This window comes from Azospirillum sp. UENF 111221, from assembly GCF_058780625.1.
Genome location: NZ_JBSNCH010000004.1, coordinates 373958 through 480000 on the forward strand (window position 1 = coordinate 373958; position 106043 = coordinate 480000).

The following is a 106043-nucleotide window of genomic DNA, read 5'->3' on the forward strand; positions in this document are numbered from 1 at the left end:
CAGCCGCGCTTGTTCTCCGGCGCGTTCATCGCCAGAAGCGAGGCCAGGCCGTCCCAGGTGCCGCCCAGCGCGACACCCTGCCCGATGCGGGACAGCGCCAGCAGCCATGCGGCGGCGACGCCGATCGACTCGTAGCCCGGCAGGAAGGCCAGCGCCACGGTGGAGATGCCCAGCAGGAACAGGGCGATGGTCAGCTTGGCGCTGCGCCCGTAATTCTCGTCGATGGCCATGAAGATGAAGGTGCCGATCGGTCGCGCGACGAAGGCCAGCGCGAAGATGGCAAAGGACCAAAGCGTCCCGGTCAGCGGATCGACATAGGGGAACACCAGCTTCGGGAAGACGATCACGGAAGCGATGGCATAAACGAAAAAGTCGAAAAACTCGGAGGTTCGGCCGATGATCACGCCGATGGCAATCTCTCCGGGATTGATCCCGTGATGCCGCGCGTTCACCAGCCTCCCGTCCCGTTCTACGGCCGCAATCGATGAAGTCATCATGTCGGCTCCGGCTGCGTAATTTCGCTTGCGATGATCCGCAGATCATACAATATGTCACCGCAACAGTCGGTGATCTGTCAAGCGCGCAGGAGTGAGGCATTGGACAAATTGTCCAATGTCAGGGCTAGGCTATTGCGGCTAGCTCTCTGCCCAAAGCAAACCTTTGATACAGGTCCTGCCTTGAGCCGTTATCGCGCAATCGCCCTGCTGCCAGTGATGGCGGCGTTGAGTGGCTGCAACCTGGTCGTGCTGAACCCGGCCGGCGACGTTGCAAGCCAGCAGGGTGACCTTGTGGTCATCTCAACCCTGCTGATGCTCCTGATCATCGTCCCGGTCATGGCGCTTACCGTGCTGTTCGCCTGGCGTTACCGTCAGTCGAATAACACAGCCCGCTACGAACCGGACTGGGACCATTCGACGCAGCTGGAACTGGTGATCTGGGCCGCCCCGCTGCTGATCATCATCTGCCTCGGTGCCATCACCTGGGTGACCACCCACAAGCTCGATCCCTACCGCCCGCTCGACCGCATCGCGGCGGACAAGCCCGTTCCGGCCGGCGCCAAGCCGCTGGACGTGCAGGTGGTGGCGCTCGACTGGAAATGGCTGTTCGTCTATCCGGAATACGGCATCGCGTCCGTGAACGAGATGGCGGCCCCGGTCGACCGGCAGATCCGCTTCAGCCTCACCGCCTCGACGGTGATGAACTCGTTCTACGTTCCGGCGCTGGCCGGCATGATCTACACCATGCCGGGCATGGAGACGAAGCTCCACGCCGTGATCAACGAGCCGGGGACCTACAAGGGTTTCTCGTCCAACTACAGCGGTGCGGGCTTCTCGCACATGCGCTTCGCCTTCCTCGGCCTGTCGAACCAGGATTTCGACGGCTGGGTGTCCAAGGTGAAGACGGCCGGCGGCTCGCTCGACCGCAACGCCTACCTGGCGCTGGAAAAGCCGAGCGAGGCGGTTCCGGTCCAGCATTTCGGCACCGTCGATCCGAAGCTGTTCAACGCCGTCGTGAACATGTGCGTCCGTCCCGGCACCATGTGCATGAGCGACATGGCCGCCATCGACCGTGCGGGCGGGCTGAACGCCGGCGGCAAGGCCGCTGCCGACGCCATCCTGCGGGCCAACACGCTGGCCGGCTTCCCGGACACGCAGGCGACCGGCCTGTGCACCGTCGCCGAGGCCGTTGAAGCCGCCGCAAATTCGGGCGCCGTGCAGCGCCCCACCGTCACGCCGATCAGCGCGTCCGCCTCCCCGGCCGGGCCGCAGCGGCTGGCCAATCCCTGATTGGGCACACCGGCATGCTTGAGACACTGACGACCTTCCTCTTCGGGCGCCTCAGCCTGGAGTCCTTCCCCTATCACGAGCCCATCGTCGTCGCGACCTTCTTCGCGGTGCTGCTCGGCGGCATCGCGCTGGTCGCCGCCCTCAGCTATTTCAAGCTGTGGGGCTATCTGTGGAAAGAGTGGTTCACCACCGTCGACCACAAGCGCATCGGCATCATGTACATGATCCTGGGCCTGATCATGCTGCTGCGCGGCTTCGCCGACGCCATCATGATGCGCGCCCAGCAGGCCATCGCCTTCAACGGCAGCGAGGGCTACCTCAACTCGCACCACTTCGATCAGGTCTTCACCGCCCACGGTGTGATCATGATCTTCTTCGTCGCGATGCCCTTCGTGACGGGGCTGATGAACTATGTCGTGCCGCTGCAGATCGGCGCGCGTGACGTGTCCTTCCCGTTCCTGAACAATTTCAGCTTCTGGATGACCGTCGGCGGCGCCGTGCTGATCATGGCCTCGCTGTTCATCGGCGAGTTCGCGCGCACCGGCTGGCTGGCCTATCCGCCTTTGTCGGGGCTGGAGGCCAGCCCGGACGTCGGCGTCGACTATTACATCTGGGCCTTGCAGGTGGCGGGCGTCGGAACGACGCTGTCGGGCATCAACCTGATCTGCACGATCGTGAAGATGCGCGCGCCCGGCATGACCATGATGAAGATGCCGGTCTTCACCTGGACCTCGCTCTGCACCAACGTCCTGATCGTCGCCTCCTTCCCGATCCTGACCGCCGTCCTGGTCCTGCTGTCGCTGGACCGCTATGCCGGCACGCACTTCTTCACGAACGACATGGGCGGCAACCCCATGATGTACGTGAACCTGATCTGGATCTGGGGCCATCCGGAAGTCTACATCCTGATCCTGCCGTGCTTCGGCATCTTCTCGGAAGTGACCTCCACCTTCACCGGCAAGAAGCTGTTCGGCTACACCTCGATGGTCTACGCGACCGTCGTCATCACCATCCTGTCCTACCTGGTGTGGCTGCACCACTTCTTCACCATGGGTTCGGGCGCCAGCGTGAACTCCTTCTTCGGCATCACGACGATGATCATCTCGATCCCGACGGGTGCGAAGATCTTCAACTGGCTGTTCACCATGTACCGCGGCCGGATCCGGTTCGAGCTGCCGATGATGTGGACCATCGCCTTCATGCTGACCTTCGTGCTCGGCGGCATGACCGGCGTTCTGCTGGCGGTCCCGCCGGCCGACTTCGTCCTGCACAACAGCCTGTTCCTGATCGCCCACTTCCACAACGTCATCATCGGCGGCGTGCTGTTCGGCCTGTTCGCCGGCATCTACTACTGGTGGCCGAAGGCCTTCGGTTTCCGCCTCGACCCGTTCTGGGGCAAGATGTCCTTCTGGTTCTGGGTCATCGGCTTCTACTTCGCCTTCATGCCGCTCTACGTCCTGGGCCTGATGGGCGTCACCCGCCGCCTGCGCGTGTTCGAGGATCCGTCGCTGCAGATCTGGTTCCAGATCGCCGCCTTCGGCGCCGTCCTGATCGCGCTCGGCATCGGCTCCTTCCTGATCCAGATCGCCGTCAGCATCCTGAAGCGCAAGCAGCTGGTCGACGTCACCGGCGACCCGTGGGAAGGCCGCACCCTGGAATGGGCGACCTCCTCGCCGCCGCCGGACTACAACTTCGCCTTCACGCCGGTCATCCATGACAACGATGCCTGGTGGGACATGAAGAAGCGCGGCTATGCCCGTCCGCTGGAGGGCTTCCGCCCGATCCACATGCCGAGCAACACCGGCACCGGCATCATCCTGGCCGGCCTCAGCACGGCTCTCGGCTTCGCCCTGATCTGGCACATCTGGTGGCTGGCGGCGCTGAGCTTCATCGGCCTGCTGGCGGTCGCCATCAACCATACCTTCAACTACAACCGCGACTTCCACATCCCCGTGGATGAGGTGGTGGCGACCGAGAGCGAGCGGACCCGTCTGCTCTCCGGACAGGTGTAAAGCATGACGACGACCGTTGATGCCATGCATGGCGGCCACGCGGGGCACGACACCCCGCGCGGCGCCACCCCGCCCGTCTTTTATGTGACGGACGACCATGCCCACGAGGGAGCCAGCACCGCGCTCGGCTTCTGGATCTACCTGATGAGCGACTGTCTCATCTTCGCGGTGCTGTTCGCGACCTACGGCGTGCTGGGCACCAGCTACGCCGCCGGCCCGACACCGAAGGAGCTGTTCGACCTGAAGCTGGTGGCGCTGAACACATCCATGCTTCTGTTCTCGTCCATCACCTACGGCTTCGCCATGCTGGCGATGGAGAAGGGCCGCACCGCCCAGACCCAGGGCTGGCTGGCGATCACGCTGCTGTTCGGCCTCGCCTTCCTGGGCATCGAGCTGTACGAGTTCGCGCACATGATCCATGAGGGCGCCGGCCCGTGGCGCAGCGCCTTCCTGTCGTCCTTCTTCACGCTGGTCGGCACCCACGGCCTGCACGTCACCTTCGGCAGCGTGTGGCTGGTGACGCTGATGGTCCAGGTCGCCCGCCGCGGCCTGATCCCGGCCAACCGCCGGCGCCTGATGTGCCTCAGCATGTTCTGGCACTTCCTGGACGTCATCTGGATCGGTGTGTTCACCTTCGTCTATCTGATGGGAGCGCTGCGATGAGCACCCACGCGCACAGCGACCACCACGCCGATCACGGACACGGCAGCCATGGGGCACACGGCGGCCATGGCCATGACGATCACGGCCACCCGGCGGGCGCCCACGGCACCTTCGGCAGCTATATGATCGGCTTCGTCCTGTCGGTGATCCTGACGGTCATCCCGTTCTGGCTGGTGATGAACGGCACGCTGGACAACACGACCACCACGGTCGTGATCCTGGCTCTGGCCGTCGTCCAGATCATCGTCCACATGGTTTATTTCCTGCACATGAACGGCCGCGTCGAAGGCGGCTGGTCGATGCTGGCGATGATCTTCACGATCATCGTCGTGGTCATCATGTTCGCCGGTTCGCTTTGGGTGATGTACCACCTGAACACCAACATGATGCCCGGCCACGACATGAGCAAGATGCCGTGACCGGACTGCCGTCCGCGCCCCCTGCGGGCGGTTCTTCGGTGAAGAGGGCCCGCCCGGCTTGGGCGCTGGCCCTCTTCGGCCTTCTGGCGCTCGCCGGCATCGCCGGCCTGACCGCGCTCGGCATCTGGCAGCTCGAACGCCGGGTGTGGAAGCTCGACCTGATCGAGCGGGTGGACGCCCGCATCCATGCCTCCCCCGTCCCGGCTCCGGGGCCGGAGGCGTGGGCGTCTGTCACCGCCGCCTCGGACGAATACCGCCGGGTCGCCGTCACCGGGCGGTTCCTGAACGACCGCGAGACGCTGGTGCAGGCGGTCAGCGACCTCGGCGGCGGTTTCTGGGTGATGACGCCGCTGGTCACCGACCGCGGCTTCACCGTTCTGGTCAACCGCGGCTTCGTGCCGCCGGACAAGCGCGATCCCGCGACCCGCGCCGACGGGCAACCGCAAGGCGAAGTCACCGTCGCCGGCCTGCTGCGCCTGACCGAGCCGAAGGGCGGCTTCCTGCGCAGCAACGACCCGGCCGCCGGCCGCTGGTATTCCCGCGACGTGGCCGCCATCGCCGCCGCGACGGGGCTGGAGCAGGCCGCGCCCTACTTCATCGACGCCGACAACACCCGCAATCCCGGCGGCTGGCCGGTCGGCGGGTTGACGGTGGTCAGCTTCCCCAACAGCCATCTCGGCTACGCGCTGACCTGGTTCGCGCTGGACCTGATGCTGATCGGCGCCGTCCTGTTCGTGCTCCGCAGCGAGATGCGGCGCCGGCGGGCCTGAAGGAAGACACTCAGCGGAAAACAGGCAGCGGAAAACAGGCGTCCTAAAACTCCACCTAAAACTCCCCGCCCGCCGGTAACTCTCTATATAAGTCGGTGGGCTGATGAACCGGGTGAGGAACAGGACGTCTTTCGTGCGCGACACCACCGACCGCAAAAACCTGTTCCTGCTCGTCCAGCTGCGTTGGCTTGCCGTCGTCGGGCAGATCGTGACGATCCTGATCGTCCATGCGCAGATGGGCATCCGCCTGCCGCTGCTGCCGATGGCGGCGGTGATCTTCGTCCTGATCGCGCTGAACATCGCCAGCCTGATCCAGATCCGCCGCAGTTCCAACGTCTCCAACACCCAGCTGTTCCTGGAGCTGCTGATCGACGTCTGGGCGCTGACCTTGCAGCTCTATCTCAGCGGCGGCGCGTCCAACCCCTTCATCTCGCTGTATCTTCTCCAGGTGGCTTTGGGGGCGGTGCTGCTGGAGGCGTGGTCGGCCTGGGCGTTGGTGCTGGTGGCGACCGCCGGCTTCACCTGGCTGATCGGCACCCACCAGCCGCTGCCGCTGCCGCCCGCCTATGAGGGCGAGCTGTTCAGCCTGCACATCCAGGGCATGTTCATCTGCTTCGTGCTGGCGGCGAGCCTGCTGGTCCCCTTCCTCACCCAGATCAACCGCAACCTGCGCGCCCGCGACGCCTTTCTGGCCGAGCTGCGCCAGCGCTCGATGGAAGAGGCGCACATCGTCCGCATGGGGTTGCTGGCGTCGGGTGCGGCGCATGAGCTGGGGACGCCGCTCGCCACCCTGTCGGTGATCCTCAACGACTGGCGCCGCATGCCGGCGCTGGCCTCCGACCCCGATCTGGCCGACGAGATGGCGGAGATGCAGAACCAGATCGACCGCTGCAAGACCATCGTGTCCGGCATCCTAATGTCGTCGGGCGAGGCGCGCGGCGAGGGCACGGTGCGCACGACGGTCAAGGGCTTCCTCGACGGGCTGGTCGAGGACTGGCTGTCCAGCCGGTCGCCCAAGCGCTTCGACTATGACAACACGGTCGGCCCGCAGGAACGGATGATCGCCGACCTCGCCCTGAAGCAGGTGCTGTTCAACGTGCTGGACAATGCGCTGGAAGCCTCGCCGGGCTGGATCGGCGTCGCGGCGCTGCGGCAGGGCGACAATCTGGTGGTGGCGGTCAACGATGCCGGCCAAGGCTTCGACCCCGCCATCCTGGAGGAGCTGGGCAAGCCCTACCGCTCCACCAAGAAGCGGCCGGGCAGCGGGCTCGGCCTGTTCCTGGTGATGAATGTGCTGCGCAAGCTGGGCGGGACGGTGTCGGCCAAGAACCGGCCGGGCGGCGGCGCCACCGTGACGCTGACCCTGCCGCTGTCCGCCCTGTCGCCGGGAGGCTCCGATGGAGACGACTGAGTTGGAGGAGGAGATCCTCCGCACCCTGCTGATCGTCGAGGACGATGCGTCCTTCGCCAAGGCGCTGCGCCGGTCCTTCGAGCGCCGCGGCTATGAGGTCCATGCCTGCGCCGGGCTGGAGGAGATGCGGGAGCTGTTGCAGACGCTGGACCCCGACTATGCCGTGGTCGACCTGAAGCTCGCCACCGGATCGGGGCTGGAATGCGTGAAGGAGCTGCACGAGGCGGACGAGGAGACCCGCATCGTCGTGCTGACCGGCTTCGCCAGCATCGCCACGGCGGTGGAGGCGATCAAGCTGGGCGCCTGCCATTATCTGGCGAAGCCGTCCAACACCGACGACATCGAGGCGGCCTTCGACCGCACCGAGGGCGACACCTCCATCGCGCCCACCGTCCGCACCACCTCGATCAAGAATCTGGAGTGGGAGCGCATCCACGAGACGCTGGTGGAGACGAACTTCAACATCTCCGAGACCGCGCGGCGGCTCGGCATGCACCGCCGCACCCTGGCGCGCAAGCTGGAGAAGAAGCGGGTGCCGTGATCCGGGCACCCGCTCCGTTCCCTACGAGAACTCCCGCACCGTGTGCAGGTGGTTGAGCGGGCCGTGGCCGTGGCCCAGACCGGGTGCCGTCAGGATCGCCGTCTCGACATAGCGCCGCGCGCGGGCAACCGCGTCGCGGGTGTTCAGGCCCTGGGCCAGTCCGGCGGCGATGGCAGAGGACAGGGTGCAGCCGGTGCCATGGGTGTGGGGGGTGTGCACCCGCTTGCCCTGGAAGACCGTCTCGCCCTCCTCGGTCAGCAGCAGGTCGTAGAGGGTGTCGTCCTCCAGATGGCCGCCCTTCAGCAGCACCGATTTCGGGCCGAAGCTGAGCAGCAGCTCGGCGGCGCGGCGCATGTCGTCGAGGTCGCGGATCGGCAGGTCGGTCAGCGCCTCGGCCTCCGGCAGGTTGGGCGTCACCACCTCGGCCAGCGGCAGCAGGCGCCGACGCAAAGTCAGTACCGCGTCGGGGTCGAGCAGGTGATGGCCGCTCTTGGCGATCATCACCGGATCGAGCACCAGCGGCACATTGACCGCGCGCGCCTCATACTCCGCCGCCACCGCCTCGATGACGGGGGCGTTGGCGAGCATGCCGATCTTCACCGCGTCGGCGCCGATATCCTCCAGCACCAGCTTCATCTGCAAGGCGACGAAAGCCGGATCGACCGGCACCACGCCATAGACGCCGGTGGTGTTCTGCGCCGTCAGGGCGGCGATGGCGGTCATGGCGTAGGCGCCGAGCGCGCTGACCGCCTTGATGTCGGCCTGGATGCCGGCACCGCCGCCGGAGTCGGACCCGGCGACGATCAGCACGCGGCCGTTGACGGTGCTGCCGCTCATTGCGCAGCCTCCAGGCTGCGGGCGGCGCTCGCCTGGATGGTGCCGGCGATGTCGGCGACCACGCTTTCGACCAGCGCCGCATCGTCGCCCTCCGCCATCACGCGGATGAGCGGCTCGGTGCCGGACTTGCGGATCAAGAGGCGGCCGCTCGACGCCAGCCGCGCCTCGCCCTCCTTGATCGCCTGCTGGACGACGGCGTCCTCCAGCGGCTTGGTCCCGGCGGTGAAGCGGACGTTGGTCAGCTTCTGCGGGACGGGATCGAACACGCGGCAGACCTCGCTCGCCGAGCGGCCGTCGGCCTGGATCAGCACCGCCAGCACCTGCAAGGCGGCGATCAGCCCGTCGCCGGTGGTCGAATAGTCGGACAGCACGACATGGCCCGACTGCTCGCCGCCGACATTGTAGCCGCGCTCGCGCATCATCTCGACGACGTAGCGGTCGCCGACCGGCGTGCGGGCCAGATGCAGGCCGAGCCCGCCGAGATGGCGCTCCATGCCCAGGTTGGACATCACGGTGGCGACGACGCCGCCGCCGCGCAGCGTCTGCGAGCGCGCCCAGGAGGTGGCGATCAGGGTCATCAGCTGGTCGCCGTCGATCGGGCGCCCGGCCTCGTCCACCATGATCAGGCGGTCGGCATCACCGTCCAGCGCCACGCCCAAATGGGCGCCATGGGCGACCACCTGCTCCTGCAGGGTCTGGGTGGATGTTGCGCCGCAGCCCTTGTTGATGTTGGTGCCGTCGGGGCTGACGCCGACCGGGATCACGTCGGCCCCCAGCTCGTACAGCACCTTGGGCGCCACCTTGTAGGCGGCACCGTTGGCGCAATCGACGACGATCTTCAGACCGTCCAGCCGCAGGCCGCGCGGGAAGGTGTTCTTCACATATTCGATGTAGCGGCCGGTGGCGTCCTCCATCCGGCTGGCGCGGCCGAGATCGGCGGGCCGGGCGAGGTCGGGGGCGAAGGGCAGCGCCATGCGCGCCTCGATGGCGGCCTCCACCTCGTCCGACAGCTTGTAGCCGTCGGGGCCGAACAGCTTGATGCCGTTGTCCTGATAGGGGTTGTGCGAGGCGGAGATCACGACGCCCATGTCGGCGCGGAGCGAGCGGGTCAGCATGGCGACCGCCGGGGTCGGCAGCGGACCGACCAGCACCACGTCCATCCCCATGGAGATGAAGCCGGCGGTCAGCGCCGGTTCCAGCAGATAGCCGGACAGCCGGGTGTCCTTGCCGATCACCACCCGGTGGCGGTGGTCGCCGCGGCGGAACTGCAACGCGGTCGCCATCGCCACGCGCAGGGCCGTTTCGGCGGTCATCGGGTCGATGTTGGCGGTGCCACGGATGCCGTCGGTGCCGAACAGGTGTCGCGTCATGAAAGCCTCGTGCAGAAACGGTATCCAGGCCCCGCATGTCGGGGCGCGGACCCGGATGTACAAGCGAAGGATGTTTCTTCGCGCGGCAGCCGGGCCGGGTCAAGGCCCCATCGGCGGCTGCGCGAAAGGGTTACAGGTGGAACGTCTTTTTCCCCGACCGGCGGGGGCGGTCCTCAGCGCCGATGCAGCCCTTCCCAGACGGCGCGGGCCTGCGCCGTTTCGGCCACGTCGTGGACGCGCAGAATCTGCGCGCCCTGGTTCAGCGTCTCCAGCCCGGCGGCGAGCGAGCCGGCCAGCCGCTCCTTCGGCGGCTCCTCGCGCGACAGCCGGCCGATGAAGCCCTTGCGCGACAGGCCAATCAGCACCGTGCAGCCCAGCGCATGATAGAGCGCGGTGTGGCGCAGGATCTCCAGATTGTGCTCCGTCTTCTTGCCGAAGCCGATGCCGGGATCGACGGCGATGCGCTCCGGGGCCACGCCGGCCGCCACACAGCGGGCGACCCGCTCCTCCAGCCAGTCGAACACGTCGAGTGCTGCGTCGCGGTAGGTCGGGTTGGCCTGCATGGTGCCGGGGTCGCCCTGCATGTGCATCACCACCACCGGCGTCGCGGTGCGGGCCACCACCGGCAGCGCGTCCGGGTCGGACAGGCCGGCGATGTCGTTGACGATGCGGGCGCCGGCCGCGGCGGCGGACTCCATCACGCGGGCGTGGCGGGTGTCGACCGAGACGGTCGCCCCCTTCTCGGCGAAATGGCGGATGACCGGCAGGACGCGCCGCTCCTCCTCCTCCGGCGGGACCGGGACGGCGCCGGGACGGGTGGACTCGCCGCCGATGTCGAGGATGTCGGCGCCGGCCGCCAGCATCGCCTCGCCATGGGCGATGGCGGCGCCGGGGTCGAGGAAGTCGCCGCCGTCGGAGAAGCTGTCCGGCGTGACATTGACGATGCCCATGATTTGCGGCCGGTCGGGCGACAGCCCGGCGAAGGGCGCGCGGGCGCGGGTCAGGGCGCCGAGCTGGCGGTCCAGCGCCTCGGCCACCGCACGCGAGCGTTCCCAGCCCCAGGCCATGATCTCCGACAGCGGCGCGAAGGCGCGGTCGATGCGGGAAGCCCCATGGTGCAGGCCATCGCGGACGATCAGTTCGGCGGTGGAGAAGGCGAAGCGCCCGCCGGCCAGCGGCACCGCCGCCCCCTTGGCCCAGGCGGCGATGGGCATCAGCCCGACCGGACGGAGATAGACCCGCACCCCCTCTTCCCCCGCCCAGGGACAGAAGCCGGCCAGCGAGCCGGCGGCGGATTTGGGCGCTGCCGCCTTGGCGGCGGGCTTGGCGGAGAGCGGCGGCATCGGGGATCCCCTTCACGTCACGGGCTGACGGATCCGTTCCTGGCATGCGGCCGGCGCAATGGCAAGGGGGGCCGCCCTGGACGGCGAAGCCGGCGGGGATTTTCGGACGATGTGCAAGACGCTGGAACGGAACGGGCCGCCCGATGGACGGCCCGGACAACCGGTAGGCGACAGGCAGACGGCGTGAACCGGATTACATGCAGGTGGCCTGCGCGGTCATCACGATCTCGATGCCCTTGCTGTGCTTCTGCGTGGCCGCGGCGGCTTCTTCGGCCTTGCCGGACGCCATGGCGGCGTTCATCGCCTTCATCGCCTCGATGGCGGTGCTGCGGTCGGCACCCGTCAGCTTGCCGGACGCGCACTTGCACGACGCGACGGTCGGCTCGGACTTGTCGGTGGCCGTGCACAGCGCCTCGAAATCATCGGCGAGGGCAATGGCGGGAACGGCCATCATGGCGACGGCGGCGACGGCAGCGATCTTCAGAATGCGCATCTACAACTCTCTCAATCGAATTTGTGACAATTGCGAGGTAGCGCCAGATATTCGCGCGTTAGCAAGCCGATAGCGTGGTGCCTTGGAAGGTTAGAGATTTGTTGTTTGAAACAATTGGCGGCTGTTTGCCGGCCTATGGTCCGGCTGGCGCGACGTTCACCCCCGCCGCGCCAGACCGCCCTTCAGCTTCAGCACATAGGTGATGACCTCCGCCACCGCCTGATAGTGCTGGAGCGGGATCGTCGCATCCACCTCGGCCGAGGCGTGGAGGGCGCGGGCCAGCGGCGGGTTCTCGACGATGGGGATGTTGTGCTCCTGGGCCAGGGCGCGGATGCGCAGCGCGATCAGGTCGGCGCCCTTGGCGAGGCAGATCGGCGCGGCGGTCCGGCCGCGCTCATACTCCAGCGCCACGGCGAAATGGGTGGGGTTGGTGATCACCACCGTGGCGCGCGGGACGTTCGCCATCATCCGCTTCTTCGAGCGCGACCGGCGGATGTCGCGCAGCCGGGCCTTGGCGTTGGGGTCGCCCTCGATCTGCTTGAACTCGTCCTTGATCTCCTGGTGGCTCATGCGCAGGCGGCGACGCCACTCCAGGCGGTTCCACAGCACGTCCACCGCCGCCATCAGGACGGTCGCCAGCAGGACCGCCAGCAGCAGCCGCAAGGTCACGTCCCGCAGCAGGGTGGGCAATCCGGCGACGTCCATGCCCACAGTATCCTCCGTCCATGCGATGTAGGGCGCCAGCGCGTGCCAGGCGGCGGCGCTGATGATGGCGAGCTTGACCAGGCTCTTGGCGAATTCGACCAGCGCCGGCCGGCCGGCGATCCGTTTCCAGCCGGAGGCCGGCGACAGGTGCGACCATTTCGGCCGGATGCGGTCGGACGCCACCACGAAGGGCCCCTGCCCCAGCGCCGACACCGCCACGCCGGCCAGCAGGATGCCCAGCACCGGCAGCAGGGCCACGGCAGTGCCGCCGATCAGCCAGTGCAGGCTGTGGATGACGTCGACGGCGCTGCCGTCGATGCGGATGTCGTCCGGGTTCTCGATCAGCGGCAGCAGCAGGGCCGACAGGCTCGACGCCACGCCCGGCACCGCCATCAGCACGATCATCCAGGCGGCGACCATCGCCGACAGCAGCCCGACATCGCGGGCGCGGGGGACGTCGCCCTTCTCCGCCGCCTCGCGCAGGCGTTTCTCCGTCGGTTCCTCGGTCTTCTGCTCGTCGTCCTGCTCCGCCATGCGCTACGAGCCCGACAACCAGCCGCCGAGTGCGGCGACGAAGGCGGTCAGCATCGCCCCAGCGGTCGCCATGAACAGGCCCATGCCGATCATCAGGACGCCGGGCGTCGCGACGAAATAGACCGGCATCGCCGGCATCACCCGGTTGACCAGCCCCAGCGCCAGATTGACCACCAGCCCATAGAGGATGAAGGGCGCCGCCAGCCCCACCCCCAGACGGAAGGTGGTCGCCAGCAGCTCGGCGAAGCGCTGGGCGACCATGCCGAGGTCGGGGAACAGCCCCGCCGGCCAGGAGCCGTAGGACCGCGCCAGCGCGCCGATCATCAGGTAATGCACGTCGGATGCGAACAGCAGCGCCAGCCCTCCGATCAGCAGCACGCCGGACAGCACCGACCCGCCCTCGAACCCCGCCGCCGCCATCGAGAAGGGGTTGCTCAGCCCCACCACCTGGGCCGCCACCGCGCCGGCGGTCTGGAGGGCGGCCATGAACAACCGGGTGCCAAGGCCGAGATAGGCGCCAACCAGCGTTTCGCCGGCCAGCGCGCGCAGCATCTCGACCGGCTGGTCCGGCATGCGGTCGGGCAAGCCCTCCACCCCCGGCAGCAGCACCAGCGTGACGATGACCGCCAGCGCCGCCCGCACCCGCATCGGCACCGCCGCCTCGCCGAAGCCCGGCAGCAGCCCGATGGCCGCCGCCACCCGCGCCAGCACCAGCAGGCCGCGGTAGATCTCCAGGGTCAGGAACTGGCTGAGGCCGTCCATGGGGGCGTCCATCGGCGGCTCAGACCTGATCGACGGTCTTGAGCGCCGCCTTGCGGTGCAGCTCGGCATGGCTCAGCACCGGGGTCATCGGGCTGACCCGCTCCAGCAGCGACCGCACGAAGGGCCGCGCCTCCGCCCCCACCAGCAGGGCGGGCCAGATTTGCGAGGTGGCGTGCTTCTGGATCTTCAGCCGCACCGCGGTCAGGAACTCCTGCACCTGGCTGGGCGGCATGACGAAGCGGCGGTCGTCGCCCTCCACAACGATGTTGTCGAGCAAAGCCTGCTCCCAGCGCGGGCTGAGCGCGATCACCGAGACGAAGCCGTCGGGTCCGGCCAGCCCCTGGTGGATCTGCTGGCCCAGCCGCATCCGCACATGTTCGGTAATCAGGGTGATGTGGCGGGTCCAGCCGACCGCCTCCGCCACCGCCTCGACGATGGCGGGCAGGTTGCGGATCGACACCCGCTCCGACAACAGCTGTTGCAGCACGCGCTGGAGCACGACCAGCGAGATCTGGCTCGGCACCATGTCGTTGATCAGCTTCTGGTACTCGCGGCCCAGCCCGTCGATCAGCTTTTGCAAGGCGGCGAAGGTCAGCAGGGTGGAGAGGTTGTCCTTGATGACCTCGGTCAGGTGGGTGGTGATGACACTTTCCGGATCGACGACGGTGTAGCCCTTCGCCACCGCCTCCTCGTGGCGGGCCGGGTCGATCCATTTGGCCTGGAGGCCGAAGGTCGGCTCGCGCGTCGCGTCGCCGGCGATGTCGGGCACCGCGCCGCCGGTGGGATCGATGGCGAGCAGGTGCTTCGGCCGCACCTCGCCCTTCGCCGCCTCCACCCCCATGATGCTGATGACGTAGCTCTTCGGCGCCAGGAAGCTGGAATCCTTGATGCGGACCGACGGCAGGACGAAGCCGAACTCGGTGGCGAAGCGCTTGCGCAGGGTCTTGACCTTGGTGGTCAGCGGGCCGTTCTTGTTGAGGATCAGCGGGACGAGGTGGTTGCCGACCTCCACCTTCACCTCGTCGACCTTCAGCATGTCCTCCACCGCCTCCTCCGGGACGGCGGGGGGCGCCTTGCGGCTTTCCTCCAGCTTGGCGAGTGCGGCTGCGCGGGCCTTGCGGCGCGGCGCGTACCAACCGAGCAGGGCGAAGGCGGCGCCGATGGCGAGGAAGGGCGCCATCGGCAGGCCGGGCGTGATCGCCAGCGACACCAGCAGGCCCGACGCCACCAAGAGCGCCTTCGGATAGGCGCCGAGCTGGTCGATCACCGCCTTCTCGGCGGAGCCGACATTGCCGCCCTTGGTGACCAGCAGGCCGGCGGCCAGCGACACCACCAGCGCCGGGATCTGCGTCGCCAGCCCGTCGCCCACCGTCAGGGTGGTGTAGATGGAGGCGGCATGGTCGAAGCTCATCCCCTTCTGGGCGATGCCGATGGCCATGCCGCCGAGAACATTGATGACGGTGATGACCAGCCCGGCCACCGCGTCGCCGCGCACGAATTTCGAGGCGCCGTCCATGGCGCCGTAGAAGGTGCTCTCGTCCTCCAGCTCCTTGCGGCGGCGGCGCGCCTCGGCCTCGTCGATCATGCCGGCGGAGAGATCGGCGTCGATCGCCATCTGCTTGCCGGGAATGGCGTCGAGCGTGAAGCGGGCGCCGACTTCGGCGATGCGGGTGGCGCCCTTGGTGATGACGACGAAATTGATCACCACCAGGATGCAGAAGATCACCACGCCGATGACGAAATTGCCGCCCATCACGAACTGGCTGAAGCCCTGGATGACGTGGCCGGCGGCGGCGTGGCCGTTGTGCCCCTCGCTGAGGATCAGCCGGGTGGACGCGATGTTCAGCGCCAGCCGCAGCATGGTCACCACCAGCAGAACGGTGGGGAAGGACGAGAAGTCCAGCGGCCGCGGGATCCACAAGGACACCATCAGCACCAGCACCGCGACCGAGAAGGACAGCGCCAGCCCGAGATCGAGGAACCAGGACGGCACCGGCAGGAACAGCACCGCCAGCACCAGCAGGATGCCGACCGCGAACAGCACGTCGCGGTTCGCAAGGCCGATGTCGCCGATCAGGCCGAACCGGCTGCGGACGTGATCCGTGAGGGTCATGGGGGTCCTGATGGGTTTGTGAAGGGGCGGGTTTGTTTGAAAGGAGGCGTTCCGGCAACGATAGGGGGGTGCGGTAAAACCGGGATTTAAGGGCGGGGCCCGATGCGGGGTCGGAACGGGAAAGTGGTTGACTAGGAAACAAACTGCGCGGTAGTTTCCTAGTCAACAAACGGAGCGGCCTTCCATGAACGCCAGCGGCGGGGTTTCCCGGCTGACCGACCATCTCGGCTACTGGATGCGCATGGTGTCCAACCATGTGTCCTTCGCCTTCGCCCGCCGGCTGGAGGGCAAGGACGTGACGGTGGCCGAGTGGGTCATGATGAGGGAGTTGCAGGACGCCGGTCCTCTGGCCCCCAACCGGCTCGCCGGACGGATGGGCATGACCCGCGGCGCCATCAACAAGCTGGCCGACCGGCTGGTCGCCAAGGCCCTGGTCACCCGCGACGACGACCCGGCCGACGGCCGCGCCCATGTGCTGGCGCTGTCGGACGCGGGACGCCTGCTGGTGCCGGATTTGGCCCGCTTGGCGGACGAGAACGACGAGGCGGCCTTCGCCTGCCTGACGGCGGAGGAACGCGCGCAGCTCGACCGGATTTTGAGGAAGATCGCCGCGGCGCATGGGCTGAAAAGCAGCCCAACCGGCTGATCCCCTCTCCCCCACCGACCCTGATGAAGGAGAAGCGCCGATGAACGCGCAGCAGAAGACGATTGCCCAGACCTGCCTCGCCGCGTCGCATGACGGCACGATGAACTTCCCGTCCATCGTCGCCGTGCTGATCGACGCCGGGTTCGAGGGCTATGCCGTCGATTACCGCCGCGGGATCAGCACCTATTACCTGCCGGACGGCGACAGCGTGGAGTTGCCGGTCATCGCGACGCCGACACCGGTCGCCGCGACCTTCCGGGCGGACGCGGTCGAGGCGGCGGTGCGGGCGGCGCAGACCAACGCGGCGGGCTACAGCTATCGCGGCTTCTGCGAGGCGGTGAAGGCGGCCGGATGCGCCGGCTACATGGTGTCCTTCTCCGGCCGGCGGGTGGTCTATTACGGCCGGACCGCGGAATGCCATGTCGAGCATTTCCCGCAGTGACCCGGTTTCAGTTCTGCCCGGCCGGCAGCAGCGGGCGGGCCGGGCCATCGGCGAACAGGCCGGACAGGAAGCTCAAGCGCCCGCGCTCCGCGGCGGTCCAGACCTGGGCGGAGCCGCCGGGGCCGGCGGCCAGCGTCTCCAGATAGCCGAGCGCCCCGGCGACCCAGCGCAGATTGCCGGTCACCCGCTGGCGATAGGCCTCGCCGCGCTCGGACTGGGCGGAGTGGTAGCGGGCGATGGCGGTTTCCAGCGAGCCGTGGTCGCGCCGCAGCGCCGACAGGAAGGACGCGGCATAGCGGGCATTGGCGACCGGATCGAAGGCGGTGACGAGGTCGGGAAAGGCGTCGGGGTGCCAGCGCAGATTCACTTGCAGGCAGCCGACGTCGATGGACTGGACGCCGCGCGCCTGGGTCTCGCGCACGAAGGATATCGCCGCGTCGCGCGTCGGGAAGTAATGGGAGCGCCCCTCGGTGTTGACCGTCCAGGGCCAGGCGGTGAAGAGCCGGTCCTCCGTCCGCCGGCCGGACTCGGTGAAGCCCATCGCCAGCAGCAGATGGTCGGCGATGCCCGCCGCCTTCTCCGCATCGAGGATAGCGGCGATGCATTGCGCTTCCGGCGGCAGGGCCTTGGCCGGCGCTTGGGGGGCGGGCTGTTTGGGCGGCGCGTAGAGGGCGGTGCTCCACACCCCGATCTGCGAGAGGTTGGCCGGCGGCGCCGCCGCACCGCCGGCCGGGCTCACGAGCAGCCCGAGAAGGGGGAGCACGGCCGCTCGCAACAGGGGGGACCGCATCCGCCGGCGCCGTCAGTCGATGGCGACGATCAGGTCGCTCAGCCGGTCGGCGTAGGTGGCGAGCGCGCCGTACATGAAGGGCAGCGCCAGCACCGTCACCACCAGGATCGCGACGATCTTCGGCACGAAGGTCAGCGTCATCTCCTGCACCTGGGTCAACGCCTGCACCAGTGAGATCGACACGCCGACCACCACCGCGACGAGCAGCGGCGGGGCGGCGATCAGCAGGGTCGTCCAGATGCCGCTGCGCAGCACCTCCAGCACGTCGGCCTGGTTCATAGGGGGATCCTTGGTTTTCCTATGGAGCGGGAAATCCCCTCTCCCCCCCGGGGAGAGGGCCGGGGTGAGGGGGATGCAAGGCGAGGATTCTCGGGAAGCCACGCGGTGCGTCCCCCTCACCCTAACCCTCTCCCCGGGGGAGAGGGGATTCTTCCCGGTGGGCTGACGCACCCGCTCACACCGCGATGCGCATGATCTCCTGATAGGCCTGGACCATCTTGTCGCGGATGGCGACGACGCTCTGCACCGTCATCTCGGCGGCCAGCACCGAGCGCACCACGTCCTGCGCGCTGGCCTTGCCCGACACGGCGGCGAGCGACACGCGCTCGCTCTCCTTCAGCGTGTCGACCGCCTGGGAGATCGACTTGTCGAGGAAGCCGCCGAAATCGCTCTCGGCGCCGGCGGCGACCGCGTCGGTCTGGCTGGCCGCCGACAGCGGCGAGGCCGCCGTCTGCGCCTCGGCGACGCCGCTGGCGATGGGGCTGCGGTTGGCGGCGTAGGCGGCGGCGACGCGGCCGACGGACATCTCGATCATGGAACGGCTCCTCAGCTGCGCAGCAGGTCGACGACGCGGGTCATCATCGCGCGCGATTGTTCGATGACGTTCATGCTGGCCTCGAAGGCGCGGCCGGCCTCGCGCATGTCCATCATCTCGACCAGCGGCTGGACGTTGGGCTTCTTGACGTAGCCCTTGTCGTCGGCCGCCGGGTGCGAGGGGTCGTAAGCGAGCTGGAAGTCGCTGCGGTCGCGGCCGATCTGCTTGACCTGCACCAGCTCCGCCCCGACGCCGCGGTCCATCACGCTGTCGAAGGACACCGTCTTGCGGCGGTAGGGATCGCCGCCCCTGGCGGTGGCGGTGCTGTCGGCGTTGGCGAGATTCTCCGCCACCACGCGCAGGCGGGTCGATTGCGCCTGGAGGCCGGCACCGGCAATCTTCAGCGTGGCTCCGAGGACATCGTTCATCATCGGGTCGTCTCCGTCCTAAGCTCTTCAACCGTTCTTCCAGGCCATGCGCAGCATCTGCACATTGCGCTGGAACAGGCTGGTGGTCAGCGCGAAGGCGTCGCGGGTCTCGCTGCCCTTGATCATCTCCTGCTCCAGCGACACCGCGTTGCCGCTGGGCGTCGATTCCCACAGGGCGGCCCTGCCCTCCTCGCGGAAGCCGGCGGTGGAGCGGGTGCTCGCCAGATGCAGGCCGGAGGTGCGGGCGGTCTCCACCGGGCGGATGCCGTCCATCACGCTGTCGAAGGGTTTCAGGTCGCGCGCCTGGTAGTCGGGCGTGTTGGCGTTCACCACATTCTCGGCGACCAGCTTCTGTCGCTGCGCCAGATAGTCCAGCCGCGTGCCGGCAAGCTGAAAGAAACCAATTTTACCCAAATCCATTGCGACCTCGGTCCATCACAACTTGCCGGAACACTGTGCCGGACGATGACCGCGCCCGTTTAAAACCGGATTTAAATTCGCTGCTCTAGGCTCATGCCATCGATGGACATGGTGGAGACAGAACCGATGCGGGCACTCGCCACCCTGGCGGCGGAATTCGACCGGCTGCCGACCCGCCGGTGGCGCGGGGAAATCCGCTCGGCCGCCGGCATGACGCTGGAGGTAGACGGGTTGCAGCGCGTGCTGTCGGTCGGCGACAAATGCCATGCGGAGACCGTCCGCGGCGGCCGGGTGCTGTGCGAGACCATCGGCTTCCGCAACGGCCGCTCACTGCTGATGGCCTTCGACAGCCTCGACGGCGTGGCGGAGGGCTGCGCCGCCGTCACCGACGACACCGCCTTCACGCTCCGGCCCGGCCCCGGCTGGCTCGGCCGGGTGGTGAACGCGCTGGGCGAGCCGATCGACGGCAAGGGTCCGCTGGCGAACGGCGAGCATCCGCGCAGCTTGCGCCAGCCGCCGCCGGCCGCCTGCGCCCGCCGCCGGGTGGGCAGGCGGCTGGACAGCGGCATCCGGGTGATCGACAGCTTCGTGCCGCTCTGCCGCGGCCAGCGGCTGGGCGTCTTCGCCGGGTCGGGCGTCGGCAAATCGACGCTGTTGGCGATGGTCGCCCGTCATGCCGAGGCCGACGCCATCGTCATCGGCCTGATCGGCGAGCGCGGGCGCGAGGTGCGCGAATTCATCCAGGACGATCTGGGGCCGGAGGGGCTGGCCCGCTCGGTCGTCATCGTCGCCACCTCGGACGAGCCGCCGCTGATGCGCCGGCAGGCGGCGCTGCTGACCATGACGGTGGCGGAGGAGATGAGGGACCAGGGCAAACATGTGCTGTGCCTGATGGACAGCGTCACCCGCTTCGCCATGGCCCAGCGCGAGATCGGGCTGGCCGCCGGCGAGCCGCCGACCGCCAAGAGCTATCCGCCCAGCGTCTTCGCCGAACTGCCCCGCCTGCTGGAACGGGCCGGGCCCGGGCCCGAAAGCGGTGGAGAGGGCGACATCACCGCCATCTTCACCGTTCTGGTCGATGGCGACGACCATGACGAACCGATTGCCGACGCGGTGCGCGGCATCCTCGACGGCCATCTGGTGCTCGACCGCAAGATCGCCGAGCAGGGACGCTATCCCGCCGTCAATCTGTTGCGCAGCGTGTCGCGCAGCCTGCCCGGCTGCCACGACGCGCGGGAGAACCGCATCGTCGGCCGCGCCCGCGCGCTGGCCGCCGGCTATGACGGCATGAAGGAGATGATCCGGCTCGGCGCCTACAAGCGCGGCACCGATCCGGAAACCGACGCCGCCATCGATCTGCACCCCCGGCTGGAGGATTTCCTGCGCCAGGGCAAGGACGACCCCTCCCCCTCCGCCGACAGCTTCGCCCGGCTGGAGTCGCTGCTCGCCGCCATCGGAGACCACGCATGAGCGTCAATACAAGACTGGCCGCCCAGGCCGTGACACCGCCGACCGCCCAGCGCAAGGCCTCCGCCGAGCCGGAGGAGACGCTGGCCGACAGGATGAGCGTCGGCTTCGACGATCTGCTCGACGTGGTCAACCCGCTCCAGCAATTGCCGGTGGTGTCGTCGGTCTACCGCGAGGCGACGGGCGAGAGCATCTCGATCCCCGCCCGGCTGGCCGGCGGCTTCCTGTTCGGCGGCCTGCCCGGCCTGATCGGCAGCGCCGCCATGGTCGCCTTCGAGGAGGTCACCGGCGACAGCGTGCTGGGCCATATCGGCAGCCTGCTGGAGGAGGGGACGGAGACCGCCGTGGCGGAACAGCCGCCGGTAGGGCAGTTGCCCTGGATGGGCGGCGGCAGCGGCGGCGACCCCACCCTGCCCTCCCCCCAATCGCTGGCGGAGGCCTTGCGCCGCAAATCCGCACCGACGACGGAAGCGGCGGCGGTCGCCGCGCCGTCGGCCGAACAGCCGGCGCCGCAGCTGCTGGCGAAGCTCTACAGCCTGGAGGCGACGGCCAAGGCCGGCACGCCGGGGATGGTGCGCACGGCGTCGTGACCAGCCCCAGCTTGCGCGGTGCCGCCGGGCGCGGTTCAATGAACCGGAGCCGGGAGACACGAAAGCGGGCGGTCGGACGATGGATGCGGATAGCGGCCTGGAACAGGGCATGGGCAAGGGACGGCGGCGGCTGTGGCTGCTGGTCGGCCATGGCGCGGTCGGGTTGGCCACCGCCGGGGCCTTCCTGCCGATCCTGCCCACCGTCCCCTTCCTGCTGGTCGCCGGCTGGGCCTATGCCCGCGGCAATCCCGAACTGCGCGAGCGGATGCGCAACGACCCGCGGTTCGGCCGCGCCATCCGCGAGTGGCAGGACCGCGGCGCCATTCCGGTGAAGGCGAAACTCATGGCGGTCGGGGGCATGTCGTCCAGCTTCGCCGTCCTGGCCCTGTCCTCCCCCGGCTACCCGGTGCTCGCCGGCACCGGGTTGGTCATGATGGGAGCCGCCGCCTACGTGGTGTCCCGCCCACCGCCATCAGGCGGATAGGTCGGGCGGATCGCCACCGCTGCTCACCACCCCAGCCATTTGCCGTATTCCTGGACGACGTCCCGCGTGATCGCCTCGCGGCTGGTGCGGTCGGCGGGCAGCTGCTTGTGCAGGCCGCCGCGCAGGATCACCTCGACCCGGCGCTGCCAGGGGTCGGCATCGTCCTCCCACGCCGGGAAGGCGAAGGTCAGCGGGTGATAGGCGCGGGCGCGGATGGTGTAGGAGAACTCCTCCTGCCCGTTGCGCAGCACGGTCAGGCCGGCGCTGAAGGCCGAGGTCTCGATCTCCACCCGCCGGCCGAGCCGCTCCAGCTCGACCGCCACGTCGCGCAGGGCCGGCTGGGCGGTTTCGGCGATGAAGCGGGCCACCTCCCGCCGGGCAGCGCCTCCGCCGGGGGGAATGGCGACCTGCACCGCCGTGCGGCGGCCCACCATCGCGCCGAGCCGCTGCCGCCAGTCGTCCCCGGCTTCCAGCAGCGCCGGCGCGGACTCCGCCCCGCCAGGGGCCAGGGACTCGCGGACGGCGCGGCGGTCCTGGGCGATGCTGCGCTCCTCGCGCAGGCTGACCACCAGGCTAACGCACATCAGCACCATGACGATGGTGAAGGGCAACGCGGTTGTCACCGCCGCCGTCTGCAGGGCTTGCAACCCGCCGACCAGAAGCAGGACGGCAGCGACGGCGCCCGACAGCACCGCCCAGAAGATGCGGGTCGCGATGGGCGGATCCTGGTCGCCGCCCGAACCGATGATGTCGATGACCAGCGCGCCGGAATCGGCCGAGGTGACGAAGAAGCAAACGACCATCAGCGTGCCGAGGGCGGAGGTGATCATGCTCAGCGGCAGCCGGTCCAGCATCACGAACAGCGCCGTCGGCACGCTGTCGGCCACCGCCTTGGCCATGCCGCCGCCGTCGAACATCTCCATATGGATGGCGGTCTCGCCGAACACGGTGAACCAGACGAAGGTCAGGGCGACCGGGGCGAACAGCACGCCGCCGATGAATTCGCGGATGGTGCGGCCGCGCGACACGCGGGCGATGAACATGCCGACGAAGGGCGCCCAGGAAATCCACCAGCCCCAGTAGAACATGGTCCAGCTCGCCTGCCATTCCGCGCCGGAATAGGGCAGCGTGCGGAAGCTGGTGTAGGGAAGCGTCCACAGATAGCGGCCGATGTTCTCCACCAGGGTGGACAGCAGGAACACCGTCGGGCCGAGCAGGAAGACGAAGGCCAGCAGCAGAAGCCCGCCAAGCATGTTCAGTTCGCTCAGGCGGCGGATGCCCTTGCCGACGCCGCTGACGGCGGAAGCCGTGGCGATTGCGGTGATGACCACGAGCAGCACCATCTGCTGCGTGGTTCCGACATTGAGCAGGCCGAGATAGGCGAAGCCCGCGTTGATCTGGGTGACGCCGAGGCCGAGAGAGGTGGCGATGCCGAACAGCGTGCCGACGATTGCGGTGATGTCGACGATGTGGCCCGGCCAGCCGCGGATGCGGTCGCCGAGCAGCGGGTAGAGCGCCGAGCGGATGGTCAGCGGCAGATCGTGGCGATAGGCGAAATAGCCAAGCGCCAGTCCGACGACGATGTAGATGCCCCAGGCATGCAGGCCCCAATGCAGGAAAGCCAGATTCATCGCCTCGCGCGCGGCGTCGGGGGTTCCGCCCTCGCCGATGCGCGGATTGGAGAAATGGAGCATCGGCTCGGCCACGCCATAGAACAGCAGACCGATGCCCATGCCGGCGCTGAACAGCATGGCGAACCATGTCGGATAGCTGAACTCCGGCTCGTCGTCGTCCTTGCCCAGCTTGACCGAGCTGTAAGGGCTGATGAAAAGCCAGAGGGCGAACAGCAGGAATCCCGCCACGCTCAGAACATAGAACCAGCCGAAATTGCCGACGATGGCCGCCTGGACCGCCGACACCCGGGCGCCGAAGGAGTCGGTGAACAGCGACGCGACCGCGACGAAGAACAGAATCAATCCTCCGGCAGTGAAGGAGACTGTTTTGTTGATTCCTTGCATGATGGCACTCCGAAACAAGCCCGCCCAAGCGCAAGCGTGACGAGACGCTCACGGCACAACGAAGCGGCTGAGTGAATGTTGCGGGCCCGGTAAGAAAAGCCGGCAATCGGCAACCGGGCGCATATTGCTCGCACAACGCGAATCGCGCGTCCGCACAAAATCGAGCGCCGGATCATACATATTTGCGGAGCGCGGTCAAACATCTTAGTCTCCGCACTATGGACAGTCGGCGGAACTGATTTTTAAATCGGTGCGGAAATCCTTTAAAGCACCGTACATTTATGAAGATGGTCATAGCCTATATTGACGAACCGGCCCGTCAATTCAGACAGGTCTTCGAGCGCGTCATAAGAAAAGGGGCCACCGTTTCCGGCAGCCCCCTGTTTTTCAAAATCCGGCAATCGCGGTCAGGCTGTGGCACGCTCCTGCCCCGCATGGCCCAGACGGGCCAGCGTCGCCGGCTCGATGGCCACCTGCAGATGGGCGTGGCTGTCGTCGTCGCGACGGTCGACCACCTCGCCATGGGCGTAGAGCCAGGCGAGCGTCGCCCCGTCGCCATGCTCGACATCCAGTTCCACCAGCTCGCGGCCGGCGGTCATCCGCCCGTCGAGGATGCGGAACAGCGTGTCCAGACGCTCGCCGGTCGCGGCGGACAGCGCACAGGCGTTGCCCTCCCGCCCGGCCCGGGCGAGCGCCGCGTCACGCTCCGCCCCGGCCAGCAGGTCGATCTTGTTGGAGACCTCGACCACGCGCGGGTCGCGTTCCGGATCGATGCCGAGGTCGGCCAGGATCGCCTCCACGTCGGCCTTCTGGGCTTCGGTGTCGGGATGGGCGATGTCACGGACATGCAGGATGATGTCGGCCGACTGCACCTCCTCCAGCGTGGCGCGGAAGGCCGCGACCAGATGGGTCGGCAGGTCGGAGATGAAACCCACCGTGTCGGACAGGATCACCTTGCGCCCCGACGGCAGGACCACCTGCCGCATGGTCGGATCCAGCGTCGCGAACAGCAGATCCTTGGCGAACACGTCGGCGCCGGCCATCCGGTTGAACAGGGTGGACTTGCCGGCGTTGGTGTAGCCGACCAGCGCCACCACCGGATAGGGCACCTTGGCGCGCGCCTTGCGGTGCAGGCCGCGGGTGCGGCGGACGTCGTCCAGCTCCCGCTTGATCCTGACGATGCGGTTGCCGATCAGACGGCGGTCGAGTTCGAGCTGCGATTCACCGGGACCGCCGAGGAAGCCGAAGCCGCCGCGCTGGCGTTCAAGGTGGGTCCAGGACCGCACCAGCCGCGACTTCTGGTAGGTCAGCGACGCCAGCTCGACCTGAAGCTGGCCTTCATGGGTGCGGGCGCGGGCGCCGAAGATTTCCAGGATCAGACCGGTGCGGTCGATGACCTTGGCGCCGAAGGCCCGTTCCAGATTGCGCTGCTGCACCGGGGTCAGCAGATGGTCGACGATGACGAGGTCGATGGGCTCGCCCGCCTCGCGCGCCTCTTCGATCAGCTTGGCCTGCTGCTCGATGGCGCCGCCGCCCAGCAGGGTGGCCGGGCGCGGCTGGTTGACCTTGACGATTGCGGCCTGCACGACGTCGAGGTCGATGGCCGCGGCAAGACCGACCGCCTCCTCCAGCGAGGCTTCGGGGCTGCGGGCGGTCTCGACGCCGCGCAGGACCGGGTGGAGGACGAGAGCGCGGCCCAGATTCGAGCGGTGGGTTTCGATGGTTTTGGAGTCGGTGTTCTGATGCGTACCCATGGGGTTCCTTGTCGCCGCCCCGGCGCCGGATGCGCGGGGGCATGCGCGCATCCCTGGCGGATGCCGCGCTCGGAAATCGGGAAAAGGGGGTCCTCTCCGATCCCACCGGCGGCGCCGCGGCACGGGGGAGGGTCGCGGCAGCCTGCGCGTCACGGGATCGGAGAGGATAACGTCGGCACGCCCGCAGCGGGGGGCCGAACCGGGGAACTTAGATCAAGGGAAGATCACCGAAGTTGTAGCACCGGCCGGGCAATGGCCCCGTCACGCGGGATCGTACTGGGAAAGGCACTGGGGCGACGGCGTCACCGCCGACATTCGGTTAGATGTGGAGTTCGTCGCTCGAAACAAGGGTGCGGCAGCGAGATTTGTGCCGCCCCCTCACCAGCCCATGTTGTTGCGGGAGGTCTGCTCGATGGTCTTGATGTGGGCGAGCCCCGGCAGGATTTCCGAGCGGATGAACTCCAGCCGCCGCACCGGGCCGCCGCCGCGCGAAAAGCGGTGCTTCCACAGATTCATCTTCACCGCCAGCCCGCACAGCACCCCGCCGATGGTCAGATGATGGGTGACGATCAGGTCGCGGATGCTGCGGAAGCTTTCCGGGTTGATGTCGCGCCAGAAGTCGCGGGAGCGGTTGTCGAAGCTCTCGAAGCGCCCGGTGATCGAGGTGGCGATGTCGGTCAGGTCATGGCCGATGTCGTCCAGCATGCGGCCCTGGCGGGCGTCGCGGCGCACCTCGCTGACCTGATACAGCTCCGCCATCCAGCCGAGGAAGCCCTGCACGTCGGGCACGATGTCGTCCAGGCAGCGCTTGAAATAGGCCAGCGACAGGAAGATGTCGGCATAGTCCTCGAGGAAGGCCGGAATCTCCCCCAGCGGAATGTCGAGCCGGTCGGCGGTCAGTTGCAGGCGGCGCCGCGCCTCCTCCACGTCGGGCTGGGCGAACAGGCGGACAAGCTCGTCCATGCTGGCGATGTCCGCCCCCTGCACGCCATAGACATGCTCCACCAGCGGCCGGGTGAAGACGCGCATGTAGCTGGTCAGCTCGGCCCGCTTGGCGGCCGACAGGCGGAGTGCCGCAGCCTCCTCCACGTCGATGTTCAGGCGGCGCAGCTCCAGCCGCAGGCTGTAGACGTCGAAGCTGGCGGCCTCGGCGATCTGCACGATCTTGCGCAGGTCGCGGCGGAATTCCGGGCCGTCGATGCCGAAGCATTTCGACAGCTGGTCGATGCGGATCTGGCCGCTGCCGGTCTGGGCGTCGTTGAACAGCTCCGCCACCGTCTCCAGCCGGACATTCTTGATCAGCCGCGCCCGGCGCAGCCCCGGCGTTTCCAGCGGCAGGATCGACAGCGGCAGGATGTGCAGCGCGTCGCGCCCGTCATCATCCTCCTCGGCGGATGCACCGCGCAGAGGCACGGCGGCGGCGCCGGTGGTGGCGGGCGGACGGATGCGGTCGCGGGGCTTTCGGTCCTGCTGGTCGCCGGACCTGCGGTCCAGTTGATCCCCGGACCTGCGGTCCTGTTGAATGCCGGGTGGCGTCTGCACGGCTGGACTCCTCCCGCCCGGGCGAGTCCCGCGGCCCTGTCAGAAGCGCGGGAACCTCATCAGCGTCATGGTGATGGACGGATCGATGGAGATGACCGAGGCCCGTCCGCTGCGGGAGATCGGCCGGATGGACGGCATGGCGGCGGTGGCGGCGGCGCCGCCGTTCTGCATGTCGTACATCGCGGCGAAGCGGTCGAGGAACTTGGCGACCTTGTCCGGGCTCTTCAGGTCGGCGATGTCCATCCGCTTTTCCAGGAGCGCCTTCTGCTTGTCGACATCCAGCAGCGCCGTCTGGTCGGGCAGCCCCAGCGTGGTATAGACCACCTTGCGCAGGGCATTGTCGGCCATGACCTGATACCAGTTGGTGATGTTGGCCGACCGCCGCTGGAAATAGAGGCCGAGCCGCACCGCCGGGTTCCTGTCCTCCGATTCCACCTCCAGCGTCACGGCGACATAGCGGTCGACGATGGCCTGGACGACGGCCGGCTGCTTCAGGTTGGCGCCGCCATTCTCGGCGAAGCCCAGGATGGTCGCCATCTCGCGGAACTTGGTGTCGCTCATCCGGTTGGCGGTGGAATACTGGTCGCTGACCCCTTCTTCCAGAACCTTGCGGATCAGGCCGCGCGACTTGGCCTGGCTGCCGAGGTCGAAGGCGTCGAGGACGAAGCGGTAGAGCTTGTCGTCCTTCATGAAGTCTTCGGTGCTGGCGATCTTGCCGATGTTGTCCTGGAAATAGGCGATGGCGCGCTGCACCGCCGGGCGGCTGCGCACCGCCTGTTCGTAGCGGTCGTGGTTCTTGCTGACCATCCGCAGATCGACGAGCGTCGTCATGCCTCGACCTCCCCGTCCCGGCCGCCCTCGCCCTGCGGAAGGACGGGACCCTCGTCGGCCGCGTCGGTTTCGGCACCATAGCCGGCGGGGATGCGCATGATGACCTCCCCGGTCGCGGTGTCGAGCACCTCGGTGTAGAGCCGCCTCGTGTCGGGATCGAGGTTGACGCGGTAGGGCCGGGCGGCGTGCTTCGCCTCCGCCTCGGATGTGTCCGCTTTCGCGGCGGTGGTCTGCTGGGCGCGCTCGGCCGCCTCCACCGGCTTGGCCGTCTCGGCCTGGGCGGCGCGCAGCCGGTCGGCCTGGCGCTGGCGCGCTTCGGCGATGATGTCGGCGCTGGTGGTGGTGGCGCGGTCGCCGGACGGGCCGGTCACGCCGGTGACGGGGGTCGGCATGGCGTCATCCTCCCGCGTGATGGCCGATCCCGTCCGCCTGGAAGGAGGCCGCGGGGGCGGAGGGAGACGCCGGGGACGGGGCCGCCAGCAGCGTGCCCTCATACTCCATCACCGGGCGCAGGGCGGACAGCGCCTTGTAATAGTCGCGCTCGCCGATATGGCCCATGGCGCGGGCGATGCGGTCCTGCATGTCGGGACGGGCGAAGGCGGTGTAGAGCTGCGCCATCATCGCCGCCACGGCACCGCTGCCATTGGCGGCGATCTCGGGATCGAGCAGCATGCTCTGGATCAGGAAATAGGCGCGGCGCACCGGGGTCACCGCATCCTCTTCCTGCAGGATGTCGCTGCCGCGGATGATCTGGGCGAAGTTGGAGATCGTCAGGGTGTAGCGGCGGTTCTCGTTCTGCACGACGCAGCCGTTGATGACCACGCGCTCGCACGGCTTCAGGCGCAGCTTAAGTGCCATAGGACAAATCCTCCGTCGCCAGTTCCAGCGCGGGCGAAACGGCTTGCGCCGCCCCCTGGACCGCCCCTTGCAGGCCCTGCATCACCGAGCGGTTGATATGGAGCAGCAGGTCGATGCCGCCCTCCCCGCGCAGGACCCGCTGGGTGTTGCGGTTCACCGCGAAGGAGAGCGAGACCAGTCCGGCGCGCAAGCCCTCCGGCAGGGCATTGCCGTCCTCCAGCAGGTCGGCGCGGAGCGTGTTCCACAGCTCCAGGTTCCGCCACAGCGCGTCCTTCAGTGCGGCGGAGCGCCAGTCGGCGTCGCGGTTGTTCTCCAGCGCCAGGGTGATTCGCAGGAACACCCGGTACTCGATCTTTCGCGGATCGTCGCACTCGGCGATGGTCTGGTGGTAGGCGGCGATGCTCATGGGCGCACCCCTGCGGTGGGGTCCTTGGCGGCGGGAAGCCGGACCGGTTGCGGTGGGTTCGATGGCGGACGCGGATGGCCGTCGGCGATGCCCGCTCCGGTCCGCGGCGGGCGGGATGAACGGGCATGGCCGACGGGGCGGCGCCATCGTCCAGGGGATTGGACGATGGTGCCGCCCGCGAGGGGACTTAGCGGAACAGCGACAGGATGTTCTGCGGACCCTGGTTGGCGATGGACAGAGCCTGGATGGCGAGCTGCTGCTGGACCTGAAGGGCCTGCAGGCGGCTCGATTCCTCGTTCATGTCGGCATCGACCAGGGCGCCGATGCCCTTGTTCATCGAGTCGGTCAGCTTCGACACGAAGTCGTTCTGCACCGACACGCGGTTCTCGATGGAGCCGATGACCGACGCCTTGCCGATGGCGCTGTCGAGCAGCTTGTTGATGACCTCAAGCGACTTCTTCGAGTTGTTGACCACGTCGATCTGGGTCAGGTCGGCGAGCCCGCCGAAGGCGTCGCTTTCCTTCGAGCCGACCCACAGGCCGGACACCTGGGCGGTGAAGTTGCCGTCGGCGTTCACGTCCTGGTCGGTGAATTCCAGCGTGTCGCCGTTGAAGGCGACCTGGAAGTCGGCGCCGGCGGTGTTCAAGGCAGCGTTGACGGCCGTCACCAAGTTGCCCTGGGTGGTGGCCAGATCGGTGTCGTAGGTCTGCGCCGACAGGTCGACCGAAACGTCGACCTTGCTGCCGTCCTCCTTGGTGACCGTCAGCGTCATGGCACCGAGGCCCAGGTTCTGGCCGTCGATGAAGGTGGTGTCCGGCGCGCCCAGCTTGATGCCGACGGACGCCTTCAGGTCGTTGGTCGAGTCGACCTGCTGCTCGATGGTGGCCTTGCCGACGATGGATTCCACGCGCATGTCCTGGCGCTGGAATTCGATGTAGCTCGGATCGACGCTGCCGTCGCTGCGGCTCAGCGAGGCGAGGATCGAGACGTTCTTGTCCTTGGCCGTGCCGTCGTTGGAGTAGGTGACGCGCAGCAGGTTGTCGCCGTTGAAGGAGGCGTCGGCGGCGGCGCCCTTGATCAGCTTCACCAGCTGGTCGACGTCGTTCTGGATCAGCGACTTGTCGACGCCGTTGGTCTGGCCGGCAATGACGCGGGCCTTCAGCGTCTGGAGGTTTTCGACGATGTTCTTGGAGGCCACCGACGCGGTGTTGGTGGTGCCGGAGCCCAGCTCCAGCGATTCCTTGACCGCCTTGAAGCCGGCGACGTCGGCCTTCATGGTCGTGGCGATCGACCAGTAGGCGGCATTGTCCTTGGCGTTGTTGACCTTCAGGCCGGTCGAGATGCGGTCCTGCGTGGTCTCCAGATCCCCGGTCACGCGACGCAGGGTCTGCAGCGCGGTCATGGCGGAGGTGTTCGTCATAATCGAGGCCATGGGTATCTCCATTCGCGAGATGCATGGCGCCTTTCTGACGCCGGGGCCATTCACGCCGGCCTTCCCGATCTGGTGTGCGGGGGCGCGAGCGGCGAATTAGAGGATGACCGGGCCGGTTTAAGCCGGGGTAAAAAATCGGAGGCGTTCGGGGCGGACGGTGTTTTCGGTTATGGGCGGGCAGACGACGTGAAGCGGACGGTCAGCGCCCGACGGCGCGGGCGGCGCTGCCGGGGACAACCGGCGGGATGAAGGGCACGCGGGCTCCGGCCAGCGCGCCGGCGTTCGACCAGCGGTCCAGCATCAGCTGGCCACGGTCGGGGGCGACATGGTCGGGCGGCGCCTCGAACTTGTAGCCGCGGCCATAGACCGTCTCGATGTAGCGGCCGCCGCCGGTCGCCGTGTCGATCTTCTTGCGCAGCTTGCAGATATAGACGTCGATCACCTTGTCGAGCGGGTCGGAGCCGGACAGGCCGTAGACCTCCTCGTAGATGTGCTCCTTCGACACCACGCGGCGGTGGTTGAGCGCCAGCACCGACAGGATGGCATGTTCGCGCTGGCTGAGGCGCAGGCGTTCGCCGTCCACCTCCGGGTCGCGGCCGTCGAGGAAGACGGTCAGGCGGCCCACCGTCACCGCGTTGCTGGTCAGCCCGTAGGAGCGGCGGCGGATCGCCTCCAGCCGGGCACGGATCTCGGTGCTGACGACCGGCTTCACCAGCACGTCGTCGGCCCCGGCCCGCAGGATGCCGGCGGTGGTGTTGGCGCAGCGGCGCTCGATCAGGCAGATGATCGCGGCGGTCACGTTGCGGGCGCGCAGCATGGCGACGCAGGCCTCGGTGTCGCCGACATCGCCGATGATGATCGCGTCGTGCGTGATGTCGACGGAGCCATGCCCGCCCACCAGATCGCGCAGGCCATTCAGGTCCAGGCGGTCATGGTTAACCTTGCACAGGGCGAGTTGCTTGCCGATGGCGTCGGCGATCAGATCGGCTGGCTCAATCAGCAAAGCCTGCATTGGATTCTCCATTGTCGAGCAAGCGCAGATAAAGCATTGTTTTTTACGCAATTGCGCTGATGTCACATGCTTATCACAGCTCCAAAAGAACCTATCCAAAGGCAACATGTCAACAGATTGGGTTACCCGGATAGACATAGGCACAACCCTGGTTTTACGTGGTTTTAATGGTTCCGTTCGACTAAAGACTGGATAAATTTTTATTCATGTGGGGTTTTACTTGGAAACTCTATGCGAATTTCGAGTGATCGCTGCAAACAACCATTAATTCACCCGCCACCTATGGTTAACGTTGGTGATGAAACAGAAAACCAACGCTTACAAACATGAACGCTGGTTTAACCCTGATGTCCTAGGGTCCCCGGGCACCCGCGTTTGAGGAGGTTCCATGTCCGGAACGACGCTGTCCGTCCTTGGGGCGGCCGCAGCCGCTGCTTGCCTGTTTGCGCTCGGAGGCTGCGCGCAAGTGTCGCAGGCTCCCGACAGCGATTACCGCCAAGCCCTTGAAAAAGCGCTGACCGCCGGCCGATGCGACGGCAGTGCCGTGCGCGAGCTGTGGTCGGCCTATGGGCGCTGGTACGGAGTCGCCTCCTCCATCGCCGGCCATCCGATGACCGACGAGGCCGCCGCCCTGCTGCGCCAGGGCGACCGGTTCCGCATCCTGAACTGCCCGGAGGTGGCGCGCGCGTCCTACCAGACGCTGATCCGCCGCTTTCCGGAGGATGGCTTCGCCCCGATGCGCGAGGCGGCGCGGGCGTCGTTGCGGTCGCTGCCGGCCCCTCCCCCCATTGCGGGCGGGCCGGTCCCGGTCAGGCCGCCGGCGGAGATTTGAGGGCGGAGCGGACAGGCCGGCGGGGGATCGCACAGGTGCTGCAAGAGGCCCGGAAACGGCGAAGGCCGCCAACCCGTTCCGGTTGGCGGCCTTCAGAATGGTGGTCCCGACTGGGATTGAACCAGTGACCCCTACGATGTCAACGTAGTGCTCTCCCGCTGAGCTACGAGACCACGGGAACCCAAAACTGTCGCTCCAGTCATGGAGCGGGCGAAGGGATTCGAACCCTCGACCCCAACCTTGGCAAGGTTGTGCTCTACCCCTGAGCTACGCCCGCAAAGTGGCGCGAGTGACGGGACTTGAACCCGCGGCCTCCGGCGTGACAGGCCGGCGCTCTAACCAACTGAGCTACACCCGCGCTGAGGAGCGGCGCCTTATACAAGGCATCACCCCGACAGACAAGACCTAAACCTACCCAAACTCTTCAGAAGTGGTGGAGCCAAGGAGGATCGAACTCCTGACCTCTACAATGCCATTGTAGCGCTCTCCCAGCTGAGCTATGGCCCCACTATACTTCTGCACCTCATACACCAACACTTGAAGTGTTGGTGCGCTTGGAGGGACTCGAACCCCCACGGCCTTTCAGCCACTAGGACCTGAACCTAGCGCGTCTACCAATTCCGCCACAAGCGCTTTTCCCCGCACCGCGTTGGGCGCCGCGGGGAGCGCTTATGTAGCGGGATGGATCGCGGCCCGCAAGCAGAGAATTCACTCTCCATGCATTTTTTTTCGGCGCCCGTTCCGGCGGGCCAGAAGGGCCAGTCCGACCCCCAGCGCCGCCGCCGCGGCCACCCCGGCGCCGATGCGCCATGCCGTCCGGTTCACGTCGCCGAACACCGTCGCCCCGCGCAGGATGGTGGTCGCCATCGGCTCCGGACGGTCGGGGTCGAGCAGCCGCTCCTCCACCAGCTTGCGTTCCGTCTCGGTCAGCGGTTGCGGCTCCAGCGGGCGGAGCGAACGCCCGGCCGGGCGGACCAGCCGGTCGATGGTGGCGGTCAGCGATCCGGTCGCCTCCTCCGTGCGCTCCACATCCTCGACGGAGACGCCGAGATGCTCCGCCATCAGGCGGGTGCGGACCGAGCGGATGGAGCGGCAGACCTCCGGCCGTTCGCCCGGCGCGCACTCGATGGCGAGGTCGCATTCGGTGTCCAGCCCCTGGGACCGGTTGTTGATGTTGGACGACCCCACCCGCAGCAGCCGGTCGTCGACCACCAGCACCTTGGCATGGACATAGATGCCCTCGCCGCCCTCGGTCACCGGCGCCAGAATGCGGAAGCGCGGGTTGGCGACGGCCTCGTGCAGCCGCTGGAGCAGCAGCGAGCGGGCGCTGCCCATCGACTCCTCCTCGATCCAGGCCGGCGTGCGTTCAGGATTGATCACCACCACCTCGGGCCCGTCGGGCTCCGACAGCCGGTCGATGATGGCGCCGACGATCTTCTGCGAGGCGAAATACTGGCTTTCCAGATAGATGAAATCGCGCGCTGCGGCGATGGCGGCCAGATACAGCGCCTCGATCTCGCGCACGCCGCGCTTGCCGGTCTTCTGCGTCCCCTCATGGTCCGCCATCGGATCGGTGCGGGCGATGGCGACCGGAAGATCGCGGAAGTCGGGTTCCAGATCCTCGGGCCAGAAGGCCGGGACCGCCGGCGGCGGGGTCAGCAGCTCGCCGGTCGCCCGGTGCCAGCGCTCCCTCGCCAACTCCCCCAGCGCCCGCGCCGCAGCGCCATCGACGGCGGTGGTCACGTCATGGAAGGGACCATAGGCCTCGCCGTTCGGCCGCACCCGCCGGGGATCGCCATCGCTGTGGTCGGGCGTGTCCCAGCGGTCGGTGGTCATGTCGATGCCGCCGCAGAAGGCCAGCGCATCGTCGATGATGGCGATCTTCTGGTGGTGGCAGGCGCCGGGCGGATGGGCGGAATCCAGGCGGAAGCGCAGGCGCCGGCTGCTGATCCAGTCGAGCAGCACCAGTGGCGTCCCGCCGCGGAACGGCATCTTCAGGACCGCCAGATCCCATTTCAGCACGTTGATGGTCAGCTCCGGCCGCACCCGGACGATCCAGCTCAGGAAATCGCCCAGCTCGTTCGGCACGCCCGGCATCGGATCGTCGGGCTCCAGCTTGATCCGGGTGTCGAAATCCCAGCCGATCAGCATCACCGTGTGGCGAGCATTGAGGATGGCCGCCTTGATCCGGGCGAAATAGGCGGCGGCGTCGATGATCACCGCCACGCGGTCCGCCGTCTCCATCCGCCAGCAGGTCCGGCCGGGCACCAGGATCGGATCGGCGCAGGGCTGGCTGGACTGGCTGGACTGGAGATTGGGAGTTGGGCGGGCGGCGTCAGGCATCGCGGCCATGTCGACCATTCCTTCCGGCGTCGTGGGCATCATCGCAGGGGCGGCAGCGGAGCCGCTGCCGTGCCTTGGATGAACCCGCGAAGCCTCGGGACGGTTCCCGCCCTGCGCTCAGCCCGCCCGGAATCGCAGCTGCATGCGATGGCGGTAGGTCTCGCCGGGATCGAGCCGGGCCGAAGGGAAATGGCCTATGTTCGGGCTGCCGGGGAAGCGCTGGCTCTCCAGCGCCAGCCCGGCGAAGCGGCAATAGGGCTGCCCGCCCTTGCCGACGATTTTCTCGCTGAGATAGCCGCCGGTGTAGACCTGCAAACCCGGCTGGTCGGTCGCCAGCTCCATCCGCCGGCCACTGGCGGGATGCTCCAGCAGCGCCACCGGCCGCAGTTCCCCCGCCGGCCCCTCCAGGCACCAGTTGTGGTCGAAGCCGAAGCCGCCGACGGCGTCCAGCGCCTCGCCCAATGCGACACCGCCGCGCAGATCGAAGGGGGTGCCGTCCACCGGCCGCACCTCCCCGGTCGGGATCAGGTCGGCACCGACCGGCGTGGTGAAGCCGCCCTGCACCGTCAGTCGCTGGTCGCGCAGGTCGCCCGACGCGTGGCCGGCAAGGTTCCAGTAGCTGTGATGGACGATGTTGACGATGGTCGGCCGGTCGGTCGTCGCCGTCATGAGGATGTCCAGCACCCCGTCGTCGGTCAGCCGGTAGCGCGTCGTCGCCGTCAGCGTCCCCGGATAGCCCTGGTCGCCATCGGGCGACTCATGCGTGAAGGTGACGGCGTTCTCCGCCGCATCGGCCTCCGCCTGCCAGATCCGCCGGTCGAACCCGTCCGGCCCGCCATGCAGCTGGTTCGGTGGCTCGTTGACGGCCAGACCGTAGCGCACCCCGTCCAGCGTGAAGGCCGCGCCGCCGATGCGGTTGCCGTAACGGCCGCAGGTGGCGCCGAAATAGGCGTCGCTCGCCAGATACTCCGCCACCCGGTCGAAACCCAGCACCACGTCGGCAGGTGTTCCGTCTCGGCCGGGCACCAGCATCCGCACCAGCCGGGCGCCATGGGCGACCACCGTCGCCTCCAGCCCGCCGGCGGAGAGGGTGAAGCCCTCCACCGGCCGCCCCTCGCCCAGGCCATCCACCGTGTCGAACAGGAAACTCTCGATGGGCATCACGCCTCCGCCGGTTCGCCGCCGCGGCCGGCCCAGACCGTCAGCAGACCCTTCTGCAACAGGATGAAGACGAACAGCAGCACGCCGATGGCGATCTTGGTCCACCAGCTGCTCAAAGTTCCGTCGAAGGTGATGTAGGTCTGGATCAGCCCCTGGATCAGCACGCCGACGAAGGTGCCGACGACATAGCCGTAGCCGCCGGTCAGCTGCGTGCCGCCGATCACCACCGCGGTGATGGTGTCCAGCTCCACCCCCGTCGCCGCCAGCGAATAGCCGGCGCCGGTGTAGAGCGAGAAGACGATCCCGGCCAGACCGGCCAGCAGCCCGGACAAGGCATAGACCGCCACCGTCGTCCGCGCCACCGGCACGCCCATCAGCTCCGCCGATTGCCGGTTGCCGCCCAAGGCATAGAGGTTGGCGCCGAAGCGCGTCCAGTGCGCCAGCACCACCGCCGCGACCATCACCCCCAGCATCAGCAGCGCCGGCAGGCTCAGCTTCAGCCCGAAGTCGAAGCGCAGCGCCATGTCGTTCAACTCGCCATAGAGCGGATGGTTGATCGGCACGGAGTCGGTGGTCAGGACGAAGCCCAGCCCGCGGGCGATGAACATGCCGGCCAGCGTGACGATGAAGGGCGGCATCTGGAAGACATGGATCACCCCGCCCATCGCCGCCCCGAAGCCGCCGGCGGCGATCAGCGCCACCGCGAAGGCGGGAACCGGGTGCCAGCCGCCATGCTCGATCAACACGGCCAGCAGCACGGTGGTGAAGCCGATCACCGCCCCCACCGACAGGTCGATGCCGCCGGACAGGATGACGAAGGTCATGCCGACCGCGGTGATGCCGAGAAAGGCGTTGTCGGTCAGAAGGTTGGCCACCACCCGCCAGGAGGCGAAGTTGGGGAACTGCGCCGCACAGATCAGGAAACCCACCACCAGCACGGCGGTGGTGACGATCAGCGGCAGAAAGCGCTGGAGTGCACCGGTCATGGTTTCGCCCCTCCGCTGGTCGGCGCCACCGGCGGCTTGACCGTTCCGATCGGCCGGGCGCCCTTGGGCCGCGGCAGGAACAGGGTCAGCGTCGGCGATTGCAGCAGCAGGACGACCAGCAGGACGCCCGCCTTGACGATCAGGTTGAATTCCGGCTTGAAGCCGCTCAGAAGGATGCCGGTGTTCATCGCCTGGATGATCAGCGCGCCCACCACCGACAGCACCAGCCCGAAGCGCCCGCCGAGCAGCGAGGTGCCGCCGACCACCACCGCCAGGATGGCGTCCAGCTCCAGCCACAGCCCGGCATTGTTGGCGTCGGCGCCGCGGATGTCGGCGGTGACGATCAGCCCGGCCACCGCCGCGCACAGCCCGCACCAGACATAGACGGCGACCAGCACCACCGGCGTGTTGACGCCGGCTCCGGCGCTGGACAGCCGGTTGACGCCGACCGCCTCGATCATCAGCCCCAGCGCGGTCGCCCGCACCAGCAGAGCCGTCACCGCCAGCACGACGATGGTCAGCACCACCGGCATCGGCACGGTCAGGAAGGACCCGCTGCCGATGAAGGCGAGCGCCGGGCTGGTGAAGGTGACGATCTGCCCCTCCGTCACCAGCTGGGCGATGCCGCGGCCGGCGACCATCAGGATCAGGGTGGCGATGATCGGCTGGATGCGCAGGACCGCCACCAGCACGCCGTTCCACAGCCCGCACAGCAGGCCGGCGGCCAGCGACGCCGCCAGCACCGCCGGCAGGCTCCAGCCCGCCCCGGTCATGGTGGCGGCGATGGCGCCGGAGATCGCCATGACCGCGCCGACCGACAGATCGACGCCGCGGGTGGCGATGACCATGGTCATGCCGATGGCGAGCAGCGCCACCGGGGCGCCGCGGTTCAGCACGTCGATCAGGCTGCCGAACAGCCGGCCATCCTGGAGACGGATGGCGAAGAAATCGGGAAACAGCAGCCAGTTGGCCAGCAGGACGGCGATCAGCGCGCCATATTGCGGCAGGTTGCGCGCCGGGCCGGGCGCGGACAGCGTCATTGCCGCACCTCTGCACCCGATCCGGCTACATTCGGCGTCTCCGACGCGATGGCGGCGACGATGCGCTCCACGCTGACCTCTCCTCCCCTCAGTTCCGCCACATGGCGGCGGTCGCGCAGCACGACGACGCGGCGGCTGTAGGCGACGATCTCCTCCAGCTCCGACGAGACGACCAGCAGCGCCATGCCGTCGGCGCACAGCCGCTCGATCAGGCGGATGATCTCGGCATGCGCCCCGACATCGATGCCGCGCGTCGGCTCGTCGAGGATCAGCAGCCGCGGCTCGGTCGCCAGCCAGCGCGCCAGCAGCGCCTTCTGCTGGTTGCCGCCTGACAGCAGCTGGATCGGCCGTTCGGCGTCCGGCGTGCGGATGTCGAGCAGGCGGATGAAGCGGTCGGCGATCTCCTCCTGACGGCGGCGCGGGATCGGCTTCAGCCAGCCCTGCCGCGCCTGCAACGCCAGGATGATGTTCTCGCGCACCGACAGCTCGCCGACGATGCCCTCCTTCTTGCGGTCCTCCGGGCAGAAGCCGAAGCCGAGCCGTACGGCGTCGCGCGGCCCCTTGAGCCGCACCGCCTGCCCGTCCACCGTCGCCTCGCCCCGGTCGGCGCGGTCCATGCCGAAGACCAGCCGCACCGTCTCCGTCCGGCCGGAGCCCAGCAACCCCGCCAGCGCCACCACCTCGCCGGGGCGGATGTCGAGGTCGAAGGGCTCGACGCTGCGCGCCTTGCCGAATCCCTTGAAGCTGGCCAGCGGCGGACGGCTGTCGACCTCCGCCGGGCCGAGGTCGATGCGGTGGGCCACCGCCTCCAGCTCCCGCCCCAGCATCATGGCGACGAGGTCGAGGCGCGGCAGGTCGGCCGTGCGCCGCTCGCCCACCAGCCGGCCGTTGCGCAGCACGGTGATGCTGTCGCAGACCTCATAGACCTGGTCGAGGAAATGGGTGACGAAGACGATGCCGATCCCGCGCGAGCGCAGGGTGCGCATCACCTTGAACAGCACCGCCACCTCCTGCGCATCCAGGCTGGCGGTCGGCTCGTCGAGGATCAGCACCTTGGCCGACATGTCGACCGCGCGGGCGATGGCGATGATCTGCTGCGTCGCGACCGAGAAGCGCCCGAGCGGCGCCGTCACGTCGACGGACAGGCCATAGGGTTGCAGCACCGCCCGCGCCCGCCGCCGCATGGCGCCGCGGTCGACCAGCCCCCAGCGCATCGGCTGGCGGCCGAGGAACAGGTTTTCCGCCACCGACAGGTTCGGCAGCAAATTGACCTCCTGATAGACGGTGCCGATGTGCAGGCGCTGCGCCTCCTCCACCCCGCGGGGTGCGATCTCCCGCCCCTCCAGCGCCACGGTGCCGTTGTCGCGCTGGTAGACGCCGGTCAGCGTCTTGATGAGCGTCGATTTCCCGGCGCCGTTCTCGCCCAGCAGGGCATGGATCTCCGCCATGGCGCAGGGTGAAATCGACGCCGTCGAGCGCTTGCACGCCGAGGAACGCCTTCGACAGGCCCCGGATCGCCAGCAGGGGAGCGGAAGGGGGAGCGGTGGATGCCGTCATGGCGGACCTCGCCGGATGCACAACGAAATGTGTGGGGCCGCGGGGAGATGCCCCCGCGGCCCCGAACGTCAGACCAAATCAGTAGGCGTCCTTGCGGCGCTCGTACTCGGCCTTGGCGGTGTCCGGGGTGAACAGGGCCGATTCGGTCTGGATCCACTTCGGCGGCGCCTTGCCGTCCTTCTTGAAGGCAATCAGCGCGTCATAGGCCGGGCCGGCCATGTTCGGCGTCAGCTCGACCGTGGCGTTCGCCTCGCCTTCCGCCATCGCCTTGAAGATGTCCGGCACGCCGTCGATGGAGACGACCAGAATGTCCTTGCCCGGCTTCAGCCCGGCTTCCTTGATCGCCTGGATGGCGCCGACGGCCATGTCGTCGTTGTGGGCATAGACGGCGCAGATGCCCTTGCCGCCATTCTCGGCCTTGATGAAGCTCTCCATCACCTCCTTGCCCTTGGCGCGGGTGAAGTCGCCGGACTGGGTGCGGACGATCTTCATGCCGGGATTCTTGGCGACGATCTCGTCGAAGCCCTTCTTGCGGTTGATGGCCGGCGACGAGCCGACGGTGCCCTGCAGCTCGACCACCGCGCACTTGCCGCCGGTCTGCTTGGCCAGCCATTCGCCGGCCACCCGGCCTTCATGCACGGTGTCGGAGGTGACGGCGGTCATGTACAGGCTCTGGTCCTTGGTCTCGATCTGGCGGTCGAGCAGCACCACCGGGATCTTCGCCTCCTTGGCCTCCTTCAGCACCGAATCCCAGCCGGTCGCCACCACCGGCGCGATGAAGATCGCATCGACGCCCTGGGCGACGAAGGAGCGCACCGCCTTGATCTGGTTCTCCTGCTTCTGCTGGGCGTCGGAGATCTTCAGGTCGATGCCGCGCTTGTCGGCCTCCGCCTTGGCGGTCTTGGTCTCGGCCGCGCGCCAGCCCGACTCAGAACCGATCTGCGAGAAGCCGACCACCAGCTTCTTGTCGGCGGCCTGGACGGCGCCGAGCCCGATGAACAGGGCCGCAGCGGCGGTGGCGGCGGAGATCACCCATTTCCTGGACATCCGATTCACTCCCTGAGTGTTTATGGCGAGGTTTTATTGCGGTGCGCGATGGATAAGGGACGAGAGGCACGCGACGGGACGGGGCGCTGGAAGATCGTGATCGCGGCCCGGTCCGGAATTGTTCGTCTTGCCTACTTTAAGTACTCAGAACCATAACTGTCCAATACGATTCTCAACCGATGCGATGCCGAAAAGGATATGTCCGGCAGAGGCTTCAGCTCGAAATCCGGTCAAAAAAAACGGCCGGGCAGCGGAGTGCCGCCCGGCCGTGAGATGACCCCGTTCCAGTCTGGACCGGGGCCGACGCACCCGAGGGAGAGCGCGCCGGGACGCAACCACCGCGGCGGGATGGAGAGAAACACCGCGGCGGCGCGAAGACGAAAGAGACGGAAAGGCCGGGACGTCGGTCGGCCTTTTCGGAACGACAGGCTGTCAGAAGGCCAGATCGGTCCGGATGATGAAGATGTCGCCCTTGTCGCTGTTGGCGGCGACGTCGGAGCTGAGCTTGAAGTGGTTGTATTCCGGCGCGAGGCTGAAGCCGGGAGCGACGACATATTTGGCGCCGACGGTGAACAGCTCGAACTTGCTGCGGCCGCGCACCGTCAGGTCGCCGGCGTCCTTGGCGTTCAGGTAGCCGACGCCCAGCGTGGTGGGGCCGAAGGTGTACTGCGCGCCGGCGGTCCAGACATCCTGCTTCTCGCGGCTGACGATGGCAGCGCTGGATTTGGCATAGCCGCTGTCGCCCGACCAGGCATAGCTGCCGCCGATCTTGAAGCCGGCATAGGCCAGCGTCAGGCCGGCATGGGTGGAGGACAGCTTGTCGAACTGCTGCGCCGGGGTGGTGGTGGAGTTCTTGGCCTCGCCGCCGAGATAGAACAGGCTGCCGTTGACCGCGACGCCGCCCAGCGTGTTGGTGTAGGTGCCGCCCACTTCATAGACGTCGCGATAGGCACCGGTGCGGTTGGCCGAGGCGAGCGCCAGCTTGGAGCGGTTGACGTCGGTGTTGCTGCTGTCCGACGCCGGCTGGTAGGAGGCGCCGAGCTTGAAGCCGGCGATCTCCGGGGTCCAGTAGGTGGCGCGGGTGGCGCTGTTGCCGGAGATCAGCGCGCGGATGTTGCCGATGGTGACCGGCGCGTTGGCCGCGCTGTTGCCGAGCCAGGACGGGAAGGAGCCGTCGACGCCGCCGGTGCCCCAGTCGGACGGGGCGATGATGCCGCTGTCGTCGGACGGGCCGTTCTCGACGCCCAGATGCAGGACGCCGAAGCCGCCGTTGACGAAGATGAAGGCGCGGTCGTTGGTGACGGTGCGGGCGTTGTTGGTGCCGTTCTCCGCCAGCAGGCGGATGCGGGCGCCATATTCCAGCCCGTTGTCGGCCTTGGCCTTCGGCGTCACCAGCAGGCGCAGGCGGTTGCGGAACTCGGTGTTGCGCTGGCCGCTGTCGCGATCCTGGTTGACGTAACCGCCCTCGAAATAGGCGTCGCCGCCCAGCATGATGTCGAACTTCGATTGAGCGGAAGCCGAGCCGGTCGCCATGACGCAGGCGAGCGAAAGGGTGGCTGCGCCAAGCAGCAGAGCTGATCTCACCATTTGCGTTTCCTCTAAATGCGGTTTGTTTTTGCTTCGATGCACTGGGTGGGAGCGATACTTCGGCGATGCGTCAGACGCACGCCCTGCCCGACCGTCAGGCCCGGCGCGGGGCCGGATCCGACGGTGTCCTCCGCGTCAGCGCTCCCTCTGACGCAGCCGTTGCGGGTTGCTGGTGCCGGTCGGTCCCGGCCCTGGTCCTGGCCCTGGTCATCTCGGACCGGCGGTCACTCCTGTCCCAAAGTCCCGTCGATGCGCCGCCACAGCCCAAGCGGGTTGCCGTCGCGCAAAGCCTCCGGCAGCAGCTCTGCCGGGATGTCCTGGTAGCAGACCGGGCGCAGGAAGCGGCGGATCGCCAGCGTGCCGACCGAGGTGCTGCGCGGGTCCGAGGTCGCCGGGAACGGGCCGCCATGCACCATCGCGTGGCAGACCTCCACCCCGGTCGGCCAGCCGTTCGCCAGGATGCGGCCGGCCTTGCGCTCCAGCGTCGGGATCAGACCGGCCACCGCCGCCTTGTCCGCCCCATCCATCTGCAAGGTCGCCGTCAACTGCCCTTCCAGCCTTTCCGCCACCGCCGTCATCGCCGCCACGTCCGCGCAGCGGATCAGCAGCGAGGCGGCGCCGAACACCTCCTCCTGCAACGCCGTGTCGGCCAGGAAGGCCTCCGCCGTCGTGGTGAAGAAGGCCGCCTGTGCCTGGTTCGGCCCGCTGCACGCCAGACCGCGGGCCAGAGTCTCCACCTCGCCGCTGCCGGCCAGCTTGGCGACGCCGCTGTCGAAGGCGGCATGGATGCCCGGCGTCAGCATGGTCGAGGCGGCGCTGCCGCCGATGGCCTCCACCGCAACATCGACGAAGCGGTCGAGGTCCGGCCCGTCCACCGCCAGCAGGATGCCGGGGTTGGTGCAGAACTGCCCGGCCCCCATGGTCAGCGAGGCGACGAACGCCTTGCCCAGCGCCTCGGCGCGCGAGGCCAGCGCCGCCGGCATCAGGAAGACCGGGTTGATGCTGCTCATCTCGGCATAGACCGGGATCGGTTCCGGCCGCCTGGCCGCCACCCCCATCAGCGCCAGCCCGCCGCCACGCGAGCCGGTGAAGCCGACCGCCTTGATGCGCGGATCGGCGACCAGCGCCGTGCCGATCTCGTTGCCGGTGCCGAACAGCAGGGAGAAGACGCCTTCGGGCAGGCCGCAGGAGGCAACCGCCGCCTGGACGGCGCGGCCGACCAGTTCCGAGGTGCCGGGATGGGCGCCGTGGCCCTTGACCACCACCGGGCAGCCGGCGGCAAAGGCGGACGCGGTGTCGCCGCCGGCCACCGAAAAGGCGAGCGGGAAGTTCGACGCACCGAACACCGCGACTGGCCCCAACGCGATGTGGCGCTGGCGGATGTCGGCGCGCGGCAGCGGCGTGCGCGCCGGCAGGGCCGGGTCGATCCGGGCCTCGATCCAGCTTCCTTCGCGCACGACCTGGGCGAACAGGCGGAGCTGGCCGACGGTGCGGCCGCGCTCGCCCTCCAGCCGGGCGCGCGGCAGGCCGGTCTCGGCCATGGCGCGGGTGATCAGCTCGTCGCCGATGTCGAGGATGTTCTGGGCGACTGTTTCGAGGAAGGCGGCACGCTGCTCCAGCCCGGTCTCGCGGAAGGCGTCGAAGGCGGCCCAGGCCAGCGCGCAGGCGCGCTCCACATCCGCCACGCCGCCGCCGCCGAAGGCGGGCTCCAGCGCCTCGCCGGTGGCGGGGTCGACGGCGCTGAACCCGCCCTGGCCGCCGCGGTGCGCCGTGGCGCCGATCAGCATCTCGCCGGTGATGGTCATCTTATGGGGTCTCCTTGCCCGAAACTGCTTGCCCGGATGCCGCTCAGCGCGCCCAGCGCAGAACGAGCGGATCGAGACGCTTCGCGGCGTCCAGCAGGCCGTCGCGGCTCATCGGGTGCGGGTTGGCCGTCGGGTGGCGCATGGCGTCGGACGCGACGATGCCGCCCTCCTTCATCAGGATCTTGGCGGTGGCGATGCCGCACTGGCGGTTCTCGTGGTTGATCAGCGGCAGCCACCGCCCATAGGCCGCCACCGCCGCCTCGCGGTCGCCCGCCAGATAGGGATCGACGATCTGGCGGATGCCGTCGGGATAGGCGCCGCCGGTCATCGCGCCGGTCGCCCCGGCGTCGAGGTCGGCCAGCAGGGTGATCGCCTCCTCGCCGTCCCACGGCCCTTCGATGGCGTCGCCGCCCAACTCGATCAGGGTGCGCAGCTTGGCCGCCGCCTGCGGCACCTCGATCTTGAAGTAGGAGACGTTGGCAATCTCCCGCGCCATCCGCGCCAGCAGCGGGGCGGACAGCGGGGTGCCGCTGACCGGCGCGTCCTGGATCATGATCGGGATGTCGATGGCGTCCGACACGCGGCTGAAGAACTCGACGATGCCGGCTTCCGGCACGCGGATGGTGGCGCCGTGGTAGGGCGGCATCACCATCACCATCGCGGCCCCCAGATCCTGGGCGCGGCGGCTGCGGTCGGCGCAGGCGCGGGTGCTGAAATGGGTGGTGGTGACGATCACCGGAACCCGGTCGGCGACATGGGCGAGGATGGTCTCCATCAGCAGTGTGCGCTCGTCGTCGGTCAGCACGAACTGTTCGGAGAAGTTGGCGAGGATGCACAGGCCGGTGGAGCCGGCGTCGATCATGAAATCGACGCAGCGCTTCTGGCCGTCGAGGTCCAGTTCCCCCGCTTCGGTGAAGATGGTGGGGACGACGGGGAAGACGCCGCGATAGGGGCGGGCGCTGGACGGCATGGCGGGAAAATCCTTCCTCGAAATCAAATCGGCAGACAGCACTCGGCGGTCGGGACTCAGGGCGACGGAGGCCCGAACCGTCCGGGCGGCAGGCCGCGGACGCCGGGGTCGCACTCGAACAGCGCACCGGCCAGCGGCTCGTCCGGCCGGCCGTGCGCCGCGGTGGTGATGAACAGCCGGTCCAGATCCGGACCGGCGAAGACGCAGGAGGTGACGCGCGAGACCGGCAGGGCGATGGCGCGGTCGAGCGTGCCGTCGGGACGGAAGCGGCTGATGCGCCCGCCGTCCCAATGGCAGACCCACAGCCCGCCCCCGGCGTCGCAGGTCATGCCGTCGGGATAGCCGTCGGCCTCGGTGAAGCGGATGTGGACGCGCTTGCCCGACAGGCTGCCGTCGGCGCCGATGTCGAAGGCGTAGACCGTCCGCGCCGCGCTGTCGGTGTGGTAGACCGTCCGCCCGTCCGGCGCCAGCGCCGGCCCGTTGGCGACGGTGTAGCCCTCGTCGACCGGCGTGACCGCGCCATCGGGGTCGATGCGGTAGAAGCTGCCGGCCGGCACCTCCTCCGCATCGTCCATGCTGCCGATCCACAGCCGGCCGTCGCGGTCGGCCTTGCCGTCATTCAGGCGGTTGCCCGGCTTGTCCGGCTCGATCCGGGCGATCTCCTCGCCGACGACCGCCGCCTCGCCCGGCTCCAACCGCAGCCGGACCACCCGGCGCGAGCGCAAGCCCGCGACGAAGCCGTCGCCGTCGGCGCTCTCCACCAGCCAGCAGGCGGCGTCATCCAGATCCCATCCTGCCTGCGAGCCGTCCGACAGGCCGTGGCGCAGGATGCGGGATCCGCGGATATCGACGAAATAGACGGCATCCTGCCGCGGGGACCAGAGCGGACCTTCCCCAAGCACAGCCCGGGCCTGCCAGACGCAACGCGCTTCCTGCGCCATCCCGCTTAACTCCCCCTCGCTTCGCTCTTTCGCCCCGGAGTTCGCCCCCGGCAAATCGCCGTCACCGGTGAATTTTTAAATTTGTTGACGGCGCAAACGATAAGAGGCCTCTTGATAATCGTCCAATACGAAGATCGGCGCTTGCGATACCAAATGTCGTATCCCGACGTCTGCTATCAAGTCGCCGCCGCCCCATCGGAGGCCGCACCCCCGTGACCCCGCAACGTTTTCCGCCGAACTGGTTCCAGAAGGCGCGTCTGAAGCTGCGCCATCTCCAGCTGTTCGCGGCGCTCGACGAACACCGCAACCTGCACCGCGCCGCCGCCAGCCTGAACATGTCGCAGCCCGCCGCCTCCAAGCTGCTGGGCGACCTGGAGGAGACGCTGGGCATCGAGCTGTTCGACCGCCATGGCCGCGGGATCGAGCCGAACTGGTACGGCAGCCTCATGATCCGCCACGCCCGGATGATCCTCAGCGAATTGCAGGAGACGGGCGAGGAGCTGAACGCCCTGCTCGCCGGCCACAGCGGCCGGGTGTCCATCGGCACCGTCATGGCCCCGGCGGTGGAGCTGGTGGTGCCGGTCATCAGCAGCCTGACCCGCGACCATCCCAACCTGAAGGTCGCCGTGGCGGTGGAGACCAGCGACGTGCTGGCCGACCGGGTCCACCAGGGGGTGATGGATTTCGCCATCGGCCGCCTGCCCGGCCATTACGACCCGACCGCCTTCGAGTATCAGGAGATCAGCAGCGAGGAGCTGTGCTTCATCTGCCATGACAGCAACCCGCTGCTCCGGCTCGGCCGTCCGCTGACCGCGGCGGATTTGTCCGACGCCACCTGGATCCTCCAGCCCGTCGGCACCCTGCTGCGCGACCGGGTGGAGGCGCTGTTCCGCGCCGAGGGCGCCCGGCTGCCGCACAAGGTGATCGAAAGCGCCTCTCCGGTCATCTCGATGGCTATGGTGGCGGAAACCGAGTCGATCACCGTCTTCGCCCGCGCGCTGGCCCAGGTGTTCTCGCCCAGCGGCTGCTGCGCCATCATGCCCTTCCACAAGCGGTTCAGCGTCGAGCCCTACGGCATCTTCTGGCTGAAGGACCGGCCGCTGTCACCGGGCGCCCGCACCGTGCTGTCGGCCGTCCGCGCGGCGTCTGAACTCAAGATGCGCCTCGTCGCCGCCAGCCCCGCCGCCACCGCTGCGGCACGGTGACGAACGATACCGAAATGCATATCGATTTGCCGAATAATCATATTTGACAGTTATGGGAAAAGGGAGGATTGCTAGGGACACCAACCATCGCGTCCCACGCCATCCGCGCCACAGAACGCGGGGGCGGCGTATCGCGTGCCGTAGTAACGGGGAGGATTCCGGTCCATGTCGTCCGCCAAGCGCACTTCCTTCAGCTCCAAACTGGCCGGCCTCGCCGTCGGCCTGATCGTCGTCGCCGGTGCCGCCGCCGTCCCGGCCATGGCCCAGGACAAGCCGACCGTCGGCATCGCCATGCCGACCAAGTCGTCGGCGCGCTGGATCGACGACGGCAACAACATGGTCAAGTATTTCCAGGAAAAGGGATACAAGACCGACCTGCAATATGCAGAGGACGACATCCCCAACCAGCTCGCCCAGATCGAGAACATGGTCACCAAGAACGACAAGGTTCTGGTGATCGCCGCCATCGACGGGACGACGCTGACCGACGTGCTGCAGAAGGCCGCCGAGCGCGGCGTGAAGGTCATCGCCTACGACCGCCTGATCCGCGGCTCGGCCAACGTCGATTACTACGCCACCTTCGACAACTTCCAGGTCGGCGTCCTCCAGGCCTCCTACATCGAGAAGGCTCTCGGGCTGAAGGACGGCAAGGGTCCGTTCAACATCGAGCTGTTCGGCGGCTCGCCCGACGACAACAACGCCTACTTCTTCTACAACGGCGCCATGTCGGTGCTGCAGCCCTACATCGACAGCGGCAAGCTGAAGGTCGGCAGCGGCCAAGTCGGCATGGATAAGGTGTCGACCCTGCGCTGGGACGGTGCCGTCGCCCAGGCCCGCATGGACAACCTGCTGAGCGCCTATTACGGCAACAAGCGGGTCGACGCGGTGCTGTCGCCCTATGACGGGCTGAGCATCGGCATCATCTCGTCGCTGAAGGGAGTCGGCTACGGCTCCGCCTCGCAGCCGATGCCGGTCGTCACCGGGCAGGACGCCGAGGTGCAGTCGGTCAAGTCGATCCTGGCGGGCGAGCAGCGCTCCACCGTCTTCAAGGACACCCGCGAGTTGGCGAAGGTCACGGTCGGCATGGTCGACGACCTGCTGGCCGGCCGCACCCCGCAGGTCAACGACACCAAGACCTACGACAACGGCAAGAAGGTGGTTCCCTCCTATCTGCTGAAGCCGGTCAGCGTCGACGCCACCAACTGGAAGCAGGTCCTGGTCGACGGCGGCTACTACAAGGAATCGCAGATCAAGTGAGTGAGCGGCGCGGGAGGGGGTGCCGACCGGCGCCCTCCCCCGCGCTCCGCCCAACAGCGGATCGGGCGTTCAGAGGTTCATACATGGACAGCATTCTTGAGATGCGCGGCATCACCAAGACGTTTCCGGGTGTCAAGGCGCTCGACAACGTCAACCTCTCGGTCCGCGAGGGGGAGATCCACGCGCTGATCGGCGAAAACGGCGCCGGAAAATCGACGCTGATGAAGGTGCTGAGCGGCGTCTATCCGCACGGCACCTACGAGGGCGAAATCCGTTTCGGCGGCCAGCCCGTCGCCTTTCGCGGCATCGCCGACAGCGAGAAGCTGGGCATCATCATCATCCACCAGGAACTGGCGCTGGTTCCGCTGCTGTCGATCACCGAGAACTTGTTTCTCGGCAACGAACAGGCGAAACGCGGCCGCATCGACTGGGTCGCCGCCACCGCCCGCGCGCGCGAACTGCTGCGCATGGTCGGGCTGACCGATTCGCCGGAGACGCTGATCACCGACATCGGCGTCGGCAAGCAGCAGCTGGTCGAGATCGCCAAGGCGTTGTCCAAGCAGGTCAAGCTGTTGATCCTCGACGAGCCGACCGCCAGCCTGAACGAGAGCGACAGCGACGCGCTTTTGGAGCTGCTGCTGCGCTTCAAGGAGCAGGGCATCTCCTCCATCCTGATCTCGCACAAGCTGAACGAGATCGCCAAGGTCGCCGACCGCGTCACCATCCTGCGCGACGGCACCACGGTGGAGACGCTGGACTGCCACGACGCACCGATCAGCCAGGACCGCATCATCAAGGGCATGGTCGGCCGCGACCTCGCCGACCGCTATCCGCGCCGCACCAGCAATCCGGGCGGCATCCTGTTCGAGGTGAAGGACTGGAGCGCCGACCACCCCATCCATGCCGGCCGCCGCGTGGTCAAGGACATCGACCTGCATGTGCGCCGCGGCGAGGTGGTGGGCATCGCCGGCCTGATGGGCGCCGGCCGCACCGAATTCGCCATGAGCCTGTTCGGCCGCTCCTACGGCCGCAACATCCGGGGGCAGGCCTTCCTCGACGGGCGCGAGATCGACGTTTCGACGATCAGCAAAGCGATGGGCAACGGGCTGGCCTATGCCACCGAGGACCGCAAGCATTACGGCCTCGTGCTCGACAACGACATCCGCCACAACGTGACGCTGGCCAATCTGGACGGTGTCGCCAAGCGCGGCGTCATCCACCACGAGCGCGAGATCGAGGTCGCCAACGACTTCCGCCGCCGCCTGCGCATCCGCTGTTCGGACGTGTTCCAGCAGACGGTCAATCTGTCCGGCGGCAACCAGCAGAAGGTCGTGCTCAGCAAATGGCTGTTCGCCGACCCCAAGGTGCTGATCCTGGACGAGCCGACCCGCGGAATCGACGTCGGCGCCAAATATGAAATCTACACCATCGTCAACCAGCTGGTGGCCGAGGGCCGCGGTGTCATCCTGATCTCGTCCGAACTGCCGGAGCTTCTGGGTGTCGCCGACCGCATCTATGTGATGAACGAAGGCGCCCTGGTCGCCGAGATGCCGGCGGCCGAGGCCAGCCAGGAAAAGATCATGCACGCCATCATGTCGTCCGCCTCGAAAGCCACGGCAGCCCGCGCCGCCGTCGCCGCTGCCGCCCGGGAGTCCCTGCAATGAGCGCCGAACTGAACCTGCCGGCAGCGCCGCCGCGCCAGGCCTCGATGGCCAAGTTCCTGAAGAGCCACATGCGCGATTACGGCATGCTGATCTCGCTGCTGGCGATCGTGGCGTTCTTCCAGTACATGACCAACGGCACGCTGCTGCAGCCGCTGAACCTGACCAACCTCGTCCTGCAGAACAGCTACATCGTCATCATGGCGCTGGGCATGCTGCTGGTGATCGTCGCCGGGCACATCGATTTGTCGGTGGGCTCCATCGTCGGCTTCATCGGCGCGCTGGCCGCCATCCTGATGGTGCAGTTCCACTGGCACTTCATCCCCACCGCCATCGTCAGCCTGTTGGCCGGTGCGGCCATCGGCGCCGCCCAGGGCTATTGGGTCGCGTACTTCCGCATCCCGTCCTTCATCGTGACGCTGGCCGGCATGCTGGTGTTCCGCGGCCTCAGCCTCGCGCTGCTGGCCGGCCAGTCGGTCGGCCCCTTCCCGGTGGAGTTCCAGCGCCTCAGCTCCGGCTTCATCCCGGACATCTTCGGCACCGAGGGCTTCCACACCACCACGATGGTGCTGTGCCTCGCCACCCCGGCGATCCTGATCGCCTTCAGCGTCGCCGCCCGCCTGCGCCGCCACCGCTTCGCCATCGAACAGGAACCGCTGATCCTGTTCCTGCTGAAGAGCGCCGGGCTGTTCGCGGTGGTCGCCTATGTCGGCTGGCTGCTGTCGACCTACAAGGGCCTGCCGAACGTCCTGATCATCATGGCGCTGCTGATCGGCATCTATGCCTTCGTCACCCGCGACACCACCATCGGCCGGCGCATCTACGCGCTGGGCGGCAACGAGAAGGCCGCCAAGCTGTCGGGCATCGACACCCGCCGCCTGTCCTTCTACACCTTCGTCAACATGGGCGTGCTTGCCGCACTCGCCGGGCTGATCTTCGCCGCCCGCCTCAACACCGCGACGCCGAAGGCCGGCGTGTCCTTCGAACTGGACGTGATCGCCGCCTGCTTCATCGGCGGCGCCTCGGCCTCGGGCGGCGTCGGCCGGGTGACGGGTGCGGTGATCGGCGCCTTCATCATGGGCGTGATGAACAACGGCATGTCGATCGTCGGCATCGGCATCGACTGGCAGCAGGTGATCAAGGGTCTGGTGCTGCTCGCCGCCGTCTGCTTCGACGTCTACAACAAGGGCAAGGCCTGACGGCGGTCTTGTGACCGCCCTCCCCTTCCCCGACCGGACATATCGCCATGACGCTCCCCACCCTCGGACTTGTCGGTCTGGGAAAGATCGCCCGCGACCAGCATATCCCTGCCATCGCCGCCACCGGCCTGTTCAAGCTCGCCGCCGTGGTCAGCCCGGACGGTGCGACCGCTGAGGGCGTGCCGAGCTTCCGCTCCCAGGCCGAGATGCTGGCCGCCCTGCCCGGCCTCGACGCGGTGGCGCTCTGCACCCCGCCCGCCGTCCGCCACGGCCTGACGGTCGAGGCGCTGCGTGCCGGCTGCCATGTCCTGATCGAGAAGCCGCCCGCCGCCACCCTGTCGGAGCTTCACGATCTGGCGGCGGAGGCGGAGGCTGCACGGCGCACCCTGTTCACCGCCTGGCATTCGCAGTTCAACCCGGCGGTCGAGGAAACCAAGCGCCGCTTGGCGGATGCCGACATCCGCAGCGTCGCCATCACCTGGAAGGAGGATGTCCGGCGCTGGCATCCCGGCCAGGACTGGATCTTCGCGGCGGGCGGCTTCGGCGTCTTCGATCCCGGCATCAACGCCCTGTCGATCCTGACCGACATCCTGCCGGCCCCGGTCTTCGTCCGCGCCGCCGACCTGCATGTGCCGGCCAACCGCGACACGCCCATCGCCGCGACGCTGGAGATGGGGGCGGCTCCCGGCTCCCGCATCGGCCGCGTCACCGCCGACTTCGACTTCCTCCAGCAGGGCGAGCAGACCTGGTCCATCGTCATCCACACCGCCGATGGCCGCCTCGACCTCACCCATGGCGGCACCCGCCTGTTCGCGGACGGCGCGCCGGTGCTGGCCGAGCCCGACACCGAATACCAGCGCATCTACCGCCACTTCCACCGGCTGATGACGGACGGGGCGAGCGACGTCGACGGCCGGCCGCTGTCGCTGGTCGCCGACGCCTGCATGGTCGGCCGCTGGCACCGCACCGACACCTTCGACTGGTAGCAGCGCCCCGCAACAGGGCCCCAAAACTGGGCCCCGAAACTGGGAGGTCCCCCCGCATGCCCATCGCCAGCAGAACCCGAATCGGCACCCGCATCGGCCACCGGATCACCGCCGGCAGCGCCGGCCTCCTGCTGTTCCTCGCCGCCGTGGCCGGGGTGGGCATCAACGCCCTCTCGCAAACGGAAACGGTGGTGAGGACCTACGGCGATCTGGCCAAGCGATCCAACGATCTCGGGCGCCTGCAGGCGCTGATGCTGGAAACGCGCCTCAAGGCCACCGGCTTCCTGCTGAGCGGCCGCGAGGAGGATGCGGACGGCGTGCGGTCCTTGCTGGACGAGGCCGCCCGCATCATCGGCGAGGGCGCCGGGACGATGGGCGATCCGGCGATGGCCAACACGGTCAACGCGATGGCCGAGCAGACCGGACGCTACCGGGTCGCCTTCTCCGAAGTGCAGGAGATGCAGGCGAAGCGGGACGCCGCCCTGGCCGAGGAGGCCAAGCTGGGCGCGCGGCTGCGCACCATGCTCGACACCATCCTGTCCAACGCCCGCAAGTCCGGGAACGCCGAGCTGGTGACCCTCGCCAGCCAGACGATGGAGCATGTGCTGTCCGCCCGCTTCGTCGCCATGCGCTTCCAGAAGGAAGGGTCGGCCGGCCTGGCCGTGGCGACGCGCAACGAACTGAAGAATGCCGTCCAGAAAAGCGAGGCGATGACGAAGACCGCCGACGCCCCTCCCCTCGCAGCCGCCCTGATCAAGACGCTTGCGGCCTACGGCGCCGAATTCGACCGTCTGGTGTCGGCGACGGAAAGCCGTGACGGGCTGGTCGGGGACACCCTCGCATCGCTCGGCTCGTCCATCGGCACCCAGGCGCGGGCGTTGACCGACCAGGGCATCGCCACGGAACAGACGCTGCGCACCGGCACGATGGCGCAGCTCGAGGAACAGCGCCGGACGATGGCGATGGTTTCGGCCGCCGGGCTGATCCTCGGCCTTGCCGCCGCGCTGCTGATCGCCCGCAGCCTGTCGCGCCCGGTGGTCGCCATGACCGACGCCATGACCCGGCTGGCCGGCGGCGACCGCTCGGTGACGATCCCCGGCCTCGACCGCCGCGACGAGATCGGCGGCATGGCCAAGGCGGTGCAGGTCTTCCAGGCCGGGTTGATCGAGGCCGACCGCATGGCCGCCGACAAGGCCGCCGAGCATGAGGCCCGCGTCCGCCGCGGCGAGCGCATCGACCGCCTGACCCGCGAGTTCGAGCGGACGGTGGACAGCACGCTGGGCCGTGTCGCCAGCGCCGCCACCCAGTTGCAGTCCACCGCCCGGACCATCCAGTCGACCACCGACGAGACCAGCCGGCTTGCCGGCGACGCCGTCCGCAGCTCCGGCGAGACCACCGGCAGCGTCGAGACGGTGGCCGCCGCCGCCGAGGAGCTGGCGGTTTCCATCGTCGCCATCAGCCAGCATGTCGCCCACAGCGCCGAGGTGACCGAGCAGGCGGTCGGCATCGCCCGCGTCACCGACGAGACGGTGCGCAGCCTGACCGGCGTCGCCCGCCAGATCGGCGACGTGGTGCAGCTGATCGGCTCCATCGCAGCGCAGACCAACCTGCTGGCGCTGAACGCCACCATCGAGGCGGCGCGGGCCGGTGACGCCGGCAAGGGCTTCGCCGTGGTGGCGAACGAAGTGAAGAGCCTCGCCGCCCAGACCGCGAAGGCGACCGAGGAGATCGAGGCACAGATCGCCGCCGTCCAGCGCGTCAGCAGCGAGGCGGCCGGCGCCATCACCGAGATCGCCAAGGTCATCGGCGAGGTCAACGAGGCCTCCGCCACCATCGCCTCCGCCATCGGCGAGCAGCGGGCGGCGACCAGCGAGATCAGCGGCAGCATCCAGCGCGCCGCGCGCGGCACCCAGGATGTCCGCGACACCATCGCCGGCGTGACCCACGCCTTCCAGGCCACCAGCAACGCCTCGCGTCAGGTCAAATCCGCCGCCGACGGCCTGTCCGGCGAGGCCGACGACCTGCGCGGCTGCGTGTCGCGCTTCCTGGCCGACATGCGCGCGGCCTGACCCGACCACGGCCTTGAGCAAGGCCAAAGAGACGCAACCACAACTCCGGCGCCGGGCCTCCGGTCCGCGCCCCAACCTGAAACCGGTGTCGATATGTCCGAGACGAAGCCCCCCTTCCCCGCCAATGCCGACGGTTCAGCCCAGGATTCAGAGCGTCGCCTGCGGTCGCGCGCGTGGTTCGACAACCCCGCCAACCCCGACATGACCGCGCTGTACCTTGAGCGCTACCTGAATTTCGGCCTGACGCGCGAGGAGCTGCAATCCGGCGCCCCGATCATCGGCATCGCCCAGACCGGTTCCGACCTCAGCCCCTGCAACCGCCACCATCTGGTGCTGGCCGAACGGCTGCGCGAGGGCATCCGCACCGCCGGCGGCATCGCCATCGAGTTCCCGGTCCACCCGATCCAGGAGACCGGCAAGCGGCCGACCGCCTCCATCGACCGCAACCTCGCCTATCTCGGCCTCGTCGAGGTTCTGCACGGCTATCCGCTCGATGGCGTCGTGCTGACCATCGGCTGCGACAAGACCACGCCGGCCTGCCTGATGGCGGCGGCCACCGTCAACATCCCGGCCATCGCGCTGTCGGTCGGCCCGATGCTGAACGGCTGGTTCCGCGGCGAGCGCACCGGATCGGGCACCATCGTGTGGAAGGCCCGCCAGATGATGGCGGCCGGCGAGATCGACTATCAGGGCTTCATCGAGCTGGTGGCGTCGTCCGCTCCCTCGACCGGCTACTGCAACACCATGGGCACCGCCTCGACCATGAATTCGCTGGCGGAGGTGCTGGGCATGCAGCTTCCGGGCTCCGCCGCGATCCCCGCGCCCTACCGGGAGCGCCAGCAGGCCGCCTATGAGACCGGCAAGCGCATCGTCGAGATGGTGCGCCAGGACATCAAGCCGTCCGACATCCTGACCCGCGACGCCTTCCTCAACGCCATCGTCGTCAACTCCGCCATCGGCGGCTCGACCAACGCGCCGATCCACATCAACGCCATCGCCAAGCACATCGGCGTGCCGCTGACGGTGGACGACTGGCAAACCCACGGGCTGGGCGTGCCTCTGCTGGTCAATTTGCAGCCGGCCGGCGAGTATCTGGGCGAGGACTTCCACCGCGCCGGCGGCGTTCCGGCGGTGGTCGGGCAGCTGATGACCCAGGGCCTGATCCGCGAGGACGCGCCCAACGTCAACGGCCGCAGCATCGGCGAGAACTGCCGCAACACCGAGATCCTCGACACCCGCGTCATCCATCCGATCGACGACCCGCTGAAGATCAACGCCGGCTTCGTCGTGCTGCGCGGCAGCCTGTTCAACGCCGCCATCATGAAGACCAGTGTGATCTCCGACGAGTTCCGCGAGCGCTACCTGTCCAACCCGAAGGATCCGGAAGCCTTCGAGGGCAAGGTCGTCGTCTTCGACGGGCCTGAGGATTATCATCACCGCATCGACGACCCGTCGCTGGGCATCGACGCCTACACCATCCTGGTCATCCGCGGCGCCGGCCCCATCGGCTATCCCGGTGCGGCGGAGGTGGTGAACATGCGTCCGCCCGCCGACCTGATCCGCCGAGGCATCCATTCCCTGCCCTGCATCGGCGACGGCCGCCAGTCCGGCACCTCGGGGTCGCCGTCGATCCTGAACGCCTCGCCGGAGGCGGCGGCCGGCGGCAATCTGGGCCTTCTGCGCTCGGGCGACCGCGTGCGCATCGACCTGCGCCGCGGCAGCGCCGACATCCTGATCTCGGACGCGGAGCTTGCCGACCGCAAGGCCACGCTGGAGGCGGCCGGCGGCTACCCCGCCCCGCCGTCGCAGACCCCGTGGCAGGAAATCCAGCGCGGCATCGTCGACCAACTGGACGAGGGCATGGTCCTGAAGCCGGCGGTCAAGTACCAGCGCGTGGCGCAGACGATGGGGATCCCGCGCGACAACCATTGACGGCTGGGAGCTTTCGGGCAGGATGACCGCCCTCCTGCAGTGCGGGAGGGCGGCGTCCATCTTCCAACATGGAAGTTATGTCTTCCTGATCTGCAATGCCTTTTTTATATGTCGATAGTAACCTTTGCTCCGGCCAACCGCGGCGGTTCACCCCCGTAACGGAGGTGCAGGGTTTCCGCCTCCCTCGCCCAGTCACGCATCGCGCTGTTGCGTTCTGCAGCCTTGAGGAACGCGTCGCGCAAAGCTTCAAACAGGCTGTGCATCGCGTCGATCTGAGGAAAATAGGTCGACATGAACTCGGGTGCATCGATATGAGCCAGGAGGTTGGAGCGCTGGCCCTCCAAATCCTTCACAATTTCCCGACGACCCTCTTCGAATTTTTCAACCCTTTGCGACTCCCGCCACATCGACCAGATTTCCAGCGCGATACCTATCCCTGCCAGAGCGCCATTGGCGAAGCGCGCTGCCTTGATGGCGCCGTAGGGCTTGAACTTGAATGCGGGCATCACCCAGTCGCGGGCTTTCAGGATCATCGTGTTGCTGATCGTGGCGCTGCCCCCGAACTTGCCAGCCACTTTACCGAGTGTGGTTGTCAACGCGGTCTCGCCTGAACCGTCGGCAACGAAATTCGCACTCATTGTGACGATCTGCTGACTGATCGGACCAAGTTCCCGTGTGAATGCATTCTTGATCGCCGCCGTCACGGCAACCCCATCCCGCCCGATCTTGCGGTCGAAGAATTCCTCAAAACCGTCCATACTGGTGTGCTTTGCTTCGGTGATCAGATCGGCGAAGTAATCGTCCACTTCCCGACGAAGCGCCATCTGGGCTTCTGCGGCCTCCCGCTTGTAGCGGGCAAGGCGCGGCTCTTCCTCCTTGGCTTTCCCATCGGCGATGGCGGCCGACTGCTCGGCCTCTTCCGCCGCCTGACGCGCCGGCAGCAGCAGACGCTCCGTCACATCCCGAAGGATCGAGAGACAGGTCTGGCGCTTTGCCTCCTCCGCTCCGCCTACGGCATCGACCTTCTCCGCCGTGGCCGTGCGCAGATCGTCGATATGGGACAGCCGTGCGTATTCGTCGGGACGCTCCAGCCAATTGGCGATGCCTTCATCGAACGGATTGGCCGCGACGCCGACGATGGACAAGCTTGCCTCCTCATCGGCCGTCAGTCCGATCAAATCCCGCAGGCGGGATTCGATATTCGCTTTCTTAATTTCGAGATTACGTTCGTAATCGACATCGTCCTCGACGTCGGCAACCATATCGAAGCGGCCGATGACGAAGACCGTACGCGAGAGTAGGGCAAGCTCGCGGAAAAGCCAGTTCAATTCGTCCCGATGGCTGTCCTTCAGCGGATTGGATGGGTTCAGGACATAAAGGACGAGATTGGCTTCGCTCACATATTTACGGCTCAGCTCCTTGTATTTTTCCGCGACGCCATCACCGATATTCTTTTCCTTGAAGCCGAACAGGCCGGGCGTGTCGATCAATTCAACCTTATCGCTGGCGTCATAGACCGTGACTGCGTTTGACGACTCGCTCTGGCTGATCTTCATGTCGTTGGGCACCATGCCGAGCCAAGCGGCGGCGAGCGACGTCTTGCCCTCGGAGAAACCGCCAACCAGCGCAACCTTCAATTTCCCCACCCCGGCGGCACTGAGCTTGTCGAGCTTCTCTCTCAGATGCTTGGGAAGCGTAACCCCCAGCTTCTCGCCGATTTCAAGAAAAGTCAGAATATCGCTGACGTCATGGGTCTGGTGGGAGGCCATCATAATCATTCCTAGAGTGTGAAATGGGTTGGGCTAACTGCCGCTCGCGGACGTTTTTGACATTTCTCAGCCGGTCGACGAATACACCTCGGCATAGCGGTAAAGGTAGGAGGGGTCTTCAGCGAGCTGCCTCAGGTCGCCAACTGACTTTCTCATCGAATTGGCTGCCGCATTAAAATTCTGTTCCACGGATTGCAAGGGAAGCGTCATATCAAGAACATGCTTCCTGAGATCTCTCTCAATCTGCCGCAGTGTTTCATTCACATCTTTGCGCAATTTTGGCTTTAACATGTCGATGTTTTTATTTAGAGACAGTTTTTGCTGATCCTTATGATAATCACTGCTGAAGAAATTCCAGAAACTGCGAAAAATACCCATGACCGCAGTAATTCCAGCAATTATTGGCCCACCGGCCAGCAAAGCTACTGCCGTATTTACGGCAGTCCCAAAAACCCCACCCCAGTCGATGCCGCTATTCGTGCTAACTTCTGCAGCATGAGAGAAGGAAGAAACAAAATCCTTACTGTCAAATGCACGGGTATCCTTGAGATATTTCTCTACGAGCTGAAGCGCTTCCTTGCACGATTTCTGCGCATTCCGAACGGTGCTCCCCACCCTGCTATTGACAGTTTCTGGAAGTCGATCACGCTCCTCAGAAAGAACCTGCTCAAGCTTTTTCTTCAGCTCGCCATCCCCGCTCAACCCTTTTTCAATCGCCTGCAACATCTCCTTCCGCACGCGCAAGACACACCCGTTCGTCACTTCATCGGTGAGGCGCTTCACGGCTTTCGACGCATCCTCGGCGATCATCTCCAGTTCCGGCCCCAGGATCTTAAGCTGCTTTCCCAACTCTCTGGCGGGTTTTGCGAAGTGGTGCTCAGCCTTCTTTTCCAGAAAATCGGCCGCCGCCATGATGGGTGGAAGCAGCTTGTCGAGATTGGCTTGAGCGATTTCGCTCCGGGTCGGGACGTTGTCCCTCAACAATTTTCCAAAACTTTTGACGTTGCTGAATGCCAGCAAGTCAGTCGAACTCACTTTCGTGAGAAATTTCTCTCGCTGGCTGGCGAAGCGGCTGTCGGACGGCAGATTATCGGCCAATGCCAGAAAACCGGGCAAGGCGCTTAGAACAACATGCCCTTGATAATGAGAACCCAGTACTTCGCGCATCTTCCCATCGAGCGAATTCACTCCATCGGCAAGGCTCTGCCTCTCATCGTCGTTGGCGAGCGAAGTACCGATCTGCCTTGGGTTGTTCAGCTTCTTGTTATAAACGGCCCAGACTTTTGCCTGAGGCTTAAGCTGCCGCTTAATCTTTTCCAGCGTCCCGTCCCGCCCATCGTCGCCGCCCTGCGGCGGCCGGGCATCGGCGGTAACGTAAAAGACCACATGGGCACGGTGGAGAGCGTCCTCTATTTCAATAGCGACTTTCGCCTCGTTGCCCTCGATGCCCGGTACATCGACAAGGTTGAAACCGGTACCGTCATACAGGCATGGATGAGCGCTGGCTTTGCGCGTGTAATCGGGAGAACCATCCCCGATCGCGTCGCCAGGTATGTCTCCGGCAGAGCCGAACAGAAGCAGCAGCGCCTCAATTAAGGTTGACTTGCCGGCGTTCGTCTCGCCGTAAAACGCCACGCTCGGATCCGTCCAATCGAGGCGCTTCCATATCTGTGCAATTTCTTGATGCAAATTGGCTTCAGCATCTGCAACAATTTTCTGCGCCACAATCATCGGGTCATTTATAGATTGCTCTTGGCTTCTTTTGTTCATTTTTAATATCACTTAACCAGAATTTTATCTCTTTTAGAGAGAGTTTTTCGATTTTAATAAAACCCGAAGTTCATATCAAGCGCTCAATCGGCAAAATATGTGTTCTTAGGCACTGAAACACACTGTTGAATGGTGAGCTCGACCGCCCCATAGCGAGAAAGAGCTTAAACAACCATCGAATCACAATTGAGTTCTCTTATGCCGTCCGACGTCCTGCAGACACGTCCGTGAAAATCATCCGGAGTAAAATTTCAGATGCACTCCACGCTCAATCCCCGCCCCACCATCCCCACGCATCCCAGCAATGCCCCACCATTTCGTGTGACCTTTCACGCATGCCCTTGACGTGCGCATCCCTTTGCCCACATAAGCCCTTACGAAACATTCGGTCCCAGTCGTCCGACGGCCGCCGCACGGCGCCTCCGGCAGGGACTCTTCATCCCGAGATCCGCATCGACGAGCGATGCACGCCCGTCCGGCAGCGTCGAATGCCGGCCTAAGTGAGACGTACGACAGAGGCATGACGTTTGATTCAAAGCGGCGCCGGATGGCGCCGAACAACCGCGCACGCAACCGCAACCCGCGTCCGCGTGATGATTTCGACAGCTCCCGCCCTCCGGCCAATCCGGTCCATGGCGGCGGCCCCACCGGCCCGGTTCCCGGCAAGGACGAGATCCTGTTCCTTCCGCTGGGCGGCTGTTCCCGCATCGGCATGAACATGGCGCTCTACGGCCATGCCGGCAAATGGCTGATCGTCGATGCCGGCGTCGCCTTCGTCGGCGACGAGATGCCGGGCATCGACAGCCTGATGGCCGATCCGGCCTTCATCGAAGAGCGGATGCAGGATGTCGTCGGGCTGGTGGTGACCCACGCGCACGAGGACCATATCGGCGCGATCCACCATCTGTGGCCGCGCCTGCGCTGCCCGATCTATGCCAGCCCCTTCGCCTCCCACATCATCCGGGACCGGCTGAAGGAAAAGGGCGCCCACCGCGCCGCCAAGGTGCAGACCTTCGAGATCGGCGACACGCTGACCATCGGTCCCTTCCGGATCGAGACCATCGCCGTCACCCACTCGATCCCCGAGCCGATGTCGCTGGCGATCCGCACGGCGGCCGGCACGGTCCTGCACACCGGCGACTGGAAGTTCGATCCCAACCCGCTGGTCGGCCGCAGCACCGATTTCGCCGCGCTGAAGCGGCTGGGCGACGAAGGGCTGCTCGCCATGATGTGCGACAGCACCAACGCCGACGTGCCCGGTTCGACCGGGTCGGAGGCCGACGCCCGCGCCGGCCTGATCGGCGCCTTTGCCAACCGCTCCGGCGCCATCGCGGTGACCGGCTTCGCCTCCAACGTCGCCCGCATGACCGCGGTGGCGGAAGCGGCGGCAGCGGTCGGGCGCAAGGTGGTGCTGGTCGGCCGCTCCATGCTGCGCATGGAAAAGGCGGCGCAGGCCTGCGGCTATCTCGACCATGTGCCGGACTTCATGGATGTCCGCGAGGCGTCTTGGACCCCGCGCGACAACCTCGTGTTCCTGTGCACCGGCAGCCAGGGCGAGGAACGGGCCGCACTCAGCCGTCTGGCCCGCAACGAGCACCGCGAGCTGTGGCTGGAAGAGGGCGACACCGTCATCTTCTCCGCCCGCGCCATCCCCGGCAACGAGGAGGCGCTGGCCGAAATCCACGAGCATCTGCGCGGCATGGGCGTCGAGATCGTCACCCCGGCCGATGCGCCGGTCCATGTCTCCGGCCACCCGAAGCGCGACGACCTCGCCCGCATGTATGGCTTGGTCCGTCCCCGCTTCGCCGTGCCGGTCCATGGCACCATCGAGCATATGGAAGCCCATGCCCGCCTCGCCCGGACCTGCGGCGTCGAGCGCGCGCTGGTTCCGGAGGACGGCGACATCCTGCGCATCGCCAAGGAAGGCACCCGCGTCGTCGGCCGCATCGAGCCGAAGCGCCTCGCCAACACCGGGCGGGAGCTGATCGCCTGGATCCCTGCCGAACTGCCGGCGGAAGAGACGCTCGTCGCGGCGGCCTGATCGCCGCGGAAGCGCCGGACGGACAAAAGCGAACGGGCCCTGTGGAACACTCCACAGGGCCCGTTCGCTTTTCTACGGCACCCGAACCGTCATTCGGCCGGGGTGGCAACCATCGGAACCTCGATGGCGCGGGCCTGGAGCAGTTCCTTCCACTTGCGGAAGGCGGCGATCAGGATGATGAAGCCCAGCGTCAGCATGATGATCGAGATGCCGGCGTTGAAGGGGTTGTAGCCCTTGGCGGCCTTGTTCAGATAGACGTTGGCGATCATCCAGTAGCCGGCGACGTTCACCGTGACGAACAGGTAGGCCAGCGGGATCAGGCAGGTCAGCATGTCAGATCCGCTTCTGGGCCAGCCGCAGGATGATGGTGGCGCCGATGATCAGGCCGACCGAGGCCATCAGCTGGTTCGACACGCCGAACAGGGCCCAGACCGAGTTGATGTCGCCCGACGTCAGCAGATACCCCCAGGCCACGCAGGCGATGACGCTGGCGATGATCGAACCGGGGACCCAGTCCAGCCGCTTCATCGGGGCATAGACGTCGCCCAGCAGGTCCTGGATCAGGTAACGGGCGACGCGGGTGCCGCTGTCCACGGCGGTCAGGATGAACACCGCCTCGAACATCACGACGAACTGGAAGAAGTAGGAGGCGAGGCTGTTGAACCACGGCACGCGGGTGAAGATTTCCGTCATGCCGACCGCGAGGGTCACCGCACCGCCGGTCCGGCCGTAGAGGTCGAGGCCGATGTCCTGGCTCAGACGCGGCAGGTCGACCACGGTCATGCCCAGGGCCTTGAAGGCGGCCGGAGCGGAGTTGATGGCGAAGTAATCGGCCGGATGCAGGGCGGTGGCGGCGATCAGCGCCATGACGCCGACCAGGCATTCCGCCAGCATGCCGCCGAAGGCCACCGGACGGATGTCGCTCCACTTGTCGATCAGCTTGGGCGTGGTGCCCGACCCGATGAAGGCATGGAAGCCGGAGATGGCGCCGCAGGCGATGGTGATCGAGATGAAGGGCCAGACCGGGCCGTTCAGCACCGGGCCGCCGCCATGGATGAAGTCGGTCAGGGCGGGGAAGCGGATTTCCGGGTTGATGAAGACGACGCCGACGACCAGCGCGCCGAACACGCCGACCTTCATGAAGCTGGACAGGTAGCCGCGCGGGGTCAGCAGCAGCCAGACCGGCAGCGCCGTGGCGAAGAAGGCGTAGATAGGCAGGATGACGGCGACCGTTTCGGCATGCAGCGTCAGCCATTCGCCCAGCAGCGTGCCCTGGATGTAGGGGCCGGCGAAGACCGAGGCGGCGATGGCGGCGATGCCGACCTGGGTGGCGCCCTTGGACGAGCCGGTGACCTTCTCGTAGAGGCCGAGCGCGATGGCGATCGGGATCGTCATGAACACCGCGAAGGCGCCCCAGGCGTTGCGTTCCAGCGCATGGACGACGACCATCGACAGGCCGGCCATGGTGATGGTGATGATGAACAGCATCGCCAGACCGGTGCACCAGCCGGCCACCGGGCCGAGTTCGGCCTTGGCGACTTCGGACAGCGACTGTCCCTTGTGCTTCATCGAGGCGAACAGCACGACGGTGTCATGCACCGCACCGCCGACGACGCAGCCGATCAGCAGCCACAGGAAGCTCGGCAGGTAGCCGAACTGGGCGGCCAGCACCGGACCGACCAGCGGGCCGGCGGCGGCGATGGCGGCGAAATGCTGGCCGGCATTCACCCATTTCTTGGTGGGCACATAGTTCTTGCCGTCCGCCAGGATGTGGGACGGGGTGACTTCCGAATCGTCGGCACGGAGAACCTTGCGCACGAAGAACACGCCGTAGAAGCGGTAGCAGAGCGCAAGAATGCAGAGTGTCGCGATCACAAATGTTAGGGCGTGATCCATGACGGCTCTCCTGAAAGGGATATGCCGCCGGTGTACGCCCGCCGCGGGGCCTCGTGGGGTGGAATGCCGCGAGCGGCAGCCGGGAGATGCCGAGCGGCAGCCGGCAGGGGGCGAGCGGCGGCGCCCGAATACCTCCCCGGCCGCCGCCCCGCCCACGCTCACTTGCCGCCGCTCATTTGTCGCCGCTCACTTGCCGCCGGTAACGTCCAGGAAGGTGCCGGTGATGAAGGAGGCCTCGGGGCCAGCCAGCCACAGGATCGCCCGCGCGACCTCCTCGGGCTGGCCGCCCCGCCCCATCGGGATCGAGTCCTTGACGCGGTCCACCCGGCCCGGCTCGCCGCCGCTGGCATGCATGTCGGTGTAGATGTGGCCGGGGCGGATGCAGTTGACGCGGATGCCGTCGCGCGCGACCTCCTTGGAGAAGCCGATGGTGAAGGTCTCCAGGGCGCCCTTGGAGGCGGCATAGTCGACATACTCGTTCGGGCTGCCGAGCCGGGCCGATGCCGACGAGACGTTGACGATCGCGCCGCCCGGCCCGCCGTGGCGATGCGACATGCGCCTGGCCGCCTGCTGCGCGCAGAGGATCGGGCCGATGGCGTTGACCGCGAAGATGCGCTGCATCCGCTCGAAGCCGAGATCCTCGGTCCGGCATTGCCGCGCCAGCACCGCGGCGTTGTTGACCAGCACGTCGATGCGGCCGAACTCGCGGTCGATGGCCTCGAACAGGGCGGCGACCTGCGCCGGGTCGGCGCTGTCGGCGCGCACCGCCAGGGCCCGGCGCCCCAGGGCCTCGACATCCGCCGCCACGGCATGGGCGGCAGCCTCGTCGGAGACGAAGCTGATTGCGACATCATAGCCCTGGGCGGCGGCGAGCCTTGCGGTCGCAGCCCCCATGCCGCGCCCGCCGCCCGTTATCAGGATCAGCGGCGCTTGAGAGACGGTGGTCATCGACAGGGATCTCCTTATGGCGGTGGGACGGTCAGGCGGAGCGCGGCAGGCCGGACCCGCCCTGCGGTTCCGCGGCGGACGCGTTCAGATGCGGCCTCAGCATCAGGACGAGCGGGACGATCAGGGCGGCGGTCGCCGCCGAGGCCAGCACGCCGGTCGTCTGGCTGCTGTGGTCGGCGATGGCGCCGTAGAGGATCGGGGCCAGCCCGCCGGAGCCGATGACGCTGGTGTAGAAGACCGCGAAGGCCCGGCCGGTGTCGCCGTTGGACAGCTCCGGCACGGTGCCGTAGAGCACCGAGGAGGTGCCGTTGAGCACGATGCCGAGCAGCGGCAGCAGGATCAGCGTCGGCGTCAGCGAGGTGAGCAGCGTCGCCGCGATCAGCAGGGCGGTGGCGGCTTCGGTCGCCATGACGCAGCCGACCACCCCCAGCCGCTCCCCGAGCAGGCTGCAGGTCGCCTTCCCCAGCGCGCCGCCGATGAACAGCAGGGCCAGCGCCAGCCCGACCGTCGCCGAATCCCCGCCCTGGCCATGGATGAGGAAGGGCAGGAAGAGCAGATAGCCCATACGGGTCGCGGTATCGAGCGCGCCGATCGCCGTCAGGATGCCGAAGCCGCCGCGGCCGCGCCCCGCCGCCTTCGTCTTGGCGGCCCTGGTGATGGGAACCGCCGGCAACAGCGGCAGCAGGGCGGCCGACAGGACGAGCCCGATGGCCGCCATCAGCCCCAGCACCGGCTGCCAGCCGAAAAACGGCAGCAGCACGGCGACCAGCGCCGGCAGAGCCGCTTTCCCAAGATCGCCCGAGAAATTGTAGATGCCGAGCGGATGGCGCGACGCGGCCCCATAGCTGACGGTGACGAGCATCGAGCCGCAGGGGTGCTGGATGCTCGATCCGATGCCGGCGACGACGAGGCCGACGCACAGGCCCGGCAGGCCGAGCGGCAACGCCATGATCAGCAGGCCCGTCGCCGCCAGGACGGTCGACAGGATCAGCGCCGCCCGCGGCGACAGGCCGCGCAGGGCCCGGTCGGCCGGGATCTGCAACCCTCCCATCGTCCCGGAATACAGGGCGCGGATGACGGCAAGCATCGCATAGGACAGGCCGAACTGCGCCTGCCACACCGGCAGGAAGACATAGAGGGCGTCGGTGTAGCCGTCATGCACCGCATGGGCAAGACACGCACCCGTCAGGCTTTTCTTCTTCTCCGTCCACCACTGTCTCGGATTCATCGTCATTGGCTTTCCCGGCGGCGCCACAGCCATTGCCCGGCTGGTCTGATTGGGCAGGCAGGGTATACCCGTGACGATTCATCGACTAGTATGGTTTGAATCACGGATAGTGTTCGTTTTCCTCACGGGTTTCCCCAAAGGACCGCTGATGCGCCGCCTTCCTCCGCTGAACGCCCTGCGCATCTTCGAGGTCGCGGCCCGGACCGGCAGCTATGCCGAGGCCGGGGCCGAACTCGGCCTCACCCATGGCGCGGTCAGCCGGCAGATCGCCACGCTGGAAAGCTGGCTCGGGCAGAGGCTGTTCACCAAGGAGGGGCGACGCATGGTGGCGACGCCGATGGCACGGATCTTCGCGTCCGAGGTCGGGCTGTCCTTCGACCGGCTGGCCGTCGCGGCGGACGCCTGCGGCCGGCCCGACGCGCGGCGCATCCTGCGGGTCAGCGCCCCGACCAGCTTCGCCATGCGCTGGCTGATCCCGCGGCTCGGCCGCTACCATGCCGGCCATCCGCAGGTCGAGGTGGCGGTCACGACGGTTTCGACGGTGCTGGAGGAACTGCGCGGTGGCGTCGACGTGGCGATCCGGCGCGGTGCCGCGCGGGAGCATGTGTGGCCCCAGCACCGCGTCGTTCCGGTGCTGGACGATGTCGACACGCTGATCATGAGCCCGGCGCTGTTCGCGCAGCGGCCGATCCGCAAGCCCGCCGACATCGAGGGCCACACCCTGCTCGCCAGCGAAACCCGTCCGGGCGATTGGGCGGGCTGGCTCGACGCGGCGGGGCTCCAGCATCTGGCCGGGCATCCCCGCCAGAATCTTCGACCACTTCTTCGTCACCCGTCAGGCGGTGGAGGACGGGCTCGGCATCGGGATCGGCCCGCTGCCGATGCTGGACATCGACATCGCCAACGGAAAGCTGATGACGCCGCTGCCCGACATCCGGGTTCCGAGGACGGGGTACGTGGCGCTGGTTCCACCCCAGGCCGATGCGGGAAAGCTGGTCGCCGGCTTCGTCGACTGGCTGGTCGGCGAGGCGCAGGGACCGGTGTGACCGGCCGGGCGGCGGACGCGACCGGGAGCCGCTCAGGCCCCGGAATGCGCCGCTCGGACCGCCAGGGCGCCGCTCGCCGGAAAGCGGCCCGGCGCTTGCCGCAACGGCGCTATGGTGGGACGTCCCACATCGCCGCGCGGCTTCCGACAGAGATCTCCGATGACCGATACCTGCCCCCGCACCCCTTTGCGCAAGGCCCTTGCCAACCTGCGCCGCCTGTTCAACGACGACAGCTACGACCGCTACCGCGAGGCCCAGGCCCGCCTCGCCCCGGACGAGCCGCCGCTCGACCCGCGGTCCTTCAAGGCGCGGCAAATCCTGATGACTCTGGGACGGGGCTGCTGCGGCCGGTAGCCGGCTCGCCCAAACCGGGAGCGGGGCCGGGACCGGCTTCGGGCTTCAGTCCGGGAAGCCGCGCCCGGCTGCCGCTGCGTTCCGAATAGGCGCGGGTCAGCTCCGCCCCGAACAGGAAGATGACCGCCGAATAATAGACCCACAGCAGGATCAGCACAAAGGAGCCGGCCGCGCCATAGACCGAGACCACGCCGCTGGTGGCGATGTAGAAGCCGATCAGGAACTTCCCCACCGCGAACAGGAAGGCGTTCACCGCCGCCCCCAGCCAGACGTCGGCCCAGCGGATGTAGGTGTCGGGCAGGATGCGGTAGATCAGGGCGAACAGGCCGGTCAGCACCGTCCAGGACACCAGCACGTCGAACAGCCACAGCAGCGAAGGCATCGCCGGCAGATAGGCCGAGGCCCAGCGGCCGGCCGCCGCCAGCCCGGCGCTGACCACCAGCGAGACGATCAGCAGGAAGCCGATGGCGGCGATCAGCGCCAGCGCCTTCAGCCGCACCCGCACCAGCCAAGTGATGGTCAATTCCTGGGGCGCGGCCACCCGCCAGATGCGGTTCAGCCCGGCCTGAAGCTCGACGAAGACGGTGGTGGCGCCGACCAGGATGGTGCCGATGCCGATGACGCTGGCGACGATGCCGGTCTCCTTGGCACCGGCCCGCGCGATCAGATCCTGCAGGGTTTCGCCGGCATCGTGCCCGACCAGCGCGGTCAGCTGATCGACCAGCGCGCCGCGCGCCGCCTCGTCGCCGAACACCAGCCCGGCCAGGGCGATCACCAGGATCGCCAGCGGCGCCAGCGAGAAGATGGTGTAGAAGGCGATGGAGGCCGCCATGCTCATCGCGTCGTCGTTCATCCAGCCATAGGCCGCATCGACGACTATCGCCCATCCCCGCCGCACCCTGCCCATCGCCCCCTCCTGTCCCGTACCGTATCCCCCGCTAACACCGGCGGCGGCCATTCGGTCATGGTCGGAGGACAGGAGAGCGCCGGTGACGGACAGAAATCCACGGTCGGCCGGCTGCGAGGGATGGGCCGGGCCGGGGGGAAACCGACGCCAGGACAGTGCGGCGAAACTGATCCAGATTGGACTTTGCCCGCCGCTGACCGGTGCCTTCGGGGCGGCCCGCCATCCCGTCGGGCCAGGACGATGTCGTTCAGAAAATCGCGGCGTTCAGGTTCTTCTCGAAATTCTTCAGGAAAGCCGACACCTCTTCCGCGGCCTTCTTGTCCTGCCACGACGACAAGGACTTGATGTTCTTTGCAATGTCGGGCCGGATGTCCATCTCGGTCTTGCGGTTCAGCAATGTGTTCGCGATCCCCTGCTTGGCGGCAAAGCCGTCGAATTTCTTGGCCTCGTCGGCCAGCTTTTTGAGCAGCGGGATCATCTTCGAATCGTCGAGGATGATGGCGTGCAGGGCCTTGTTCTTGCCCTTGCTTTCCTTCCACATTTCCGCCCACTCTTTCCCGAGCAGCTTCGGATCCACCTCGTCCAATTCGTGGGTGATGCATCTGCAGAAGTCATCGAGGGTATCGAGCCCCTCTTCTTTTTCCTTCTTTGTGGCGATCAACCTGGCTTTCAGTTTCTTGCCCAAAGCCCCTGCCAGGGCCACGACCTGCGACTTCAGGGACTCGACGACCTTGCTCTGGTCGGACATCATCTTGGTGTAGGTCTTGTACTCGTCGAAGAGCCCATCGAGATCCTTCGACACGACAGCGAATTTGTTGCTGAATTTGTGCTTCACCAAGTGTTCGCGATGCTTTTTGGTGAGACCATCCCATTCACGCAGGAGATCTGAAACTTTCTTTGCCATTTCCATCACCGCCGAAAAACAAGAAGGTTGACGGAAAAGGAGATCTTCCTTTTTCCTGTCATTCTGAAGCGATGGTATCCGTCTCAGGTTTTCAGACAAACAGCGGACCCATCCAAAATGGGGGTTCCGCAACTCCAGCCTTCCATATCGCCTTGCTTCACTCTTGGGATGCAATTGCCGATGCAAGCGGGCACCGGCTTCACCCCATCCCCAGCCGCTCCTTGAGCGCCCCCAGGAAGCGCCGGCTGACCGGGACCGTGTGCCCGCCGGTGGTCTGAATCTCCGCCAGCCCGCCGTCGGCGAAGCGGATTTCCCGGATGCGGTCCGGGTTGACCAGATGCTGGCGGTGGCAGCGGAACAGCGGGCTCTTCTCCTGGATGGTGTGGAGCGTCAGCTCGGTGAAGCGCTCCTGCCCGTCCTCCCCCACCACATAAACTCCGGCGGGGCGGGAGACGACATACTCGACGTCGGCCAGCTTCATCAGGGTGATGCGGTTGACCCCGGTGCAGGGGATGTGGCGCAGCTCCGCCGCCCCCGGCAGCACCGCGACCTCCTGCGGGGCGCGCTGGCGGCGCAGCCGCTGCAACGTCTTCGCCAGCCGCGCCGGATCGGCCGGCTTCAGCAGATAGTCGAAGGCATGCTCCTCGAAGGCCTGGACGGCATATTCGTCGTGCGCGGTCAGGAAGACGATGCGCGGCATCCGCTCGGGATCGAGCATGCTCAGCATCTCCAGACCGCTGACCCGCGGCATCTGGATGTCGAGGAAGACCACGGCGGGCGCCTGCCGGTTGATGGCGCCGATGGCCTCGATGGCGTTGGCGCATTCGCCGACGATGCGGATGTCGGCGGAGTCCTCCAGCAGGCGGCGCAGCTCCTCGCGCGCCAGCGGCTCGTCATCGACGATCAGGACGGTGATGGCAGCGGGCATTGCGGGAGCCGTCATGCGGGCACGGTTTCCTCAAGGGGCAGGCGCAGGGTGACGCGGGTGAAGGCATCCGGCTCGCAGGCGACCGACACGCCGTACGCCTCACCGTAGCGGTTGCGGACGCGGCGGTCGACGATGGTCATCCCCAGCCCGTCGCCGCCCGGCTTGGCCTCATAGAGCCCGGCATTGTCCTCCACCGCCAGCAACAGGTCGCCGCCGTCCCGCCGCGCCGCGATGCGCACCCGGCCGTCGCCCAGAAGCTGCGCCGTGCCGTGCTTGATCGCGTTCTCCACCAGCGGCTGGAGCGAGAAGGCCGGCAGCCGGGCGTGGCGCAGCTCGTCCGGCACCTCGATCTCCACCGCCAGCCGCCCGGTGAAGCGGGCCAGCTCGATCTGGAGATAGGCGCTGACATGTTCGACCTCGTCGGCCAGCGTCGCCATCTGGCTGGGGCGCTTCAGGTTCTTGCGGAAGAAGGTCGACAGGTTCTGCACCAGCTGCCGCGCCCGCTCAGGATCGTTGCGGATGACGGCGGAGATGGTGTTCAGCGCGTTGAACAGGAAATGCGGGTTCACCTGGGCATGCAGAAGCTTGATCTCCGACTGCGCCAGCAGCGCCTTCTGCTGCTCGTAGCGGCCGGCCAGGATCTGGTTGGACAGCAGGCGGGCGACACCCTCCCCCAGCGTGCGGTTGATGGTGGAGAAGATCTTGGTCTTCGGCTCATACAGCTTGATGGTGCCGATCACCCCGCCATCCTCGCCGACCAGCGGGATGACCAGCGCCGCCCCCAGCCGGCAGGCCGGGCTGATCGAGCAGCGATAGGCCACCTCGTTGCCGTCGGCATAGATCACCTGGTTGCTGGCGATGGCCTGATGCGTCTGCGGTGAGCTGATCGGCGTGCCGGGCAGATGGTGGTCGTCGCCCATGCCGATGAAGGCCAGCAGCTTTTCCCGGTCGGTGATGGCGACGGCGCCGACGCCGGTCTCCTCGAAGATGATGCGGGCGACGCGGGTGCTGTTCTCGCTGTTGAAGCCGCCGCGCAGCACGCCGTCGCAGCGCGCGGCGATCTTCAGCGCCTTGGCGGAAAAGGCGCTGGACTGCTTCTCGTCCAGCACCCGGCGCTCCAGCAGGATGCGCATGAACAGCGCGGCACCCAGGGTGTTGGCGACGATCATCGGGGCCGCCACCACCTCGACCAGATGCATCGCCGCCTCGAACGGCCGGGCCACCGCCAGGATGATCAGCATCTGCACCACCTCCGCCACGAAGGTGACGGCACCGACGCGCAGCGGGTTGAACAGCGGTTCGATCCGGCCCTGGCGCACCATGTGGCGGTGGACCAGCCCGCCGATCAGCCCCTCCGCCATGGTGGAGATGGCGCAGGCCAGCGCCGACATGCCGCCCAGCGAATAGCGGTGCATCCCGCCGGTCAGCCCGACCGCGAGCCCCACGGAAGGCCCGCCGAAGATGCCGCCCAGCACGGCACCGATGGCGCGGGTGTTGGCGATGCTGTCGTCGATGTGCAGGCCGAAATAGGTGCCCATGATGCAGAAGATCGAGAAGATCACGTAGCAGGCCAGCTTGTGCGGCCAGCGCACCGTCACATGGGTCAAGGGCAGGAACAGCGGCGTGCGGCTCAGCAGATAGGCGATCACCAGATAGACGCACATCTGCTGGAGCAGCGAGAGGACCAGGGTGAAGGGCTCGATGGGTATGGGAGGCATGGCGGTTTTCCCGGCAGCGGCCTTCCGGGACCGGCGCTGCTCCACGCCATCCTACACCGGTGGGGCGTCGCTGCCGATGGGACATCCTTGCATCCCTCGGGGCCGAGCCTTGTGCTGTCTCCTACAGCTCTGCCTTTATCGCCGGACGGACCTGGGCCGGATGGACCTGGCGCGGACGGGCCGGACCGCAACCCTGTTCGATGTACTGCCTGTATTCGTCGCGCTGGACGGCGTAGAGGTCTTCGCCCGCTGCCGGAATGGCCTTGGCGTGCCGCAGGGCGGACGCCGAGCCGCCCAGGTCGATCACCACGAAATCGACGGCGGCCAGCGTCGTCGAGATGAAGCTGAGCGCATAGACCTCCGCGGCGATGCCCGCCGTCAGGGCAACCGCCGCCACCGTATTGGTCGGCCCGACGAACGGCAGCACGAGGTACGAGCCGGGCGCGAGGCCGGTCTTGCAGAGCGACGTCCCGAAATTCTCCTCCCGGCGCTCCAGCCCGAGCCGCGTGGCGACATCGAACAGGCCGCCGATGCCGAGCGTCGAGTTGATCCCGAAGCGCGCCGCCGAGGCGGCGGCACCGCCCGCCCTGCCCTGCAAGCCGTTGTCGAGAACCAACTCGATCTCGGTCAGGTTCGCATAGGCGTTCGACAGGCCGGCCGAGACCGGGACAGGCACCCACGGCCCGATGCGATCGACGGCCGGATCGATGACCCAGTCGACCAGCCCCTTGTTGACCGCGAACATGGCGCGGTTGAACGGCTCCAGGGGGTCCGCGGCGAAGGCGGCGACCGGGGCGCACCCCATCGCCAGGGCCATGACCAAGCCAACCGCAAGCCTCGCCGCCATGCCGCCCTCCCCCTGCTTACCCGCCCCTGCTTACCCGCGCTCCCCGCCGGTCCAAGTCTAGCTGACGCCGGCGGCGGGCGGCAAATCAGGGGAACTCCGGGCGCCGCACCGCCCGCCCCTGCCCGTCAGTGCCGGCGCGGTGCCGGGTGCAGCAGGGCCAGTTCCGGGGTCACCGACTGCCGCATCGCCGCCTCCCAGTCGCTCATGGTGACGAAGCGCAGGCCCCGCCTCTCCCCTTCCTCCAGGATCGCCGGCAGCGCCGCGACGGTCGCCGCCTTGGTGCTGTGCATCAGCACGACGGCGCCGGGCTCCAGCCGCTCGACGATGCGCTGGCGGATGATGTCGGAGCCGGTGTCCTTCCAGTCCTGGCTGTCGGCGGTCCACAGCACCGTCGCCATGCCGTGCCGGCGCGCCAGCGCGGCCAGCGCATCGTCCACGTCGCCATAGGGCGGCCGGAACCATGTCGCCGCCACCCCGACCGACGCCAGCGCCTTTTCCGCCTGCGCCAGGTTCCACTCGCGCTCGGCCGGCTTCAGGTCGGTGGTCATCGGGTGGGTCTGGGTGTGGCTGCCGACCTCGTTGCCGGAGGTGGCGACCATCCTGGCGATGTCGCGATGCTCCGGGATCTTGGCGCCGATGTAGAAGAAGGTGGCCTTCGCCCCATGCGCCCGCAGGATGTCGAGGATTTGCGGGTCGTGCCCGTCCGGCCCGTCGTCGATGGTCAGCGCCACCACCCTGGCAGACGGCAGTGTCGGATCGACCTGGGCGAGGTCGAGGTCCGATCCGGGGATCAGATGCCGGGTCACGAAGGGGGCCGCCCCATGGGTGGCGGCATAGCTGCGCTGGCCGGACATGGCCGAGGCAGGCAGGCACAGCAGGGCTGCCGCCAGCCCGAGCGGCAGGACGGCGCGGCGGAACAGGGTCATCATCGCGAGGGGCACTTGGGAAAAGGTCGGGGCCGGCCCCTTCCCTAGAAAGGGGTAGGGCCGGCGGAAGACCTGAGCTTTGCGCCCGCCCGCCGCGATGGACAAGCGATTTATTGCGGACCTGGGGAGACAGGGGCGGGCACAGGGGGCGGGCACAGGGGGCGGATGGCCAACCGCCCCCCGCACAGCCGCCGTTACAGCTTGGCCCGCAGGGTCAGCAGGACGGTGCGCGGCTCGCCATAGATGTTGCCCGACTGCACGTTGTTGATGCGCTGGTAATAGGTGCGGTCGAACAGGTTCTTGACGTTCACCGCCGCCGTCACCTTCTCGGTCACGTCATAGGCGACGCGGGCGTCCACCGTCGCATAGCCGCCCTGGGTCAGGCGGGCATAGTTCAGCGACGGGAACTCGTTGTACGTCGAGGTCTGGGCGTTGATGCCGCCGCCGACGCTCAGCCGGTCGTCGATGCTCTCGGGCAGGCGGTAGTTGGTCCACAGCTTGACCTGGTGCATCGGCGCGATGGCGGTGAAGGCGCTGCCGGAGTTGGCGCTGCTGTCCAAACTCTTGGCGCGGGTGAAGGTGTAGCCGGCATAGGCGTCCCAGCCCGGCAGGATCTCGCCGGAGACGTCCAGCTCGAAGCCGCGGCTCTGCGCCTTGCCGCTGGAGATGTAGATCGACTGGTTGGGATAGCGCGGGTCGGACTGCGGCCGGTTCTCCTCCTCGATGTGGAAGACCGAGGCGGTGGCGTGCAGGCGGCCGCCGAAGTAGTCGGCCTTGACGCCGGCCTCGTACTGCCGGCCCTTCAGCGGCTCCAGCACCTTGCCGGACGCATCGACGAAGGACTGCGGCTGGTACATCTGCGTGACGCTGGTGTAGAGCGCGTAGGTGGAATTGACGTCGTAGACCAGGCCGGCATAGGGCGTGACCTTGCCGCGGACGGACGCGCTGCTCTCGGCGGTGCCGGCCAGCCGGTCGGCATCGACCTTGGTCTGCCACCAGTTCATCCGTCCGCCGACGATCAGCTTCAGCGGATCGGCCAGCTTCAGGCGCAGGACGCCATAGGTGCCCCAGCTGTCGGTGGTGGTCGTGGTGTCCTTCTGCCAGTTGCGCCAGGCCGGCTCGGCAACCGACGAGTTGGGGGCGAAGATGTTCTGCGTCACCGACCAGCTGCCGACCGGGTTGGCCGCGCGGTGGCGGAAGGTCCAGCGCTCGTAATTGGCGCCGACCACCGCCTCGTGGGTCTGGCCGAACAGCCCGAAATTGCCGCTGGCCGACAGGTCGGCGCCGACCTGGTCCTGGTCGTAACGGACCTTCTGGGCGTAGAGCGTCGTCCGGTTCACCCCCGGCGTGACCGGGGAGTAGGCGTAGGCCATCTTCCGGTCCATCTCGTTGTCGATGTAATGGGTGGCGAGCTTCACCGCCCAGCCATTGTCGAACTTGTGCTCCAGATCGGCGAAACCGCCCTTGGTGGTGAAGATGTCGCGGTTCCATTCCTCGCCCAGCGAGGTCGAGCGGTCGACGTCGAGCAGCCGGAACTGCGGCTGTCCGTTCACCACCGTGGCATAGCCCGGCAGGTTCCAGGCGCCCTTGTAGCTCATGCGCTGGTACCAGGCGCCGGCCGTGAGCGTGGTGTCGGGCGTCAGGTCGGCGGCGATGCTGCCATAGGCGACCGCCCGGTCCTGCGCCGTCCAGTCCTGGAAGCCGTTGCGGTCCTGATAGGCGCCGACGAAGCGTCCGCGCAGGCTGCCGGACTGGTTCAGCGGCCCGGTGATGTCGCCTTCGCCGCGATAGTTGGCGTAGGAGCCGGCGGTCAGTTCGCCATAGCCCTCCAGCGTCTTCTTCGGCGTCTTGCGGACCAGGTTGATGGCGCCGCCGGGGCCGCCCATGCCGTTCAGCAGCCCGGCCGGTCCCTTCAGCACCTCCACCCGCTCATACATCGCCAGATCGGGCGAGGCGAAGATGCGGCTGTCCAGCGTGGTCGGCACGCCGTCGAACTGCAGGTTCGTCATCTCGAAGCCGCGCGAATAGAACTGCAGGCGGTTGCCGTCGATCGGCTCCACCGTGACGCCCGGCGTCTGCTTCATCGCGTCTTCGAGCGTGATGAGCTTCTGCTCCTCGATGCGCTCGCGCGGCACCGTGGTGACAGTCTGCGGCACCTCGCGCGGGGCGAGCGGCAGCTTGGAGCCGATTGTGGTCGGCGGGTTGGCGTCGCGCTGGCGGTCGGCGCCGACGTCGATGGTCGGCAGGGTCATCGCCCCGGACGACATCGCCCCCGACGGGGCCGTGTCGCCCGTGTTCGTCGTCGCTTGCGCCAAGGCCAGGGCCGGCAGCAGCAGGGCTGCCGCCGCAACCGACGCCAGCAGGCGGACGCGCCCCCTGTTCCGTCTCCCAAGGCGTCCGGGCTGCCTGTTAATCGTCATTCCGATGATCCCCCATTCGTCACTGTGCTGATGTCAATTCACGGTTTTATTGGCCACGGCCGGCCCCCCGGTCAGGGCCGTGGCGATGCGCCGGCGGTTGGAAGTGCGCGCTCGATCCGCGCTCTTCCTGCCGGCACCAGCGTGAGGTCGGGCCAGATCGAATGGTGCTTCTCCGTCGTCATCACGACGTCGAAGCCCGTGTCGGGGCTATCCCAACTCATGCCGAACCTCCTTCTGCCGAAGATGCGGAAGGGATGTCGTTATCGGGGTAGGAGCAGCTGGAAGAATGCGTCCTGCGTTCTTGCATAATGATATTAATTCTTATTCGCAATATAGTTTGTGGTAAGCCAGCGCTCGGCCACGCGGAACGGCGGTGCCGCCCCTACCCGCGCGATCCGTGGCACCTCTGCCAACCCCACCGCGTGCTCGCCACTGCACCGGTATCCATCGCCATCGCTGCCCACCCAGGGGCGGGAGGCAATGGAGTGCCCCAATATGCAAACGATTCTCACTCGCAGTAAAGATGTTTTCTGCGCCCTCCCCTTCGACAGCGTGGTGATCTTCCGAAAATTAGCCGGTGGACGAGACTGGATGAGCTGGCCACCGGCTCAGGTCACGGCGCCGCGTGACAGGCCGGTGCTGCGCCTGGACTATGCCGGCGGGCTTTCTCCGCCGCGGCGATGTGGGACGTCCCACAACAAGCGCGCAGAGCGTGGGACGTCCCACGTCGCCCTCTACCGCCCGCCCCCAAGCTCCCGCACCGAGATCCACCAGCGCCCGCAGCCCCGGCGGCAGATGGCGCCGGCCTGAGTAGTAAAGACACAGTCCGGGAAACGGCTGCGTCCACTCCTCCAGCACGCGCAGCAGGCGTCCGGCGGCGATGTCGTCGGCGACATGCCATTCCGCCAGATAGCCGAGCCCCAGCCCAGCACGCACCGCGTCGAGCATCAGGTCGGCATCATCCAGGATCAGCGGCCCGGTGCCGTCGATGGCGACCGTCTCGCCATGCCGCTCGAACTCCCAGCGGTAGAGGGCGCCGCTCGGCAGGCGGCTGCGGATGCAGCGGTGGCCGGCAAGGTCGGCCGGCGCCTCCGGCAGGCTGCGGCCGGCGAAATAGCCCGGCGTGCCGACGACCGCGAAGCGGAGGTCGGGGCCGAGCGGGATGGCGATCATGTCCTGCGGCACCTGCTCCGCCAGCCGCACGCCGGCATCGAAGCCCTCCAGCACGATGTCGACCAGCTTCCCTTCGGTGACGATGTCGACCGTCATTTCAGGATAACGGCGCACATACTCCAGAATGACCGGCTTCATGATCATCCGCGCAGCACCGGCCGAGCTGTTGATGCGCAGCGTTCCGGCGGGGGCCAGCCGATGGTCGGACAGCCGGTCGATGGCGGCGCGGATGTCGCGCAGGGCAGGGGCGGTGTCGGCGACGAACTGCTCGCCCGCCTGGGTCAGCGCCACGCTGCGCGTCGTGCGGTGGAACAGCCGCACCCCCAGCCGCTCTTCCAGCGCCGCGATGGCATGGCTGAGCGCCGAGCGCGACATCCCCAGTTCGGCCGCCGCGGCGCGGAAGCCGCGATGCCGGGCGACGGCCTGCACCGCTTCCAGCTCCATCAGTCCGGTCACGCTCATTGTCCCGATCCGTTCACCGATGCATGCGGGATTGTCCACCTTATCACCCGGCGGCCCCTGTGCCACCTGAATGGCCGACACCCACCGACCACTCCGGGAGAGCCCGATGCACGAGATCGACAGCATCTATATCGACGGCCGCTTCGTCACCCCGCATGGGACTGAGCAGTTCGACCTGCACAATCCGGCGACCGGGGCCGTCACCGGCCGCGTCCGCCTTGCCGACGAGGAGGATGCGCATGCCGCAATCGCCGCCGCCAAGCGCGCCTTCCCGGCCTTCTCCCGGACGGCCAAGGCGGAGCGGATCGCCCTGCTCCACCGGATGGGCGATGCCCTGGCCGCCCGGCGCGACGACCTGCTCGATGCGGTGATCGAGGAGTATGGCGCCCCGGCCTCGCGTGCCGGCTTCATGGTCGATCACCCGGTGAACGCCTTTCGCGAGACCGCCGAACTGCTCGCCGATTACCCCTTCGTCCGCCGGATGGGCACGGCCGAGGTCAGCATGGAGCCGCTCGGCGTCGCCGGGCTGATCACGCCGTGGAACAGCAACGCCGGCTTCATCTGCGGCAAGCTCGCCACCGCCATCGCCGCCGGCTGCACCGCGGTGATCAAGCCCAGCGAGATGAGCGCCCGCCAGACGCGGATCGTCACCGAGGCGCTGCATGCCGCCGGACTGCCGCCCGGCCTGTTCAACATCGTGACCGGGCGCGGCGAGCGGGTGGGGGCGGCGATCTCCAGCCATGCGGACGTCGCCAAGATCTCCTTCACCGGCTCCACCGCCACCGGCAAGGCGATCCTGCGCGCGGCAGCCGACAGTCTGAAACGCGTCACGCTGGAGCTGGGCGGCAAGTCGCCGACGATCATCCTCGACGATGCCGACCTGTCGCGGGCGATCCCGCTGGCGGTCGGTGCCGCCTTCATGAACAGCGGCCAGGCCTGCATCGCCGGCACCCGCCTGCTGGCTCCGCGCAGCCGGCTCGCCGAGATCGAGGCGCTGACCAAGGCGGCGGTCGAGGCGGTGCGTAACGGCAATCCACGCGATCCGGCGATCATTGTCGGTCCGATGGTCAGCCGGACCCAGTGGGAACGGGTGCAACGCTACATCCGCATCGGGGTGGAGGAGGGCGCCGTCCTGCTGGCCGGCGGGGAAGGGCGGCCGGAGGGCCAACCGGAATTTTCCGGCGGCTGGTTCGTGCGGCCGACCCTGTTCACCGGCGTCCGCAACGACATGACCATCGCGCGCGAGGAGATCTTCGGCCCCGTCCTCTCCATCATCGCTTACGAGGACGAGGAGGAGGCGGTCGCCATCGCCAACGACACACTCTACGGCCTTCAGGCCTATGTGCTGGCGGGCGACACCGCCCGCGCCCGCCGGGTGGCGAACCGCATCGTTGCCGGCCGGGTGCTGATCAACAGCCTGGCCCACGACCCGAAGGCGCCGTTCGGCGGCTTCAAGCAGTCCGGCATCGGCCGCGAATATGGCAGCTTCGGCCTCGACGCCTTCCTGGAGCCCAAGTCGCTGATGGGGGAGGGCGTTCAGGCGCCCTCGTCCAGGATGGCGTCGATCTCGGCCCGCAGCCGCACCAGCCGGTCGCGGTTGTCGGGGTCGAGATGGCGGCGCTGCTCACGCACCACCGCCACGTCGCGCAGGATGCGCTTCACGCTGGCCTGCAAGGCCCGCACCGCCTCCTTCGCATCCGGCTCCTCGGCCGGTGCGTCATCGGCAACACCGCCGGCAACACCGCCTTGGGCATGGTCGCGCTTGGCCTGCCGCACCGCCTTGACGCTGGCGCCCTCCTTGGCCCGCTTCCACAGCCCGGCCTGCAACCCGGCGGGAGCGGCGGCGATCTCGATCATCACGGAGCGGGAGACATGGGCGAACCCGGTCGCATACTCCTCCCGGATCTCATCCGGCAGCCCCATGATCGACAGCAGCTTGGTCACGTCGGTGCGGTCGCGCCCGACGACAGCCGCCAGCTCGTCATGGGTGTAGCCGTGCTTGTCGATCAGCCGGGCGAGCGCCGCAGCATATTCCACCGCGTTCAGGTCGACGCGCTGGACATTGTCGATCAGCCCGATCTCGTCCGGATCGCCGGAGGTCAGGATGGCGAAGACCGTCTTGCGGCCCAGCATCTCGTGCGCACGCACCCGCCGCTCGCCGCCGATCAGCAGATATTCGCCCTGGGGCAGGGGACGCACCAGCACCGGGTTCTGCAGCCCGTGCCGTTCGATGGAGGAGGCGAGGCTGCGCAGCTCCGCCTCGTCGAAATGGCGGCGCGGCTGGTCGGGGTTGCGGTGGACGCGGGCGAGGTCCAGCTCCACCACATGCGGGAAGCCGGCCGAGGTGCCGAACAGCCGGTCGCTGCCCACCGTCAGCCCGCCAGCCATGCCAGTCGCGGGCTCGGCCGCAGTGCCCAGCAGCTCGCGGGTCTTGCGTTCGAACTTACGCGACATGGGTCGTCTCCCGGTTCTGGGCATAGGCGCGGATCTGGCGCGCCACCTCGCGGAAGGTCTCGGCCCCCGGCGCCTTGGGATCGCCGGCCAGCGTGATCATGCCGGCCGCCGCCGCCTTGCCATAGACGGTGGCGCGCGGGATGGGATCGAAGACCGGCACCTGGCCGGCGTAGGATTCGTGCAGTTCCTGCAACGTCGCGCGGTCCTGGGTCAGCCGGTCGTTGTACATGGTCGGGATGATGCCGGCGATGCGCAGGGCCGGGTTCACCCGGCGGCGGATGCGGCCGATGGTGTCGACCAGCCGCTTGACGCCCAGCAGGGCCAGCGCCTCCGTCTGCACCGGCACCACCACCAGCTCCGCCGCCGACAGGGCGTTGGCGGTCACCAGACCCAGGTTGGGCGCGCAGTCCATCACCACGAAATCATAGGAGTGGCGCACCTCGTCCAGCTTCTCGCGCAGGATCAGCCCGCCGGTGGAATCGGCGGCCAGCTCCACGTCGGCATCGGCCAGCGACAGCCCGGCCGGCGCCAGATCCAGCCCGCTCTCCGCCGTCGGCATGATGACCGAGCTCAGCGGCTCTTCCGAGCGCAGCACATAATAGAGTGTCTTGCGCTGCTGCTCCAAGGCGACGATGGCGGCGTTGCCGATGCCGACATGGACGGTGGCGTTGCTCTGGGAATCGCAGTCGATCAGCAGCACCCGCGCCCCGCCCTCGGTCAAGGCATAGGCGAGGTTGACGGCGGTGGCGGTCTTGCCGACGCCGCCCTTCTGGTTGGCCACCGCCAGATACGTGGCGGAGCGCGGCCGTTCGTCCGCCTTGTGGCGGGTCAGGAAATCGACGAGCTGCTGCGGGATGCGTTCCGCCCCGCTTTCCCAGCGGCTGATCCGCGCCTTGGTATAGCTGCGGCCGAGCTGCCCGTTCAGCCAGTCGGCGAACTGCGTCTGGTTCTCGCCGCGGCGCTCGCGCAACTGGCGCATCTCGTCGCCCCCGCCACCCATGGACAGCACTCCCGTCATTCCGCTTTGGACTCCGCCCCCCATCGGCGGCCGGGCGGAGTCTGAGCAAGTTGCCGGAACTTTGTCAATGGAGCCCGTGCGGAGTTGCAACAACAAATGCGCCCCCGCCCCCTCGGCCGGCGGCGGACCTCACTCCTCCGCGTCGGCCGGCTGCTCGATTTTGGGCATCACCAGCACCTTGTCGATGCGGCGGCCGTCCATGTCGACCACCTCGAAGCGGACGCCGTTCCAGTCGAACCACTCGCCGGCCTGCGGCACATGGCCCAGCCGGTGCAGCACCAGACCCGCCAGCGTGTGGAAGTCGCCGGCATCGCGCAGGCCGCGCACGCCGACGGTGTCCTCGAACTCGTCCACCGGCATCCAACCCTCGACCAGCCAGGAGCCGTCCTCGCGCCGGATCGCCGCGGTCTCCACCGCCTCGCCGGCCTCCGGCAGGTCGCCGGCGATGATCTCCAGGATGTCGGTCAGCGTGACCAGCCCCTCGATGCTGCCATACTCGTCGACGACCATCGCCAGATGGTGGCCGGAGTTCTTCATCAGGTCGAGCAGCTTCAGGATCGGCGTGCCGTCATGCACCACCAGCGGCTTGGCGGCCCCGGCCTCCAGATCGAAGGGGCGGCCCTCGACGACCATGCCCAGCAGGTCGCGGGTGTGGACGACGCCGACCAGCTCGTCGAGCGCGCCGCGGCAGACCGGATAGCGGGAATGGCCGAAGCTGCGGATCGCCTCCAGCACTTCGGCCTGCGGCTTGCCGAGGTCGAGCCAGGCGACGTCCGGGCGCGGGATCATGATGCTGCGCACCGTGCGGTCGGCCAGCCGCAGCACGCCGTCGATCATCTCCTTCTCGGCCGGGGCGAAGACGCCGGTCTCGGTGCCTTCGGAGATCATCGAGCGGATCTCCTCCTCGGTGACCGTCTCCTCGCGCGCGCCGTGCAGGCCGAGCAACCGCAGCAGCAGGTCGGTGGAGGCGCCGAGCAGCCAGACGAAGGGGCCGGCGATGCGGGAGAGCATGCGCATCGGCGGGGCGATCAGGGAGGCGACCCGCTCCGGGTTCTTCAGGGCGATGCGCTTCGGGATCAGTTCGCCAAGCACGATGGACAGATAGGTGATGACCACCAGCACGCCGCCGACGCCGAGGATCTTCACCCTTGCCGGCCAGGGCGGGGAAGCCGTCCAGCCACTGGCCCAGCCGGTCGCCCAGCGTGGCGCCGCCATAGGCGCCGGCGACGACGCCGACGAGCGTGATGCCGATCTGGACGGTGCTGAGGAAGCGGCTCGGCTCCTCGATCAGCCGCAGCGCCGTCCGCGCTCCGCGGTCGCCCTGGTCGGCCAGATGCTGGAGCCGGGCCTTGCGCGAGGAGACGACGGCCAGCTCGGACATGGCGAACACCCCGTTGAGGAGCGTCAACGCAACGATGATGGCGATCTCAAACGAGAGCATCGAAGGATTCCTTGGAAAAATGGGCATGAGTCGTCGCGCGGACGGTGCCCGGGGCACCCCGCGTTCGACAGAACAGGTGACGATAAGGAAAACCGGCAGCGTAATGCGCGTCAGGCATCGGTCGGGCCATGCACCGAACGGGGCAGCACCGGGAACGACCGGATCGCTCATGCAATAAGATATGGGTGCGCCGCGGGCGACCGGAGATCCGATCCCCCGCGGCCATCTGGGGCCGCTTGGCGAAGTGTTCATCGGGTCCCCGCCTGCCGGGCAGGGCTGCTCCATCCTGATTGCGCTCTGCCCGGCATGTGGTGTCGGTCCGGCCTTTTGCAAGGTTGGCCGTTTGCAAGCTTCAGCCGTCTGCAAGGTTGGGGCGGTCGCCGGCCGCCCGCACCTCGGTGAAGACGCGGCGGATCTCCGGGAAGCGCTCCTTCACCCGGCGCTCGATGCGGGCCAGCGTCCGCTCCACCTGACCGGCGCTGACCTCGTCCCGCACATCCAGGCTGAGATTGACGATCACCACCTTGGGGCCGAGATGGATGGTCAGCACCTCGTTCACATGGTCGACCGCCTCCTCCGCCCGCACCAGGGCACGCACCCCCTGCACCAGGTCGGGACGGGCGGCCTCGCCGATCAGCAGGCTCTTGGTCTCATAGGCGAGGAAGGCGGCGGTGGCGGCCAGCACCAGCCCGATCAGGATCGACCCGACGCCGTCATAGACCGGCTGGTCCAGCAGCAGATCCGCCGACAGGCAGGCGGCGGCGATGATCAGCCCGACCAGGGCGGCACTGTCCTCGAACAGGACGATGAAGACGGTCGGATCCTTGCTGGCATGGACGGTCTCGAACACGCCGGCCTCGCCGCGGTCGGCGTTGAAGGCGCGCAGCGCCACCACCCAGCTGATCGCCTCCATCACGAAGGCGACGCCCAGCACGACGAAGTTGATCCAGGCGGACTCCACCGGCTGCGGATGGAGGATCTTCTCCACCCCTTCATAGATGGAGACCACCGCACCGCCGGCGAAGATCACCAGCGCCACGACGAAGGTCCAGAAATATAGCTCGCGCGCGTAACCGAAGGGGTGGCGCTCGTCGGGCGGCTTCTTCGACCGCTTCAGCCCGACCAGCATCAGCGCCTCGTTCCCGGTATCGACCAGCGAATGGACCGCCTCGCTCAGCATCGACGCGCTGCCGGTGATCAGCGCCGCGACGAACTTGGTGACGGTGATCGCCAGGTTGGCCGCGATGGCGGCAAGGACGACCTTGCCCGATTCCCCGTCTTCCCGGCCCCCCGCCGATGCCGCACCGGCAGTAACGCCCCCGGATGTTTCGGTCATTGCATCCCGCATTCCAGTCGCCCCCTCCGGCCACTCGGGCCCCAGGGCAAGGAAACTCCGCCGCGGTCGGCCTGTTCCCTGGCGGCCCGATTCCTGAACCTTGGTGACGCTTCGAGGACACACGACCGGTCCGGGTTTGAACTTTGGTGACGCCGACAGCCGGACCGACTCGGCGTGACTCCTGAACTTTGGTGACGCTGGGGGCGTGCAGGGTTTGAACTTTGGTGACGCTCCGGGGCCCGACTCGACGTGGAATCAACTCGACCGGGCGTTTGAACTTTGGTGACGCCCGGACTGTGGAACCCGGTGACGGGTGGTGAAGCGAACGTCGACCCGGCCCGTCCACGAGCCCTGCAAAGGGAGGTCTCTATTCAAATCAACCACTTGACGGGATGTTTGCCTGGATCTCCGCCTTCACGGGGATGACGGCGGGCGCATGACCTTCCATTGGCAACGGGTCGGACAGGCGGCGCGCAACCCGTCACGCTGCCCAAGCTACCCCCTGGAATCCTTGAACTTTGGTGACGCTCCGCAGGGGGCGAAGGCCGAACTCCGGCCTCGAATCGACAAGGTCGGCGTCACCAAGGTTCAAGCGAACAGCCAGTTCCGTGCCACGAGTCGTCCACAGGCACCCGGTTTCTCCCCATGAACTCTGGTGACGCCTGCCTTGAACTGTGGTGACGCGACTCGGACTTATCCCCTGAACTTTGGTGACGAATCTAATAGTTGATTCCAAATAGGTTCCAAATAGCCTGCGTCACCAAGGTTCAAATTGCCTTCGGCGCGATCCGGGGTGTTGTATCTGGCAGGTTCGGTCATCGGCCCGTCACAGGACGGTCATGCCGGCCAAAAGCTGGAGGTCGTCATGGGCAGCATTCATCGTTTGATCGAGACACACGGACGCGACGGCGCGCTGGCCCTCGTTTCGGACGAGGAACGGCCGCTGATCGACATCGCCGCGGCGGTCCAGGCCGCGGAAAACGGCAAGCTCGGCATCACCTATGCCGGATTCTGCCAGACCGCGCTGCCGCACCGCCAGCTTCCCGACGACCAGCATTGGGAACGCCCCGGCCACAAGGTGAAGCTGGTCATCCAACCCGGCGTGATCGAGGACCGCAACGGCGTCACCCGCCGAATCGGCGTTCCCTACGGCAGCCGGGCCCGCATGATTCTGCTCTATCTCCAGACCCGTGCGATTCAGACCGGGAATCCGGAGGTCGAACTTGGCGGCTCCATGCATGACTGGCTGAAGCGGATGGACATCCCGATCTGCGGCAAGGCCTATCGCGACGTGGAGGACCAGGCGGCGCGCCTGTCCGCCTGCCACCTGACCTTCTTCACCGATGCCGACGGCGGCCGCCGGCAGAGCAAGGAATCGATCGTCGCCGACGCCATCCAGCTGCGCCGGCCCGACGACCGCCAGGGCACCCTGTTCACCGAGACGGTGCGGCTCAGCGACAGCTTCTTCAAGGCCTTGCGCGAGCACCCGGTGCCGGTGGCGGAAGAGGCGCTGAAGGCGATCAGCGGCAAGTCGATGGCGCTCGACGTCTATATCTGGCTGGCCTACCGCCTCCATTCGCTGGACAAGCCGACGCCGATCACCTGGGCGGCGCTGCATGGCCAGTTCGGCGCCGGCTATGCCCTGGTCCGCCAGTTCAAGACCAAGTTCATCCCGAATCTGAAATACGCCATGGCCGCCTATCCGGACGCCCGTGTCGAGGAATCGGGCGAGGGGCTGATCCTCCACCCGTCGCGTCCGCCGATCAACGAGCGGGTGGTGGCGCGCATCGCCTGACGCCATTCCAATTCTTGAACTTTGGTGACGCGGACCGCTCCAATTCTTGAACTCTGGTGACGCTGCACGCCCTTCGGACTAGTCCTTTCGGAGTCCCGTCACCAGAGTTCAAGAATCGCCGCTGACCTGCCACAGCCGAGCCTTTATACCCGGCCCGCCGTCACGTCGCGCAGGTAACCGCGCGGCAGGGCATCGTTCAGCCCGTCGACCCCGGTCTGCACCGCGCGGGCGAGTGCTGTCCGGGCCAGCACCACCAGCAGGTCGGTCTGGGTGATCATTCCCAGCACCCGCCGGTTTCCATCGACGATCACCACATCGTGGGTGCGGCCGTCGGACAGGCGACCCAGCAGGCCGAAGACCGGGGTGTCGGGCAGCTCGGTCACAGCAGGCGCCATCACGCTGGCGACCCGCGATCCGTGGTGCAGGGCGTCGCCGTGCGACAGCTGCTCATGCCCGACGATGCCCACCACGGCATTCTGCGCATCGACCACCGGCAGGGTGCGGAAACCATGCTCCAGCAGCCGGGCGCGGGCCAGCTGGGGATGGGTGTCCGGCGTGACGGTGACGAGGTCGCGGGACATGATCTCGCGGCAGGTGATGTCGGCATGCAGCCGCTCCAGCGCGTGCAGCTCGGCATTGACCAGCAGGGCGCCGAGGTCGTCGCGGCTGACGTCCAGCGTCTCGGCCAGCGTGCGCAGCGCGCCGTCGACATCGCCCTGGGTCAGGCCGGGACGCAGCTGCGGCGGCGGATCGTTGGTGCGGTGGGTGTTGACCGTCTTGTGCGGGTAGCGATGGCCGGACAGCCGGTGGAACATCAGCCCGGCGGTCAGCAGCAGGATGGAGTTCACCGCGACGGGGAAGAAGGCGAACTTGATGCCCATCTCGGTCACCGCCGGCCCGCCCAGCACCGCGGTCAGGGCGGCGGCACCGCCGGGCGGATGCAGGCAGCGGGTCAGCGACATGGTGGCGATGGCCAGCGCCACCGCCGCGGCCCCGGCCAGCATCGGGTCGGGGATGACGGCGGCGACCAGCACCCCGACGACGGCCGACAGCGTGTTGCCGCCGACGATCGACCAGGGCTGGGCCAGCGGGCTGGCCGGCACGGCGAACAGCAGGACCGCCGACGCCCCCATCGGCGCCACCAGCACCGGCGCGCTCGACATGTAGGCCAGCATGTTGCGGCAGAGCAGTCCCGTCGCGGCGATGCCCAGCAGCGCGCCGCAGCAGGCGATCAGGCGGTCGCGCAACGTGGCGCCGGGCAGGATCGGCCGGAACACCACCGCACCCAATCCCACCAAGCGCTCGCGCAGGGCGGCAAGCTTTCCCCTGGTCATTCGGTTCCCATTCCCCCGATCCAGAATTCTGATTACCCAACCGGCACTTTGCCCATTCAGGCGGCAAAGTCGGGGCAGGCTAAAACCTCAATAGAACTTGAGGTCAAGCGGAAAAGCCGGCAGACTGGCGGGACGGAGGGTTGCAGGAGAGGGGAGGGCCGCAATGCTGTCGCCGGAGGAGTATGACAAGGACCTGACGGTGGGGGAGGTGGCGCGCCGGTCCGGCGTGGCGGTCTCGACCATCCATTTCTACGAGGCGCAGGGGCTGATCCGGAGCTGGCGCAATCCCGGCAACCAGCGCCGCTTCTCCCGCGACGTGCTGCGGCGGGTGGCGGTGGTCAAGGTGGCGCAGCGGCTCGGCATCTCGCTCGCCTCCGTCGCCGACGCGCTGAACGCCCTGCCGGAGGACCGCACCCCGACCACCGCCGACTGGCGCCGCATGTCGGAGCGCTGGCGGGAGGAACTGGATGACCGCATCGCCAAGCTGACCAGACTGCGCGACAATCTGGACGGCTGCATCGGCTGCGGCTGCCTGTCGATCCGCGACTGCCCCCTGCGCAACCCGTGGGACGAGCTCGGCGACGGCGGGGCCGGCCCGCGGCTGCTGGATCCTGCCTGATCCGATCCGGTCTGACTGCCCGGCCCGATCCGGTGACGGTCCCACATTAAAAGTGGGTCACATGCGAAAATAAGGGGTGAAGCCGGCGCGGCGATGGTCCATGGAAACGGGCTTCGCAAGACCCATCCGTCGCCTCAGGGGATCCACAAGGGTGATCGTCGTCAATCCGCGGCCGCTGCTCCGCACTCTGGCCGGCTGCCTGTCGCTCGCCGCCGCCGTCCTGCTGTCCGCCCCGGCGCTCGCGCTGTCCCAGCCGGACACGGCGGCCAAGCAGGCCTATCTGGTCGATCTCTCCAGCGGGGAGGTGCTGCTGGACAAGAACGGGACGGTGCGCATGGCGCCGTCCTCGATGACCAAGATGATGACGGCCTACCTGACCTACGACGCGCTGGTCCATGGCCGGACGACGCTCGACACCAGTGTCCCGGTCAGCCAGGCCGCCTGGAAGATGGGCGGCTCGCGCATGTTCCTGAAGCTGGGCAGCACGGTGCGGGTGGAGGATCTGCTGCGCGGCCTGCTGATCGACAGCGGCAACGATGCTGCCGTGGCGTTGGCGGAAGGGCTGGCCGGCAGCGAATCCGCCTTCGCCTCGATGATGAACGCCAAGGCGCGCGAGCTGGGGATGGCCGACAGCCATTTCATGAACGCCAGCGGCTGGCCGGATCCGGGCCACTACACCACCGCCCGCGATCTCGCGACCCTCGCCACCCACCTGATCCGCGATTTTCCGCAGTTCTATCACTATGAGTCGGAGCGGAACTTCACCTGGAACGGCATCCGCCAGGGCAACCGCAACCCGCTGCTCTACCATCCCGTCAGCGTCGACGGCATCAAGACCGGCCACACCGAGGTCGGCGGCTATGGCCTGACCGCGTCGGGGGAGCGCAACGGGCGCCGTCTGGTGCTGGTGGTCAATGGCTTGCCCAGCCCGCAGGCCCGCAACGACGAGCCGACCCGGCTGCTCGACTGGGCGTGGAACAGCTTCAGGCTCTACCCCCTGCTGCGCAAGGGCGAGCTGGTGGAGCAGGCGCCGGTGTGGATGGGCGAGGAGGACAGCGTTCCGGTGACGGTCGCCGACGACGTCACCGTCACCATGGCGCCGGCCGACCGCAACGGCCTGCATGTCGTCGCCACCCTGGCCGAGCCGCTGCCGAGCCCGGTCCATCGCGGCGACGTGGTCGGCCGGCTGCGCATCGACTATGACGGCGCCGTCCGCCGGCAGGTCGATCTGGTCGCCGGCGCCGACGTCCCGGCCTCCAGCGGCCTGACCGCGCTCGGCCAGCGGCTGGGGCATCTGCTGCCGTAGTGTACGTCGCGGGCCGGCGAGTTCCGGCCCGCGACCTCTTCGCTCAGTCGACCTTCAGCGTGATGGTGCCCATGGTGCCGTAGCGGGCGACCGACTTGCTGCCCGGCTCGACGAAGATGGTGCCGGTGCAGGAGCCGGTGGTCACCACCTCGCCCTCATGCAGGCCGCCGAAGCTGCGGGCGCCGACATTGGCCATCCACACCAGCAGGCGGACCGGATCGCCGGCGCTGTTGCCACCGACGACATCGACCTTGGTCTCGCCGTCGATCTCCAGCGTCACCGTTTCCTTGACCGGGTCGAGCGCACGCCAGTCGGCGATGGCCGGGCCGACGATCAGGGCGCCGTGGTTGAACTGGTCGGCCATGTGGCTCAGCCGGTCCTGGCTGCCGAAACCGGCGAAGCGGGTGTCGACGATCTCCCAGGCGGGATGGACCGAGGCGACGGCGGCCAGAACCTCTTCCCGGCTATAGGGCTGCTCGCGCACCGGCAGGTCTCGGGCGAAGCGGTAGGCGATCTCCGCCTCCACGCCGATGACCTGGAAGATCTTGGCCGGCAGGTAATCGGTGTTCTCAAAGACGGTGGCGGCGTTGATCGGCGCGCGGAACGGCTCGGCGTCGGGCGTGGCGGCGCCGACCTTCCAGGCGGTGACGGGGCCCAGGCGGCGGGCGACGGCGTCCTGGATCTCGTAGGCCTCCGCTTCGGTGGCGGGGCGGTTGTCCAGCCCGGTCAGCCACTGGCGGGTCTCGCGCGCCTCGATCAGGGCCTCGACGGTATCGGTCATGACAAATCTCTGTGATGGAGGGAAGAGGAGGGGGAGCCGCAGGATTGGCGGACGACCAGCCGGCCCGGCAGGATGATCCGCTCGGGCGGGCCCAGCGGGTCGGCGATCCGGCGCAGCAGCAGCCGGGCGGCCTCCTGCCCGATCTGCCTTGCCGAGGTGGCGACGGTGGTCAGCGCCGGCCGGCTGAGCGCCGCTTCCGGCACATCGTCGAAACCGGTGACGGCCAGATCGCGCCCGGCCCTCAGGCCGCGCGCCTCCAGCCCCAGCATCAGCCCGAGCGCCACCACGTCGTTGTAGCAGAGCGCCGCCGTGGGTGTCTGCGGACTATTCAGCAGATCCTCGGCAATCCCGGCACCCGACCGCCGGGTCAGCGGGCAGCGCAGCACCAGATCGTCGGCCAGCCCGTGCCGCCGCATCGCCGCGGTGAAGCCGGCATGGCGCCCGGCGTAGGCGGAATGGTCCAAGGTGCCGCCGACGAAGGCGATCCGCCGATGGCCCAGCGCGACGAGATGGTCGACGACCGTCTCGATGCCCGCCTGATAATCGACGCCGGCATAATCCCGCACGCGGTCGGCCAGCCAAGCTGTCCGGGACGAAGCGCAGGGCCTGCACGCAGGGCAGCCGCCAGCCGTCCAGCCGGTCGAGCAGCCCGCTGTCCGTCCCGGCGGCCGGGCAGAGGATCACCCCGTCGACATTGTGCTCCCGCATCCGCTGGAGGAAGCGGTCCTGGCGCTCCGGCTGCTCGGCGGTGTTGGCGATGAAGGCGACGAAGCCTTCGGTGTCCAGCACGTCGTCGACCCCCGCCGTCAACTCGGCATAGAAGGGGTTGTTCAGTTCGCAGACCAGCAGCCCGACCGTCTGGGTGCGGGTGGCGCGCAGGTTGGCGGCGCCGCGGTTGTAGATGTAGCCGAGCGCCGCCATGGCGGCCTGGACCCGCTCCCGCGTTTCCGCTGCCACCAGCGGGCTGCCGCGCAGCACCAGCGACACGGTCGAGCGCGACACCCCGGCATGGCCGGCGACCTCCGTCAGGGTGACGCTTCCAGGTTTCTGGCTATCGCGCGGCTTGGCCAAGACGGGAGTGCCTCACACCACGGCGGTCGGCGGCGGCCGGCCGGCGAAGAAGGCCTCCAGATTGTCGAGCACCAGCTGCCCCATCGCCATCCGCGTCTCCACCGTGGCGCTGGCTTGATGCGGCTGGAGCACGACGTTGTCGAGGCCGTAGAAGCCCTCCGGCACGTTCGGCTCGTCGGCGAAGACGTCCAGCGCGGCGCCGCCGATCCGCCCCTCGGTCAAGGCCGCCAGCAGCTCGGGCTCGTCCACCACGCTGCCGCGGGCGACATTGACCAGCAGCCCGTCGGGTCCGAGCGCATCCAGCACGGCGCGGCCGACCATGTTGCGGGCATCCGGCCCGGCCGAGGCCGCCACCATCAGGATGTCGCTCTCCCGCGACAGATCGACCGGCGAGGCGACGAAGCGGTAGGACACGCCGTCGCGCGGCTTGCGGTTGGTGTAGGCGATGGTCATGCCGAAGGCTTCGGCCCGCTTGGCGATGGCCTCGCCGATGCGGCCCAGACCCAGCACGCCCAGCCGCTTGCCGCTGACCTTGCGGGCGAGCGGCAGCTTGCCCGTCGGCCATTGCCCGGCGCGGACGAAGCGGTCGCCCACCATCATCCGGCGCGACCCGGCGATCATCAGCCCGATGGCGAGATCGGCCACATCGTCGGTCAGCACGTCCGGCGTGTTGCTGACGCGCACGCCGCGGCCGCGGCAATGCTCCAGATCGACCGCATCGGTGCCGACGCCGTTGATTGCGACGATCCCCAGATGGGGCAGGGCGTCGACCACCGCGTTCTTCACGCCGGTGCCGCCGCCGGTGACGACGGCGCGCACCCGGCCGGCGACCTCGGCGATCAGCCGGTCGCGATCCGGGGCGGCGGACAGGCGGTGGACGGTGTAGGCCGCGTCCAGAGCCTGCTCGATGGCGGGCATCATGGGTTCGACCAACAGGATTTCGGGCTTCATCGCAACTCGTCCTTGGTGGAACAGAATGTCTTAATGGGCCAGGATCTGGCCGAGGAAGCTCCGCGTCCGCTCCGATTTCGGGGCGGTGAAGAACTCCTCCGGCGTGTTCTGCTCGACGATCTCGCCGCGGTCCATGAAGATGACGCGGTGGGCGACCGATTTGGCGAAGCCCATCTCGTGCGTCACACACAGCATGGTCATGCCGTCCTCGGCCAGACCGATCATGGTGTCCAGCACCTCCTTGACCATCTCCGGGTCGAGAGCGGAGGTCGGCTCGTCGAACAGCATCACCTTCGGGTTCATGCAGAGCGACCGCGCGATGGCGACGCGCTGCTGCTGGCCGCCCGACAGCTGGCCGGGGTATTTGTCGGCCTGTTCGGGGATGCGCACCCGCTCCAGATAGCGCATGGCGGTGGCCTTCGCCTCGGCCTTGGTGGTGCCGCGCACCTTCAACGGCGCCAGCATGCAGTTCTCCAGCACGGTCAGATGCGGGAACAGGTTGAAGCTCTGGAACACCATGCCGACCTCGCGCCGGACCAGGTCCAGCTGGCGGTGGTGCGGGCCGAGTTCGACGCCGTTGACGGTGATGCGGCCCTTCTGGTGGCGTTCCAGCTGGTTGATGCAGCGGATCAGGGTCGATTTGCCCGATCCGGACGGGCCGCAGATGACAATGCGCTCGCCCCGGTGGACCTCCAGGTCGATGTCCTTCAGCACCTGGAACTGATCGTACCATTTCTGGACGCCGTCCATGCGGATGACGACATCCGCGCTCATCGGAGGCGCGACGCTGCCGCGCGTCGGTTCGGTCGCCAGTGCCATGGTCCTGTCCTCCACCGGGGTTTGCGCTACGCTAGCCTTAAGACTTGCTGGCCTCAGGATTTGCTGGCGGTGACCGCCGCCGGCAGGTCGGTGCCCAGCCACTTCTGGTGGATGGCGTTCAGCTCGCCGTTCTTCTTCACGGTGTCGAGGAAGCCGTTGACCCAGCCCATCAGCTTGTCCTGGCCCTGGCGCAGGGCCACGCCCTGGACCTGGCTCTTCAGCACGAACTTCATCTCGTAATTGGCCTGGGGCGCCATCGTCTTGATCTGCTGGGCCACCACGTTGCTGACGCCCAGCGCATCGACCTGACCGGACAGCAGGGCCTGCACGGCGCTGGCGTCGTCGTCGAAGCGCATGATGCGGGCATCCTTCGGCGCCACCGCGGTCAGCGACTGGTCTTGCGTGCTGGCGCGGGCGACGCCGACGCTCTTGCCCGACAAATCCTCGGCCTTCGCGACCGGCGACTTCTGCGTGGCGAGCAGCCCGATCTCGATGGCGGCATAGGGCTCGGAGAAGGCGACCTGCTTGGCGCGCTCCGGCGTGATGCCGAGCGAGGCGACGAGAACGTCGACCTTGCCGGTCAGCAGGTAGGGGATGCGGTTCGGCCCGGTCACCGGCACGATGTCCACCGGCACACCCATATGCTTGGCCATCAGCTTGGCGACGTCGGCGTCATAGCCGTCCGGCTTGCCGTCGGAGCTGGTGATGCCGAAGGGCGGGAAATCGACCAGCATGCCGATGGTCAGCTTGCCCTTGCCCTTGATGTCCTCGACGCTCTGGGCGTGAGCGGTGGCGGTCAGGCCAATTGCGGCGGTCATCAGGGCGCCGGCGACGACCAGGCGGCGGGTGACGGTGAAGACCATGGGTGTTTCCTCCGAGTGCGGGTGTTTTTTGAGGTTTAGCGAGACGGGGCGGCGTAGCGGGCTTCCAGGCGCTGGCTCAGCAGCGACAGCGGCCAGCACAGCGCGAAATAGATCGCGGCGACGATGCCGAAGACGAGGAAGGGCTGGAAGGTGGCGTTGTTGACGATCTGGCCGGCGCGGGTCAGCTCGACGAAGCCGATGATGGCGGCCAGCGAGGTGCCCTTGATCACCTGAACCAGATAGCCCACGGTCGGCGGCACCGCGACCTTCACCGCCTGCGGCAGGATCACGTAGCGCATCAGGCCGGGATAGCGCAGGCCGAGCGAAGAGGCCGCCTCCCACTGGCCGCGCGGCACCGACTGGATGCAGCCGCGCCAGATCTCGCCGAGGAAGGCGCTGGTGTTCAGAAGTCGAGACCGACCGCCGCGGCGACCCACGGGCTCATGTCGATGCCGATCACGGTGGCGCCGAAGAAGACGAGGAACAGCTGCATCAGCAGCGGCGTGCCCTGGAACAGCTGGATGTAGCCGGTGGCGAGCAGGCGCAGCGGCTTCACGTCCGACGTGCGGCCGAGCGCCACGAACAGCCCGACGATGCCGCCGCCGATGAAGGCGATGACCGACAGCATCAGCGTCCATTGCACGGCGCTGAGCAGGAACAGGAATTCGTTGTACCCGAAGGCGCGGATCATGGGATGGCCTCCTTCAGCGCCGATCGATGGAATAGGCGAAGGCCAGCCGGTAGATGCCGGCGAACAGGGCCGAGAACATCAGCGCCAGCACCAGATAGACCCCGGTCACGACGATGTAGATCTCGAAGCTGCGGAAGGTCTGCGACTGGATGTTGTTGGCGACCGACGTCAGCTCGTCAGCGGAGATGGCGGACACCACGCTGGAACTCAGCATCAGCAGGATGAACTGGCTGGTCAGCGCCGGATAGACCGTGCGCAGCGCCGGTTTCAGCACGATGTGGCGGAAGACCTGCAACGGCCTGAGGCCCAGCGCCAGCCCGGCCTCGATCTGGCCCTTGTGGATGGATTCGATGCCGGCGCGGATGATCTCGGTGGCGTAGGCGCCGACATTGACGACCATGGCGATCAGCGCCGCCATGTCCGGCGACAGCCGGAGCCCGATTGTCGGCAGCCCGAAGAAGATCAGGAAGATCTGCACCAGGAAGGGCGTGTTGCGGATGACCTCGATGTAGGCGTTGATCGCCCAGCGCACCGGCTTCGGCCCTGAGGTCTTGCCGAGCGCGCAGAGGATGGCGACCACCATGCCGATGGCCATGGCGCCGAACGACAGCCTGACGGTCAGCCATGCCCCGTCGAGCAGATAGTCCCAGGACGCGAACACCGCGTCGAATTGAAAATCATAGGTCACGGGCGTTCCTCCGCACCCGCGTCGCGCCGCCTTCCGGGAATTGCTTTCGGAAGGCTCGGCGTCGCACGGATTGCCTTTGTCCGCTCAGGTCTTGTCGTCCGGGATCATGCCCGGACCGCAGGACGCATCGCTGCGTTCCAACTGCCGACACACGCTAATTGGATCGATCCAAAAGCGCAATGGGAAATGAGGAGAGTCATGACAATTCGCATGGCAGATATTTGATGGCGCCTTGCGGGTTCGGAAACCTTCCGGCGGCACGCCGTGTTTTCACAGGCACGCAACCTGCCGCCAGCCTTGGGGAATCAACCCGACATGACCGCTGCCCCGACATGACCGCTGCAAACAACGCCGCCGCGGTGAGCAGTCTGGTGCCGGCCCGGATGGACCGGCTGCCCTGGGCGCGCTTCCACTGGATGGTGGTGGTCGGGCTGGGGGTGAGCTGGATCCTGGACGGCATCGAAATCCAGCTGATCTCGGCCTCCGGCTATAAGGAGAGCCTCGGCATGTCGAGCGCCGAGGTCGGGCTGGCCGGCACCATCTATCTGATGGGGCAGGTGGTCGGCGCGCTGGTCTTCGGCCGGCTGACCGACCGTTGGGGGCGCAAGCGGCTGTTCATCACCACGCTGGCGCTCTACCTGATCGCGTCCGGCATCGCCGGCTTCGCCTGGACGCCCTGGTTCCTCTATGTCTGGCGCTTCATCGCCGGGATGGGCATCGGCGGCGAATATGCCGCCGTCAACTCCGCCATCGACGAGCTGATCCCCGCGCGCTTCCGCGGCCGGGTCGACATCGCCGTCAACGGCACCTATTGGGCGGGTGCGATGATCGGTGCTGTCGGCAGCGTCTTCCTGCTCGACCATGCGCTGGTCCCGGAAAATCTCGGCTGGCGCATCGCCTTCTTCATCGGCCCGCTGCTGGGCCTGATCATCATCTATCTGCGCCGGCACATCCCGGAAAGCCCGCGCTGGATGGTCACCCATGGCAGGGAGGCGGAGGCCGAGCGCATCGTCGACGACATCGAGGCCAGCGTGCTGGGGCAGGGCAAGACGCTGGCGCCGGTCGATCCGAAGCGGGCCATGCACATCGTCCCGGAAGACTCGGTGTCCTACGCGCAGCTGGTCGACGTCTTCTTCCGGCAATACCCGACGCGCACCGTCCTCGGTGTGACGATGATGGTGACGCAGTCCTTCCTCTACAACGCGATCTTCTTCACCTACGCGCTGGTCCTGCAGAATTTCTACCATCTCGACCCGTCGCAGACGGCGCTCTATTTCTTCCCCTTCGCCGCCGGCAACCTGATCGGGCCGCTGCTGCTGGGGCCGCTGTTCGATACGGTGGGGCGGCGCCGGATGATCTTCGGCACCTATCTGCTGGCGGGATGCGTGCTGCTGGTCTCCGCCTTCCTGTTCCGCCAGGGGGTGCTGACCGCGAACACCCACACGATCTTCTGGTGCGTCTCCTTCTTCTTCGCCTCGGCCGGCGCCTCGTCGGCCTATCTGACGGTCAGCGAGATCTTCCCGCTGGAGGTCCGGGCGCAGGCGATCTCCTATTTCTTCGCCATCGCCCAGGTGGTGGGCTCCACCGGTCCGCTGCTGTTCGGCTGGCTGGTGGGGGAGGGGACGGAGCGCGACCCGCTGTTCTGGGGCTATGTGCTGGGATCGGTGGTGATGATGGCCGGCGGGGTGGTGGCGCTGATCTATGGCGTCGACGCCGAAGGCAAGGGGCTGGAGGACATCGCCGAACCGCTGACCAAGGCCGGCCGCGACCGCGGGGTGGGGGATACCGCGGCGGAGACGATTTGAAAGGCGGCGATTTGAGGTTTCCCTCCCCTTAGGCCGCCTTGGTCACCCTCGCGCATGCCCCGTTCAGGAAGAGACGCACGGCCTGCCGGACATAGCGGTCGAGGTCGGGGATGGCCGGCGCGCTCTGGGGCAGGATCAGGCGGCGGACCAGCAGGTTGCCGGTGACCATGCCCAGGAAGGCCTGTGCTGCGGCGGCCGGGTCGTCGATGCTGAGATCGCCGCTGTCCGACAGCCGTTGCAAGTAATCGGCCAGCCGGGCGATGGCGTTCTCCGGCCCGATGCGGAAGAAGGCTTCGGTGATGTCGGGCACGCGGTCGCCCTCCGCGATCAGGATGCGGACGGTGGCGGTCGTCTCCTCGTTCAGCAGCGCTTTCACCAAGTGCAGCGCGAAGGCGGTCAGCCCGGCTTCCGGCGTCACCCGCTCGTCAGCCTGGGCGGGGGCGAGGCCGGAGAGGATCATGGCGTTGTCCTCCTCCATGATCGCGCGGAACAGCCCCTCCTTGTCGCCGAAATGCTCGTAAAGCGTGGCCCGGGATCCGCCGGCGACAGAGATGATGTCGCTCAGCGTCGTCTTCTCGAAGCCCTTCTCGACGAACAGGCGCCGCGCCGCCGTCAGGATCGCCTGCCGGCGCGCCATGCCGCGCGGCCCGCAGGTGGCCGGCCCGCAAGGCGGCCCAGCCATCTGCACGGCGGATTGCCGCTGGCCGGAGCTGGGGCTGATCCGGGCCTTATGGCTGTTGGTCATCTCGCTTTTCCTTCCGGCCTGTCGGTTCCAGCCGGCCCGATTCCGAACACGCTCTCGAACAGGACCGCAGGGTCTTGCCGTATGGCTGTCGAGGATGACTTTCCATGTTCCAGCCCCATATCGGGCATTTGCGGAACCCCCTTGCGCGGTGCAGCATTCTGAATGTATCGTCTGGTACACTGTACTGTATGAGACAGTACTAAGCAACGGGGATGTGCCGGACCGCCTGACCCCGCAGCGTATAGCAGAGCGTGCAGCAGGGAGACGGGTCCGCCGACGTGCGGCGCCGAGACGAGGAAACAGATGTCCAGTTCCAAGCCATTCATGACGTTGGCCGCGGCGGCCTGCCTGATCGCGGTGCTCGCCGGCTGCAACCAGCAGAAGCAGGCCTCCGGCCAGCCCCAGGGTGCCGGCGGCCCCCCCGAGGTTTCGGTCGCCACCATCGAGCCGCAGCGCCTGCCGGTGACCACCGAGCTTCCGGGCCGCACCGCCCCCTACCGGGTGGCGGAAATCCGCCCGCAGGTCAGCGGCATCGTGCTGAAGCGCCTCTTCCGCGAGGGCAGCGAGGTCAAGGCGGGCGATCAGCTCTACCAGATCGACCCCGCCACCTACGAGGCGTCGCTGGCGAGCGCCCAGGCCGACGTGCAGAAGGCGGAGGCCAACCTCCAGGCCGCCCGCAACAAGGCGTCGCGCTATGGCGATCTGGTCAAGAACAGCGTGGTCAGCAAGCAGGACTTCGACGACGTCCAGGCCTCGCTGAAGCAGAACGAGGCGCAGGTCGCCTCGGCCAAGGCCGCCTACAACCTTGCCAGCATCAACCTGAACTACACCAAGGTCTTCGCCCCGATCTCCGGCCGCATCGGCAAGTCGGCGGTGACGGAAGGCGCGCTGGTCACCTCCAACCAGGCGACGGCGCTCGCCACCATCCAGCAGTTCGACCCGATCTATGTCGACGTGACGCAGACCGCCTCGCAACTGATGAAGCTGCGCGAGGACATGGAAACCGGCCGCATCCGCCCGGCCGAACCCGGCAAGATCCCGGTGACGCTGTTCCTGAACAGCAACGCCAGCGGCGACGACACCGCCTATCCGGCGAAGGGCGAGCTGCAATTCGCCGACGTGACGGTGGATTCCGGCACCAGCTCGGTCCAGCTGCGCGCGGTCTTCCCCAACCCGAACAAGCAGCTGCTGCCCGGCCTGTTCGTCCGCGCCCGCGTCGAGCAGGGGGTGGCGGAGAACGCCATCACCGTGCCGCAGGCCGCGGTGGCCCGGTCGCCGGACGGTTCCGCCCGCGTCTGGGTGGTGGGCGCCGACAACAAGGCGAACCCGCGCACCATCAAGACCGAACGCCCGGTCGGCAATGTCTGGCTGGTGTCGGACGGGCTGGCCCCTGGCGAGCGCGTGGTGGTGGAAGGGCTGCAAAAGCTGAAGCCGGGTGCCGAGGTGAAGCCGGTGCCTGCCCAGAACGCGCTGGCCGCATTGCCTGAAAAGGCCGCCTCGGCCCGCTGATCCCAGGAACCGTCCCCATGTCGAAATTCTTCATCGACCGCCCGGTCTTCGCCTGGGTCATCGCCATCGTCATCATGATGGCGGGTGCGCTGGCGATCCTGCGGCTGCCCGTCGAGCAATATCCGAAGATCGCACCGCCGACGGTGTCGATTACCGCCAGCTATCCCGGCGCCTCGGCCAAGACGCTGGAGGACACGGTCACCCAGGTCATCGAACAGAAGATGACCGGGCTCGACCATTTCCGCTACATGTCCTCCAACAGCGACTCCTCCGGCAACGTCACCATCACCCTGACCTTCGAGCCGGAGGCCAACCCCGACATCGCCCAGGTCCAGGTCCAGAACAAGCTGCAGCTGGCGACGCCGCTGCTGCCGCAGGAGGTCCAGCAGCGCGGCATCCAGGTGTCGAAGGCCGGCAACGATTTCCTGCTGGTGGTCGGCTTCGTGTCCAGCGACGGGCGCCTCAGCCAGGGCGACATCGCTGACTACGTCACCTCCAACCTTCAGGACACGCTGAGCCGCGTCGAAGGTGTGGGCGACATCACCGTCTTCGGGCCGCAGCATGCCATGCGCATCTGGCTCGACCCCGACGCGCTGAACAACTTCGCGCTGACCACCACCGACGTCTCCAACGCGATCAAGACCCAGAACGCCCAGGTCTCTGCCGGCCAGCTCGGCGGCGCCCCGGCGGTCCAGGGCCAGCAGATCAACGCCACCATCAGCGCCCAGTCGCGGCTCCAGACGCCGGAGCAGTTCGGCGCCATCCTGCTGCGGGTGAACCCCGACGGGTCGCAGGTGCGGCTGCGCGACGTGGCGCGGATCGAGATCGGCTCCGAGACCTACGAGATCAACGCCGCCTACAACGGCAAGCCGGCGGCCGGCGTCGGCATCAAGCTGGCGACCGGCGCCAACGCGCTCAACACCGCCGCCGCGGTCAAGGCGCGGGTGGCGGAACTCCAGCCCTTCTTCCCGGCCGGCATCGAGGTCATCTACCCCTACGACACGACGCCCTTCGTCCAGCTGTCGATCCATGAGGTGATCAAGACGCTGTTCGAGGCCATCGTCCTCGTCTTCGTCGTGATGTACCTGTTCCTCCAAAACTTCCGCGCGACGCTGATCCCGACCATCGCGGTGCCGGTGGTGCTGCTCGGCACCTTCGGGGTGATGTCGGCCTTCGGCTTCTCAATCAACGTGCTGACGATGTTCGGCATGGTGCTGGCGATCGGCCTGCTGGTCGACGACGCCATCGTCGTGGTGGAGAATGTCGAGCGCGTGATGGGCGAGGAGGGGCTCCCCCCGCGCGAGGCGACGCGCAAGTCGATGGACCAGATCACCGGCGCGCTGGTCGGCATCGCGCTGGTGCTGTCGGCGGTGTTCGTGCCGATGGCCTTCTTCGGCGGCTCGGCCGGCGCCATCTACCGCCAGTTCTCGCTGACCATCGTGTCGGCGATGGCGCTGTCGGTGCTGGTCGCGCTGGTCCTGACCCCGGCGCTCTGCGCCACCCTGCTGAAGCCGGTCGCCAATCATGGAGAGGGACACGGCCATGCCCGCGGCGGCTTCTTCGGCCTGTTCAACCGCGGCTTCGACGCCGGCAGCCGGGTCTATGTCCGCGGCGTGCGCGGCGCGGTAAACCGGCTGGGCCGCTACTTCATCGCCTATGCGCTGATCCTGGGCGGGCTGGGCTACCTGTTCGTGCAGATGCCGTCCTCCTTCCTGCCGACGGAGGACCGCGGCCAGCTGTTCGTGCTGTGGTCGGCCCCGCCGAACGCCAGCTCCCAGCGCACGGCCGAGACCGCCAAGGCCGTCACCGCCTACATGCTGGAAAAGGAGAAGGACAGCGTCGAGGGTCTGTTCACCATCGTCGGCTTCAACTTCTCCGGCCGCGGCCAGAATGCCGGCATGGCCTTCGTCCGGCTGAAGGACTGGAGCGAGCGCACCCAGGCGTCGCAGAAGCCGCAGGCCATCGCCGGCCGGGTGATGGGGGCGATGTCGAAGCTGAAGGACGCGGTGCTCTTCTCCTTCCTGCCGCCGTCGGTTCCCGGCCTCGGCAACGCCACCGGCTTCGACCTTCAGCTGGTCGACCGCGGCGGGCTGGGCCATGACCGGCTGATGCAGGCGCGCAACCAGCTGCTGGGGGCTGCGGCGCAGAATCCGAAGCTGGTCGGCGTCCGTCCCAACGGTCTGGAGGACACCCCGCAGTTCAAGCTGGACATCGACCGCGAGAAGGCGAGCGCGCTCGGCCTGTCGCTCAGCGACATCAACACGACGCTGTCGGCGGCCTGGGGCTCGTCCTACGTCAACGACTTCATCGACCAGGGCCGGGTGAAGAAGGTCTATCTCCAGGCCGACGCGCCCTACCGCATGCAGCCCAGCGACATCGACCGCTGGTATGTGCGCAACGCCAGCGGCCAGATGGTCCCCTTCTCCGCCTTCACCACGGCGCAGTGGATCTACGGCTCGCCGAAGCTGGAGCGCTACAACGGCTCCTCGTCGCTGAACATCCAGGGATCGGCCGCACCGGGCATCAGCTCGGGCGAGGCGATGACCGAGATGGAGACGCTGATGCAGAAACTGCCGCCGGGCATCGGCTACGAGTGGACCGGCCTGTCCTACGAGGAGCGGCTCAGCGGCTCGCAGGCGCCGGCGCTCTACGCCCTGTCGATGATCATCGTCTTCCTCTGCCTGGCCGCCCTCTATGAGAGCTGGTCGGTGCCGGTGTCGGTCATCCTGGTGGTGCCGCTGGGCGTCATCGGCGCCGTTATCGCGGCGACGCTGCGCGGCCTGCCGAGCGACGTCTATTTCCAGGTCGGCCTGCTGACCACCATCGGCCTGTCGGCGAAGAACGCCATCCTGATCGTGGAGTTCGCCAAGGCGCTATACGACCAGGGGATGGAGTTGAAGGAAGCCGCGGCGGAGGCCTGCCGTCAGCGCCTGCGCCCCATCATCATGACCTCGATGGCCTTCATCCTCGGCGTGCTGCCGCTGGCGATCAGCACCGGCGCCGGGTCGGAAAGCCAGAACGCCATCGGCGTCGGCGTGATGGGCGGCATGATCTCCGCCACCGTGCTGGCGGTGCTGTTCGTGCCGGTCTTCTTCGTCGCCGTCTACCGCCTGTTCGTCCGCAGGCGGCCGGGCCATGGCGCCATGCCGCAGCCGGCGGCGGGGGACTGAGGCGGCGAGATCCCCCTCTCTTCCCTGAGTTCCCTCTCCCCCCGGGGAGAGGGGATCTCCATCTCGACCCGCTTCGCTTCCGTCAGCAGCGTGTCCAGCACATCGACCAGATGGTCGATGCGGTAGGGTTTCGGCAGCACCATCACCCCGGTTGCCCGCGCGACCTCCTCGCTGTAGCCGGTCGCCAGAACGACGGGCAGATCGGGCCGGAGCCTCTGCGCGCTCCGCGCCAGATCGACGCCGCTCAGGATGCCGGGCATCACCACGTCGCTGAACAGCAGGTCGAAGCCGCCGGCCTCCAGCAGGGGCAGCGCCTCGTCGGCGGTGGCGGCACGGGTGATGGTGAAGCCGGCATCCTCCAGCGCCGTCGCCACGGTCAGCGCGACGATGGGGTCGTCCTCCACCACCAGCACATGGCCGCCGACCCGGCTGGCGCCGGCCTCCGCCGCCGCCGGTTCCGCCGCCGTCGCCGGGGCGGTGCCGGACCGGCGGATCAGCAGGCCGATGGTGGTGCCGCGCCCTTCCTCGCTCTCGATCCAGACGGTGCCGCCGGAGTGGCGGGCGAAGCCGTAGACCTGCGACAGCCCCAGCCCGCTGCCCTTGCCGATCTCCTTGGTGGTGAAGAAGGGGTCGAAGGCGCGGGCCTGCACTTCGGCCGGCATGCCGGTGCCGGTGTCGCTCACCGTCAGCCGCACGAATTCCCCCGACAGCCCGGTCGGCGCCTGCGGATCGCCGTGCGTCAGGGTGACGTTGGCCGCCCGGATCGACAGCATGCCGCCGTCCGGCATCGCATCGCGCGCGTTGACCACCAGGTTCAGCAGGGCCAGTTCCAACTGCGTCGCATCGACCTCGACCGGCCAAAGCCCGGCGGCGAAATCCACCTCCAGCCGGATGTCGGCGCGCAGGGCCCGGTTCAGCAGTTCCGACATGCCGAGCACGCGGTCGCGCAGATCGACCGTCTCCGGCCGCAGGGCCTGCCGGCGGGCGAAGGCCATCAGCTGCTGCACCAGCTTTGCGCCGCGGTCCACCGCCTGCCGGCCGGCATCGACCAGCGGCTGGATGCGCGTGCCCTCCGCCCGCTTCTCGATCATGTGCAGGCAGCCGGACAGCGCCTGGAGCAGGTTGTTGAAGTCGTGGGCGACACCGCCGGTCATCTGGCCCAGCGCCTCGGTCTTCTGCGTCTGCAACAGCGCGATCTGGACGCGCTCGCGCTCCGCCACCTCCTCGGCCACGCGGGCCTCCAGCGTGGCGTTGAGCTGTTGCAGCTCCTCCTCGGCCCGCTTCGCCTCGGTGACGTCGCTGCCCTCGACGAACAGGCCGGTGACGCGGCCGTCCTCGTCCTTGATCGGTTGATAGACGAAGGTGAGGAAACGTTCCTCCAGCGGCTCGCCCGGCCGGCGCTGGATGCGGACCGGCAGATTGCGCCCGACGAAGGTCTCGCCGCTGGCATAGACGCGGTCGAGCAGCTCGAAGAATCCCTGCCCATCGACCTCCGGCAGAGCCTCGCGGGCGGTGCGGTCCAGCAGATCGCGGTTGCCGACCAATTGCAGATAGGTGTCGTTCGCCAACTCGAAGACATGGTCCGGGCCGCGCAGCACGCACATGAAGCCCGGCGCCTGCCGGAACAGGGTGCGCAGCCGCTCCCCCTCCGCCGCCAGCCGGGCGTTGGCCGCCTCCACCGCGGCGCGTTCGCGGATCAGCGCCGCGTTGGCGGCCCGCAAGGCCGACTCGGCAAGGGCGCGCTCGACCGCGGCCCAGGTCCGTTCGGCCACATCCTCCGCCAGGGCGGCATCGGTCTCGGTCCAATGGCGCGCCTTGCCTTCGTGCAGGTAGAGGATGGCGGTCAGCTGTCCCGCCTTCAGCAGCGGCACGACCAGCAGCGCCTGCGCCCCGATCCCGGCGAAGGCCGCCGCCGGCCCGCTTCCGCGGGTGCGGGGATCGGTGGCGACGTCGTCGACGCGCAGGGTGTAACCCGCCCGCAGCTCGGCGATCAGCGCCGGGCCGAAGCTGTCGAGCGGCCGCGACTGGCCGGCGAGGCTTTCAACCCCGCTGTCGCTCCAGTCCCGGTCCACCGAAATCATGGCGCCGCCCGGATCGATCCGGCCATAGCCGGCCCGCGCCACCCGCAGATGGCGGCCGATGGCCTCGGCGGCGGCGGCGGTGATGCCGACTGGATCGTTCATTCCGCGCAGCTTCTCCGCCAGATCGAGCTGGAAGGTCAGCCGCCGTTCGGCCAGCACGCGGGCGGTGTTCTCGGTGCAGGCGCAGAACATGCCGGCGACATGGCCGGCCTCGTCGCGGACCGGGCTGTAGGAGAAGGTGAAATAGGTCTCCTCCCAATAGCCGTGCCGTTCCATGAACAGCTGCAGATCCTGGTGGTAGAACGCCTCGCCGGACAATGCCCGGGCCACAAGAGGGATCAGCTGATGCCAGGTCTCCGCCCACACCTCGGCAAAGGGGCGGCCAAGCGCCTCCGGCTTGTCGCCGAGGATCGGGCGGTAGCTGTCATTGTGGAGGAAGGTCAGTTCCGGCCCCCAGGCCGTGAACATCGGAAAGCTGGAGGTCAGCATCAGGTTGACGGTGGTGCGCAGCGATTGCGGCCAGTCTTCCGGCCGGCCGAGCGGTGTCGCCGACCAGTCCATCTCCCGCATCCGCCGGCCCATCTCGCCGCCGCCGGTAAAGACGTCCGGACCAATGCGGATCCCATTTTCCGTGCCGTCGGATGCGCGGCCGGGACCTGCGGATTGCCGCAGCCTTGCGGCATCCTGCCAGACCGGGTCGGCCATCATGCGACCGATTTTGCAGCCGCAGCGGTACGGCAACGGTGAGCATAAATTAGAGGAAACATAATAATCCCTGCCCAGATCATGGCGCAAGAATAGGCAATTGCAACAGGGGTGGCAATCGGCACCCTATAACCATTTGGGAGTAGTTGAGCTGAATCCTCATGCGCGCGCGACTTTCGCAGCTCTGCTGATGTTTTCGAGATCATCGCAGCCGATAGCCGTTTCTTGGTCCGGTTGGAAGTTTGTCGGGCGATTGCGCAGCGTGCGCTGCTTTTTGGAGAATGCCTGTGGGTCCGTTTCAACTCTCCGCCATATTGCTGACTCTGGCGGCGATCTTCGGTCTCATCAATCACAGGTGGCTCAGGCTGCCCGGCACCATTTCGCTGTTCTTCCAGGGGCTGGCTCTGACGCTGCTGGTGAGCGGCATCGACGCGGTGGGCTCCAGCCTGGGCGTGGGCGATTGGCTGCGCGGTCTGATCGACCAGATCAGCCTGCCGGCGATCCTGCTCGACGGCATTCTCAGCCTGCTGCTCTACACCGCCGCGGTGAACGAGGATCTGTGCGCCCTGCTGAAGCGGAAATGGACGGTTCTGGCGCTGGCGACGGTGAGCGTCCTTCTGTTCACCGGCCTGATGGGGGTGGGGCTGCACGTCCTGTTTCCGCTGGTCGGGATCGAGGTCCCGCTGATCTGGTGCCTGGTGCTGGGAGCGGCGGTGGCGCCGACCGATCCGGTGGCGGTGCATGGCATCCTGGGGCGGTTGCCGGTTCCGGACACGCTGCGGTCGGTGATTTCCGGCGAAAGCCTGTTCAACGACGGCGCCGGTGTGGTGCTCTTCGTCACGCTGCTCCACCTCGCGACCGGCAGCGAGCAGGACCTGACGGTGGGGGAGGCCGCGCTGGACTTCCTGAAAGAGGCGGTGGGCGGGGCGGCGCTGGGCTTCGTCTGCGGCTGGATCGCCTATCGGGCGAAGCGGCGGGTCGACGAGAGCGCGGTGGAGCTGACCATTTCGCTGGCGCTGGTGCTCGGCACCTATTCGCTGGCCAGCCTGCTCGGCCTGTCCGGCCCCATCGCCGTCGTGGTCGCAGGATTGCTGATCGGCTCCACGACCGGGCGTCATGTGCGCAGCGACGAGAGTCGGCGCGACCTGCAGGTGGTCTGGAGGATGATCGATGCCGTGCTGAACTCGCTGCTGTTCCTGCTGGTGGGGCTGGAGGCGACGGTGGCGATCTCCTGGACGGGGCCATTGCTGCT

General features: G+C 67.6%; 92 protein-coding genes, 5 tRNA genes and 4 pseudogenes (2 of these 101 running past the window's edge). 32 read left to right on the forward strand and 69 right to left on the reverse strand.

Annotation, left to right across the window (positions count from 1 at the left end; genetic code table 11):
- Window positions 1–452, reverse strand: the 5' portion of a protein-coding gene (locus ACWPN3_RS13715; RefSeq protein WP_492261486.1) for an MFS transporter. Its footprint begins 814 nt before the window's first position; 452 of the gene's 1266 nt are visible here — the first part of the coding sequence; it begins with the start codon at window positions 450–452; the stop codon falls past the left edge of the window.
- A gap of 225 nt (window positions 453–677) precedes the next feature.
- Here ACWPN3_RS13715 and cyoA point away from each other — a divergent pair, with 225 nt between their 5' ends.
- The 7 genes from cyoA (at window position 678) to ACWPN3_RS13750 (ending at window position 7603) form a co-directional block, all read left to right on the forward strand.
- Window positions 678–1787 (forward strand): ubiquinol oxidase subunit II, encoded by a 1110-nt coding sequence (cyoA, locus tag ACWPN3_RS13720; protein WP_247873126.1) that lies wholly within the window; start codon window positions 678–680, stop codon window positions 1785–1787.
- Window positions 1788–1801: 14 nt separating this feature from the next.
- Window positions 1802–3799, forward strand: a complete 1998-nt coding sequence (gene cyoB, locus ACWPN3_RS13725) for a cytochrome o ubiquinol oxidase subunit I (RefSeq protein WP_492239537.1) — start codon at window positions 1802–1804, stop codon at window positions 3797–3799.
- A 3-nt stretch (window positions 3800–3802) separates the two neighbouring features.
- Entirely contained in the window at window positions 3803–4462 is a 660-nt protein-coding gene (gene cyoC, locus ACWPN3_RS13730) for a cytochrome o ubiquinol oxidase subunit III (protein WP_492239536.1), read from the forward strand.
- Window positions 4459–4881 carry a cytochrome o ubiquinol oxidase subunit IV gene (gene cyoD / locus ACWPN3_RS13735; RefSeq protein WP_109049436.1) on the forward strand — a complete coding sequence of 141 codons (423 nt, stop codon included), beginning with the start codon at window positions 4459–4461 and terminating at the stop codon, window positions 4879–4881. The genes cyoC and cyoD overlap by 4 nt, the downstream gene beginning before the upstream one ends.
- 38 nt (window positions 4882–4919) lie before the next feature.
- Entirely contained in the window at window positions 4920–5651 is a 732-nt protein-coding gene (locus ACWPN3_RS13740) for an SURF1 family protein (RefSeq protein WP_247873127.1), read from the forward strand.
- A gap of 133 nt (window positions 5652–5784) precedes the next feature.
- On the forward strand, window positions 5785–7062 hold the full coding sequence (locus tag ACWPN3_RS13745) for an ATP-binding protein (RefSeq protein ID WP_247873128.1): 1278 nt from the start codon (window positions 5785–5787) through the stop codon (window positions 7060–7062).
- Complete coding sequence (locus tag ACWPN3_RS13750; RefSeq protein WP_109449040.1) at window positions 7049–7603, forward strand: response regulator transcription factor; 555 nt, start codon at window positions 7049–7051, stop codon at window positions 7601–7603. The genes ACWPN3_RS13745 and ACWPN3_RS13750 overlap by 14 nt, the downstream gene beginning before the upstream one ends.
- Window positions 7604–7624: 21 nt before the next feature.
- On the opposite strand, the gene thiD is transcribed toward ACWPN3_RS13750, so the two are convergent.
- The 7 genes from thiD to flhA all read right to left on the reverse strand — a co-directional run bounded on the left by thiD (window position 7625) and on the right by flhA (window position 15760).
- A complete protein-coding gene (gene thiD / locus ACWPN3_RS13755) occupies window positions 7625–8440 on the reverse strand; it encodes a bifunctional hydroxymethylpyrimidine kinase/phosphomethylpyrimidine kinase (protein ID WP_492239535.1) in 816 nt (271 codons plus the stop codon).
- The gene (gene glmM / locus ACWPN3_RS13760) at window positions 8437–9810 is read right to left on the reverse strand and encodes a phosphoglucosamine mutase (protein ID WP_492239534.1); all 1374 of its coding nucleotides are present in this window, start codon (window positions 9808–9810) and stop codon (window positions 8437–8439) included. Before glmM ends, thiD begins: the two co-directional genes overlap by 4 nt.
- Before the next feature lie 173 nt (window positions 9811–9983).
- On the reverse strand, window positions 9984–11153 hold the full coding sequence (gene folP / locus ACWPN3_RS13765; RefSeq protein WP_492239533.1) for a dihydropteroate synthase: 1170 nt from the start codon (window positions 11151–11153) through the stop codon (window positions 9984–9986).
- A gap of 193 nt (window positions 11154–11346) precedes the next feature.
- A complete protein-coding gene (locus tag ACWPN3_RS13770) occupies window positions 11347–11646 on the reverse strand; it encodes a hypothetical protein (RefSeq protein ID WP_492239532.1) in 300 nt (99 codons plus the stop codon).
- Between the two features lie 156 nt (window positions 11647–11802).
- A complete protein-coding gene (flhB, locus tag ACWPN3_RS13775; RefSeq protein ID WP_492239531.1) occupies window positions 11803–12885 on the reverse strand; it encodes a flagellar biosynthesis protein FlhB in 1083 nt (360 codons plus the stop codon).
- A 3-nt stretch (window positions 12886–12888) separates the two neighbouring features.
- Window positions 12889–13659, reverse strand: coding sequence for a flagellar biosynthetic protein FliR (locus ACWPN3_RS13780; protein WP_492239530.1), 771 nt, complete (start codon window positions 13657–13659; stop codon window positions 12889–12891).
- A 7-nt stretch (window positions 13660–13666) separates the two neighbouring features.
- Complete coding sequence (gene flhA, locus ACWPN3_RS13785; RefSeq protein WP_109449054.1) at window positions 13667–15760, reverse strand: flagellar biosynthesis protein FlhA; 2094 nt, start codon at window positions 15758–15760, stop codon at window positions 13667–13669.
- A gap of 184 nt (window positions 15761–15944) precedes the next feature.
- Between flhA and ACWPN3_RS13790 the strand changes: the two genes are divergently transcribed.
- Entirely contained in the window at window positions 15945–16406 is a 462-nt protein-coding gene (locus tag ACWPN3_RS13790; RefSeq protein ID WP_492261487.1) for a MarR family winged helix-turn-helix transcriptional regulator, read from the forward strand.
- Between the two features lie 40 nt (window positions 16407–16446).
- Window positions 16447–16848 (forward strand): DUF1398 domain-containing protein, encoded by a 402-nt coding sequence (locus ACWPN3_RS13795; RefSeq protein ID WP_492239528.1) that lies wholly within the window; start codon window positions 16447–16449, stop codon window positions 16846–16848.
- A 7-nt stretch (window positions 16849–16855) separates the two neighbouring features.
- On the opposite strand, the gene ACWPN3_RS13800 is transcribed toward ACWPN3_RS13795, so the two are convergent.
- From ACWPN3_RS13800 to ACWPN3_RS13820, 5 genes are all read right to left on the reverse strand, one after another.
- Window positions 16856–17611, reverse strand: coding sequence for a lysozyme family protein (locus tag ACWPN3_RS13800; protein ID WP_247873129.1), 756 nt, complete (start codon window positions 17609–17611; stop codon window positions 16856–16858).
- 39 nt (window positions 17612–17650) lie between these two features.
- On the reverse strand, window positions 17651–17917 hold the full coding sequence (gene fliQ, locus ACWPN3_RS13805; RefSeq protein WP_492239527.1) for a flagellar biosynthesis protein FliQ: 267 nt from the start codon (window positions 17915–17917) through the stop codon (window positions 17651–17653).
- 175 nt (window positions 17918–18092) lie between these two features.
- Window positions 18093–18452 (reverse strand): flagellar hook-basal body complex protein FliE, encoded by a 360-nt coding sequence (fliE, locus tag ACWPN3_RS13810; RefSeq protein ID WP_492239526.1) that lies wholly within the window; start codon window positions 18450–18452, stop codon window positions 18093–18095.
- Between the two features lie 11 nt (window positions 18453–18463).
- Complete coding sequence (gene flgC / locus ACWPN3_RS13815; RefSeq protein WP_109049423.1) at window positions 18464–18883, reverse strand: flagellar basal body rod protein FlgC; 420 nt, start codon at window positions 18881–18883, stop codon at window positions 18464–18466.
- A 24-nt stretch (window positions 18884–18907) separates the two neighbouring features.
- Window positions 18908–19300 (reverse strand): flagellar biosynthesis protein FlgG, encoded by a 393-nt coding sequence (locus ACWPN3_RS13820; RefSeq protein WP_098735359.1) that lies wholly within the window; start codon window positions 19298–19300, stop codon window positions 18908–18910.
- 126 nt (window positions 19301–19426) lie between these two features.
- Between ACWPN3_RS13820 and fliI the strand changes: the two genes are divergently transcribed.
- The 3 genes from fliI (at window position 19427) to ACWPN3_RS13835 (ending at window position 21841) form a co-directional block, all read left to right on the forward strand.
- A complete protein-coding gene (fliI, locus tag ACWPN3_RS13825; protein WP_492239525.1) occupies window positions 19427–20770 on the forward strand; it encodes a flagellar protein export ATPase FliI in 1344 nt (447 codons plus the stop codon).
- Window positions 20767–21357, forward strand: a complete 591-nt coding sequence (locus ACWPN3_RS13830; RefSeq protein WP_492239524.1) for a hypothetical protein — start codon at window positions 20767–20769, stop codon at window positions 21355–21357. Before fliI ends, ACWPN3_RS13830 begins: the two co-directional genes overlap by 4 nt.
- Window positions 21358–21436: 79 nt before the next feature.
- Window positions 21437–21841, forward strand: a complete 405-nt coding sequence (locus tag ACWPN3_RS13835) for a YbaN family protein (RefSeq protein ID WP_109451022.1) — start codon at window positions 21437–21439, stop codon at window positions 21839–21841.
- 23 nt (window positions 21842–21864) lie between these two features.
- On the opposite strand, the gene ACWPN3_RS13840 is transcribed toward ACWPN3_RS13835, so the two are convergent.
- From ACWPN3_RS13840 to ACWPN3_RS13880, 9 genes are all read right to left on the reverse strand, one after another.
- Window positions 21865–23859: a BCCT family transporter gene (locus ACWPN3_RS13840; protein ID WP_492239523.1), complete on the reverse strand. Its 1995-nt coding sequence runs from the start codon at window positions 23857–23859 to the stop codon at window positions 21865–21867.
- 407 nt (window positions 23860–24266) lie between these two features.
- Window positions 24267–25613 carry a GTPase HflX gene (hflX, locus tag ACWPN3_RS13845; protein ID WP_492239522.1) on the reverse strand — a complete coding sequence of 449 codons (1347 nt, stop codon included), beginning with the start codon at window positions 25611–25613 and terminating at the stop codon, window positions 24267–24269.
- Window positions 25614–25991: 378 nt separating this feature from the next.
- Window positions 25992–27155, reverse strand: a complete 1164-nt coding sequence (locus tag ACWPN3_RS13850; protein WP_492239521.1) for a hypothetical protein — start codon at window positions 27153–27155, stop codon at window positions 25992–25994.
- 39 nt (window positions 27156–27194) lie between these two features.
- A complete protein-coding gene (locus ACWPN3_RS13855; protein ID WP_492239520.1) occupies window positions 27195–27986 on the reverse strand; it encodes a DUF1217 domain-containing protein in 792 nt (263 codons plus the stop codon).
- Window positions 27983–28378, reverse strand: a complete 396-nt coding sequence (locus tag ACWPN3_RS13860; protein ID WP_492239519.1) for a flagellar protein FlaG — start codon at window positions 28376–28378, stop codon at window positions 27983–27985. The genes ACWPN3_RS13855 and ACWPN3_RS13860 overlap by 4 nt, the downstream gene beginning before the upstream one ends.
- A gap of 4 nt (window positions 28379–28382) precedes the next feature.
- Window positions 28383–28844, reverse strand: a complete 462-nt coding sequence (locus ACWPN3_RS13865) for a flagellar biosynthesis repressor FlbT (protein WP_492239518.1) — start codon at window positions 28842–28844, stop codon at window positions 28383–28385.
- The gene (locus ACWPN3_RS13870) at window positions 28834–29250 is read right to left on the reverse strand and encodes a flagellar biosynthesis regulator FlaF (protein WP_109451012.1); all 417 of its coding nucleotides are present in this window, start codon (window positions 29248–29250) and stop codon (window positions 28834–28836) included. Before ACWPN3_RS13870 ends, ACWPN3_RS13865 begins: the two co-directional genes overlap by 11 nt.
- A 187-nt stretch (window positions 29251–29437) precedes the next feature.
- Window positions 29438–30694 carry a flagellin N-terminal helical domain-containing protein gene (locus ACWPN3_RS13875; RefSeq protein ID WP_492261488.1) on the reverse strand — a complete coding sequence of 419 codons (1257 nt, stop codon included), beginning with the start codon at window positions 30692–30694 and terminating at the stop codon, window positions 29438–29440.
- A 187-nt stretch (window positions 30695–30881) separates the two neighbouring features.
- Window positions 30882–31694 carry a winged helix-turn-helix domain-containing protein gene (locus ACWPN3_RS13880; RefSeq protein WP_492239516.1) on the reverse strand — a complete coding sequence of 271 codons (813 nt, stop codon included), beginning with the start codon at window positions 31692–31694 and terminating at the stop codon, window positions 30882–30884.
- Window positions 31695–32160: 466 nt separating this feature from the next.
- Between ACWPN3_RS13880 and ACWPN3_RS13885 the strand changes: the two genes are divergently transcribed.
- Entirely contained in the window at window positions 32161–32526 is a 366-nt protein-coding gene (locus ACWPN3_RS13885; protein WP_492239515.1) for a hypothetical protein, read from the forward strand.
- A 98-nt stretch (window positions 32527–32624) separates the two neighbouring features.
- On the opposite strand, the gene ACWPN3_RS13890 is transcribed toward ACWPN3_RS13885, so the two are convergent.
- The 15 genes from ACWPN3_RS13890 to ACWPN3_RS13960 form a co-directional block, all read right to left on the reverse strand.
- Window positions 32625–32699, reverse strand: a tRNA-Val gene (locus ACWPN3_RS13890).
- Between the two features lie 29 nt (window positions 32700–32728).
- Window positions 32729–32803: transfer RNA gene (locus ACWPN3_RS13895), tRNA-Gly, on the reverse strand.
- 4 nt (window positions 32804–32807) lie between these two features.
- Window positions 32808–32884, reverse strand: a tRNA-Asp gene (locus ACWPN3_RS13900).
- Between the two features lie 73 nt (window positions 32885–32957).
- Window positions 32958–33033: transfer RNA gene (locus ACWPN3_RS13905), tRNA-Ala, on the reverse strand.
- A gap of 39 nt (window positions 33034–33072) precedes the next feature.
- A tRNA-Leu gene (locus ACWPN3_RS13910) sits at window positions 33073–33159 on the reverse strand.
- Between the two features lie 75 nt (window positions 33160–33234).
- Window positions 33235–34878, reverse strand: a complete 1644-nt coding sequence (locus tag ACWPN3_RS13915; RefSeq protein WP_492239514.1) for a phospholipase D-like domain-containing protein — start codon at window positions 34876–34878, stop codon at window positions 33235–33237.
- A gap of 108 nt (window positions 34879–34986) precedes the next feature.
- Entirely contained in the window at window positions 34987–36030 is a 1044-nt protein-coding gene (locus tag ACWPN3_RS13920) for an aldose epimerase family protein (protein ID WP_109445749.1), read from the reverse strand.
- Entirely contained in the window at window positions 36030–37016 is a 987-nt protein-coding gene (gene yjfF, locus ACWPN3_RS13925; RefSeq protein ID WP_492261489.1) for a galactofuranose ABC transporter, permease protein YjfF, read from the reverse strand. The genes ACWPN3_RS13920 and yjfF overlap by 1 nt, the downstream gene beginning before the upstream one ends.
- Complete coding sequence (locus tag ACWPN3_RS13930) at window positions 37013–38056, reverse strand: ABC transporter permease (protein ID WP_492239512.1); 1044 nt, start codon at window positions 38054–38056, stop codon at window positions 37013–37015. The genes yjfF and ACWPN3_RS13930 overlap by 4 nt, the downstream gene beginning before the upstream one ends.
- Window positions 38053–39504: a sugar ABC transporter ATP-binding protein gene (locus ACWPN3_RS13935; RefSeq protein WP_492261490.1), complete on the reverse strand. Its 1452-nt coding sequence runs from the start codon at window positions 39502–39504 to the stop codon at window positions 38053–38055. The genes ACWPN3_RS13930 and ACWPN3_RS13935 overlap by 4 nt, the downstream gene beginning before the upstream one ends.
- A gap of 187 nt (window positions 39505–39691) precedes the next feature.
- Window positions 39692–40660: a galactofuranose ABC transporter, galactofuranose-binding protein YtfQ gene (ytfQ, locus tag ACWPN3_RS13940; protein ID WP_109445741.1), complete on the reverse strand. Its 969-nt coding sequence runs from the start codon at window positions 40658–40660 to the stop codon at window positions 39692–39694.
- A gap of 432 nt (window positions 40661–41092) precedes the next feature.
- Window positions 41093–42247 carry a porin gene (locus ACWPN3_RS13945; protein WP_492239510.1) on the reverse strand — a complete coding sequence of 385 codons (1155 nt, stop codon included), beginning with the start codon at window positions 42245–42247 and terminating at the stop codon, window positions 41093–41095.
- Between the two features lie 224 nt (window positions 42248–42471).
- Window positions 42472–44052 carry an aldehyde dehydrogenase (NADP(+)) gene (locus tag ACWPN3_RS13950; protein WP_492239509.1) on the reverse strand — a complete coding sequence of 527 codons (1581 nt, stop codon included), beginning with the start codon at window positions 44050–44052 and terminating at the stop codon, window positions 42472–42474.
- A 43-nt stretch (window positions 44053–44095) separates the two neighbouring features.
- Window positions 44096–45022 carry a dihydrodipicolinate synthase family protein gene (locus ACWPN3_RS13955; RefSeq protein ID WP_492239508.1) on the reverse strand — a complete coding sequence of 309 codons (927 nt, stop codon included), beginning with the start codon at window positions 45020–45022 and terminating at the stop codon, window positions 44096–44098.
- A gap of 56 nt (window positions 45023–45078) precedes the next feature.
- On the reverse strand, window positions 45079–45963 hold the full coding sequence (locus ACWPN3_RS13960) for an SMP-30/gluconolactonase/LRE family protein (RefSeq protein ID WP_492239507.1): 885 nt from the start codon (window positions 45961–45963) through the stop codon (window positions 45079–45081).
- Window positions 45964–46175: 212 nt separating this feature from the next.
- Here ACWPN3_RS13960 and ACWPN3_RS13965 point away from each other — a divergent pair, with 212 nt between their 5' ends.
- The 7 genes from ACWPN3_RS13965 (at window position 46176) to ACWPN3_RS13995 (ending at window position 56272) form a co-directional block, all read left to right on the forward strand.
- Window positions 46176–47168, forward strand: a complete 993-nt coding sequence (locus ACWPN3_RS13965; protein WP_492239506.1) for a LysR family transcriptional regulator — start codon at window positions 46176–46178, stop codon at window positions 47166–47168.
- A 165-nt stretch (window positions 47169–47333) separates the two neighbouring features.
- Complete coding sequence (chvE, locus tag ACWPN3_RS13970) at window positions 47334–48425, forward strand: multiple monosaccharide ABC transporter substrate-binding protein (protein ID WP_109446570.1); 1092 nt, start codon at window positions 47334–47336, stop codon at window positions 48423–48425.
- Window positions 48426–48508: 83 nt separating this feature from the next.
- On the forward strand, window positions 48509–50089 hold the full coding sequence (gene mmsA / locus ACWPN3_RS13975) for a multiple monosaccharide ABC transporter ATP-binding protein (protein WP_492239505.1): 1581 nt from the start codon (window positions 48509–48511) through the stop codon (window positions 50087–50089).
- Window positions 50086–51285 carry a multiple monosaccharide ABC transporter permease gene (mmsB, locus tag ACWPN3_RS13980; protein ID WP_492239504.1) on the forward strand — a complete coding sequence of 400 codons (1200 nt, stop codon included), beginning with the start codon at window positions 50086–50088 and terminating at the stop codon, window positions 51283–51285. Before mmsA ends, mmsB begins: the two co-directional genes overlap by 4 nt.
- A gap of 47 nt (window positions 51286–51332) precedes the next feature.
- A complete protein-coding gene (locus tag ACWPN3_RS13985) occupies window positions 51333–52271 on the forward strand; it encodes a Gfo/Idh/MocA family protein (protein ID WP_492239503.1) in 939 nt (312 codons plus the stop codon).
- Between the two features lie 56 nt (window positions 52272–52327).
- Window positions 52328–54340: a methyl-accepting chemotaxis protein gene (locus tag ACWPN3_RS13990; RefSeq protein ID WP_492239502.1), complete on the forward strand. Its 2013-nt coding sequence runs from the start codon at window positions 52328–52330 to the stop codon at window positions 54338–54340.
- Between the two features lie 93 nt (window positions 54341–54433).
- Window positions 54434–56272, forward strand: coding sequence for an IlvD/Edd family dehydratase (locus ACWPN3_RS13995; RefSeq protein ID WP_492239501.1), 1839 nt, complete (start codon window positions 54434–54436; stop codon window positions 56270–56272).
- Window positions 56273–56376: 104 nt separating this feature from the next.
- On the opposite strand, the gene ACWPN3_RS14000 is transcribed toward ACWPN3_RS13995, so the two are convergent.
- Both ACWPN3_RS14000 and ACWPN3_RS14005 read right to left on the reverse strand, forming a co-directional pair.
- Complete coding sequence (locus tag ACWPN3_RS14000; protein WP_492261491.1) at window positions 56377–58044, reverse strand: LeoA/HP0731 family dynamin-like GTPase; 1668 nt, start codon at window positions 58042–58044, stop codon at window positions 56377–56379.
- Between the two features lie 63 nt (window positions 58045–58107).
- Window positions 58108–59811 (reverse strand): GTPase domain-containing protein, encoded by a 1704-nt coding sequence (locus tag ACWPN3_RS14005; protein WP_492239499.1) that lies wholly within the window; start codon window positions 59809–59811, stop codon window positions 58108–58110.
- Window positions 59812–60331: 520 nt separating this feature from the next.
- Here ACWPN3_RS14005 and ACWPN3_RS14010 point away from each other — a divergent pair.
- On the forward strand, window positions 60332–61852 hold the full coding sequence (locus ACWPN3_RS14010; protein WP_492239498.1) for a ribonuclease J: 1521 nt from the start codon (window positions 60332–60334) through the stop codon (window positions 61850–61852).
- An 89-nt stretch (window positions 61853–61941) separates the two neighbouring features.
- Here ACWPN3_RS14010 and ACWPN3_RS14015 read toward each other — a convergent pair whose 3' ends face one another.
- The 4 genes from ACWPN3_RS14015 to ACWPN3_RS14030 all read right to left on the reverse strand — a co-directional run bounded on the left by ACWPN3_RS14015 (window position 61942) and on the right by ACWPN3_RS14030 (window position 65924).
- Complete coding sequence (locus ACWPN3_RS14015; RefSeq protein ID WP_492261492.1) at window positions 61942–62184, reverse strand: hypothetical protein; 243 nt, start codon at window positions 62182–62184, stop codon at window positions 61942–61944.
- Between the two features lies 1 nt (window position 62185).
- Window positions 62186–63748 (reverse strand): carbon starvation CstA family protein, encoded by a 1563-nt coding sequence (locus tag ACWPN3_RS14020; protein WP_492261493.1) that lies wholly within the window; start codon window positions 63746–63748, stop codon window positions 62186–62188.
- 186 nt (window positions 63749–63934) lie between these two features.
- The gene (locus tag ACWPN3_RS14025; RefSeq protein ID WP_492239497.1) at window positions 63935–64696 is read right to left on the reverse strand and encodes an SDR family oxidoreductase; all 762 of its coding nucleotides are present in this window, start codon (window positions 64694–64696) and stop codon (window positions 63935–63937) included.
- 31 nt (window positions 64697–64727) lie between these two features.
- On the reverse strand, window positions 64728–65924 hold the full coding sequence (locus tag ACWPN3_RS14030; protein WP_199237583.1) for an MFS transporter: 1197 nt from the start codon (window positions 65922–65924) through the stop codon (window positions 64728–64730).
- 148 nt (window positions 65925–66072) lie between these two features.
- On the opposite strand from ACWPN3_RS14030, the pseudogene ACWPN3_RS14035 reads away from it, so the two are divergent.
- From ACWPN3_RS14035 to ACWPN3_RS14045, 3 genes and pseudogenes are all read left to right on the forward strand, one after another.
- Window positions 66073–66645, forward strand: a pseudogene (locus tag ACWPN3_RS14035) (LysR family transcriptional regulator); the annotation flags it as partial.
- A gap of 121 nt (window positions 66646–66766) precedes the next feature.
- Entirely contained in the window at window positions 66767–66970 is a 204-nt protein-coding gene (locus ACWPN3_RS14040; RefSeq protein ID WP_492261494.1) for a hypothetical protein, read from the forward strand.
- 159 nt (window positions 66971–67129) lie between these two features.
- Window positions 67130–67324 carry a YbdD/YjiX family protein gene (locus ACWPN3_RS14045; protein WP_109446591.1) on the forward strand — a complete coding sequence of 65 codons (195 nt, stop codon included), beginning with the start codon at window positions 67130–67132 and terminating at the stop codon, window positions 67322–67324.
- On the opposite strand, the gene ACWPN3_RS14050 is transcribed toward ACWPN3_RS14045, so the two are convergent.
- From ACWPN3_RS14050 to ACWPN3_RS14090, 9 genes are all read right to left on the reverse strand, one after another.
- Window positions 67272–68231 (reverse strand): YihY/virulence factor BrkB family protein, encoded by a 960-nt coding sequence (locus ACWPN3_RS14050; protein WP_492261495.1) that lies wholly within the window; start codon window positions 68229–68231, stop codon window positions 67272–67274. The two genes, ACWPN3_RS14045 and ACWPN3_RS14050, sit on opposite strands and share 53 nt — an antisense overlap.
- 247 nt (window positions 68232–68478) lie before the next feature.
- The gene (locus ACWPN3_RS14055; protein WP_492261496.1) at window positions 68479–69135 is read right to left on the reverse strand and encodes a hypothetical protein; all 657 of its coding nucleotides are present in this window, start codon (window positions 69133–69135) and stop codon (window positions 68479–68481) included.
- A gap of 199 nt (window positions 69136–69334) precedes the next feature.
- Window positions 69335–70078: a two-component system response regulator BtsR gene (gene btsR / locus ACWPN3_RS14060; RefSeq protein ID WP_492239495.1), complete on the reverse strand. Its 744-nt coding sequence runs from the start codon at window positions 70076–70078 to the stop codon at window positions 69335–69337.
- Window positions 70075–71781 carry a sensor histidine kinase gene (locus tag ACWPN3_RS14065; RefSeq protein ID WP_109446597.1) on the reverse strand — a complete coding sequence of 569 codons (1707 nt, stop codon included), beginning with the start codon at window positions 71779–71781 and terminating at the stop codon, window positions 70075–70077. Before ACWPN3_RS14065 ends, btsR begins: the two co-directional genes overlap by 4 nt.
- 121 nt (window positions 71782–71902) lie before the next feature.
- On the reverse strand, window positions 71903–72628 hold the full coding sequence (locus ACWPN3_RS14070; RefSeq protein WP_492239494.1) for an MlaA family lipoprotein: 726 nt from the start codon (window positions 72626–72628) through the stop codon (window positions 71903–71905).
- Window positions 72629–72753: 125 nt separating this feature from the next.
- On the reverse strand, window positions 72754–73557 hold the full coding sequence (locus ACWPN3_RS14075; protein WP_492239493.1) for a polysaccharide deacetylase family protein: 804 nt from the start codon (window positions 73555–73557) through the stop codon (window positions 72754–72756).
- 191 nt (window positions 73558–73748) lie between these two features.
- Complete coding sequence (locus ACWPN3_RS14080; protein ID WP_492239492.1) at window positions 73749–75974, reverse strand: TonB-dependent siderophore receptor; 2226 nt, start codon at window positions 75972–75974, stop codon at window positions 73749–73751.
- A 71-nt stretch (window positions 75975–76045) separates the two neighbouring features.
- Window positions 76046–76195, reverse strand: coding sequence for a hypothetical protein (locus ACWPN3_RS14085; RefSeq protein ID WP_492239491.1), 150 nt, complete (start codon window positions 76193–76195; stop codon window positions 76046–76048).
- A gap of 349 nt (window positions 76196–76544) precedes the next feature.
- The gene (locus ACWPN3_RS14090; RefSeq protein ID WP_492261497.1) at window positions 76545–77609 is read right to left on the reverse strand and encodes a LysR family transcriptional regulator; all 1065 of its coding nucleotides are present in this window, start codon (window positions 77607–77609) and stop codon (window positions 76545–76547) included.
- Between the two features lie 106 nt (window positions 77610–77715).
- On the opposite strand from ACWPN3_RS14090, the pseudogene ACWPN3_RS14095 reads away from it, so the two are divergent.
- A pseudogene (locus ACWPN3_RS14095) lies at window positions 77716–79116 on the forward strand (aldehyde dehydrogenase family protein); the annotation flags it as partial.
- 29 nt (window positions 79117–79145) lie between these two features.
- On the opposite strand, the gene ACWPN3_RS14100 reads toward ACWPN3_RS14095, so the two are convergent.
- The 5 genes and pseudogenes from ACWPN3_RS14100 to ACWPN3_RS14120 form a co-directional block, all read right to left on the reverse strand.
- Window positions 79146–80063, reverse strand: a complete 918-nt coding sequence (locus ACWPN3_RS14100) for a ParB/RepB/Spo0J family partition protein (RefSeq protein ID WP_109446607.1) — start codon at window positions 80061–80063, stop codon at window positions 79146–79148.
- Window positions 80053–81081 carry an AAA family ATPase gene (locus ACWPN3_RS14105; protein WP_109446609.1) on the reverse strand — a complete coding sequence of 343 codons (1029 nt, stop codon included), beginning with the start codon at window positions 81079–81081 and terminating at the stop codon, window positions 80053–80055. Before ACWPN3_RS14105 ends, ACWPN3_RS14100 begins: the two co-directional genes overlap by 11 nt.
- 129 nt (window positions 81082–81210) lie before the next feature.
- Window positions 81211–82227, reverse strand: a complete 1017-nt coding sequence (locus ACWPN3_RS14110; RefSeq protein WP_492261498.1) for a hemolysin family protein — start codon at window positions 82225–82227, stop codon at window positions 81211–81213.
- Window positions 82228–82324: 97 nt separating this feature from the next.
- Window positions 82325–82807: pseudogene (locus ACWPN3_RS14115) on the reverse strand (CNNM domain-containing protein); the annotation flags it as partial.
- A gap of 67 nt (window positions 82808–82874) precedes the next feature.
- The gene (locus ACWPN3_RS14120) at window positions 82875–83858 is read right to left on the reverse strand and encodes a cation diffusion facilitator family transporter (RefSeq protein WP_109446613.1); all 984 of its coding nucleotides are present in this window, start codon (window positions 83856–83858) and stop codon (window positions 82875–82877) included.
- A gap of 865 nt (window positions 83859–84723) precedes the next feature.
- On the opposite strand from ACWPN3_RS14120, the gene ACWPN3_RS14125 reads away from it, so the two are divergent.
- Window positions 84724–85653, forward strand: a complete 930-nt coding sequence (locus ACWPN3_RS14125) for a replication protein RepA (RefSeq protein WP_098735578.1) — start codon at window positions 84724–84726, stop codon at window positions 85651–85653.
- A gap of 143 nt (window positions 85654–85796) precedes the next feature.
- Here ACWPN3_RS14125 and ACWPN3_RS14130 read toward each other — a convergent pair whose 3' ends face one another.
- The gene (locus ACWPN3_RS14130; RefSeq protein ID WP_492239486.1) at window positions 85797–86987 is read right to left on the reverse strand and encodes an HPP family protein; all 1191 of its coding nucleotides are present in this window, start codon (window positions 86985–86987) and stop codon (window positions 85797–85799) included.
- Window positions 86988–87150: 163 nt separating this feature from the next.
- Here ACWPN3_RS14130 and soxR point away from each other — a divergent pair, with 163 nt between their 5' ends.
- The gene (gene soxR, locus ACWPN3_RS14135) at window positions 87151–87606 is read left to right on the forward strand and encodes a redox-sensitive transcriptional activator SoxR (protein WP_492239485.1); all 456 of its coding nucleotides are present in this window, start codon (window positions 87151–87153) and stop codon (window positions 87604–87606) included.
- 151 nt (window positions 87607–87757) lie between these two features.
- On the forward strand, window positions 87758–88912 hold the full coding sequence (locus ACWPN3_RS14140) for a D-alanyl-D-alanine carboxypeptidase family protein (RefSeq protein ID WP_492239484.1): 1155 nt from the start codon (window positions 87758–87760) through the stop codon (window positions 88910–88912).
- A gap of 43 nt (window positions 88913–88955) precedes the next feature.
- Here ACWPN3_RS14140 and ACWPN3_RS14145 read toward each other — a convergent pair whose 3' ends face one another.
- From ACWPN3_RS14145 to ACWPN3_RS14185, 9 genes and pseudogenes are all read right to left on the reverse strand, one after another.
- Complete coding sequence (locus ACWPN3_RS14145) at window positions 88956–89693, reverse strand: 2-keto-4-pentenoate hydratase (protein ID WP_492239483.1); 738 nt, start codon at window positions 89691–89693, stop codon at window positions 88956–88958.
- A complete protein-coding gene (locus tag ACWPN3_RS14150; protein WP_492239482.1) occupies window positions 89690–90259 on the reverse strand; it encodes a substrate-binding domain-containing protein in 570 nt (189 codons plus the stop codon). Before ACWPN3_RS14150 ends, ACWPN3_RS14145 begins: the two co-directional genes overlap by 4 nt.
- A 145-nt stretch (window positions 90260–90404) precedes the next feature.
- Window positions 90405–90695, reverse strand: a pseudogene (locus ACWPN3_RS14155) (LacI family DNA-binding transcriptional regulator); the annotation flags it as partial.
- Window positions 90696–90776: 81 nt separating this feature from the next.
- Complete coding sequence (locus tag ACWPN3_RS14160) at window positions 90777–91715, reverse strand: 2-hydroxyacid dehydrogenase (RefSeq protein ID WP_492239481.1); 939 nt, start codon at window positions 91713–91715, stop codon at window positions 90777–90779.
- Between the two features lie 30 nt (window positions 91716–91745).
- The gene (locus ACWPN3_RS14165) at window positions 91746–92534 is read right to left on the reverse strand and encodes an amino acid ABC transporter ATP-binding protein (RefSeq protein ID WP_492239480.1); all 789 of its coding nucleotides are present in this window, start codon (window positions 92532–92534) and stop codon (window positions 91746–91748) included.
- 53 nt (window positions 92535–92587) lie between these two features.
- Window positions 92588–93397, reverse strand: coding sequence for a transporter substrate-binding domain-containing protein (locus tag ACWPN3_RS14170; RefSeq protein ID WP_492239479.1), 810 nt, complete (start codon window positions 93395–93397; stop codon window positions 92588–92590).
- 35 nt (window positions 93398–93432) lie between these two features.
- Window positions 93433–93834 carry an amino acid ABC transporter permease gene (locus tag ACWPN3_RS14175; protein WP_492261499.1) on the reverse strand — a complete coding sequence of 134 codons (402 nt, stop codon included), beginning with the start codon at window positions 93832–93834 and terminating at the stop codon, window positions 93433–93435.
- Window positions 93801–94088: an ABC transporter permease subunit gene (locus ACWPN3_RS14180; RefSeq protein ID WP_492261500.1), complete on the reverse strand. Its 288-nt coding sequence runs from the start codon at window positions 94086–94088 to the stop codon at window positions 93801–93803. The genes ACWPN3_RS14175 and ACWPN3_RS14180 overlap by 34 nt, the downstream gene beginning before the upstream one ends.
- A gap of 13 nt (window positions 94089–94101) precedes the next feature.
- Window positions 94102–94776 (reverse strand): amino acid ABC transporter permease, encoded by a 675-nt coding sequence (locus ACWPN3_RS14185; protein ID WP_492239478.1) that lies wholly within the window; start codon window positions 94774–94776, stop codon window positions 94102–94104.
- A gap of 332 nt (window positions 94777–95108) precedes the next feature.
- On the opposite strand from ACWPN3_RS14185, the gene ACWPN3_RS14190 reads away from it, so the two are divergent.
- The gene (locus tag ACWPN3_RS14190) at window positions 95109–96581 is read left to right on the forward strand and encodes an MFS transporter (protein WP_492239476.1); all 1473 of its coding nucleotides are present in this window, start codon (window positions 95109–95111) and stop codon (window positions 96579–96581) included.
- Between the two features lie 28 nt (window positions 96582–96609).
- Here ACWPN3_RS14190 and ACWPN3_RS14195 read toward each other — a convergent pair whose 3' ends face one another.
- Window positions 96610–97326, reverse strand: a complete 717-nt coding sequence (locus ACWPN3_RS14195; RefSeq protein WP_247872990.1) for a TetR/AcrR family transcriptional regulator — start codon at window positions 97324–97326, stop codon at window positions 96610–96612.
- A 303-nt stretch (window positions 97327–97629) separates the two neighbouring features.
- Here ACWPN3_RS14195 and ACWPN3_RS14200 point away from each other — a divergent pair, with 303 nt between their 5' ends.
- A complete protein-coding gene (locus ACWPN3_RS14200) occupies window positions 97630–98835 on the forward strand; it encodes an efflux RND transporter periplasmic adaptor subunit (RefSeq protein ID WP_109446634.1) in 1206 nt (401 codons plus the stop codon).
- A 17-nt stretch (window positions 98836–98852) separates the two neighbouring features.
- Window positions 98853–102005, forward strand: a complete 3153-nt coding sequence (locus tag ACWPN3_RS14205) for an efflux RND transporter permease subunit (protein ID WP_109446636.1) — start codon at window positions 98853–98855, stop codon at window positions 102003–102005.
- On the opposite strand, the gene ACWPN3_RS14210 is transcribed toward ACWPN3_RS14205, so the two are convergent.
- Window positions 101939–104794 carry a PAS domain-containing protein gene (locus ACWPN3_RS14210; protein WP_492261501.1) on the reverse strand — a complete coding sequence of 952 codons (2856 nt, stop codon included), beginning with the start codon at window positions 104792–104794 and terminating at the stop codon, window positions 101939–101941. The two genes, ACWPN3_RS14205 and ACWPN3_RS14210, sit on opposite strands and share 67 nt — an antisense overlap.
- A 284-nt stretch (window positions 104795–105078) precedes the next feature.
- Between ACWPN3_RS14210 and ACWPN3_RS14215 the strand changes: the two genes are divergently transcribed.
- Window positions 105079–106043, forward strand: the 5' portion of a protein-coding gene (locus ACWPN3_RS14215; RefSeq protein ID WP_492239473.1) for a cation:proton antiporter. 292 nt of this gene lie beyond the right edge of the window; only the first 965 of its 1257 coding nucleotides appear in the window; its start codon is at window positions 105079–105081; its stop codon lies off the right edge, out of view.

Bases quoted from the DNA above. Each gene is read 5' to 3' on its own strand.
- cyoB (WP_492239537.1), top strand. From the start codon at position 1,802: ATGCTTGAGACACTGACGACCTTCCTCTTCGGGCGCCTCAGCCTGGAG.
- cyoC (WP_492239536.1), top strand. From the start codon at position 3,803: ATGACGACGACCGTTGATGCCATGCATGGCGGCCACGCGGGGCACGAC.
- cyoD (WP_109049436.1), top strand. From the start codon at position 4,459: ATGAGCACCCACGCGCACAGCGACCACCACGCCGATCACGGACACGGC.
- ACWPN3_RS13750 (WP_109449040.1), top strand. From the start codon at position 7,049: ATGGAGACGACTGAGTTGGAGGAGGAGATCCTCCGCACCCTGCTGATC.
- thiD (WP_492239535.1), bottom strand. From the start codon at position 8,440: ATGAGCGGCAGCACCGTCAACGGCCGCGTGCTGATCGTCGCCGGGTCC.
- glmM (WP_492239534.1), bottom strand. From the start codon at position 9,810: ATGACGCGACACCTGTTCGGCACCGACGGCATCCGTGGCACCGCCAAC.
- folP (WP_492239533.1), bottom strand. From the start codon at position 11,153: ATGCCGCCGCTCTCCGCCAAGCCCGCCGCCAAGGCGGCAGCGCCCAAA.
- ACWPN3_RS13770 (WP_492239532.1), bottom strand. From the start codon at position 11,646: ATGCGCATTCTGAAGATCGCTGCCGTCGCCGCCGTCGCCATGATGGCC.
- flhB (WP_492239531.1), bottom strand. From the start codon at position 12,885: ATGGCGGAGCAGGACGACGAGCAGAAGACCGAGGAACCGACGGAGAAA.
- ACWPN3_RS13780 (WP_492239530.1), bottom strand. From the start codon at position 13,659: ATGGACGCCCCCATGGACGGCCTCAGCCAGTTCCTGACCCTGGAGATC.
- flhA (WP_109449054.1), bottom strand. From the start codon at position 15,760: ATGACCCTCACGGATCACGTCCGCAGCCGGTTCGGCCTGATCGGCGAC.
- ACWPN3_RS13790 (WP_492261487.1), top strand. From the start codon at position 15,945: ATGAACGCCAGCGGCGGGGTTTCCCGGCTGACCGACCATCTCGGCTAC.
- ACWPN3_RS13795 (WP_492239528.1), top strand. From the start codon at position 16,447: ATGAACGCGCAGCAGAAGACGATTGCCCAGACCTGCCTCGCCGCGTCG.
- fliQ (WP_492239527.1), bottom strand. From the start codon at position 17,917: ATGAACCAGGCCGACGTGCTGGAGGTGCTGCGCAGCGGCATCTGGACG.
- fliE (WP_492239526.1), bottom strand. From the start codon at position 18,452: ATGATCGAGATGTCCGTCGGCCGCGTCGCCGCCGCCTACGCCGCCAAC.
- flgC (WP_109049423.1), bottom strand. From the start codon at position 18,883: ATGATGAACGATGTCCTCGGAGCCACGCTGAAGATTGCCGGTGCCGGC.
- ACWPN3_RS13820 (WP_098735359.1), bottom strand. From the start codon at position 19,300: ATGGATTTGGGTAAAATTGGTTTCTTTCAGCTTGCCGGCACGCGGCTG.
- fliI (WP_492239525.1), top strand. From the start codon at position 19,427: ATGCGGGCACTCGCCACCCTGGCGGCGGAATTCGACCGGCTGCCGACC.
- ACWPN3_RS13830 (WP_492239524.1), top strand. From the start codon at position 20,767: ATGAGCGTCAATACAAGACTGGCCGCCCAGGCCGTGACACCGCCGACC.
- ACWPN3_RS13835 (WP_109451022.1), top strand. From the start codon at position 21,437: ATGGATGCGGATAGCGGCCTGGAACAGGGCATGGGCAAGGGACGGCGG.
- ACWPN3_RS13840 (WP_492239523.1), bottom strand. From the start codon at position 23,859: ATGCAAGGAATCAACAAAACAGTCTCCTTCACTGCCGGAGGATTGATT.
- hflX (WP_492239522.1), bottom strand. From the start codon at position 25,613: ATGGGTACGCATCAGAACACCGACTCCAAAACCATCGAAACCCACCGC.
- ACWPN3_RS13855 (WP_492239520.1), bottom strand. From the start codon at position 27,986: ATGACGACGCTCGTCGATCTGCGGATGGTCAGCAAGAACCACGACCGC.
- ACWPN3_RS13860 (WP_492239519.1), bottom strand. From the start codon at position 28,378: ATGCCGACCCCCGTCACCGGCGTGACCGGCCCGTCCGGCGACCGCGCC.
- ACWPN3_RS13865 (WP_492239518.1), bottom strand. From the start codon at position 28,844: ATGGCACTTAAGCTGCGCCTGAAGCCGTGCGAGCGCGTGGTCATCAAC.
- ACWPN3_RS13870 (WP_109451012.1), bottom strand. From the start codon at position 29,250: ATGAGCATCGCCGCCTACCACCAGACCATCGCCGAGTGCGACGATCCG.
- ACWPN3_RS13875 (WP_492261488.1), bottom strand. From the start codon at position 30,694: ATGGAGATACCCATGGCCTCGATTATGACGAACACCTCCGCCATGACC.
- ACWPN3_RS13880 (WP_492239516.1), bottom strand. From the start codon at position 31,694: ATGCAGGCTTTGCTGATTGAGCCAGCCGATCTGATCGCCGACGCCATC.
- ACWPN3_RS13915 (WP_492239514.1), bottom strand. From the start codon at position 34,878: ATGGCCGCGATGCCTGACGCCGCCCGCCCAACTCCCAATCTCCAGTCC.
- ACWPN3_RS13920 (WP_109445749.1), bottom strand. From the start codon at position 36,030: ATGCCCATCGAGAGTTTCCTGTTCGACACGGTGGATGGCCTGGGCGAG.
- yjfF (WP_492261489.1), bottom strand. From the start codon at position 37,016: ATGACCGGTGCACTCCAGCGCTTTCTGCCGCTGATCGTCACCACCGCC.
- ACWPN3_RS13930 (WP_492239512.1), bottom strand. From the start codon at position 38,056: ATGACGCTGTCCGCGCCCGGCCCGGCGCGCAACCTGCCGCAATATGGC.
- ACWPN3_RS13935 (WP_492261490.1), bottom strand. From the start codon at position 39,504: ATGGCGGAGATCCATGCCCTGCTGGGCGAGAACGGCGCCGGGAAATCG.
- ytfQ (WP_109445741.1), bottom strand. From the start codon at position 40,660: ATGTCCAGGAAATGGGTGATCTCCGCCGCCACCGCCGCTGCGGCCCTG.
- ACWPN3_RS13945 (WP_492239510.1), bottom strand. From the start codon at position 42,247: ATGGTGAGATCAGCTCTGCTGCTTGGCGCAGCCACCCTTTCGCTCGCC.
- ACWPN3_RS13950 (WP_492239509.1), bottom strand. From the start codon at position 44,052: ATGACCATCACCGGCGAGATGCTGATCGGCGCCACGGCGCACCGCGGC.
- ACWPN3_RS13955 (WP_492239508.1), bottom strand. From the start codon at position 45,022: ATGCCGTCCAGCGCCCGCCCCTATCGCGGCGTCTTCCCCGTCGTCCCC.
- ACWPN3_RS13960 (WP_492239507.1), bottom strand. From the start codon at position 45,963: ATGGCGCAGGAAGCGCGTTGCGTCTGGCAGGCCCGGGCTGTGCTTGGG.
- chvE (WP_109446570.1), top strand. From the start codon at position 47,334: ATGTCGTCCGCCAAGCGCACTTCCTTCAGCTCCAAACTGGCCGGCCTC.
- mmsA (WP_492239505.1), top strand. From the start codon at position 48,509: ATGGACAGCATTCTTGAGATGCGCGGCATCACCAAGACGTTTCCGGGT.
- mmsB (WP_492239504.1), top strand. From the start codon at position 50,086: ATGAGCGCCGAACTGAACCTGCCGGCAGCGCCGCCGCGCCAGGCCTCG.
- ACWPN3_RS13985 (WP_492239503.1), top strand. From the start codon at position 51,333: ATGACGCTCCCCACCCTCGGACTTGTCGGTCTGGGAAAGATCGCCCGC.
- ACWPN3_RS13990 (WP_492239502.1), top strand. From the start codon at position 52,328: ATGCCCATCGCCAGCAGAACCCGAATCGGCACCCGCATCGGCCACCGG.
- ACWPN3_RS13995 (WP_492239501.1), top strand. From the start codon at position 54,434: ATGTCCGAGACGAAGCCCCCCTTCCCCGCCAATGCCGACGGTTCAGCC.
- ACWPN3_RS14000 (WP_492261491.1), bottom strand. From the start codon at position 58,044: ATGATGGCCTCCCACCAGACCCATGACGTCAGCGATATTCTGACTTTT.
- ACWPN3_RS14005 (WP_492239499.1), bottom strand. From the start codon at position 59,811: ATGAACAAAAGAAGCCAAGAGCAATCTATAAATGACCCGATGATTGTG.
- ACWPN3_RS14010 (WP_492239498.1), top strand. From the start codon at position 60,332: ATGACGTTTGATTCAAAGCGGCGCCGGATGGCGCCGAACAACCGCGCA.
- ACWPN3_RS14015 (WP_492261492.1), bottom strand. From the start codon at position 62,184: ATGCTGACCTGCCTGATCCCGCTGGCCTACCTGTTCGTCACGGTGAAC.
- ACWPN3_RS14020 (WP_492261493.1), bottom strand. From the start codon at position 63,748: ATGGATCACGCCCTAACATTTGTGATCGCGACACTCTGCATTCTTGCG.
- ACWPN3_RS14025 (WP_492239497.1), bottom strand. From the start codon at position 64,696: ATGACCACCGTCTCTCAAGCGCCGCTGATCCTGATAACGGGCGGCGGG.
- ACWPN3_RS14030 (WP_199237583.1), bottom strand. From the start codon at position 65,924: ATGAATCCGAGACAGTGGTGGACGGAGAAGAAGAAAAGCCTGACGGGT.
- ACWPN3_RS14045 (WP_109446591.1), top strand. From the start codon at position 67,130: ATGACCGATACCTGCCCCCGCACCCCTTTGCGCAAGGCCCTTGCCAAC.
- ACWPN3_RS14050 (WP_492261495.1), bottom strand. From the start codon at position 68,231: ATGGGCAGGGTGCGGCGGGGATGGGCGATAGTCGTCGATGCGGCCTAT.
- ACWPN3_RS14055 (WP_492261496.1), bottom strand. From the start codon at position 69,135: ATGGCAAAGAAAGTTTCAGATCTCCTGCGTGAATGGGATGGTCTCACC.
- btsR (WP_492239495.1), bottom strand. From the start codon at position 70,078: ATGACGGCTCCCGCAATGCCCGCTGCCATCACCGTCCTGATCGTCGAT.
- ACWPN3_RS14065 (WP_109446597.1), bottom strand. From the start codon at position 71,781: ATGCCTCCCATACCCATCGAGCCCTTCACCCTGGTCCTCTCGCTGCTC.
- ACWPN3_RS14070 (WP_492239494.1), bottom strand. From the start codon at position 72,628: ATGGCGGCGAGGCTTGCGGTTGGCTTGGTCATGGCCCTGGCGATGGGG.
- ACWPN3_RS14075 (WP_492239493.1), bottom strand. From the start codon at position 73,557: ATGATGACCCTGTTCCGCCGCGCCGTCCTGCCGCTCGGGCTGGCGGCA.
- ACWPN3_RS14080 (WP_492239492.1), bottom strand. From the start codon at position 75,974: ATGACGATTAACAGGCAGCCCGGACGCCTTGGGAGACGGAACAGGGGG.
- ACWPN3_RS14085 (WP_492239491.1), bottom strand. From the start codon at position 76,195: ATGAGTTGGGATAGCCCCGACACGGGCTTCGACGTCGTGATGACGACG.
- ACWPN3_RS14090 (WP_492261497.1), bottom strand. From the start codon at position 77,609: ATGAGCGTGACCGGACTGATGGAGCTGGAAGCGGTGCAGGCCGTCGCC.
- ACWPN3_RS14100 (WP_109446607.1), bottom strand. From the start codon at position 80,063: ATGTCGCGTAAGTTCGAACGCAAGACCCGCGAGCTGCTGGGCACTGCG.
- ACWPN3_RS14105 (WP_109446609.1), bottom strand. From the start codon at position 81,081: ATGACGGGAGTGCTGTCCATGGGTGGCGGGGGCGACGAGATGCGCCAG.
- ACWPN3_RS14120 (WP_109446613.1), bottom strand. From the start codon at position 83,858: ATGACCGAAACATCCGGGGGCGTTACTGCCGGTGCGGCATCGGCGGGG.
- ACWPN3_RS14125 (WP_098735578.1), top strand. From the start codon at position 84,724: ATGGGCAGCATTCATCGTTTGATCGAGACACACGGACGCGACGGCGCG.
- ACWPN3_RS14130 (WP_492239486.1), bottom strand. From the start codon at position 86,987: ATGACCAGGGGAAAGCTTGCCGCCCTGCGCGAGCGCTTGGTGGGATTG.
- soxR (WP_492239485.1), top strand. From the start codon at position 87,151: ATGCTGTCGCCGGAGGAGTATGACAAGGACCTGACGGTGGGGGAGGTG.
- ACWPN3_RS14145 (WP_492239483.1), bottom strand. From the start codon at position 89,693: ATGACCGATACCGTCGAGGCCCTGATCGAGGCGCGCGAGACCCGCCAG.
- ACWPN3_RS14160 (WP_492239481.1), bottom strand. From the start codon at position 91,715: ATGAAGCCCGAAATCCTGTTGGTCGAACCCATGATGCCCGCCATCGAG.
- ACWPN3_RS14165 (WP_492239480.1), bottom strand. From the start codon at position 92,534: ATGGCACTGGCGACCGAACCGACGCGCGGCAGCGTCGCGCCTCCGATG.
- ACWPN3_RS14170 (WP_492239479.1), bottom strand. From the start codon at position 93,397: ATGGTCTTCACCGTCACCCGCCGCCTGGTCGTCGCCGGCGCCCTGATG.
- ACWPN3_RS14180 (WP_492261500.1), bottom strand. From the start codon at position 94,088: ATGATCCGCGCCTTCGGGTACAACGAATTCCTGTTCCTGCTCAGCGCC.
- ACWPN3_RS14190 (WP_492239476.1), top strand. From the start codon at position 95,109: ATGACCGCTGCAAACAACGCCGCCGCGGTGAGCAGTCTGGTGCCGGCC.
- ACWPN3_RS14195 (WP_247872990.1), bottom strand. From the start codon at position 97,326: ATGACCAACAGCCATAAGGCCCGGATCAGCCCCAGCTCCGGCCAGCGG.
- ACWPN3_RS14200 (WP_109446634.1), top strand. From the start codon at position 97,630: ATGTCCAGTTCCAAGCCATTCATGACGTTGGCCGCGGCGGCCTGCCTG.
- ACWPN3_RS14205 (WP_109446636.1), top strand. From the start codon at position 98,853: ATGTCGAAATTCTTCATCGACCGCCCGGTCTTCGCCTGGGTCATCGCC.
- ACWPN3_RS14210 (WP_492261501.1), bottom strand. From the start codon at position 104,794: ATGATGGCCGACCCGGTCTGGCAGGATGCCGCAAGGCTGCGGCAATCC.